Here is a 114,105-nt window from a genome sequence, read left to right on the forward strand (position 1 = left end):
CCTTTGTAACTTCAACCACTTGCGCTTCAGATCTCTCATCAGCGGGAGGCGAATTCTACAGCGTTACACGCTGCTGTCAACACCTCTTTTTCAACTCCCTTTCGGCTTCGATGAACTGAAGCGACCCACTGTCGAAAACTGCGTAACTCGTTGTTTACCAAGGAGTTTTCCGTTTCGACTGCGCCGGAAGTGGGGCGAATTATAGGCTTCTAAAATTCGCCGTCAACCACTAATTACGCCTTTTTGGCAGAAGTGACCTTTTTAGCCATTAAACGCGGGATTCGACGAGCTAACGGCGGTAGCCGCAGCACTAAAAGCAGCGCACCTATAGTTGCATAGACCGCCCACTCCTTCAGGTCGGCGCGCACAATCCATAGCATATGCAGCAATCCAAGCACGAGAATCAAATAAGCCAGGCGATGCAGATTCTTCCAGAGAGCCCCCAAACGTCGCTGACTGTATCGATTGGAAGTGCACGCCAACGCCAGCAAACACAAAAAACCCAACGTCCCGACAATGATGTACGGACGCTTGCGCAGCTCCACCCCAAGCTGCGACCAATCAAAACCAAGGATAAATGCCAGATAGGCGCTCAAGTGCAGCACTACATAAGCGAAACACCACAACCCCAGTTGCCGCCGGACCGCAATCCACCCCGCCCAACCAATGAGCTTCTGCAGTGGCGTCATGCTTAATGTAATAAGCAACAGAACAAGTGTTCCCAACCCCAATCGATCAACCAGCACCTTGCCCGGGTCCGGCCCAAGTACATCCGCCCAGGCCTGGTACAACCACAACAGCGGCCACACCATCGTTGCAACAAAAACGGCCACACGCCAAAGCGGATATCGCATCAGTAGTTCTTCCGCAGATCGAGCCCTGTATATAGAGAAGCGACTTCATCCGCGTAACCATTGAACATTTGCGTGTCACGCACATTCGGCTTGAACAGGCCGCTCGGCAAGCGCCGTTCCCGGGCCTGAGTCCAGCGCGGATGGTCTACCGTCGGATTCACATTGGCGTAGAAGCCGTACTCGTCCGAAGCAATACTCTGCCAGGTGGTTTTTGGCTGCTCACTCACCAAACTGATCCGCACGATCGACTTGATGCTTTTAAAGCCGTACTTCCAGGGCACCACCAGACGCAGTGGTGCCCCGTTCTGATTCGGTAACTCACGCCCATACATACCCACCGCAAGAATCGCCAATGGATTCATCGCTTCGTCAAGACGCAGCCCTTCTATATAAGGCCAATCGATCAAGGCGAAACCGGAGCGCTGTCCCGGCATGCTTTTGGGATCCTGCAGGGTTTCGAAGCGGATGAATCTGGCTTTCGAGGTCGGCTCGACCTCCTTGAGCAAAGCCGAGAGAGGAAAACCTATCCAGGGAATGACCATCGACCACGCCTCCACACAACGAAGTCGGTAGATGCGCTCCTCCAGCTGGTAAGGCTTCATGAAGTCTTCCAGCGCATATCGCCCTGGTTTACCCACTTCTCCGTCCACGACTACGGTCCATGGCTCGGTCTTCAGCGCACCGGCATTAGCAGCTGGATCGCCCTTGTCGGTGCCGAACTCATAGAAGTTGTTGTAGTGGGTAGCATCCTTGAACGGGGTGATCGCCTCGTCTTTGACGTTGACCGCTCCCCATCGGGTAGCCGGAAGTTTTTCACTGAACCACGAAGGCGCCTTGCCCGGTTCAACATCCGGATAACGCGCTGCATCGCCAGCGCTGGCCCATTGCGGCAGGCTGCCCAGAGCAAAGCCGGCAACCGTGGCGCCAAGCACTTTGCGTCGAGACAGATAGAGGGATTCAGGCGTGACGTCCGACTCGTGGCAGTCGGACGCTTTGGAGACTTTGATCAGCATGGTTACTCCGCAGCTTTGGAGGACAGATGCACCCATAGACTGCGGAGTATGAGGGAAATTACGCGCTCTTGTTACGGCGAAGACGTAACAGGTATTGAACCGGGCCGGAGGCCGCATAGGCGAGAAACACCAGCAGCAGGATGCGCGGAGGGTCACTGAACACCACCGCGAACACCAGTACCACAGCGAGAATCGCCACGAAAGGCACTCTCCCCTTCAGGTCCAGCTCCTTGAAGCTGTTGTATTTGATGTTGCTGACCATCAGCATGCCGGCCGCCGCAACCATCAGCGCAACCAGGAAGGACATCTTCGAGCCCTGAATGCCGTAATCGCTGAACGCCCAGACGATACCCGCAACAACACCCGCCGCCGCCGGGCTGGCCAGACCGATAAAGTAGCGCTTGTCCGCCGTTCCGACTTGCGTATTGAAACGCGCAAGACGTAACGCCGCACCCGCGACATAAATGAAGGCAACCATCCAGCCAACCTTGCCCATATCGCCCAGCGCCCAACCGAAAGCCAGCAATGCCGGCGCAACACCAAAGGCAACCATGTCCGACAGTGAGTCGTACTCAGCACCAAAGGCGCTCTGGGTATTGGTCATGCGGGCAACGCGACCATCAAGGCCATCGAGCACCATTGCGACGAAGATCGCGATGGCCGCAAACGCAAAATACTTGCTCGCATTGACTGAGTCACCTGCACTCAGGGCCGCCTGGGCGCTCATCGAGTTGATGATGGAATAGAACCCTGCGAACAAGTTCGCAGTGGTGAACAGATTCGGCAGAAGATAGATACCACGATGCCGGACTTTACGACCTTCAGCGTCATGGCCCTCCTCGACATGTTCATCGATGGGCAGCAGGCTTTCGGCGTCAGAAGCCTGGTTTGGCTCTTCGGGGCGTTCGCTCATGGAGATTACCTTGCAACGGGGTGGAAAGTTTGGACAGGTGTCTGGGACGACGGTTCGGCCACAAACGATGCAGCTTTATACCAGAACCGGCCTCCCAAACGAAAAAACGCGGCCTAAGCCGCGTTTTTCGTACAAGCGCGTGACTTAGTTTTTAGCTTTGTCGACGATCTTGTTGGCACCGATCCACGGCATCATGGAGCGCAGTTGCTCGCCGATGATTTCGATACCGTGAGCGGCGTTGTTACGACGCTTGGCGGTCATCGAAGGATAGCCGGTAGCGCCTTCGCTGATGAACATCTTGGCGTATTCGCCGTCCTGAATACGTTTCAGTGCGTTGCGCATGGCCTGACGGGATTCGGCGTTGATGACTTCAGGGCCGGTCACGTACTCGCCGTATTCGGCGTTGTTAGAGATCGAGTAGTTCATGTTGGCGATGCCGCCTTCGTACATGAGGTCAACGATCAGCTTCAGTTCGTGCAAGCACTCGAAGTAGGCCATTTCCGGCGCGTAGCCAGCTTCAACCAGGGTTTCGAAACCGGCCTTGACCAGTTCAACGGTACCGCCGCACAGAACGGCTTGCTCGCCAAACAGGTCGGTTTCGGTCTCGTCCTTGAAGGTGGTTTCGATGATGCCGGTACGACCGCCACCAACGCCAGCAGCGTAGGACAGTGCAACGTTCTTGGCGTTGCCCGAGGCGTCCTGGTAGATAGCGATCAGGTCAGGGATACCGCCGCCCTTCACGAACTCGGAACGTACGGTGTGGCCTGGAGCCTTCGGCGCGATCATGATCACGTCGAGGTCAGCGCGCGGCACAACCTGGTTGTAGTGGATCGCGAAGCCGTGGGAGAAGGCCAGGGTGGCGCCTTTCTTGATGTTCGGCTCGATTTCGTTCTTGTACAGGGAGGACTGGAACTCGTCCGGGGTCAGGATCATGACCAGGTCGGCAGCCGCGACAGCGGAAGCAACGTCGGTCACTTTCAGGCCGTGGGCTTCAGCCTTGGCAACGGTAGCCGAACCTTTACGCAGGCCAACGGTAACGTCAACGCCGGAGTCTTTCAGGTTGCACGCTTGAGCGTGACCTTGGGAACCGTAACCGATGATGGCAACTTTCTTGCCCTGGATGATCGACAGGTCGCAGTCTTTATCGTAGAAAACTTTCATGAATTTCCCCTATATCAGGCCGTTCAGGCCGTTCGCTAATTTGGTTTAGATGCTGAGTACTTTGTCGCCGCGGGCAATGCCGGTCACGCCACTACGGACGGTTTCCAGAATCGATGCGGTGCCGATGGACTGAATGAAGCTGTCGAGCTTGTCGCTGGTACCGGTCAGTTGAACGGTATACACGCTGGCGCTGACATCGACGATCTGTCCACGGTAAATATCGGTAGTGCGCTTGATCTCGGCGCGCTGGGCGCCGGTGGCCTTGACCTTGACCAGCATCAGTTCGCGCTCGATGTGAGCACTCTCCGACAGGTCGACCAGTTTTACCACTTCGATCAGCTTGTTCAGGTTCTTGGTGATCTGCTCGATGACTTCATCGTGACCAACGGTGGTCAGCGTCAGACGCGACAGGGTCGGGTCTTCGGTTGGGGCCACGGTCAGGCTTTCGATGTTGTAGTTGCGCTGCGAGAACAGGCCAACCACACGAGACAGAGCGCCGGGTTCGTTTTCCAGAAGCAAGGAAATAATGTGCCGCATGATTAGGTACGCTCCGTCTTGCTCAGCCACATATCGCGCATGGAGCCGTCTTTGATCTGCATCGGGTAGACGTGCTCGCTGGTATCGACCGAAATATCGATCACCACCAGGCGATCTTTCATGGCGAACGCTTCTTCCATCTTCGACTTCAAATCTTTCGAATCGGTGATGCGCACACCAACGTGACCATAAGCCTCCGCCAGCTTGACGAAATCAGGCAGCGATTCCATGTAGGAATGAGAGTGACGGCTGCCGTAGCTCATGTCCTGCCACTGGCGAACCATGCCCAACACACCGTTGTTCAGGATGACGATTTTTACCGGCAAACCGTATTGCAGGCAGGTCGACAGTTCCTGAATGTTCATCTGGATGCTGCCCTCGCCGGTGACACAAACGACGTCGTCATCCGGGAAGCTCAACTTGATGCCCATGGCCGCCGGGAAACCGAAGCCCATGGTGCCCAGGCCACCGGAGTTGATCCAACGGTTCGGCTTGTTGAACGTGTAGTACTGCGCCGCGAACATCTGATGCTGACCCACATCGGAAGCGACAAAGGCATCGCCCTTGGTCACTTCGCACAGGGTTTCGATCACGGCCTGCGGCTTGATAACGCTGCCGTCACCCTTGTCATAAGGGAACAGGCCGCGATCACCGCGCCACTCATCAACCTGTTTCCACCAACTGGCAACGGACTCCTTGTTCGGGGTCTCGCCGATTTCCTTGAGGATCGCGACCATTTCGGTCAGGACACTCTCGACCGGACCAACGATAGGCACGTCGGCCTTGATGGTCTTGGAGATCGAAGCCGGGTCGATGTCGATGTGAATGATCTTGGCGTTCGGGCAGAACTTCGATGCGCCGTTGATCACGCGATCGTCGAAACGCGCGCCGACAGCGAGGATCACATCGGCATGGTGCATCGCCAGGTTGGCGGTGTAGCTGCCGTGCATGCCGAGCATGCCGATGAACTGACGATCGGTGCCAGGGAAACCACCGAGGCCCATCAGGGTATTGGTCACTGGCAGGTTGAGCATCTTGGCCAGTTCGGTCAGTGGTGCGGAACCACCGCCGAGGATCACGCCGCCGCCCGAGTACAACACTGGGCGCTTGGCCGCCAGGAGCATTTCTGCCGCCTTGCGGATTTGACCGGAGTGACCGCGAACAGCCGGGCTGTAGGAACGCAGCTTGGCTTTTTTCGGGAAGACGTATTCGAACTTCTCGGCCGGGTTGGTCATGTCTTTCGGGATATCGACAACGACTGGACCAGGACGACCGGATTGCGCCAGGTAGAAGGCTTTCTTCATGACTTCCGGGATTTCCGACGCGTGCTTGATCATGAAGCTGTGTTTCACGATCGGCCGGGAGATACCGATCATGTCGGTTTCCTGGAATGCGTCGGTGCCAACCATGGTGCTTGGCACCTGGCCGGAAATGACCACCATCGGAATGGAGTCCATGTACGCCGTGGCAATACCGGTAATGGCGTTTGTCGCGCCCGGACCGGAAGTCACCAGTACCACACCGGCCTTACCGGTGGCACGGGCGTAGCCGTCAGCCATATGGGTAGCCGCTTGCTCGTGACGAACCAGGATGTGGGTCACTTCCGGTTCTTTGAACAGGGCATCGTAAACATGAAGAAGAGCACCACCCGGGTACCCGTAGATATATTTGACGCCTTCGTCGCGCAAAAAGCGGACGAGCATCTCACCGCCAGATAAAAGCTCCACGTTGCTCACCTCTAAAACGCCAGAATACCGCCCACGAAAAATGAGACGGGTCTTAATAGGTTTACTTCTCAGCAGAGCATGAGCGACGGTGGTCGCCGACTACGTCAGCACTGACTGAGCAAGTATTGGGATCGTCCCAAGTGTTGCGGGGCTTTCCCACCCAGCGCGAGGTAACGCGTTGCGGGTGTAACAGGTCGACGCGGATATGCGCCTCATGATCTGCTGAGAGGGTCTGCTTCTGGCAGTCCCTGTACAGCGGACTTTGGATTCTTCTGTTTCGCCCCTCGCAAGTCAAGTCGTCTATGAGCTTTATTCTAGTAAGCGCATGAGAACGCAAGAAAAAACCTGTAAATCAGCCGTGTGTTAGCTTCGATTGCGCAAGTTTTGGCAAAAAATTGGCACGCGCATGCGCTTACCCTGCAATGGCCGACAAAATAGAGAGAGATTGTGAACAACTGCCAGCGGACGCTGGCAGCTTCTGGCTCAGCGAGACGCTGTGATCAACTGATCAAACTGTTTGAGCAATACCTGCAACTGCCGATCCTTGCCCTGTACATTGCGTCCGGCAAAGACCATTTCAGCCATTTCCTGAATACCCGACGCATTGGGTAGCGGCAAGTTCTGCTCAAGGATCATCTTCATGCGTGGCAGGAAGATCCATTGCAGCCATTGCTCGAAATCCAGTGTATCGACAGAAAACGGCTCGACACTGGAAAGCGCTTCGGCAGATGGCGAGACATCATCCCACCATCCTTGCACCCGCAACTCGCGCTCGATTAACAGCAGTTGATCGGCGATTTTCAGAAAGCGTGCATCCATCACAGCGTTACCTTGGCCTTCTGGCGCGCCAACGACGCGCCTTGGGAGTCACCCTGTTTTTCACGCGCCTGGGCAATCAGTTCCCACAGGTTGGCCTGAAGGGCTGGCCGACCATTGGCCAAGGTCAGCCCTCGGCGAGCGAACTGCTCGGCCTGGGCGGCATCGCCTTGAGCCATCCGCACCTGCGCCAGACGGTAAAGCACCTGCGGTTCACGCGGGGCAACGCGCTGGGCGCGCTCGAGGCTGGAGGAGGCACCGTTGAGATCACCGCCCGCCTGTTGCTGTTGAGCGGTGGTCAGCAAAGCCAGTACCGGGCCATCCAATTGCTCGTCGGCAGACAATCCGCCCGAACTGGCCGACGGAATCCCGCTTGGCGACGACGGCATGCTGTAGCTGCCCTGATTGATCGGCGCCGACTGGACCGGCGACGTATCAATCGGCCCCGGTGTGATCGGACCCGGAGTAATCGGCGTGGTGCTGATCGGCGTTGAAGTCGTTGCAGCACCTGGCACCATTACCACGACGCCGCTGTCCCCTTGCGGAATCGCCTGGGTCTGCGACTGACCTTGTACAGGGCGTTTGACGGTCGTCTGGCGGAATCCGCCATTGGCCGAGATCCGCTCACTGTTGGACACGGCGGTGCCGGAATCCACGACCGGAATCGAGCCACGTTGTACGGTGGAGCAACCGCTGAGCAAAGCCACGGCGGCAACCGCTGGAATCAACCACTTGTTCACTTGAAACCCTCTTTGCTTAATTCATCCAGCCCTTGACCCAATCCATCACCGACTCAGCAGGGCTTTCACCACCGCAAGCGGCGCCGGGAGGCGGTTCGCTGCCGCGAATATACGGCATCTGCACGGCACCTGGGCAACCGGCGTCAGAACCCTGCCCGGTTCTCGAATCCACCCAGGCCTGAACGATATTATCCGGCTGCGGCATGTCCAGCGGCAACGGATCGGCCTTGCGCATGAAACTGGTCCAAACCTGCAGGGCCCCGGTGGCGCCGGTGAATGGCGTCTTGCCGTTGTCATCGCGACCCAGCCAAACCACCGCCAGCAAGTCCTGACTGAAACCGGCAAACCAACTGTCCCGCGAATCGTTACTGGTACCGGTTTTACCCGCCAGGGTCAGGGTCCTTGGCAACACGTTGTAAACCGAACTGCCGGTACCTTCGCGCATCACCCGCTGCATGGCGCTCTGGATCAGGTAAATGGAGGCTGGATCGAATCGCTGCTGAATCTGGAATGGATAACGCTTGAGCGGCTCGCCCTCGGCCGTCAGCACGCTGCGAATCCCTCGCATCGGCGTATTGAAGCCGCCGTTGGCGAGGGTCTGGTACATGGTCGCCACTTCGATGGGCGTCATGCCGCCAGCCCCGAGCAACATCGACGGGAAAGCCGGGAATTCACGAGACACACCCAGGCGCTCCACCGTCTTCAGGACGTTCGGCACACCCACTGCCAAACCGAGCCGCGCGGTCGACAGGTTGTAGGAATGCGCCAGGCCTTGATAGAGGAAGACGGTCCCGTGAGAACGACGATCATAGTTCTGCGGTTTCCAGACCTGGCCGTCGGCGCCCTTGACCGAGAAGGATTCGTCCGAAAGCCAACTGGTCAATGTGTACTGGCTTGGCTTCTCCAACGCCGTCAGATAAACCGCCGGCTTGATCAACGAACCGATCGGTCGCACAGCGTCCAGCGCCCGGTTGAACCCGGCAAAACTGGCCTGGCGACTGCCGATCATTGCCTGCACTTCGCCGGTCTCAGGATTGGTCACGACCATAGCCGCTTCGACTTCATCGGAACCCTTGCGCCCCGCCAGGCGCTTGAAGGTATCGTTGACCGAGGCTTCAGCTTTCATCTGCAGGATCGGGTCGAAGCTGGTGAAGATACGCAGACCTTCTTCGGTCAAGTCTTCGTCGCGATAGTCTTCGCGCAACTGACGCTTGACCAGATCGAGAAAGCCGGGGAACGAGCTGTCGGCCAGACTGCCGCGTTTGGTCACGCCCAGTGGCATTTTCTTCGCGGCTTCAACCTGCTCGGCAGTCGCAACGCCCTGCTCTTGCAGCACATCGAGTACCAGGTTGCGCCGCTCAAGGGCACGCTCAGGATAACGACGCGGGTTATAGGAAGAAGGTCCCTTGACCATGCCCACCAGCAGTGCGACCTGGTGCAGCTTGAGCTCGGCCAGCGGCTGACTGAAGAAGAACTGGCTGGCCAGGCCGAAACCGTGCACCGCGCGCTGACCGTCCTGCCCGATAAACACTTCGTTGAGGTATGCCTCAAGGATTTCGCGCTTGTCGTAATGCAGTTCAAGCAGCAGCGCCATCATCGCTTCGGTGAGCTTGCGGTTCAGGCTGCGCTCGTTGGTCAGGTAGAAGTTCTTGACCAACTGCTGAGTCAGGGTACTGCCGCCCTGACGCATGCGGCCGGACGAACCGTTGACCCAGATTGCACGGGCGATCGACTTCGGCGAAACACCAAAGTGATGATAAAAATCGCGGTCCTCGACAGCCACCAGCGTTTCCAGCAAGTACGGCGGCACCTGATCGATCTTGATCAGGATCCGGTCTTCGAGGTTTTTCGGGTACAGACCGCCGATCAGCAGCGGCTCCAGGCGCACCACCGACAGTTTCGAGCCTTTTGCTCCCGACAACTCGGCCACGTAATCGCCAGAGAAGCGCACCCGCACCGGTTGCGCTTGCTCCATGCCTTCATAGAACTGGAAGCCACGGGTGTTCAGATCAACGGTATTGCCGTTGACCGACGCCGCACCCGGACCATTGGCCACGCTTTCACGGCGATAGCCCAGGGCATCGAGTTCGGTCAGGAAATCGTCCCTGCTCAGCTTTTGTCCGACGAACAGTTCGAGCGGGCGCGCGTAAACCTTGGCCGGAATGGTCCAGCGCTTGCCGGAGAACTTCTCCTGGACGATCGCATCAAGGTAAACGGCGAATCCGGCCAGCACTACCAGGCCGACCAGACTGAGTTTAATGGCCCAGCCCAACCAAGGGCGCAGGCCTCTGGAGGGTGGTTTTTTTGGGGTACGGGGAGTTCGGGTACGAGTCATGGCGGCGGATTATACGCACTTTATTCATACTCAACAGGAGCGCTCCGAGGTTTGCGTCGAGCGGACTTGCGGCCATAATGACGGCCTTGAATTTCCCAGACTCTGAAGGATCGCCTGTGAGCCAGTCCCTGATCGCTGCCCTGCAAAACCCTGCCCTCTACCCGCATCCTGTAGAGGGATTCCAGGTCATCGAGACCCATATTTCCTGGGTACTGCTCACCGGCCCCTATGCCTATAAAGTGAAGAAGCCGGTCAATTTCGGTTTTCTCGACTTCACCAGCCTTGAGGCGCGCGAACACTTTTGCGCTGAAGAACTGCGCCTGAACCAGCGCCTGACCGACGACTTGTACCTCGAAGTACTGCCCGTCACCGGCAGCGCCGAGGCTCCACAACTGGGTGGCGAAGGCCCGGCCATCGAATATGTACTGAAGATGCGCCAGTTCCCGCAAACCGGTTTGCTCAGCACCCTTCAAGCCAATGGCGAACTGACCACCGCACACATCGACGAGATGGCCGAGCAAATCGCCCGCTTCCACCTCAGCGCACCGAAAGTGCTGGCCGGGCACGAAGCCGGCACACCGGACAGCGTCATGGCCCCGGTGCGGCAAAACTTCGAACAGATCCGTCCGTTCCTCAGCGACAAAGCCGACTTGCTGCAACTCGATGCCCTGCAAGCCTGGGCCGAAAGCAGCTTCGAACGCCTTAAACCACTGCTCACCCAGCGCAAGGCCGAAGGTTTCATTCGTGAATGCCACGGTGATATCCACCTGGGCAACGCAACCGTGATCGACGGCAAGGTCGTGATCTTCGACTGCATCGAATTCAACGAACCCTTTCGCTTCACCGACGTTTATGCCGATACCGGCTTCCTGGCCATGGACCTGGAAGATCGCGGCCTGAAGTGCCTGGCCCGCCGCTTCATCAGCCAGTACCTGGAGCTGACCGGTGACTATCGCGGCCTCGAACTGCTGAACTTCTATAAAGCCTACCGCGCACTGGTTCGCGCCAAGGTTGCCCTGTTCAGCATGCCGGCCGAAGCCACGGCGGTGCAGCGCGCCACAACCCTGCGCCAATACCGCAACTACGCCAACCTGGCGGAAAGCTACAGCACCATTCCTTCGCGCTTCATGGCCATTACCCATGGCGTTTCCGCCGTTGGCAAGAGCCATGTCGCCATGCGTCTGGTCGAAGCCCTGGGGGCGATTCGCCTGCGCTCCGATGTCGAGCGCAAGCGTCTGTTCGGCGAGCAAACCGTCGAAAATGACGTACAGTCCGGTATCTATAGCGCCGACGCCAGCGCGGCGACCTATACCCGCCTGCACGAAATCGCCGACGTCATTCTGCGCGCGGGCTTCCCGGTGGTGGTCGACGCCACTTACCTCAAGCATGATCAGCGTGACAGTGCCGCGAAGGTGGCCGAGGCCACGGGCGCACCCTTCCTGATCCTCGATTGCAATGCGCCACAAGCCGTCATCGAAAGCTGGCTGGCCGCGCGCCAAGCAGACAAAAAGGACCCATCCGACGCCACCCTGGCTGTTATCGCAGCCCAACAAGCCAGCCGTGAAGCGCTGACACCCGCGGAAATCCTCTGCAGCAAGCGCGTCCAGACCAATGAAAGCGGAACGCTCGATACAGTTGTGGAGCAAATTCGCCAGCGCCTGCCAGGCCTGTAAAAAACTATTTCAGTCGTGAAGCCGCGCTGGCTTCACGGCCGTTAAATAGCGGCACTATACTGGCGTCATAAAACCATCAGGTGATGCGACATGAGCCAGCCGAAACTTCTCGACACTCCGCTTTATGCCCTGCTGCACAAAGACGACATCAGAGGCTTCAACAGTGAACGCCCCAAGGATGGCCACATCGACATGGTGGGTGGAGACTTCCGGGGGCTGGACCTACGCGAACTGAATGCCGATGGTGTGGATTTCAGCGACGCCTACTTCCGTTCCGCCGACTTGCGCGGCATCGATTTTCGCAAGGCGAACCTTGAAGGCGCGAGCCTGGCCCACGCGCAAATCTCCGGCACGTACTTTCCAGTGGAACTCAGTGCCGACGAAATACTGATGTCGATGAACTTCGGCACGCGCTTGCGCTATCGCACCCGCTGATCAACAACACTGACTGACAGGTCCAGCGCCCCTTGCGCTGGACAACGGTGATGTTCACCCATAATTCCCTGCTCTCCCCCGTCTCTTCCTCCCGCGTTCGCAGACTTTTCACACGCTGCCAATACTCGTTTCTTAGAAGCATTTGCGTCGTAATCGAGCAAACAATCACGCTTTTCCTGCTGATGGCTACACTCCTCAGAAGATTGCCCACGCTCTCCATTCGGCCATCGCAAGGAGGCTTGATGAATGATGAACTGCAACACCTGAAGAATCTTGGCAAGACGTCAGCGCAATGGCTGCATGCCGTGGGCATCCATAGCGCTTCGGACTTGCGTCGCCTCGGGGCGGTGGATGCTTATCGGGCCGTGCGCACGCGCGGTTTCCGGGCGTCCAAGGTGTTGTTGTACGCAATTGAAGGCGCCCTGATGGACGTTCACTGGAATGACATTCCCGCAGAGCGCAAGGAAGCGCTGAACAAACAACTGGAAGCCATCTCTTCACGCCACAAAAACTGATCCGACAAATAACGCTGAAGCTTTTCAACCTGAAACCCAATGAATACTGGGCCCTCAGGCGAAATTTCGACAAATCGCAAAGAAACCGGAAAACAGCGGTTGACTTGGTAATGAGAATCGATATGATTATCACAACTGGTCGCGAGACTGGTCGATATTCTGAAAAGCCCTTGGTTCGGACTCTCAGATTATCTCCTCATCAGGCTAATCACGGTTATTTGACCCGGCTCTTGCCGGGTCTTTTTTTACCTGTGGAAAAGTACTGTCAGGATGCTCCATGCCGATCACGCTGACGCGGTGGCCAGGCGCATAAACAGCTTTCTTTGAAGGTTTCCCGGGCATCGAATGATCAGGCCAAGTATCCTCGACGACAGGCACTTGCCCCCGGCGGGCAAGACGGCCAATTGAAAGCATTTAACCGTGAAGCTTGGACATATCCGGTCACGAGCGACGGGACCGAGGATAGACATGAAGTTGCTTTGCGCAGGTGCCGAGTTGGTCAATGACAGCAGCCGCGGTTTCGACATCGATGGCCAAAAGCTTTTTGCGGTGCGCCGCAGCGGCCAGGTCTACGTCTACATCAATCGCTGCCCGCACCGGGGCGTCGCCCTGGAGTGGCATCCCGACCAGTTTCTCGACCCCAGCAACAGCCTGATCCAGTGCGCCACCCATGGCGCACTGTTCCTGATCGAAGACGGGGAGTGCGTCGCCGGTCCTTGCGCGGGGCAATCCTTGAGCGGCGTGACCTGTCGCGAGGATGAACAAGGGATCTGGGTCAGCCTCTAGCCAGCAGGCAACACATCCAGGCGCCGATCGACAACCATTTCTTCATGGCTCAACCGCACACCGTAAGCCAATACCTCGACCCCACAGGCGATAGCCTCACGCAAGGCCTGTGCATAAGCCGCATCGATTTCCTGCGCCGGGCGCACAGCCTCGATGTCGGCCAGGCAAACACAGTACAACTGCACCGCACGAATACCGTCCCTGGCCAAGTGGGCCAGCTCCCGCAGATGCTTGGCGCCACGCTGGGTGACCGTATCGGGAAACGCCGCCACCGCCGTACCGTCGAAGCCCAGGGTCACGCTTTTGACTTCGACGTAGGCCGGCCCATCGGGATAATCAAGGCGGAAATCGATACGACTGTTTTCCTGACCATAAGCCACTTCGCGCTTGAGTCCGGTAAAGCCGTTCAGCTCCGTGATGATGCCCGCTCGTAGCGCCTCTTCAACCAAACCATTGGCCCGGGCAGTGTTCACGCAAAACAGCCGCCCTTGCGGGGTTTCACCGATCTCCCAGGTGCCAGGCAACTTGCGTTTCGGGTCGTTGGAGCGGCTGAACCAGACCTGTCCGCCCTCGACCTGACAATTGAGCATCGAGCCGGTGTTCGGGCAGTGAATGGTCAGCAACTCGCCACCAACGGTTTCGATATCGGCGAGAAAACGCTTGTAGCGACGAATCAGGCGACCTTCTTCGAGGGGAGGATGAAATCGCATCAGCCTTGCCAGCTCCGCAACCCACGGGCAATGCGCTCGACCGCCTCCTGCAAACGCTCAAGACTTTGCGTATAAGCGAACCGCACATGATGCCCGGCCTGATAGCGCCCGAAATCCAGCCCCGGGGTGAATGCCACATGCTCGGTTTCGAGAAAATGCTTACAAAACGCGAAGGCATCGCCGCCGAACTTGCTGATATCGGCGTACAAGTAGAAAGCACCCTCCGGCTCCACGGCAATGCCGAAGCCCAATTCACGCAAGGCCGGCAGCAGGTAATCCCGACGCAGGCCGAATTCGGCGCGACGCTCCTCGAGAATGCTGATGGTTGCCGGTTCGAAACAGGCCAGCGCGGCGTACTGAGCCATGCTTGGAGCACTGATGTAGAGATTCTGGGCGAGTTTCTCCAGCTCACCGACGGCCGCGTCGGGAGCCACCAGCCAGCCGAGCCGCCACCCGGTCATCCCGAAGTACTTCGAAAAGCTGTTCAGAACGAATGCACTGTCGTCGACTTCCAGCACGCTGGCCGCATCGGTGCCGTAGGTCAGGCCGTGATAAATCTCGTCGACCACCAGATGACCATGGCGCTCCTTGATCGCGACAGACAGCTTCGCCAGCTCGTCGCGGGTCAGGATCGTGCCGGTCGGATTGGCTGGCGACGCCACCAATGCACCGACACTGTCGTGATCCCAATGACGCTCGATCAGGCCAGGCGTCAATTGATAACGCACATCCGGACCGACCGGGACCAGCTGTGCCGCGCCTTCGACGAGCCGCAAGAAGTGCCGGTTACATGGATAGCCCGGGTCCGCCAGCAGCCAGTGCTTACCGGGATCGACCAGCAAAGCGCTGGCCAGCAGCAAGGCGCCGGAGCCGCCGGGCGTGATGAGGATGCGCCGCGGGTCGATATTCAAGCCATAACGCTGCTGATAAAAGCCCGAAATAGCCTCGCGCAGTTCCGGAATGCCGCGCGCGGCGGTGTAACGGGTCCGCCCTGCCGCCAGCGCAGCCTGGCCAGCCTGGATGATCGGCTCGGCGGTGGTGAAGTCCGGCTCGCCGATTTCCAGGTGGATCACATCGTGCCCGGCGGCCTGCAATTCATTGGCCCGCGCCAACAGCGCCATGACATGGAAAGGTTCGATTGCACGACTGCGGGCACTGTAGGACTGAGCCATTGGCCTTCCTTCAACGGAAAAAGAACCGATTCTACCCAAGCGCAGGAACGAGCGAGAACCTAAAGCGGTCAGAGGCCTTATAACCCCGAACACAAACGACTCAAGCGCGTAACCGAGGTTTGACTAAAATCAATAATTGAGCAGAGTTCCAGAGCCGCCAGACAACGGTTTGTCATCATTTGCAAGGACCATGTGCCGCGAGCTCGACATCCGGGAGTAGCGCGGCCCGAGTTGATCTGGTAAGTTCGCCCGCTTGCAGCCGCGGGGCCGGCAGGTGTCGGTGATGGAGCAATCCTGCGCAGATGGATTACAAGAGTAGAGGCGGTCTATTTCATGTCCACCCAAGCAAAGCAGCAAAACCAGACGATCAGCGGCTTCGAGCCCTATGTTCAGAAAGCCGGCGAAGAGTACATGGGCGAGCCCATGCGCAAGCACTTCACCAAGGTCCTGAATCAGTGGAAAAAAGAGCTGATGGAAGGTGTCGACAAGACCGTGGACCACATGAAGGACGAAGCGGCCAACTTTCCTGATCCGGCAGACCGTGCCAGCCAGGAAGAGGAATTCGCCCTCGAACTGCGTGCCCGCGATCGTGAACGCAAGTTGATCAAGAAGATCGACAAGACACTTCAATTGATCGAAGACGAAGAGTACGGCTGGTGTGAATCCTGCGGCATCGAGATCGGCGTCAAGCGCCTCGAAGCGCGTCCTACCGCCGACCTGTGCATCGACTGCAAGACCCTGGCGGAAATCAAGGAAAAGCAAGTCGGCAAGTAATTGCGACTTGAATGAAGAACGGAGCGTGCGAACGCTCCGTTTTTGTTTCTGATATTTGCTGATGCCTGTTGCGATTAAAATCGCCATCACTGTAGGAGCGAGCTTGCTCGCGATGAACCTGAGAACGCCGCGGGGTAACAGCCTTCCAGTGTTATCGTTGACGGCAATCGCGAACAAGCTCGCTCCTACAGGAATCTGACGACAACCTGAAATAAGTAACCTTGCCCTGATGACCGCCATCACCTCCCCCACCTACATCGGGCGCTTCGCCCCCACCCCCAGCGGCCATCTGCACTTCGGCTCGCTGGTCGCCGCACTGGCTTCCTACCTTGACGCACGCTCGGTCGGCGGACGCTGGCTGATGCGCATGGAAGACCTTGATCCGCCCCGCGAGGAACCCGGCGCCCAGGCAGCCATTCTCAAGGCACTGGAAAGCTACGGCTTCGAGTGGGATGGCGACCTGGTTCGCCAAAGCGATCGGCACGGTGCTTACGCCGAGGTGCTCGATCGCCTGTTCAATCACGGCCTGGCCTACGCCTGCACCTGCTCGCGCAAACAGCTGGAGCCGTATCACGGTATTTATCCGGGACTGTGCCGCAATGCTGGCCATGGCGCTGATGATGCGGCCATCCGCCTGCGCGTTCCGGAGCTGGAGTACCACTTCATCGACCGGGTGCAAGGCGATTACCGTCAGCATCTGGGCCGGGAAGTCGGCGATTTTGTGATCCGCCGCCGCGACGGCCTCTATGCCTATCAATTGGCTGTGGTTCTGGACGATGCCTGGCAAGGCGTCACCGATATCGTTCGGGGAGCCGACCTGCTGGACTCCACACCCCGCCAGCTCTACCTGCAAGAACTGCTCGGCCTGCCGCAGCCGCGTTATCTGCATATCCCGCTGATTACTCAGCCAGATGGCAATAAACTCGGTAAATCCTACCGTTCGCCGCCATTGACCGAAGATCAGGCAACGCCACTGCTGCTGCGGGCGCTACGGGCGCTGGGACAGAATCCGGGAACCGAACTGACGTACGCCACGCCACAGGAAGTACTGAATTGGGGCATTACCCACTGGGATGCCTCGCTGATCCCGCGCACACTGAGCCTGCCTGAGGCACAGCTATGGTGATGGCACTTGCAGTGGCGCGCCCATCCGTTACCATCGCCGCACGTTTTCGGGCACGCGCATAAAAAAGAGAGGCCGGGATGTACATCTATCGCTTGGTCCTGCTTTTGGTAGTGGGGATTTACCTGTTTTCCCCTGCCATCATGGATTGGTGGATCGACGCCACTGGCGCCTGGTATCGCCCTTATCTGCTCTGGCTGATTCTGATCGTCGTGACCTTCATCCTGCAGAGCCAAAAAGATGCCGATGAGCTTTAGCCTGACCCAGATGATCCTGATCAGCGCCGCGTACCTGGCGGTGCTGTTCGGTGTGGCCTGGATCAGTGAACGGGGCATGATTCCCCGCGCGATCATTCGCCACCCGCTCACCTACACCCTATCGCTGGGCGTGTACGCCAGTGCCTGGGCGTTTTACGGCACAGTGGGCCTGGCCTATCAGTACGGCTACGGCTTTCTGTCCAGCTACCTGGGCGTCTCCGGGGCATTTTTGCTGGCGCCGGTGTTGCTCTACCCGATCCTGAAGATCACCCGCACTTATCAACTGTCGTCGCTGGCGGACCTGTTTGCCTTCCGCTTCCGCAGCACCTGGGCCGGTGCGCTGACCACGATTTTCATGCTGATCGGTGTGTTGCCGCTTCTCGCGCTGCAGATTCAGGCGGTGGCCGACTCCATCGGCATCCTCACCCGCGAACCGGTGCAGCACCGCGTGGCCCTGAGCTTCTGCGCATTGATCACGCTGTTCACGATTTTCTTCGGCTCCCGCCACATCGCCACCCGCGAGAAGCATGAAGGCCTGGTGTTCGCGATTGCGTTCGAATCGGTAATCAAGTTGATCGCCCTCGGCGGTGTCGGGCTGTATGCGCTGTACGGCGTGTTCGACGGCCCGCAACAGCTTGAGCTATGGCTGCTGCAAAACCAGACCGCCCTCGCGGCCCTGCATACGCCTTTGCAGGAAGGCCCGTGGCGTACGCTGTTGTTGGTGTTCTTCGCCTCAGCGATCGTGATGCCGCACATGTATCACATGACCTTTACCGAGAACCTCAACCCGCGCTCGCTGGTCAGTGCGAGTTGGGGCTTGCCGCTGTTCCTGCTGCTGATGAGCCTGGCGGTACCGCTGATTCTCTGGGCCGGCCTGAAATTGGGCGCCACCACCAATCCGGAATACTTCACCCTGGGCATCGGCATCGCCGCCAACAGCAAGGCTTTGGCGTTGCTGGCCTATGTCGGCGGGCTGTCCGCCGCCAGCGGCCTGATTATCGTCACCACGCTGGCGCTGTCCGGGATGGCCTTGAACCACCTGGTACTGCCGCTTTATCAGCCACCGGCAGAAGGCAACATCTACCGCTGGCTGAAGTGGACCCGTCGGGCGCTGATTGTCGCGATCATCATGGCCGGCTACGGCTTCTACCTGATGCTCGGTGCCGAGCAGGACCTGGCCAACCTCGGCATTGTCGCGTTCGTCGCCACGTTGCAGTTCCTGCCGGGCGTGCTCTCTGTCCTGTATTGGCCGACCGCCAACCGTCGCGGCTTCATCGCCGGCTTGCTGGCAGGGATTCTGGTGTGGCTGGTGACCATGCTGCTGCCGCTGGTTGGCAACCTTCAAGGCTTCTACATTCCGCTGCTGAACATGATCTACGTACTGGACGATACCAGTTGGCACATGGCGGCGATTGCCTCGCTGGCGGCCAACGTATTGATGTTCACCCTGATCTCGCTGTTCACCAATGCCAGCACCGAAGAAGCCAGCGCCGCCGAAGCCTGTGCCGTGGATAACGTGCGCCGCCCGCAGCGTCGGGAACTGCACGCCGCTTCGCCCCAGGAGTTCGCCACACAGCTGGCAAAACCCTTGGGCGCCAAGGCTGCGCAGAAAGAAGTCGAGCAAGCGCTGCGCGATCTCTACCTGCCTTTCGATGAACGCCGGCCATACGCCCTGCGCCGCCTGCGTGACCGCATCGAGGCCAACCTCTCCGGCCTGATGGGGCCGAGCGTGGCCCAGGACATGGTCGAGACCTTCCTGCCGTACAAGGCTGGCGGCGAAAACTACGTCACTGAAGACATCCACTTCATCGAAAGCCGTCTAGAGGATTACCACTCGCGCCTGACCGGCCTGGCCGCCGAACTCGACGCCCTGCGCCGCTATCACCGCCAGACCTTGCAGGAATTGCCGATGGGTGTGTGCTCACTGGCCAAGGATCAGGAAATCCTCATGTGGAACAAGGCCATGGAGGAGTTGACCGGCATCGCTGCGCAGCGCGTGGTCGGCTCGCGCCTGAGCACCATTGCCGATCCATGGAAAGAACTGCTGCAAGGCTTCATCAACCTGCCGGACGAGCATCTGCACAAACAGCACCTGGCTCTCGACGGCCAGACCCGCTGGCTGAACCTGCACAAAGCGGCCATCGACGAACCCCTCGCCCCAGGCAACAGCGGCCTGGTTCTGCTGGTGGAGGACTTGACCGAAACCCAGATGCTCGAAGACAAACTGGTGCACTCCGAGCGCCTGGCCAGCATCGGTCGCCTGGCGGCCGGCGTGGCCCATGAAATTGGCAACCCGATCACCGGCATCGCGTGTCTGGCGCAGAACTTGCGCGAAGAACGCGAAGAAGACGGCGAACTGAAGGAAATCAGCGGCCAGATCCTCGAGCAGACCAAACGCGTGTCACGCATCGTCCAGTCGCTGATGAGCTTTGCCCATGCCGGCAGCCACCAGCACAGCGACGAGCCCGTCTGTCTGGCTGAAGTGGCTCAGGATGCCATCGGCCTGCTGGCCCTGAACCGACGCAATTTCGAAGTGCAGTTCTACAACCTGTGCGACCCCGAACACTGGGTCGAAGGCGACCCGCAACGGCTGGCCCAGGTATTGATCAACCTGCTTTCAAACGCCCGTGACGCCTCGCCTCCCGGCAGTGCGGTACGGGTCAAGAGCGAAGCCGGCGAACACACGGTCGATCTGATCGTGGAGGACGAAGGCAGCGGTATTCCGTCGAGCATCATGGACCGATTGTTCGAACCTTTCTTCACCACCAAGGATCCTGGCGAAGGCACCGGTCTGGGCCTTGCACTGGTCTATTCCATCGTTGAAGAGCATTATGGACAAATCACCATCGACAGCCCGGCTGATGTTCAAAGCCAACGCGGCACCCGAATCAGGGTTACCTTGCCGCGTCATGTCGAAGCGACGTCCGCTGTGAACTGAGACCGTCGAGAGTATCGAATCAATGCCGCACATTTTGATCGTCGAAGACGAAACCATTATCCGCTCCGCCTTGCGCCGCCTGCTGGAACGTAACCAGTACCAGGTCAGCGAAGCCGGTTCAGTGCAGGAAGCACAAGAACGCTTCACCATTCCCTCGTTCGACCTGATCGTCAGTGACCTGCGTCTGCCGGGCGCGCCTGGCACTGAGCTGATCAAGCTCGCCCAGGGCACGCCGGTGCTGATCATGACCAGCTACGCCAGCCTGCGCTCGGCGGTCGACTCGATGAAAATGGGCGCGGTTGATTACATTGCCAAGCCTTTCGACCACGACGAAATGCTGCAAGCCGCCGCGCGAATCCTGCGTGACCGGCAAACGGCACAAGCCGGCGGTGAACCGGTAGCCGGCAAAGCCACCAACGGTGCGGCGAAACCCGGTGTCGACAACAGCAACGGTGAAATCGGCATTATCGGTTCGTGCCCGCCAATGCAGGACCTGTACGGCAAGATCCGCAAAGTCGCGCCGACCGACTCCAACGTTCTGATCCAGGGCGAATCGGGTACCGGTAAAGAACTGGTGGCGCGCGCCCTGCACAACCTGTCCAGACGTGCCAAGGCACCAATGATTTCGGTGAACTGCGCGGCCATCCCGGAAAGCCTGATCGAGTCCGAACTGTTCGGCCACGAAAAAGGCGCATTCACCGGCGCCAGCGCCGGGCGCGCCGGCTTGGTGGAAGCGGCGGACGGCGGCACCTTGTTCCTCGACGAAATCGGCGAACTGCCACTGGAAGCCCAGGCTCGTCTGCTGCGCGTATTGCAGGAAGGCGAAATTCGTCGTGTGGGCTCGGTACAGTCGCAAAAAGTCGATGTGCGTCTGATCGCCGCGACTCACCGCGACCTCAAGAGCCTGGCGAAGATCGGTCAGTTCCGCGAAGACTTGTATTACCGTCTCCACGTTATCGCGCTGAAGCTGCCAGCCCTGCGCGAACGCGGTGCGGACGTCAACGAAATCGCCAATGCGTTCCTGGCGCGGCAAAGTGCGCGAATCAACCGAACCGACCTGAAGTTCGCTGCGGATGCCGAGCAAGCCATTCGTCACTATTCCTGGCCGGGCAACGTTCGTGAACTGGAAAACGCTGTCGAGCGCGCCGTTATCCTGTGCGAAAGCCCGGAAATTTCCGCCGAGCTGCTGGGCATCGACATCGAACTGGGCGACTTGGAAGACGACGAGTTCATTGGCCTGCCCCCACAACAGGGCAACGGCAACACCAGTAACAACAATCACGAGCCGACCGAAGACCTCTCCCTGGAAGACTACTTCCAGCATTTCGTCCTCGAGCATCAGGACCACATGACCGAAACCGAGCTGGCCCGCAAACTCGGGGTCAGCCGCAAATGCCTGTGGGAGCGCCGTCAGCGCCTGGGCATCCCGCGGCGCAAGACCGGGGTGGCCAGCGAAAGCTGAACCACACCTGTCTCATGTGCGGGTAACACGTGACTTTGTGAAAAAACTGTTACCTCAGTTTTTTCACGTAACAGAAGCCGGGGCTTACGGTAACGAAGCCCCGGTTTTTTTGGCCTTCGAAATGCCTGACACTCGGCCTAACCCCTTGTTTTATTGGGTTTCGCAAAAGTTGGCACGCACCCTGCTATATGTTTGGTACAAGAACAATAACAAGCAATGCACAAGACAATAAAAATAAGACGAATCGACTCACGCACAATAAAAACAAGACGGCGAGAGGCGCAGCTAACTGATTCTTTTGGAGAGGCGTTGTATTTGGGGCTAGCCCCACGACCAGGCCGAGAACAACAAAAACTGTCCTAAGACAGAGCCTGTACTGGTTGGATCGCAAGATCACTGCAACACAGCGACCAAAGCAATCCGTTTGCTCTTGGCTCCCGATTGGGAGGGTCATGAAGGTAGCTTCATGGCGAGGGCACTTAACAAAAACAAAAAGCCCGAAACCAAAAATAAAAATAGAGCATGCAACTACTTCTTGGGGAGCTTCGGCTCCCCTTGTAGTTTCCAGGATTCAGAAAACCCCACGTATCACTGTAGGAGCGAGCCTGCTCGCGAAAATCCCACAGGAACATCGGGGCATCTGGTTTTACGCGTAATCGTTCACGTCCATCGCGAGCAAGCTCGCTCCTACAGCTCATATCTGCTGTCTCCTACACCATCCCCCGACTAAATGCTAGAATCCCCGCCCATCATGCGGTCATTCTTCTGTTATGGCCGAATATTCCTTCAAACAGTGCATCCCATGCTGAAGAAGCTGTTCCAGTCATTCCGTTCTCCCAAGCGTCCTACGCAACACATTCGCAGCACGCCTGAAGTGCTCAACAGCGGCCAACATTCGCTGCAAAAGGCGCAATTCAGCCGTTACGCGGTGAATATCGTTGAACGCCTGCAGAGCGCCGGTTATCAGGCTTACCTGGTTGGCGGTTGCGTGCGCGACATGATGCTGGGCATCACACCGAAAGATTTCGACGTTGCCACCAGCGCCACACCCGAGCAGGTGCGGGCCGAATTCCGTAACGCGCGGATCATCGGGCGTCGATTCAAACTGGTGCATATCCACTTCGGCCGCGAAATCATCGAAGTGGCGACTTTCCGCGCCAACCACCCGCAAAACGAAGACGAGGAAGACAGCAACCAGTCTTCGCGCAACGAAAGCGGGCGCATCCTGCGCGATAACGTCTATGGCACCCTGGAAGAAGACGCGCAACGTCGCGACTTCACCATCAATGCCTTGTATTACGATCCGGTCAGCGAACGCGTCCTCGACTACGCCAACGGCGTACACGACATTCGCAATCACCTGATCCGCCTGATCGGCGATCCGAAGCAACGCTACCAAGAAGATCCGGTACGCATGCTGCGGGCCGTGCGTTTCGCCGCCAAGCTGAACTTCGGCATCGAAAAACACAGCGCCCTGCCGATCCGTGACCTGGCGCCGATGCTGCGCGAAATTCCGTCGGCCCGCCTGTTCGAAGAGGTGCTCAAGCTGTTCCTCTCCGGCCACGCCGCCGATACGTTTGAAATGCTGGTCGACCTGCAGTTGTTCGATCCACTATTCCCGGCCAGCGCCGAAGCACTGGAATACAACCCGACGTACACCCACACCCTGATCAGCGAAGCCCTGATCAACACCGATCTGCGAATCAAGCAGAACAAACCGGTCACCCCGGCGTTCCTGTTTGCGGCTCTGCTCTGGCCTGCCCTGCCGGCCCGCGTCCTGCGCCTGCAGGAACGTGGCATGCCGCCGATTCCGGCGATGCAGGAAGCGGCGCACGAACTGATTGCCGAACAGTGTCAGCGCATCGCGATTCCGAAACGCTTCACCATGCCGATCCGCGAGATCTGGGATATGCAGGAACGCCTGCCGCGCCGCAGCGGCAAGCGGGCCGATCTGTTGCTGGACAATCCGCGTTTCCGCGCCGGTTACGACTTCCTGCTGCTGCGAGAAAGCGCCGGTGAGCAAACCGACGGCCTGGGTGAATGGTGGACCGATTATCAGGACGCCAACGAAAGCGAGCGCCGCGACATGATCCGCGACCTCAGCGGCAAGGAAGAAGGCACCGGTGCCCCGCGCAAGCGTCGCCGCAGCGGTGGTTCCAAGCGCAAACGCGCCGCCGGCGCTTCGAGCAGCACGGGCGAGTAATCCATGGAACGCATCTACATCGGCATGGGCAGCAATCTGGCTGACCCCGCCGAACAATTGCGCAGCGCCGTCGAGGCGCTGGCGCAGTTGCCGCAAACGGCGCTGGTCGGGGTTTCTGCGTTTTATCAAAGCGACTCGCTACTACCCGGACAACCGCGTTACACCAATGCGGTGGCCGCTCTCGCCAGCGCGCTGGCGCCGCTGGACCTTCTGGATGCCTTGCAAGCCATCGAAAACGGCCAGGGTCGCGAGCGTCTTGAGCGCTGGGGACCGCGCACGCTGGACCTCGACATCTTGCTATTCGGTGACCGCCTGATCGACGAACCGCGCCTCAAGGTTCCCCACTACCACATGCAGGAACGGGCCTTCGTGCTGTATCCGCTGGCGGAACTGGCAACTGCGGACCTGCGCCTGGCCGATGGCCGGACCTTGGCCGACCTGCTCAAGGCATGCCCGTTCGTCGGCCTGGAACGCCTGCCCTAAAATTGCCCCCCCTGTGGGAGCGAGCTTGCTCGCTCCCACATTGGTTTTGTGTCGCGCACAAGATCTGCTGCTGAATCGCATCAGTTACCCCGGTAACACCCCACCCGTAACAATGCGGTAACACACGCAATTGACTTCCCTCGTTCTCCTCACGACTATAGGCGTCCCGCTGCCGCCAACACGGCGTTAAAGGGCGCAATCCAGGCCTTAAAAGCACGACAAAAGAGCGTGCGCCTGTATTTAACGAAGAATCACGCGCGTTACTCGCAGTAGTTTCCACAGCGCCTGAATGAGGAACTTTTCATGCCAGCCATCACCCTGACCACCCTGCAAGGTCTGAAGCAAAAAGGTGAAAAGATCACCATGCTGACCTGCTACGACGCAACCTTCGCCCACGCCTGCAATCAGGCCGGCGTCGAAGTGCTGCTGGTGGGCGACTCCCTCGGCATGGTTTTGCAGGGCCACGACAGCACGTTGCCTGTCACCACCGCCGAAATGGCTTACCACGTGGCCTCCGTCAAACGCGGTAACAGCGATGCCTTCATCCTCGCCGACCTGCCTTTCATGGCCTATGCCACCACCGAGCAAGCCATGACCAACAGCGCCCTGTTGATGCAGGCTGGCGCGCACATGGTCAAGGTTGAAGGGGCGTTGTGGCTGGCCGATTCGATTCGCCTGCTGGCCGAGCGCGGCATCCCTGTTTGCGCGCACATGGGCCTGACACCGCAATCGGTGAACATCCTTGGTGGCTACAAGGTCCAGGGTCGCAATGAAAACCAGGCGCGGCAGATGCGTGCCGACGCGATTTCCCTGGAACAGGCTGGCGCGGCAATGCTGCTGCTCGAGTGCGTCCCGAGCGAACTGGCAGAAGAAATCACCCAGGCGGTGAAAATTCCAGTGATCGGTATTGGCGCCGGCAATCGCACCGACGGTCAGGTGCTGGTCCTGCACGACATGCTGGGACTGTCCATTACCGGCCGCGTGCCAAAATTCGTGAAAAACTTCATGACTGGCCAGACCAGTATTGAAGCTGCACTGAGTGCCTACGTGACTGAAGTCAAAGCGGCGACCTTCCCTGGGATCGAACACGGATTCTCTGCATGAACACCGTAAAAACCGTACGCGAACTGCGGGCCGCCGTGGCCCGTGCCCGTAGCGAAGGCAAGCGCATCGCCTTTGTGCCAACCATGGGCAACCTGCACAGCGGCCACGTTGCGCTGGTGACCAAAGCCTCCCAGCGGGCGGACTTCGTGGTCGCGAGCGTTTTCGTCAACCCACTGCAATTCGGTGCTGGCGAAGACCTCGACAAGTACCCGCGCACTCTCGCCGCCGACCAGGAAAAACTGCTCCAGGCCGGTTGCCATTTGCTGTTTGCACCCACGGTTGAAGAGATGTACCCCGACGGCATGACCGGCCAGACCCGCGTCAGCGTCCCGCAATTGTCCGAAGGCCTGTGCGGCGCGAGCCGTCCGGGGCATTTTGAAGGCGTGGCAACGGTGGTCAGCAAGCTGTTCAACATGGTCCAGCCGGATCTGGCGATTTTCGGCGAGAAAGACTTCCAGCAACTGGCGGTGATTCGCGCGCTGGTACACGACCTGAACATGCCGATCCAAATCATCGGTGAGCCGACCGTTCGAGCGGCCGATGGCCTGGCGCTGTCGTCGCGCAACGGCTTCCTCAATGAAGAGCAGCGGGCCCTGGCGCCGCTGGTGTATCGCACGTTGAGCGAGATCGCCGAGTCGATCAAACAAGGTGAGCGCGACTTCCCGGCGTTGATCCGCATGAAGCTGCACCAACTCGAAGCTGCCGGCCTGCGCCCGGATTACCTGGAAATCCGCCACGCCCTGACCTTGCGCCCGGCAACGGCGCAGGATCGTGACCTGGTGATTCTGGTGGCGGCGTTCCTCGGGACTACGCGGTTGATCGACAACCTGCACCTGAACCTCGACGCGCCAAACTAAACACCGAGATTCCCCTGTCTCGCGATGAACTCCGACGCGCCGCGTACATTCAGAAAATACGCGTAATCGTTAACGTCCATCGCGAGCAAGCGCGCTCCTACAGGGGCATCTGTGCCCAAACAGACTGTATTGCCGCCCACAACCCCATCGGGCAAACTGCCCGCCGTTCGATTCCGACCTGGGAAATACTCATGCACGCCATCATGCTCAAAGCCAAGCTGCATCGCGCCGAAGTCACCCACGCTGTACTCGATTACGAAGGTTCCTGCGCCATCGACGGCGAATGGCTGGACCTGTCCGGTATCCGTGAGTACGAACAGATCCAGATCTACAACGTCGACAACGGCGAGCGCTTCACCACCTACGCCATCCGTGGCGAAGAAGGTTCGCGCATGATCTCGGTCAACGGCGCCGCTGCGCACAAAGCCAAGGTTGGCGATCGCGTCATCATCTGCGCTTACGCTCACTACAGCGAAGCCGAACTGCTCAACTTCAAGCCGCGCATGCTCTACATGGCACCGGGCAATGAATTGAGCCACACCAGCAACGCCATTCCGGTCCAGGTCGCCTGATCCGAGTCCTGTCTCTTCCGTTTGTCGGACTATTCCTGACTTCGTATAAAAAAGTACCGGAAACAGGTCAGACAAAGCCAAGACAGATCATTGCGCGGGGTTTACTGTATTCGCCCTGCGCCATGAAATCGTGTCGACGCAGTTGACCGGAACGCCCACCCATAGCGCTCCGGGATTTTTAGTGTTCAAAAGGCCGTTCAAGTAAAAAGGAAACCCGCAGCGATGGCGTATTACCGCACTCCTCACGATGTGACCGCTCTGCCCGCCTGGCAAGCGTTGAATGACCACCGCCAAGCCATGCAGGATTTCAGCATGCGCGAAGCCTTCAATGCCGATCCGCAGCGTTTTACTCAATTCACCCTCAGCAGCTGCGGCCTGTTTCTCGACTACTCGAAGAACCTGATCAACGCCGAGACCCGCAATCTGCTGGTGGGCCTGGCCAACGAAGTCGACCTCAAGGGCGCGATCAAATCGCTGTTCGACGGCGAAATCGTCAACGCTTCCGAAGGCCGTCCGGCCCTGCACACCGCCCTGCGCCGCCCGGTTGGCGACAAGCTGTCGGTCAACGGCGTCAACGTCATGCCCGAAGTGCACAAGGTGCTGAACCAGATCACCGATCTCGTGGGCCGTATCCACGATGGTCTGTGGCGCGGTTACACCGAGAAGCCGATCACCGACGTGGTCAACATTGGCATCGGCGGCTCCTTCCTCGGCCCTGAGCTGGTGTCCGAAGCCTTGCTGTCCTACGCCCAGAAAGGCGTTCGTTGCCATTACCTGGCAAATATCGACGGCAGCGAGTTCCACGAACTGACCATGAAGCTGCGCGCCGAGACCACTCTGTTCATCGTCTCGTCGAAATCCTTCAACACCCTCGAAACCCTGAAAAACGCCCAGGCTGCCCGTGCCTGGTATCTGGCCCAGGGGGGTTCGGAAGCCGAACTGTACCGCCACTTCATCGCGGTATCGAGCAATAACGCCGCCGCGGTGGCGTTCGGCATCCGCGAAGAAAACATCTTCCCGATGTGGGACTGGGTCGGCGGCCGCTACTCGCTGTGGTCGGCCATCGGTCTGCCGATCGCCCTGGCCATCGGCATGTCCAACTTCAAGGAATTGCTGTCCGGTGCCTACACCATGGACCAGCACTTCCTGACCGCGCCGTTCGAACAGAACATGCCGGTGCTGCTGGCCTTGCTCGGCGTGTGGTACGGCAACTTCTGGGGCGCGCAAAGCCACGCGATCCTGCCGTACGATCACTACCTGCGTAACATCACCAAGCACCTGCAACAGCTGGACATGGAATCCAACGGCAAGAGCGTGCGCCAGGACGGCAAGCCGGTTTCCACCGACACCGGGCCGGTGATCTGGGGGGGCGTCGGCTGCAACGGTCAACACGCCTACCACCAGTTGCTGCACCAGGGCACCCAGTTGATCCCGGCCGACTTCATCGTGCCGATCGTCAGCTTCAACCCGGTGTCCGACCACCACCAGTGGCTGTACGCCAACTGCCTGTCGCAGAGCCAGGCGCTGATGCTCGGCAAGACCCTCGCCGAAGCCGAAACCGAGCTGCGCGACAAAGGCATGAGCGAAGCCGAGGTGCACAAACTCGCGCCGCACAAGGTGATCCCGGGCAACCGCCCGAGCAACACCCTGGTGGTCGAACGCATCAGCCCGCGCCGCCTCGGCGCGCTGGTGGCGATGTACGAACACAAAGTCTTCGTGCAGAGCGTGATCTGGGGCATCAATGCCTTCGACCAGTGGGGTGTGGAGCTGGGCAAAGAGCTGGGCAAAGGCGTCTACAACCGTCTGGTCGGCAGCGAAGAAACCACGGCCGAGGACGCCTCGACCCAAGGGCTGATCAACTACTTCCGTGGTCGTCACCGCGGGTGATTTGATGGCCCCCTGTAGGAGCTGGCTTGCCAGCGATGACGGTGTGTCAGTCCAATAAATTTTGACTGATCCACCGCTTTCGCTGGCAAGCCAGCTCCTACGAGGGTCGCACCGCTCCCCTCTTGAACCCATTGACCTCTCGGCGCATCTTTATCTTTGTCGCAAAACAAGAATAAGGAACCGTCATGTTCGATATCAGCACGTTCCCCAAAGCCGATGCCGTCCGCCGGGCTGCACAATTGAGTCAAGACGACTATCAGCGCCTGTACCGCGAATCCATTGAACACCCCAGTACGTTTTGGGCCGAACAGGCCACCCGCTTCCTCGACTGGAGCGCGCCTTGGGACACTGTCCAGCGCTACAACCTGAAAACCGGTGAAGCCAGCTGGTTTGCCGGCGGGAAACTGAATGTCAGCTACAACTGCATCGACCGGCACCTGGAGAAGCGCGGCGATCAGGTCGCTATCATCTGGGAAGGCGACGACCCTGCCGACTCGACATCGATCACCTACAAACAACTGCATGAAAACGTCTGCCGCCTGGCCAACGTGCTGAAAAGCCGTGGCGTGAAAAAAGGCGATCGCGTGTGCATCTACATGCCGATGATTCCCGAAGCGGCCTACGCCATGCTTGCCTGTACCCGTATCGGTGCGGTGCACTCCGTCGTATTTGGCGGCTTCTCCCCGGACTCCGTACGCGACCGGATTCTCGACGCCGACTGCCAAACCGTGATCACTGCCGACGCAGGAGTACGCGGCGGCAAGGCCGTACCGCTCAAGGAAAAGATCGACAAGGCCCTGCAAAGTTGTCCGAATGTCAGCACCGTCATCGTGGTCGAACACCCCAAGAGTGAGGTGGACTGGGTCGAAGGCCGGGACATCCATTACCAAGAGGCCCTGCGCGACGCCAGCGCCGATTGCCCACCCGAGCCGATGGACGCCGAAGACCCGTTGTTCATCCTCTACACCTCCGGCAGCACCGGCAAACCCAAAGGCGTGCTGCACACCACCGGCGGTTACCTGCTGCAAGCCGCGATGACCTTCAAGTACGTGCTGGACTACCGCGACGGCGAAGTCTTCTGGTGCACTGCCGATGTCGGCTGGGTCACAGGCCACAGCTATATTGTCTACGGCCCACTGGCCAACGGCGCGACCACGCTGATCTTCGAAGGCGTGCCAAGCTACCCGACTAGCTCGCGCTTCTGGCAGGTGATCGACAAGCACAAGGTGAACATTTTCTACACCGCCCCGACAGCCCTGCGCTCGCTGATGCGCGAAGGCCCCGGACCGTTGAAGCAAACATCTCGCGCCAGCATCAGGCTACTCGGTACGGTCGGCGAGCCGATCAATCCGGAAGCGTGGGAGTGGTACTTCCATGAGGTCGGCGAAGAGCGCTGCCCGATCGTCGATACCTGGTGGCAGACCGAAACCGGCGGCATCATGCTCAGCCCTTTGGTCAGTGCACAGCGGATCAAGCCTGGTTGTGCGACAAAACCGATGTTCGGCGTGCAACCTGTGTTGCTCGACGAACTGGGCAAGGAAATCAAAGGCGCCGGCAGCGGCGTGCTGGCCATAAAGTCCAGCTGGCCGGCACAGATCCGCAGCGTATACCGCGATCCGCAGCGCATGGTCGACACCTACTTCAAGCCCTACCCCGGCTACTACTTCACCGGCGATGGCGCACGGCGCGATGAGGATGGTGATTACTGGATCACCGGGCGCATCGACGATGTGATCAACGTGTCCGGCCACCGCATCGGCACCGCCGAAGTGGAAAGCGCCCTGGTGCTGCACGAGAGTATCGCCGAGGCCGCTGCGGTTGGTTATCCCCACGACATCAAGGGCCTGGGCATCTATGTCTTTGTCACGCCCATGAACGGCGTCGAAACCAACGATGAACTGAAGAAAGAATTGCTGGCCCTCGTCAGTCAGGAAATCGGCAGTTTCGCCAAGCCGGACTTGATCCAGTGGGCGCCGGCCTTGCCGAAAACCCGCTCAGGCAAGATCATGCGGCGCATTCTGCGCAAGATCGCCTGCAATGAACTCGACAGCCTGGGTGATACTTCGACTCTGGCTGACCCGAGCGTGGTGCAGGGCCTGATCGACAAACGCCTGAACCAATAACGGACTGCGCCCTGTAGGAGCTCGCTCGCGATGAACTCCGACGCGCCGCGTACATTCAGGAAACACGCGTAATCGTTAACGTCCATCGCGAGCAAAGCTCGCTCCTACAGGTTCTCCATGGAATTCATCCGCACCCGCATCGAAACCCAGATCATGAGCCTGACCGGTTTATCACTGGGCAAGCTCGACCTGGAAAACCCCAAGGGCGATCCCGGCCTGTTCGGGCCGGACTCGGTGAGTTGGCAAGTCCATGGCGATTTCAGCAGCATGCTGATCGGTGGCATCAGCGCCCTGATGCTACAAGCCCTACACCCGCTGGCACTGGCCGGGGTCTGGGATCATTCGAACTTTCGTGAAGACATGCTCGGTCGCTTGCGCCGCACTGGGCAATTCATCTCCGGCACCACCTTCGGTTCTCGAAAGGATGCCGACTGGCTGATCGAAAAAGTCCGCACCATTCATTTGCAGATTACCGGCACGGCGCCGGATGGACGCCCCTACGCCGCCAGCGATCCCCAATTGCTGACGTGGGTGCATGTGGCGGAAGTCAGCAACTTCCTCGCCGCACATTTGCGCTATCGCAATCCGCACCTGTCCCTGGCCGACCAGGATCGCTACTACGCTGAAATTGCCCTGGTCGCCGAGCGCCTCGGCGCCCGGGATGTGCCCCGTTCGCGACAGGAAATTGCCGACTACCTTGAGCGCATGCGTCCACAGTTGCTATGCGACGAACGCAGTCGGGAAGTCCTGCGCCTGCTACTGAACGCTCCCTCCCCCAGCCGTTTGGCCAAGCCATTTGGCGGGTTGATGATGCAGGCCGGGATCGACCTGCTGCCGGACTGGGCCAGTGACATGCTCGGCGTCAGCCAGTACCCGTTGCAACGTAAGCTGATTCGCGCCAGCGTCAATCGCAGCGCGCCTATGCTGCGCTGGGCGGTGCGTAATGGATCGGTGCAGCGGGCCAAGCGACGGATGGGTTTACTGACCTGAACACAACTTCTTGAATGTGATCACTCTGTGGCGAGGGAGCTTGCTCCCGCTCGAGTGCGTAGCGCTCGCAAAAAAACCGAAATCTACCGGGATTTTTGGGCCGCTTCGCAGCCCAGCGGGAGCAAGCTCCCTCGCCACAGGCAGGCCCCTCATCTCAGCTCCAAACTGTTAAACTCCCGCGCCCAATTCCCTCCTGCAAGGCGCCCAGCATGTCTTCCTTGAATCAGGCGCTGCGCGCCGCCCTCGATCAACGCCAGGACCTGCTCGCCGAACTGCACCAGCAAGGCACCGATTGCTATCGCCTGTTCCACGGCAGCCAGGAAGGTGCCGGAGGCCTGACCATCGACCGTTACGGCCCGCAGTTGCTGGTGCAGAGTTTCCACCAGCCACTGGAACGCGAGACGCTGCTGCAACTGCACGAAGCGATCAATCAACACCTGGGTTTTGCCACCCTGCTGGTCTACAACGACCGGTCCCGAGGCAACTCGCGCATCGATCGCGAAGACATCGTCTACCGTGCCGACGACGCCGCCCTGCAAGACCTGGTTGGCCACGAATGGGGCCTGAACTATCGGGTCCGTGGCCGCCATGCCGGACAAGACCCGCTGCTGTTCCTCGACCTGCGTAACACCCGCGGCTGGGTCAAGGATCACAGCAAGAACAAAAGCGTGTTGAACCTGTTCGCCTACACCTGTGGTGTCGGCCTCAGTGCTGCCGCCGGTGGTGCGAGTGAGGTGTGCAACCTGGACTTCGCCGAAGGCAACCTGGCGGTCGGCCGGGAGAACGGCCAACTCAACCCGCAGTTGCCGACCATGGAATTTATCCAGTCCGACTACTTCCCGGCCATTCGCCAACTGGCTGGCCTGCCGATCAGCCAGCGCCGCGGGCAAAAACTGCCGAGCTATCAGCGCCTGGAACAGCGCCAGTACGATCTGGTGCTGCTGGACCCTCCGGCCTGGGCCAAGAGTGCGTTCGGCACCGTCGACCTGCTGCGCGACTACCAGAGCCTGCTCAAACCGGCCCTGCTGACAACCGCCGACAACGGCGTGCTGATCTGCTGCAACAACCTGGCGAAAGTCAGCATGGACGACTGGCGCGAGCAGGTGTTGCGTTGTGCGGAGAAAGCCGGGCGACCAGTGCGTGAGTGGACCGTGATGAAGCCGGGCGGAGATTTTCCGTCGATGGATCAACAACCACCGCTGAAAACCCTGATCCTGCAACTCTGACCGTTGTCGGAGAAATCTAAAAATTCCTGAACAGGCCGATCACTTCGGAACCGGAAACGCGTGCCATACTCCAAGGCACTCCGATTCAGACAGATGAAGCCACACATGTACAAAGGATTGATACGCGCCATCGGCGCCTTGTTGACTGCTCTGGCCCTCTACAGCTTGCTGGGCTTTCTGATTTTACCGGGGGTCGCGTTGCGCGTTGCCAACCAGCAACTGGCCAACTACGCCACCACCCCCGCCACCATCCAGCGGATCGAATTCAATCCGTTCAGCCTCGAACTGACCCTCTGGGGCTTGAACATCGGCGAGCCCGGCAAAGAGCAGGTCGGCTTCGAACGCCTGTACGCCAATCTGCAACTCGACAGCCTGTGGACCAAGGCGGTGCACCTGTCCGATATCGAACTGGACAAGCCCAAGACCGAGATCCTGTTCAGCAAGGACGGCAAACTCAATCTGCTTGGGCTGTTCAAACTGCCAGCGAGCGAACCCACACCCACCGACCCGGATGCCAAGCCGTTTCCGCTGCGCATCGAACGGATCAAACTGGCCGGCGGCGCCGTGCACTTTGAAGACGCCCGGCCCAGCGAACCCATCGAGTTTCTCTACGACAAGCTCGATTTCGAGCTGAAAAACCTCAGCACCCTGCCTGAGGACAGCGCCGACATGACCCTGGTGGCCATCGGTCCCTACGGCGGACAGATCGACTGGACCGGCAATTTCAGCCTGATCCCAATCGCTTCCGAAGGTAAGCTGAAAATCACTGATGGCAAGATGAAAGCCTTTTGGCCCTATGTGCGCGATGCCGTACCACTGGACCTCGAAAGCGGCGTGATGAGCATCAGTACCGACTACAAACTCAACCTGTCCAAGGAAACCGAGCTGCTGCTGAGCAATGTAGCGGTCAACATCGCCCCCTTCGCGATCAAGGCCCCGGATGGGCGACCACTGGTGAAGCTTGAGCGCCTGGACATCAGCGAAACCACGGTGGACCTGGCCAAACAGCAAGTGGTGGTCGGCAAGATCCGCAGCAACAAACTGGAGACTTGGGCCGCATTGGAGTCGGACGGCCAGCTCGACTGGCAGAAACTGTTCGCCAGCCAGCCATCAAAACCCACAGCCAAGGCCAAGGCGGACGCCGAACCGACCAGTGCTCCGGCGGCCGCAGACTCACCGAAACCTGAACCGACCACACCGGGCAAACCCTGGCAGGTGCTGCTCAAGGATGTGCAGTTGCGCAACTACCAGGTGCATCTGGCTGACCGCAAGGCACAACCCGCCGTCGCTCTGGATCTGAGCCCTCTGAACCTCGACCTGCAAAACTTCGACAGCCTCAACGGCTCGCCCTTTACCCTCAAGCTCGATACCGGCGTGGGCAAGCAAGGCAAGATCATGGCCGATGGCGAGGTAAACCTGGCCCCGGTCAGCGCCAGGCTGAAGGTACAGACCAAGGACATCGACCTGCGGGTTGCCCAGTCCTACATCACGCCATTCATTCGCCTGGAACTGCGCAGCGGCATGCTCGGCAGCGATCTGGCGGTCGACCTGAAAAGCACCGAGCCCCTGGCGTTCAACGTCACCGGCCGCGCCCAGGTCGATCAGTTGCATACCCTGGACACCCTTAAAACCCGCGACTTCCTCAAGTGGCAACAGGTCGTGGTCGAAGGCCTGAACTATCAGCATGGGGACAGCCTGTCGATCGACAAAATCAACCTGTTACAGCCCTACGCGCGTTTCATGATCAATGATGATCGAACCACCAACATCGATGACCTACTGATTCCGCAGCCGGCGGACTCGGGAACAAAAACCGCTGCGAGCAAACCGGCCAGCAAGGAAAAGCCGTTGGGCATCCACATCGGTGGCATTTTCATCAATGACGGTTCGGCCAACTTCGCCGACTTCAGCCTGACGCCGAACTTCGCCACTGCCATCCAGCAACTCAACGGGCAGATTGGCACCATCGACAGCCGCCAGCCGAAACCGGCCGGTGTCGACGTCAAGGGCAAGGTCGATCGCTACGCGCCGGTGACCATCAAGGGCGCCGTCAATCCGTTCGACCCGATGGCCAGCCTCGACATCGCCACCAGCTTCAAACGCGTGGAACTGACCACGCTGACGCCCTACTCCGGCAAGTTCGCCGGCTATCGAATCCGCAAAGGCCGGCTGAATCTCGACCTGCACTACCAGATCACCAAGGGCCAGCTCAAAGCTGAAAACAAAGTGGTGGTTGAACAGCTGCAACTCGGTGAAAAAGTCGACAGCCCGGATGCCGTGAGCCTGCCGCTGAAACTGGCTATTGCCTTGCTCAAGGACGTCGACGGCAAGATTTCCATCGAACTGCCGGTCACCGGCGACCTGAACAATCCGCAATTCAGCATCATGCCGATTGTCTGGCAGACCCTGCGTAACCTGATCGTCAAAGCCGCGGCAGCGCCGTTCAAGCTCATTGGTGGGCTGGTCAACGGTGGTGGCGCGGAAGATCTGGGCAGTGTGTCGTTCGCTGCCGGTTCCAGCGACCTGAGCAAGGACGCCGAAGGCGCTCTGGACAAACTCTCCAAGGCACTCAAGGAACGCCCCGCCCTGCGCCTGGAAATCGAAGGCACCGCCGCCCAGAGCAGCGATGGCCCGCTGATCGCCGAACAACGCCTGGAACGTGAATACCAGTACAACTACTACAAAATGCTCCAGCGCCGCGGTGACAAGGTCCCGGCCCAGGCATCGTTGCTGGAAGTGCCGGACGGGGAAAAAGGCCCGCTGCTCGAGGGTATCTACCGCACCCGCCTGAAAACCCAGCCCCCTGCGGAATGGAAGGATCTGGGCAAGGAAGAGCGCACCGCGAAAATGCGTGCCGAGGTCATCAAATTCTGGAGCTCAAGTGACGTGCTGTTGCGTCAACTGGGTCAGGAACGCGCCAGCAGCATCAAGGACTACCTGGTCGACAAGGCCCAGCTGGAAGACGACCGGGTGTACTTCATTGATGCCAATCTCGGCGAAGCAGAAAGTGACGGCCGCGTGATAACTCCGATGCATCTGGATGCCGAATGATGATCCGGCGGTTGCTGACAGGCCTGGTTCTGGCGCTATCAGCCAGTCAGGCCTGGGCGACCGATACCCTGCGCTGTGGCAGCCAATTGATCAACGTCGGCGACCGTTCGAGTGAGGTCCTCCAGAAATGCGGCGAGCCGGTCAGTCGCGACCTGCTGGGCTACAAGCGCAGCGCAGATCGGCGCGAGGAGTTTCAGGTCGAGGAATGGACCTACGGACCGAAGGGTGGCATGTATCAATACTTGCGATTCGAAGGCAACCGGCTGAAACAGATCACCAGCAAACGCGGCAATTGATTTTGGGGCTTTCACTGGTTTGGAGGCCCCCTCATTGTCGACTCGGACGCGGTCCCTTGTAGGAGCTGGCTTGCCAGCGATGGCCGTTAACGATAACGCGCGTGAACTAGATAGACGCGGCACACTTGAGTCCATCGCCGGCAAGCCGGCTCCTACAGTTTCCCCGGAATGCGTGAGGAACCATTAATTAGCACTATCCAATGTGGGAGCAAGCCCGCTCCCACATTGGGTTTTCAGCGCTACACATAGAACAGGCCCCGGCAAAAATGCCCGGGGCCTGTGGTGGCCAAACTCCTTTTGGCCCTTCGCATGAACACTCAGGTTGCAACAGACGTATGACTCGGCCCGTCTGTCGCACCTTCTCCCGGTCCAGGCGAGAAGCCTTGCCTTACTCGGCTTTCAGGCCGTCAGCGGAAACCGCTTTGACGCCTTTGATTTTCTTGGTGATGGCCACGGCGGTGGTTTTCTGCGCGTCGGTGACCGCCACGGTGGACGACAGCGATACGACGCCTTTGTTGGTTTCGACTTTGATATCGGTGCCTGGAATGCCTTTTTCGGTCATCAGGTCACTTTTGACTTTGGTGGTGATCCAGGTGTCGGAAGTAGCTTCTTTCGCTTCGGTCATTTCACCGGCAGCCAGCACCATTGGCGACTGGGTTGCCTGAGTGGTTTGAGCGAACGCGGCGTTGGCCAGGGTCAGGGTCAGGGTCAGCGCGGTAGCAGCAGCGGCAGTGATAGCGAACTTCTTCATACGAGTAACTCCTGTTTTTCGGAAAAGTCTGCCGGGTGTCATGTCGGCAGGGTTACCAGGGATATTGCGAACGCTGTGCCAACTTTGAAACAAGAATTAAACCTTTATAAATCAACAATTTATGCAATTAGGTCATTTTCGAAATCATGCAAAATGCACGAGAAGCCGAAACACTGCATGCAAGTTGCGGGTTTATGGAAAGTTCCTAAGATGCTGAAATTTCTGAGCTTTATCTGCGGTATTTGACGACGGGTCGACTAACAGGAAAACCCCGCAAAAGCGGGGACTTGGTTCAGCAATTCATGCCGCAGAACCGGAACACCCTTTAGGCAAGTAATCCTGGGAAACGCTGCTCTTACATGACCAGCCTTTGGCTTCCTCCCGTGTCAGAGTGACGGTTTTGCCCTGGACCACCCCCGGGGCATTGTGCAACGTACAAACGATTGATCCCCCTCCCGCCGGCGTTGTAGCCGTCACAGACAGGGCGCAGTGGGTGGTCGAGGTCTCACCGGCAGGCGCCACGTTGGCAATAGTCGGCGTGCCCCCCTGATTGATTACATCCTCGAACGGCACCTTCATTGCAGTCAGCTCGGCCAGGGCCGCCGTGACCTTGGCCCGAGCCTGGTATTTGGAATACATCGGCAAACCCAGTGTGGCCAGGATCCCGATGATCGCCACCACGACGAGCAGCTCGATCAGGGTAAAACCTTTTTGATTGTTCATGTACAAGCTCCATGCATGAGTCGAAGGCTCATGACCTGCCCCTTGGCAGCACAGCCTGTGCCAAGGCCAGAAGCCCCTGTTGGCAGAGGGCGTGGCCGCCGTGAAGGCCTTTCCTTCTGCCAGGATCAGCACTATCTGACGTTTTTTGTCACCTCACCCTTGCCGGTTTGGCTCCATCGTTTGACTAGGCTATAAGACCCACTCAAGCGGATTACCCAGGACTGAACATGGCGGTCAAGGCAGCGAAAATCAGCGTGTATGCATGGGAGGGCATTGACCGCAAAGGCACACAGGTAACCGGTGAGCTCAGCGGTCAGAACCCGGCGCTGATCAGGGCGAAACTGCGCAAGCAAGGCATCAATCCCGGCAAGGTTCGTAAAAAAACCCAGTCGGTTTTCAACATGGGCAAGCGCATCAAGGCCCGGGACATTGCCCTGTTCACCCGGCAAATGGCGACGATGATGAAGGCCGGCGTGCCGTTGCTGCAGTCGTTCGACATCATCGGCGAAGGCTTGGACAATCCGGCCATGCGCACGCTGGTGGACGAACTGAAACAGGAAGTCGCGGCAGGCAACAGCTTCGCCGCCGCCCTGCGCAAGAACCCCCGGTATTTCGATGAACTGTATTGCAACCTGGTGGATGCCGGCGAGCAGGCCGGTGCCCTCGACACCCTTTTGGAGCGGGTCGCGACCTACAAGGAAAAAAGCGAAAGCCTCAAGGCCAAGGTCAGGAAAGCCATGACCTACCCGTTGGTGGTGGTGTTCGTCGCGGCGGTTGTCACCGGGATTCTGCTGATCAATGTCGTGCCGCAGTTCGAATCAGTGTTCAAAGGCTTTGGCGCCGAACTGCCGGCCTTCACCGTGATGGTCATTGGCCTGTCGCAATTCATGCAGGCCTGGTGGTGGACGGTCCTTGGCGCACTGATCGCAATGACCTTTGGTGTGCGCCATGCCCTCAATACATCCCCGGCCTTTCGTGACCGGATGGACACCTGGCTGCTGAAACTGCCGCTGGTGGGCACGTTGATGTACAAGTCCGCGGTTGCCCGGTTCGCCCGTACGCTGTCGACCACTTTCGCTGCCGGCGTGCCATTGGTGGAGGCCTTGGAATCAGTGGCCGGCGCGACCGGCAATATCGTGTTCAAGCGTGCGGTACTACGCATCCGGCAGGACGTTTCGACCGGCATGCAATTGAACTTCGCCATGCGTACCTCCGGCGTCTTTCCGAACATGGCGATACAAATGACTGCCATCGGCGAAGAGTCCGGTGCTCTGGACAATATGCTCGACAAAGTCGCGGGGTTCTACGAAGACGATGTCGATAACATGGTCGATAACCTCACCAGCCTGATGGAACCGTTCATCATGGTGGTGCTGGGTGCTATCGTCGGTGGACTGGTAGTTGCCATGTACCTGCCCATCTTCCAACTCGGCTCAGCGATCTGACATGCCCTTGAATGAAATTCTGACTCACTATCCGCTGGCCTTTGTCCTTCTCGCAGGCATCACCGGCCTGTTGGTCGGCAGCTTCCTCAATGTGCTGATCTGGCGCCTGCCGAAAATGCTCGAACGCGAGTGGCGTGTGCAGGCCCATGACATTCTCGGGTTGCCTGGCGAAACGCCGGTACCGACCTTTAACCTGCTGCTGCCCCATTCCCAGTGCCCGCACTGCGGTCACCGAATCCGCGCCTGGGAAAACATTCCACTGCTCAGTTATGTGTTTTTGCGCGGCCGCTGTTCAGCCTGCGCGACGGCAATCAGCCCGCGCTACCCGTTGACCGAACTGGCCTGTGGCGCGCTGTCGGCGTTTGTCGCCTGGCACTTCGGCTTCGGTTGGCCGGCCGGCCTGGTGCTGGTCCTGAGCTGGGGTTTGCTGGCGATGAGCCTGATCGACGCAGAACATCAGATATTGCCGGACGTACTGGTGCTGCCGTTGATGTGGCTGGGGTTGATCGTCAACAGTTTTGGCCTGTTCGTGTCGTTGCACGAGGCGCTTTGGGGTGCGATAGCCGGCTACAGCGTGCTGTGGTCGGTGTTCTGGCTGTTCAAGCTGATCACGGGCAAAGACGGCATGGGCTACGGTGATTTCAAGCTGCTGGCGATGCTGGGCGCCTGGGGTGGCTGGCAGATTTTGCCACTGACCATCCTTTTGTCCTCGCTGGTGGGTGCCATTATCGGCTTGATGATGCTGCGCTGGCGCAGTGCAAAAACGTCGACTCCGATCCCTTTCGGTCCCTATCTGGCCATTGCCGGCTGGATTGCCTTGCTCTGGGGTGGTCAAATAACCGACCTCTATTGGCAGTTTGTCGGTTTGAAATGAATACCCCTGTGGAAAAACCCTGGATTCTCGGCCTGACCGGTGGCATAGGCAGCGGCAAGAGTGCCGCGGCCCAACACTTCATCGACCTGGGCGTGCATGTGGTCGACGCCGACCATGCCGCTCGCTGGGTAGTCGAACCTGGCCGCCCGGCACTGGCACAGATTGCCGAGCACTTCGGCCCCGCTGTGTTGCAGGCCGACGGGCAACTGGACCGCGCTGCGCTACGCAAATTGATCTTCGAAGTGCCTGAAGAGCGCCGCTGGCTGGAGGCCCTCCTGCATCCACTGATCGGGGAGGAAATCGCACACCACCTGGCGCTGGCAAAATCGCCTTATGCGATTCTGGTTTCGCCACTGCTGATCGAGTCCGGTCAATACGCCATGACCCAACGGGTTCTAGTGATTGATGCCCCGGAACAATTGCAGATTGAACGCACTCTGCAACGAGACCAAACCAGCGAACAGCAAGTCCAGGCGATTCTCAAGGCCCAGTCCAGCCGCCAGAATCGCGTGAGCCATGCCGACGACGTCGTGGTCAATGACCGCGACCTTGCCTGGTTGCACAGCGAGGTCGAACGCCTGCATCACTTTTATCTTACTTTGCGTGGAGGCCAGTCATGAGCCAACCAACAACCGTCGAATGCCCAACCTGTGGCGCCCCCGTGGAATGGACCGCCGAGAGCAAATTCCGGCCCTTCTGCTCCGACCGCTGCAAACTGATCGACCTTGGCGCCTGGGCGTCCGAAGAACACAAGATCCCAGTGGCTCCCGATGCCGAGGACGAGATGTTCAGTGGTGACTTCGACCCCCGTCACTGATCCTGATCGTGACGATTTCAGGATTTGATGCGAATCAGGACTTGGGATCGTCATCCTTCCAGGGGGCCGAGAGGTAGCGCGTGCGGTTGAACGTCTCCAGCCATTCCGGGCAGAACACCACCAACGCACTGACCACCATGCCGTTGATAAACGCCTCGGGAAAAATGATCAGCCACAGGTAACCGACAAAATCCTCAAGCCAGTACGGCATCTCGAAACGCTCATCGAACCACAGCAACCACAGCGCCAGCAGCAGGCACAGCAACGCGGACAGTGCGGCGGCAAAGAATCCGGAAACGAAGATATACACGAAGGGATTTCGCGGTTGCGCCCGCTCCACCAGAATGGCGCAGCACTCGGTGACCAGTACTGGCAGCGCAATCAACAGCGCGCCATTGACCCCTACCGCCAGCAGGTCCTGACGCCCGAGCAGCACCAGTCCCATTTGCGCCACCAACCCGCCGACCAGCGCCATAGGCCAGTCCAGCAGTAGCGTCACCGCTGTCATGCCGATGAAGTGGTAAGACACGCCGGTATCAAAGTCGCGTCGCACCAGCCACAACAGAAACAGCGCAAACACCGTTCCAAACAGCAGATGCTGACGACGGCTGTCGGTGAACAGTTCAACCCACGGCGCGCGACAGATCGCCCAAATCAACACCGGCACATAGATCAGCCAGCCGACCGCAAGGGTTTGCGATGACAGCAACTCTGCACCGATCATGGCTACGCGCGCCTCCCAGGTGAAAAACAACAGACACTCAGTCTACACCGCCGCTCGCCTGCCCTTCGACTTCAAGCCCAATGCCGCGGATCGCTCATCACCGCGTCATGTTCAGCGAACAGCTTAGGTAGCTCTGACTTGAGAAAGTCCACCCAAGTGCGGACCTTGGCATCGAGAAAGCGTCGCGAAGGATACAGCGCATACACGTTGCGTTCGCGCAGGCGCCATGCAGGTAACACGCGCAGCAACGTGCCGTCGCTCAAGGGCCGCGTCGCGGTGTAGAACGGCAGCAGGCTGATGCCCATGCCCGCCTCCGACGCCTTGACCATCGACTCGGCAACATTGCACTGAAAGGTCTTGGCCGGACTGACGGCATGCTCGCCGTGCTCGTCCTGAAACAGCCATTGATCGCTGTACAGCGGGTCGAGCATGCGCAGGCATTGATGATCGTTCAGCGCCAGCGGCTGCTGCGGCACACCCCGGCGTTGCAAGTAAGTCGGGGCGGCACAGGGCACGCTGTAGATTTGCCCGATGGCTTGCGCAACCATTTGCGAGTCGGCCAGTTCGGGAGCAATCGAAATCACCACATCGTGACCTTCCACCAGTGGATCGGGATTGCACTGCGACAAGGTCAGTTCGAACACCACATCGGGATAAAGCTCGCTGTAGCGGGCGATCAACGGTGTGAGCAGCACACCCAGGCCGTTCATGCTGTGCACCCGCAGGCGTCCAGCCGGATTGATATGAGCGCCGCGGGCCTCGGCCGTCGCCTCATCCATGGCTTCGACGATTTGCCGGCTGCGCAGCAGGAAACGTTCGCCGGCATCGGTCAGGCTCAAGCGCCGCGTGGTGCGTTGCAGCAGACGCGCCTGAACATGCCCCTCCAGATCCGCGACCAATCGGGATACCTGCGCGGTCGACAGATCCAGTGCATCGGCAGCCCCGGTGAAACTGGCGCAGTCCACCACCCGGATGAACACGCGCAAGTTGTTAAGCACATCCATAAGCCCCCCCTCGGGCGATCACTGTTACGTTTTATGTAAGGCTGCATCCGCCGTTCGCCCCTTTATCCGTCGGTGGCAAAGACTAAAATTCAGACATCAGAACCGACCCGGAGCACGCCAAGATGAAAACGTTGATCAGCCTGTTGCTGACCGTAGTCGCCACCTCGGCCATGGCCGCCGACAACGAGCCCCTCGCAGTCCTGTACAACCCGGCGCAGCCACTGGACATCGCCAAGGTGGTTTCTGTGTCGGACACCGCGACCGCGTGCGGGGTCGTACCGGCGACCATGGTGTATGTCGATCATCAGGGCCAGACCCGCCGCGTGACCTACAACGTCATCGGTGATTGCACCAGCAACCTGTGATCAATGGCTCACAGCAAGGTCCACGTGTAGCTGAGGATCAAACGGTTCTCGTCAATATCACTGCGGTAGTTTGAACGCGCCATCGCGTTGCGCACACGGATGCCAAGACCTTTGAGGCTGCCGCTCTGCAGCACATAGCCGATGTCCAGGTCACGCTCGCGATCCTTGCCTTCATAGCCCTTGCCGGTATCGACGTTATTGCCACTGATGTAGCGCACGGTGCTGGTCAGCCCCGGTACACCGAGCGCCGCGAAGTCGTAGTCATAGCGCGCCTGCCAGGAACGTTCATCGGTGAAGGCGAACTCGTAGGTCGGCACTTCGTTGCCCAGTGGCGAGATGTTGGCAAACACCCGTGGGAATGCACTGTCACCGAACATGCCCTGATAGCCGACGTAAAACGTATGGCCGCCACGCTTGGCCGACAGCAACGAGAAGAACGCCTGGTTGACGATGTTGCCCAGCAGTTTTTTGCCGTCCTCGCGCGAATCGTAGTAACCGAGGTTGGCGCCGAGGATCCAGTCGCCCACCGGCTCACTGTGCTTTAAACCCAGAAAACGCTGGTTGTAGATATCTTCCAGTTGCCCGTACCAGGCGCTGACCGAGCTGCGCTTGTCGTTGAAGGCATAATCAGCGCCGGCAAAATTGAAACCGTCACTGCTGACCTGACGCTGCGGAACATGACCCAGCATCGCTTGCATCTTTTCGTCGCCTGCCTCGTTGCGCAGGCTGGTTGAACTCAAGTGACCACCCTGCAACGTCAGGCCATTGATCTCGTTGGAGGTGATGCTTGCGCCCTGATAGCTCGGTGGCAGCAGGCGAATATCGCTGAATGCCAACACTGGCAGATTGGGTTGCAGCTCACCGACTTTCAGCTCTGTCTTGGAGTAGCGCATCTTCAACGCACCTTCCAGACGGCTGTAGTTGTCAGCCGCGCGGCCGTCGTCCTGCACCGGCAGCAAACCGGTATTGGTCCGGTCCGGGGCGCTGTCGAGCTTGAGACCGAGCAAGCCGATGACATCCACCCCAAACCCGACGGTCCCCTGGGTGTATCCGGACTTCACATTGAGAATGAAGCCCTGCGCCCACTCTTCGGCCTTCGATTGCTGGTTGGCGCCGACGATGTCGGAATAGTCGCGGCTGAAGTAGTAATTGCGCGCCTGCAACGTCGCGGTGGTGTCTTCGATAAAGCCTTTTTCAGCGGCCATCGTGCCCGTGGAAAAACTCGAGACGACAGCCAGGGACAACGCCGAACCGGTTGTTGGGAGAATCTGTTTCATCGTTTTTCTCTTATTGTTATTGATCGACTGGTTGAAGGACTTCAGTTGCAGTGGATTTGCGAAGGGGAAAGGGACGACGGGCGCTCAACAGCACATGGGTGACCATGCCGAAAATCAGCCCCCAGAACGCCGCGGACAAACCGAACAACGACATGCCCGAAGCCGTGACCAGAAAGGTCACCAGCGCGGCTTCACGATCGCTCGGCACCGCCATCGCGCCCATCAACGCACCCGCAATGGCGGCGAACAGGGCCAGTCCGGCCAGCGCCGCGATCAACTCTTTGGGGAACGCAGAAAACAGCGAGACCAGCGTGGCGCCGAAGATCCCCAGCAGCAGGTAGCACAGGCCGCCAACGACCCCGGCCACGTAGCGTTTGCGAGGATCTTCGTGGGATTCGTGACCGGTGCAGATCGCTGCGGTGATCGCCGCCAGATTCAGTCCATGGCAACCAAACGGCGCCAGCAATGCCGTGCCCAGCGCGCTACTGGCGATGATCGGGCTTGCCGGCGTTGGATATCCACTCGCGCGCAGCACCGCCATGCCGGGCACGAACTGACCGGTCAGCGCCACCATCACCAGCGGCAAGGCGATGTTCAGGATCGCGCCCAAGCTGAACTCGGGCGTGATCCACACCGGCGTGGCCAGGCCGATCACCAGCGCTTCACGATGCAAATCACCGGTGAACGCGGCAATCGAACACCCCACCAACAACACCATCATCACCGCATAACGCGGCATCACCCGCTTGCAGATCAGGTACGTGGCAAACATCGCCAGCACCAACAACGGCTTGCGTTGCATCGACACGAACAACCCGGTACCGAAACTGAACAGGATCCCCGCCAGCATCGCCGCCGCAATGGCTGCCGGCAGTTTGCTGATGATCCGGTCGAAAGCCCCCGAGATCCCGACCACGAAAATGATCAGGCTGCTGAGCAAATAAGCCCCCACCGCCTCTGCCATGGAGATGTCCGGCAACAGCGTCACCAGCAACGCCGAGCCCGGCGCCGACCAGGCGATGATCACCGGAACGCGGTAGCGCAGGCTCAAACCGATACCGAGCACAGCGCTGCCAATGGAGATCGCCCAAATCCAGGACGACAACACTTCCCGCGAAAGATGTGCCGCTTCTGCCGCCTGAAAGATGATCACCAACGGGCCGGCGTAGGAAATCACCGTCGCAATGAATCCAGCCACGGCGGCTGACAACGAGAAGTCCTGGAAAAACACTTTCATGATTCAGGCACCGGTCGCTGACAACGCTGAGTTGACGCCAGCAACGCTGCGTCGGCTGCTGACGGCGAACACGGTCATGGCCAGGGCCGCCACCGCACCGGGCAAGGCAAACGCCATGAAGTTCAGTTGCAGTGGCAGGCTGATCCCGAGCAAGGCGCCACCCAGCAGCGGACCGACGATGGCCCCGTTACGCCCAATACCCGACGCCCAGCCCAGCCCGGTAGAACGAATCGTCATGGAGTAAAACTGCGCGGCGCAGGCGTACAAGAGAATCTGTGAACCAATGGTGGTGGCACCCGCAATGGCGATCAGCAGGTACAACACTGGCATCGGGCTGTTGAAGCCCAACAGCGTGATCGACACCGCCGCCATGGCGAAAAACACCGCCAGCACCCGCGGCAGATTGAGTTTGTCGCCCAGCACCCCGCCGCCGACTGCGCCGAAGATCGCCCCGAAGTTCAACACCAGCAGGAACGACAGGCTCGAACCCAGGCTGTAACCGGCGTTGGCCATCAGTTTCGGCAGCCAGGAACTCAGCGCGTACACCATCAACAGGCAGCAGAAAAATGCCAGCCACAACATTAGCGTGCGCAGCGCACGGCCTTCACGGAACAACTGCAACACCGGGGTGCCCGTGCCTTTCACTTCGGCCATGTGCAATTGGTCAGACGGTTGCGCGACGTAGACCGGATCGATGCGCTGAAGAATGTTGCGCGCCTCTTCATTACGCCCCTGACGCAACATGAAGCCCACCGATTCGGGCAGGAAATACATGATCAACGGCAACAACAGCAGCGGCAAGACCGCCACGTAAAACACCGACTGCCAGCCGAAACTCGGGATCAGCACAATGCCCAGTCCGGCGGACAGCATGCCACCCACCGAGTAACCGCTGAACATGATCGCGACCAGCGTGCTGCGGATTTTTTTCGGCGCGTACTCGTTCATCAGTGCCACGACGTTAGGCATCACGCCGCCAATGCCGAGCCCGGCAATGAAGCGACAGAGGCCGAATTCAGTGGGATTTCGGGCGAAACCATTGAGTACGGTGAAGCCACTGAAGAGCATTACGCAGATCGTGATGGCCTTCTTGCGGCCGATCTTGTCCGACAGCGGACCGAAGAACAGCGCGCCAAACATCATGCCGAACAGTGCATAGCTGCCCAGTGCACCGGCTTGCAGGGGGCTGAGCCCCCACTCTTTCATCAGCATCGGCAAAACCACGCCGTAGATCACCAGATCGTAACCGTCGAAGATGATGATCAGGGCACACCAGAACAGCACCATCCAGTGAAAGCGGTTGAAACGAGCGTTGTCGATAACCTCATGTACGTCGATCTTGCGCATGGCGTATATCTCTTGTTGTTGTTTTTTTAGAGCGTCGGTAACACGGCTTACGTCCGTACAGCCGAGGGTAGAGTCGCCCGAGACGAGGCAATAGCCAGTGCGCGCAGATCACTATCCATTTTGTGCAGGGCCCTGAAACGGGCATGGGAACGGAAGGCTATGAGCCTCTCCGACAAATTGTCTTCTTTGCGATCACATTTGAACGCTAAGCTTGGGCCTATGGATGACTCAGATTACTTACGCCTGCTGACCATCGCGGCCGAGCAGGCCAACGCCTTCCTGTCCAATGCCCGCAAATGGGAGCGCGAGCGTTGGGTCTGCCAGCGCCTGCTGCAAGGCTTGAACATTCCCTATCGTGCCGATGAGTTCGCCCCCGCCGGGGAACCGCCGGATGTGTTGTTTCGCGATGCCAGTTTCGAAGTGTTCTTCGTCCTCGACGAGGGCCGACGCCTCAACGATGAATGGCGCGACGAACTGCAACGCCGCCGCAGCGCGTTTTCCCTCAGCCAACTGGTGCGCCGCGAGGCCAAGCCACGACGCATCCCCGCCAACGAGTTCTTGCTGCGATTGGCGCCGACCTTGCGCAAAAAAGCGCACAACTACAAAGAACGCGGCATGGATCTGGGTGAATTGGACATCATTGCCTTTGCCAGCCTCAAACGCGAAGTGCTAGACCTCAACAGCCATTTCCCCCCGCCGACCGAATACCTGCGTCAGGGCTGGCGTTCGCTGTCATTGGTTGGGCCGACCTTCGCCCGCGTGCTGTTCGCTCACCCGGATGCGCCGGACTTCTTGCGCAGCAACCTGGGGCGCAGCATTGTTTTTGACGTCGGGATCAGCCTGTGAGCCCGCTGCAGGAGCTGATCGCCGAGGTGCCGCAACAAGGTCGTGTACGCTGGATCGGCGTGCGTGCGCAATCACGTTCGCAGATGCTTGAACTCGATGCCGTGGAAGCGCGCCTGGAGGCCGGCCTGACCGGCGACCACGCCCGCCCCGGCGTGCGCAATGCGCGGCAGGTGACGCTGATTCAATGGGAGCACCTGGCCGTGATCAGCGCATTGATGGGGCGAGCGCAGGATCATCCGGTCCGGCCTGAAGATCTGCGGCGCAATCTCGTTATCAGCGGCATCAACCTGTTCAGCCTCAAAGGCCGCCGCTTCCGGATTGGCCAGGCAACGTTCGAAACCACCGGCTGGTGCCAGCCCTGTGCGCGTCTTGAAAGCAACCTGGGCATCGGCACCTTTCAGGCCGTGCGCGGACATGGCGGAATCACCGCCCGGGTGTTACAAAGTGGAATCATTCGCCTGGACGATATTGTGATCGTCGAACCCGTTCCGGACAGCGGCTATGCTGCGTTCAACCCCGGGTAAAAAACACTGTAGCTTCTACACATTCAGCAACGTCTACCCCTGACGAGGCCCGATATGACCAGCCGCCTGAACCCCGACGACCAGAAGCATGTCGAAGAGTACCTGCAGTTGTCCCAGCACCAAGTCGAGCGCCGGCCTTTCCGGCCGTGGATGCTCCTTGTACTGGTATTGGCAGTGACCATTGGTCTGGGCCTGTTGAGCCGACTTATCAGTTACCTGACGCTATGAGCTGCCTTGCGCTCGCTTGGGTAATGAAGACAAAGATTTCCTTTAGCCTTGCGAGATATCCCCATGACTCATCGTATTGTCATCGTTGGCGGCGGCGCCGGCGGTCTGGAGTTGGCTACCCGTCTGGGTAAGACTCTGGGCAAGCGCGGCACGGCCAGTGTGATGCTGGTCGACTCGAACCTGACCCACATCTGGAAACCGTTGTTGCACGAAGTGGCGGCCGGTTCCCTGAACTCCTCAGAAGATGAACTCAACTATGTTGCCCAGGCCAAATGGAACCACTTCGAGTTTCAGCTGGGGCGCATGAGCGGGCTCGATCGCGCGAAGAAAAAAATCCAACTGGCCGCCACCTATGACGAAGCCGGTCTGGAGCTGGTGCCGGCCCGCGAAGTGCCTTACGACTCGTTGGTGATCTCCGTCGGCAGCACCACCAACGATTTCGGCACCCAGGGCGCGGCGCAGCACTGCCTGTTCCTCGACACCCGTAAACAGGCCGAGCGTTTCCACCAGCAACTGCTCAATCACTATTTGCGCGCTCACGCCGGTCAGACCGACACAGTCGAACAAATCAGCGTGGCCATCGTCGGCGCCGGTGCCACCGGGGTCGAACTGGCCGCCGAGCTGCACAACGCCGCCCATGAATTGGCAGCCTATGGGCTGGACCGGATCAAACCGGAAAACATGCACATCACTCTGATCGAAGCCGGGCCACGAGTCCTGCCAGCGCTGCCGGAGCGGATTGGCGGGCCTGTGCATAAAACCCTGGAGAAACTCGGGGTCAACGTCATGACCAATGCAGCGGTCAGCGAAGTGACGGCTGACGCCTTGATTACCGCCGACGGTAAAGTGATCAACGCTAGCCTGAAGGTCTGGGCCGCCGGGATTCGCGCACCGGGTTTCCTCAAGGACATCGATGGCCTGGAAACCAACCGCATCAATCAACTGCAAGTGCTGCCGACCCTGCAAACCACCCGTGACGAAAACATCTTTGCGTTCGGTGACTGCGCCGCCTGCCCGCAACCGGGCAGCGACCGCAATGTGCCGCCACGCGCCCAGGCTGCTCACCAACAGGCTTCGTTGCTGGCTAAATCGCTGAAACTGCGCATCGAAGGCAAGGCACTGCCGGAGTACAAATACACCGACTACGGTTCGCTGATCTCGCTGTCGCGTTTTTCGGCTGTGGGTAACTTGATGGGCAACCTCACCGGCAGCGTGATGCTCGAAGGCTGGCTGGCGCGGATGTTCTACGTGTCGCTATATCGCATGCACCAAATGGCGTTGTACGGGCCGTTCCGCACGGCGATGCTGATGCTGGGCAGCAAGATCGGACGCGGCACCGAGCCTCGACTCAAGCTGCACTGATGTAAACCTGTGGGAGCGAGCTCGCTCCCACAGGGTTTGCGGCACGCCCAGTATTTTTGAAAGCAAAAAAAATCCCCGTATCTTTCGATACGAGGATTTTTAATATGGTCGGGGTAAGGGGATTCGAACTCCTGACATCCTGCTCCCAAAGCAGGCGCGCTACCGGACTGCGCTATACCCCGGTAAAAAAAAGGCACCCTTGAAGGCGCCTTCTTCGATCAGCGCTTTTGGCCTCTGATCTTAAGATTCGATTCCAGCGCTAACTGGTTTCAAAAATGGTGGGTCGTGTGGGATTCGAACCTACGACCAATTGGTTAAAAGCCAACTGCTCTACCAACTGAGCTAACGACCCAAAAATGGTCGGGGTAAGGGGATTCGAACTCCTGACATCCTGCTCCCAAAGCAGGCGCGCTACCGGACTGCGCTATACCCCGGTTTGAAATTGGCTCCGTGACCAGGACTCGAACCTGGGACCCAATGATTAACAGTCATTTGCTCTACCGACTGAGCTATCACGGAACTACACATTTCAATTTACAACTTTGAAGCTTTACTGCGTTCTCTTCGACCCGTTCGCATCGCTGCGTTCGTGTGTCTGAGGCGCGCTATTCTACAATCTTCAGCACCTCTGTCAACCCCCTAAATTGCTTTCAAGTTAATGATTTGCAACTTATTTTGGATTCCTGCTTGGGGAGCGGAAACCCTGGCGGGTGACTGACTGCGGGGCGCACTTTACAAGCCTTTTCCTTTGAGTTCAACAGCCTAACGAAAAAAAGGCCTCGTTATGCGAGGCCTTTTCGATTTTGCCGCCGTAATGGATCAGACGAAGACGATTTCGTCGTTTTCCACCACACCGTGAGCGGTATCGCCCGGCATGAATCGACCGGACAGGATCAACTGCGCCAGCGGGTTTTCGATCCAGCGCTGGATCGCTCGCTTGAGCGGCCGTGCGCCGTACACCGGGTCGTAACCGACCGCGATCAGCTTGTCCATGGCCTCAGGGCTGAGATCAAGCTTCAGCTCGCGCTCGGTCAGGCGGCTGCGTAGACGACCCAACTGGATCTCGGTAATGCCGGCGATCTGGTCTCGCGCCAGTGGCTCGAAGATCACCACTTCGTCGACCCGGTTAATGAACTCTGGCCGGAAGTGCGTGGAGATCGCATCCATCACCGCTGCACGCTGCGCCTCACGGTCACCGACCAGCTCCTGGATCTGCACTGACCCCAGGTTGGAAGTCATGACAATCACGGTATTCTTGAAATCCACCGTGCGGCCATGGCTGTCGGTAAGACGACCATCCTCAAGCACTTGCAGCAAGATGTTGAACACATCCGGGTGCGCCTTCTCGACTTCGTCCATGAGGATCACCGAATACGGCTTGCGACGTACGGCTTCGGTCAGGTAACCGCCCTCTTCATACCCCACGTAGCCTGGTGGCGCACCGATCAAGCGAGCCACGGAGTGTTTCTCCATGAACTCGGACATGTCGATCCGCACCATCGCCTCTTCAGTATCAAAGAGGAATTCGGCCAAAGCCTTGCATAGCTCGGTTTTACCGACACCGGTAGGGCCGAGGAACATGAACGAGCCGCTCGGCCGGTTCGGGTCGGACAACCCGGCGCGGGAACGCCGCACCGCGTTGGAAACCGCCACGACAGCTTCATCCTGGCCAATCACACGCTGGTGCAACAGGCTTTCCATCTTCATTAGCTTGTCGCGCTCGCCTTCGAGCATTTTCGACACCGGAATACCGGTCCACTTCGACACGACTTCGGCGATCTCTTCTTCAGTCACCTTGCTACGCAGCAACTGGTTTTCGGCTTTGCCATGCTGGTCGACCATTTGCAGGCTGCGCTCCAGGTCCGGGATCACCCCGTACTGCAACTCGGCCATGCGGTTCAGGTCGCCTTTGCGGCGGGCCGCTTCCAGTTCCTGACGAGACTGCTCGATTTTCTGCTGGATCTGCGCCGAACCCTGGACTTCGGCTTTTTCCGAGTTCCAGATTTCTTCGAGATCCGAGTACTCACGCTCTAGACGTGCGATTTCTTCCTGCAATTTTTCCAGACGCTTCTTCGCCGCGTCGTCGCTTTCTTTCTTCAGCGCCTGGGATTCCACCTTCAGCTGAATCAGGCGACGCTCCAGACGGTCCAGCACTTCCGGCTTGGAGTCGATCTCCATGCGGATGCGGCTGGCGGCCTCGTCGATCAGGTCGATGGCCTTGTCGGGCAACTGCCGGTCAGTGATGTAACGATGACTGAGCTTGGCCGCGGCAATGATCGCGCCGTCGGTGATCGCCACCTTGTGGTGAACCTCATAGCGCTCTTTGAGGCCACGCAGGATGGCGATGGTGTCCTCTTCGCTCGGCTCGTCCACCAGCACTTTCTGGAAACGTCGCTCGAGGGCGGCATCCTTCTCTATATATTGGCGGTACTCGTTGAGCGTAGTCGCACCGACACAATGCAGCTCACCGCGAGCCAGGGCCGGCTTGAGCATGTTACCCGCATCCATCGAACCTTCGCCCTTACCGGCGCCGACCATGGTGTGCAGTTCGTCGATGAACAGGATGATCTGCCCTTCCTGCTTCGACAGTTCATTGAGCAGGGATTTCAGGCGCTCTTCGAACTCACCGCGATACTTGGCACCGGCAATCAGCGCCCCCATGTCCAGGGACAGCAGGCGTTTACCCTTGAGGCCATCCGGCACTTCACCGTTGATGATGCGCTGGGCCAGGCCTTCGGCGATGGCGGTTTTACCCACACCAGGCTCACCGATCAATACCGGGTTGTTCTTGGTTCGGCGTTGCAGCACCTGGATTGTGCGGCGAATTTCGTCGTCACGACCGATCACCGGATCAAGCTTGCCCTCCTCGGCGCGCTTGGTCAGGTCGACGGTGTACTTATCCAGCGCCTGGCGCGCTTCTTCGTGGTTAGGGTCATTGACGGCCTCACCACCACGCAGGTTGTTGATCGCATTTTCCAGGGCTTTCTTGCTCACGCCCTGGCCGAGCAACAGTTTGCCGAGCTTGCTGTTCTCGTCCATGGCGGCGAGCAGCACCAGTTCACTGGAGATGAACTGGTCGCCCTTTTGCTGGGCCAGTCGGTCGGCCTGATTGAGCAGGCGCGCCAGATCCTGCGACATGTTCACGTCGCCGGTCGGGTTCTGGATTTTCGGTAGCTGGTCGAGCTCTTTGGTCAGCTCTTTACGCAGGCTGTTGACGTCGAAGCCCACCTGCATCAGCAGGGGTTTGATCGAGCCGCCCTGCTGTTCGAGCAAGGCTTGCATCAAGTGCGCCGGTTCAATGGCCGGATGATCGTGGCCGACAGCCAGGGATTGGGCATCGGACAACGCTAACTGCAATTTGCTGGTTAAACGGTCTATACGCATGGGTCACCTTCCTTTTGAGCAGGCCGGACCTATAAAACATCCTGAATGAAGAAACCTGCCAGATACCACAATAGATGTGGTCGATTCTGGGAGTTTCAAGCGTCGTGACGTTGATGCAGATCAGGGAAGCTTAGCGGGAGAGCCAGATCAGGGAGGCGAATCGACCGGTGCGAGAGGCACGGCGATAAGAAAAGAAGCGTGGGTCGGTCACGGTGCAGAAACCGCCCCCATAAACAGCCGTTACTCCGCGAGCCGCCAGACGCAAGCGGGCCAACATATAGATGTCGGCCATGAACTTCCCGGCGTTTTGACTCGGTACAAAGGCTTCAGCCGCTTGCGGCAACTGTTGCACGAAGGTTTCGCGCACTTCCGGGCCGACTTCAAAGGCTTGTGGGCCAATGGCCGGACCGAGCCACACCAATACCTCGGCAGGCGGTACCGCCAGACTGTCGAGCGTAGCTTCCAGCACACCCGCCGCCAACCCGCGCCAACCGGCATGAGCTGCCGCAACACGAGTGCCGGCACGGTCGCAAAACAGCGCTGGCAGGCAATCGGCCGTCATCGCCGCGCAAGCAATGCCGGGTGTCGAAGTCCAACTGGCATCGGCAGTGTCCACCCGGCTCGGATCGGCATGAGCCACGACAATGCCGTGGACCTGCTGCAACCAGGCCGGTTGAATCGAGAAATGTTCGGTAAGGCGACGGCGATTCTCGGCAACAGCTTCAGGGCTGTCGTCGACGTGATCGCCGAGGTTGAGGCTGTCGAACGGCGCCATACTGACGCCGCCCGCACGGGTGGTTACACAGGCTTTGACCCCGGCCGGCGCGGGCCAGTCAGGAATCAGCCAGTCACTCATCCGATGAACGCCTCGCGGTCTTGCTTGAGCAGGGTCAGCAACCAGACGAAATCTTCCGGCAAAGGCGATTCCCAGCTCATGCGCTTACCAGTGGTCGGATGATCCAGTTCCAGGAAACGCGCATGCAGCGCCTGACGCGGGAAGCTTTTCAACGACTCGACCATGGTCGGGTTGGCTGCCGGCGGGATACGGAAACGACCGCCGTAGGCAGGGTCTCCGACCAACGGGTAGTTGATGTGCGCCATGTGCACGCGAATCTGGTGCGTACGACCCGTTTCCAGCTTCACCCGCACGTGAGTGTGGGAGCGGAAGCGCTCAAGCACGCGGTAATGGCTAACGGCTTGCTTGCCACCTTCCATCACGGCCATGCGCTGGCGCTGCTGGCCGTGACGACCGATCGGCGCATTGATCTTGCCACCGGCTGTCACCACACCGATCACGATGCACTCGTAGATCCGGCTGACGCTGCGGCTCTGCAACTGTGTAACCAGCTGCGTCTGCGCTTGAATGGTCTTGGCCACCACCATCAGACCGGTGGTGTCCTTGTCCAGGCGATGCACGATACCGGCGCGGGGCACATTGATAATGTCCGGCACGTGGTGCAGCAAGGCGTTGAGCAAGGTGCCATCGGCATGACCGGCAGCCGGGTGCACCACCAGGCCCGCAGGCTTGTTGATCACCAGGATGTCGTCGTCTTCGTAGACGATGTCCAGGGCAATGTCTTGAGCGACCCATTCACCCTGAGCTTCCTGCTCGGCAGTCAACTCAAGGATGGCGCCGCCATGGACGATGTCTCGCGGGCGGATAACCGCCCCATCCACAGTCAGGCGGCCGTCTTTGATCCAGGCGGAAAGGCGCGAGCGCGAGTGCTCAGCGAATAATTGTGCGGCGACTTGATCGAGGCGTTGGCCGCCCAATTCGGACGGCACCTCTGCGCGAAGTTCAATTTTATCGGACATGCTCAGACTAGGCGTCGGCACAGCCTTTGGTTTCGGCTGCGCGCTTGTGGTTAAATACGGCGTCTTTTGCCCCGAGGCTATTCAACGGGGCGCTCATCATAACAGGACGGCCACGCCCAAGACAGCGGCCGTCATAGGGACGCAAGCCGCCATGCAAGTGAAACACCTGCTGCTGATCGCCATCCTCGCATTGACCGCTGCTTGCTCATCGAAGGAAGTCGTAGACGAAAACCTCAGTGAAGTCGAGCTGTACCAACAGGCTCAAAATGACCTGGACAACAGTAGCTACACCAGCGCCATTGCCAAGCTGAAGGCTCTGGAATCGCGTTATCCGTTCGGTCGTTATGCCGATCAGGCACAACTCGAGCTCATCTACGCCAACTACAAGAACACCGAGCCAGAAGCGGCCAAGTCCGCTGCTGAGCGCTTCATTCGCCTGCACCCACAGCATCCGAACGTCGATTACGCCTACTACCTCAAGGGCCTGACTTCTTTCGACCAGGACGTCGGCCTGCTGGCGCGATTCCTGCCGCTGGACATGACCAAGCGCGACCCGGGCGCCGCCCGCGACTCCTATAACGAGTTCGCCCAACTGACCAGCCGCTTCCCGAACAGCCGCTACGCGCCAGACGCCAAGCAGCGCATGATTTACCTGCGCAACCTGCTGGCGGCCTACGAAATTCACGTGGCCGACTACTACCTGACCCGTCAGGCCTATGTCGCCGCCGCGAACCGTGGTCGTTACGTGGTGGAAAACTTCCAGGAAACCCCTTCGGTCGGCGACGGCCTGGCGGTGATGACCGAGGCCTACCAGCGCCTGCACCTGGATGAACTGGCAGCCACCAGCCTGGAAACCCTGAAGCTCAACTACCCGAACCACCCGACGCTGGTGGACGGTCAGTTCGTACCGACCGTGGCCGAAGCCGACAACCGTTCGTGGCTGAGCAAGGCGACCCTGGGCCTGATCGAGTCCCGTCCGCCACTGCCACCGGGCGAAACCCGCGCCAACCAGGACGTACAGAAGCAGTTCCAGGATGCCAAGGACGCAATCCCGGCCGAGCTCAAGCCTAAAGACGGCAATGGCGACGTGATCGAAGAAGAAAATCACGAAGCGGAAGGCAACAACAGCGACCGCTCGTGGTTCAGCTATATGACCTTCGGCGTGTTCGACTGACAGCTGCGGTTGTGCAAAAAGGGAGACTTGTAGGAGCGAGCTTGCTCGCGATGGACGTCAACGTTAACGCGCTTTGTCTGAATAAACGCGTCGTCCTTGAGACCATCGCGAGCAAGCTCGCTCCTACATAAGCTATTAGGCTGTGCGCTGGCCATGTCCTTGGCTAAACTGCCGCTTCATCAATCAAAAAGCAGCTCACCATGCTTCGTTTATTGTTCTGGATTGCCCTGATTGCCGCTGCCGTATGGTTCTGGCGCAAGTTCAAGGGTCAGGCTTCCACCCCCAGATCCCCTTCCGAGCGGGAAGCGGCGCCCATGGTCCGTTGCGCCCATTGCGGTGTTCACCTGCCCCGTGACCGCGCGTTGAGCCTCGACCAACGCTGGTATTGCAGCCAGGCTCATCTTGAGCAAGACAAGGGCTCCAGCGGCCGCTGACACTTCAGCCGAAATGACAGCTGATTGAGGTTTATCGCGAATACCCAAGGAACTGAAAGGCGTCGATCGACGTCTGACGCAGATTATTCAAGACCAAACTCTGCGAATGAACCGGGTAATCGAAAACGTCCTGCACCTGCAACGTCGCGAGCAAATGTCGCTACGGCTCGACCTGAAATCACTGGAAATATTCGATAGTGAAGCCCCCGCCCCCTATATCAGGGGCTGGGGACTTTATCGGTCCGGCCAGCCGGGCGAAAGCACTCTGTCCCGCCTAGACTTCAAGGCACGCCAGGAAAGCGGCTGCTTTTGCATGACCTTTGCTCACGGACGGAACCTACGTTGAACACGAGACCCCGACAAAAAGTCTTGATCGTCGATGACGAACCGGACATTCGCGAACTCCTGGAAATCACCCTGGGAAGGATGAAGCTGGAGACGTTCAACGCCCGCAACGTCGGCGAAGCGCAATCCCTGCTAAAACGCGAAACCTTCGATTTATGCCTGACCGACATGCAGTTGCCGGATGGAACCGGCCTGGAGTTGGTGCAGCACATCCAGCAACGCCACCCCCAGGTCCAGGTGGCGATGATCACCGCCTACGCCAGTCTCGAAACCGCAATCAACGTGCTCAAGGCCGGGGCGTTCGACTTCCTGACCAAACCGGTGGACCTTACGCGCCTGCGTGAACTGGTCACCAGCGCCCTGGTGCTTCCGGTCCGTGGGGCCGGCATCGATCGTCGCTTGCTGGGCGACTCATTGCCCATGCGCGACCTGCGCAAACACATCACCAAACTGGCCAGCAGCCATGCAACGGTATACATCAGTGGAGAGTCCGGTAGTGGCAAGGAGTTGGTCGCGCGCCTGATTCATGATCAAAGCCCTCGCGCCAATCAGCCGTTCATACCGATCAACTGCGCGGCGATCCCTTCGGAACTGTTGGAGAGCGAGTTTTTCGGCCATCGCAAAGGCAGTTTCAGCGGCGCCATCGAAGACACACCTGGCCTGTTCCAGACCGCTCACGGCGGCACCCTGCTCCTCGACGAAGTGGCTGACCTGCCGCTGACCATGCAAGTCAAACTGCTGCGTGCGATTCAGGAGAAAGCCGTACGCAGTGTCGGCGGACAGCAGGAAGTACCAGTGGATGTGCGCATTCTCTGCGCCACCCACAAGGACCTTGGCGCCGAAGTCGCCGCCGGCCGATTTCGCCATGATCTCTACTACCGCTTGAACGTAATCGAACTCCGGGTGCCGCCCTTGCGCGAGCGTCGTGATGACATCGAAATGCTAGCCAGCCACATACTCAAGCGCCTGGCCGCCGAAAACGGTCAACCAGCGGCGAGACTCGACCCCCAAGCTCTCGATGCGCTGAAAAGCTATCGCTTCCCGGGCAATGTGCGGGAACTGGAAAACATGCTCGAACGAGCGCACACCCTGTGTGAGAACAATCAGATCGAAGCCGGCGACCTGCGCCTGGCTGAAGGCAACTGCGGGGCTGAAAGCGGCCTGCCGGACCTGACCCGGATCGACAACCTGGAAACCTACCTGGAGAACGTCGAACGCCAACTACTGCTCCATGCCCTGGAGGAAACCCGCTGGAACCGCACGGCGGCGGCTCAGCGGTTGAATCTGTCATTCAGGTCGATGCGTTACCGGCTCAAGAAGTTGGGACTGGATTGACCCCCTGTGGGAGCGGGCTTGCATCGCGAAGAGGCCCTGACAGACGCCCCTGAAGTCAGAGCCTCCCGACAGGCGCATAAGGCGCTGGATCGATAATGGGCGCCCGGCCCAGCATCACATCGGCAAACAACTGACATGACGCCGGCGCCAACACCAGCCCGTTACGGTAATGCCCGCAGTTGAGCCAAAGCCCGTCAAACCCCGGCACCGGGCCGATAAATGGAATGCCCTCGGGTGATCCCGGGCGCAAGCCAGCCCAATGCCCGACCACTTCGGCATTGGCCAGCGCCGGGATCAACTCCACCGCGGACGCCTTCAGACTTTCCAGCGCGGCCCCGGTCGGCGTCTTGTCAAAGCCTTCATGCTCCAGCGTACTGCCGATCAGTATGTGCCCGTCGCGCCGGGGGATCGCATAACGGCCCTTGGCCAGAATCATGCTCGGCAGAAAGTCCGCCGCACACTTGTAGAGAATCATCTGCCCTTTCACCGGCTCGACCGGCAACCTCAGATCAAGACACTTGAGCAAATCGCCGCTCCAGGCCCCGGCCGTCAGGACGACTTGATCGCCGAGAACAGCACCAGTGGCCGCCTGCACGCCGACCACTTTATTGCCGTCACGAACAAACCCGCTGACTTCGCACTGCTCATGGATCGTCACATTCGGCAGTGCCAGCAACGCTGCCTTGAGTGACTTCACCAGACGCGGATTGCGCACGTTGGCGACATCGGCCATGTAGATCGCCCGGGAAAAACCGCTGCCCAGTACCGGCACGGCGTCGTGTGCTGCCGAGATATCCACCGCACTCAACGGACGGTTTTCCCGGACAGCCCATGCCAACGCTTCAGCCTCGTCATCCAGATCCAGCCAGTACAGACCGGTGGTGTGCACTTCAGGATCAACGCCGGTGGCGGCAAACAAGCGCTCACCCAGTTGTGGATAAAAGTCCTGGGACCAGTGAGCCAACGCTGTGACCGCCGGGCTGTAGCGCCACGGGTAAAGCGGCGAAACGATACCGCCGCCGGCCCAGGACGACTCCTGGCCGACATTGGAGCGATCCAGCAGCACAACACTTTGCACTTCGGAGGCGAGATTGAAGGCCGTCAGCAAGCCAATCACCCCACCGCCGACAATCACCACTTGCTGTTGCCTGGTCATGTTCTGATCCAATCGTTAAATAGACAGAGGGTGCAAAAGGCACCCGAAAAAGAATCTCAGCGCCCCCAGCAGTCTTTGCTGGTCAGGCCGGATTTTGCGTTGACCATGCCCAGGACACCCGTGTTGGTGATGGTCAGATCACCACACTTGTCAGTGGCCATGCTTGAATCAGCCTTGCGTACCGCCGTCAGCAGAAAGGTCTGGTCGGTCAGGGTCGGTGTGATGTTGTAGTAATCATTACCGGCACTGAGGCCCGTCGCATCGGTGTAGACATTTTTCTGCGAGTAGAAACGCTCCAGGAGTTGCGCCTGCTCCGAGAGCAGACCGGTCACTTCTGCGCGACGGCCCTTGTTCAGGTACTCGGTGAAACTCGGGGCGGCAATGGTCATGACAATCCCGATGATCGCAATCACGATCATGATTTCGATCAGGGTAAAACCGCGGTTGGAACTACGCATGCATCAACTCTCACTCACTGTATTTGTCGCCACATGATGCGACGGTTGCCGCCGGATTTTTCCACCCCCGGAGTACCGTCGCCAGTGGAATCGTTCACGGCCCCGCCATAGTCGCTGGCGTCCTGGGTCGAATGTTCTCCGATAAAGATCACGCCATCGGAGAGCGTGTCGCTGTTGTCGACCACACCATCGGCGTTGCTGTCGAGCATCTTAACGCTGATCGCCTCGGGCAGCTTCAGGCAGACGGCTTGCAAGCCCTGATTGCCATGATAGAAACCGTACCAGTTACCATTCGACAGACAGGTTGGCCGGTTCAGCGCTGGCGAATCCGCTGGCGCGGCTGCATGCGCCGACATCGACAGGTCAAGCGCGACAACGACGCCGAGCAGGTGTGACCATAACCTGACTGGTCGCTCAGTACTTCGCATAGATACTCTCCACCACACTGCGCGAATGCCCCGCGATGCCGACTGCCGTTACCCGATACAAGGTCGCCTGGGTATTGATTGGCACATTCACCGCCTTCTTGCTGACACCGATGTTTTGCACGCCATAAAAACCCTTGCCCGATGCAATCCAGGTCACTCCGGAAGTGGCGTTGAAACCGGCTGCGGTAATGGTCGAGGACTCGGACGGTGGTGCACATTGAACGATGCCGCTGCAAACAGGTAGCGCATAACTGTCCAGTTGCACTCCACTCTCACCCACCCGCAATGCTGCCTCGGCGCTCTGGAACGACTGGTTGTGCAAGGCGACGCTACCGGCCATTTTTTCCTGCAGGGTCGCACTCTGCATCGAGGAGAGACCAATCAGCGTCAGCAAGAGCAAGAACACCAGACTGACCAGCAGCGCCATGCCGCACTGGGTGTGATACGTCATGGGAGAACGATTCAATGGTATTCCCTCATGGCAAGCGGTTGCGCAGAGCGGCAACCACGTTGAAGGTTTGATCACTCACTCGGTGGCGCGGATCGGTGAGGGTCAGCCTCAGGCGAACGCTACGAATCAGCGCGGGGTCCGGCGGGTTGCTGCTGTAGCGGGATGCAGCCAGATCAGTCGCCGTGCTGGCCAAGCCGAAGCTCACGTCGAAAGCGCCGACGTTATCCACCAATACCTGGGATGCTGCGGCCCCGCCCTTCATGAGCAACTGGTTGTTGCTGAAGCTGTAAGTCAGACGCCGGATTGGAAATGCCTGCTGCCCTGCCGCTGGCGTCCGGCCTTCGCTGTAGGCCGTCGAATTGTCTCGACAATCGGAAAGCACGGTCCAGTCCGGTTTGTCGCCATTGGCGCCGACATCCGCCATCACCAGCGTCAAACTGCGACTGCCATTGTCCCAACGGATCGGCGTTGTACGACTGGCATGGAAATCACCTTTCTGACTTGAATCAGTGATCGTTTCCAGACAACCGAACATCCCGACCATGCGGATTTCCTTAATCATTTTGCTCAACACGAAACGTGCATCCTCCTGCATGTTCGCGGCCGCATTCTGGCTGAGATAGGTGTTCTTGGCCGCGATGAAAACCTGCACTACGCCGAGCACCACGATCAGGCTCAATGCCAGGGCAATCAGCAACTCGACCAGGCTAAAGCCTCTGCTACGCCGACTCATGGGATCACCACCGGATCAATGGCCGTCCGGCTGCTCAGGACAAAGCTGCGCCGCGAGTCGGCAGCATTGGCAGCCCGTGAGTCGTCCCAGGTAATCGTGATGGTGTACACCTGCTGATTGACAGTGACACTGCCGGTCGCGGATGCACCGAGCGAGCTGACAATGTTGGCATTGAAGTCAAAGAGGTCCTGATCCCGGGCAGCGTCTGGATTGCCCGAAGCCGGAGGCGCAATGGTGTAGTCCGCAGCTGCGTTGGCGCGAATACGGTCCAGCATGTCGTAGGCGATAAAACTGGCCTGACTGGTCATGCGTGCGCTGTCCGTGTACTTCAGCGCATTGAGCTGAAACGCCGCTGCGCCCAGCAACGCCACTCCCAGAATGACTAACGCCACCAGGACTTCGACCAGCGTCATGCCCTCCTGCGAGCCTTGCATCCCTGCCCTCATCCGCAACGTCCTCCCAATAGAATTCGTCCGTTCAAACACACTGTCAGCGTCCTGCTTTGTACCCCCCGCCCATAGCTGATCACCACCTCCGAGGACGGCGATGACAATCCGCCCAGACTGTTGAAATCGATGGCCGCGACGCCTGAGGTTAGCGCCAGGGTTGCGCCGTTGCTCATCGCCGGAACAACCCGCAATACATTGGCCAAAGCGCCAGTACCGTCGTAAATCGCCAGCTCCCCACTCCAGACATCCCCGCCGGCTGTCGGCCGCACCCGTGTGGTACTGCCCCGATCGATGGCTTCGAGCCGGGCAACATTCAACGCTCGTTTCAGGTCCGCGATTTCGGTATCAGCCCTGGTTGTCTGCGTCGAGCGGGTAAACGCCGGGACGGCCATAGTCAGCAGGATCAGAAGAATCGCGAGCGCGACCAGCAACTCGATCAGCGTGAAACCTTTTGTACGATGCTCCATCGGGCCCTTCTGTTTCCTTCGGCTATACCTGCTGTTGCGCAGCACAACGTTCGAACGATGCTGTGCGTTGCCATTTCTCGCGCACGGATTGCGCGAGCCACAGCACGCCACGGAGGGAAATATCATGCGACAACACGGCTTGAGCCTGATCGAACTGCTAATGGGACTGGCAATTACAGGAATTGTTCTGCTTCTGGTCACTCCGGCGTTCGCAACGCTGATCGAGTCGAACCAAAGACAGCAAGCGGCGCAGGCTCTTTTCAGTGGTATTCGCACCGCCCGGAGCGAAGCCATCGTCCGCAACCAGGCCGTGGTGATTCACGGCATCAATGGCGACTGGAGCCAAGGCTGGCGGATGATCCTGGATATCAGCGGCAAAGGGGAGATGGACAGCGACAATCCACTGCTGGCCGAACGCCAGAGCGGCGCACGCATATCGATTGCGGGGAACGGTCAGGTCGAAAGCTCAATACGATTCAAAGGTCAGGGCGAAGCACTGTTTGGAGGGACGTTACACATTTGCGCCGTTCGCGAACCGGTAAGCCAACATCAAGTGGTGTTGGCACGGACCGGTCGCGTTAGCCTGCGCAGCGACAAGGCTGAGCAGGCATTATGCGAAGAAAGGAAAAAGCTCAGAGCAACGAGCGAACGCGCAGTTCTTTAGGCATCGAGAACGTGATGTTCTCCTCGCGGCCGGCCAGTTCATCGGCACCGGTAGCCCCCCAGGCCTGCAACTGCTGGATCACACCGCGCACCAGGACTTCCGGGGCGGATGCACCCGCGGTGATGCCGATACGCTCGACGCCGTCGAACCAGCTCTTTTGCAGGTCTTCGGCACCGTCGATCAGGTAAGCCGGAGTGGACATGCGCTCTGCCAATTCGCGCAAGCGATTGGAGTTGGAGCTGTTCGGGCTGCCGACCACCAGCACCACGTCGCATTCGTCGGCCAGTTGCTTGACCGCATCCTGACGGTTTTGCGTGGCGTAGCAAATGTCGTCCTTGCGCGGACCACCGATGGCAGGGAAGCGCAAACGCAGCGCGTCGATAACACGACTGGTATCGTCCATCGACAAGGTGGTCTGGGTCACGAAGGCGAGCTTTTCAGGGTTGTTCACCTGCAATGCCGCGACATCTTTCTCATCTTCGACCAGGTAAATCGCCCCGCCATTGCTGGCATCGTACTGGCCCATGGTGCCTTCGACTTCCGGGTGACCGGCGTGGCCGATGAGAATGCATTCACGGCCGTCGCGGCTGTAGCGCGCCACTTCGATGTGGACTTTGGTCACCAGCGGGCACGTGGCGTCGAACACTTTGAGCCCACGACCAGCCGCTTCGCTGCGCACGGCCTGGGAAACGCCGTGTGCACTGAAGATCACAATGACGTCGTCCGGCACCTGATCCAGCTCTTCGACGAAGATCGCACCCCGGGAGCGTAGGTCCTCGACCACGAACTTGTTGTGAACCACTTCGTGGCGCACGTAGATCGGCGGCCCGAAGACTTCCAGGGCGCGGTTGACGATTTCGATCGCCCGGTCCACACCGGCGCAGAAGCCACGGGGATTGGCGAGTTTGATTTGCATGCTGTGCCTCGTGTCTTGCCCTGTAGGAGCGAGCTTGCTCGCGAAAAACTAAAGGACACCGCGTTAATCCAAAAGAAACGCGTATTCGTTGACGATCATCGCGAGCAAGCTCGCTCCTACAAAAAAGCAGTTAAAGCGCTTTGACGGAGATGATTTCCACATCAAAGGTCAGCGTTTTGCCTGCCAGCGGATGGTTAAAATCGATGGTCACTTGCGCGTCATCGAACTCTTTCACCACGCCCGGCAATTCAGTATTGGCCGCATCGTTGAAGATCACCAGCAAACCTGGCGACAGCTCCATGTCCTGGAACTGCGAGCGCGGGATAACCTGCACGTTTTGCGGGTTTGGCTGGCCGAAAGCGTTTTCCGGCTCGATGCTCAGCGTACGCTTGTCACCGGCCTTGAAACCGAACAGCGCGGCCTCGAAACCTGGAAGCAGGTTGCCATCACCGACCTTGAAGGTCGCCGGGGCTTTGTCGAAGGTGCTATCCACCGTGTCGCCGTTCTCCAGGCGCAATGCGAAATGCAAGGTGACTTCCGTGTTCTGGCCGATGCGTTGCTCAGCCAATACCTGTTCAGTCATGAACGGTTTCTCCGGTCTTTTTACTTTTGAACATATCCAGTGCAAGCATGACCGCGCCGACAGTGATTGCACTGTCGGCAAAGTTGAACGCCGGGAAGTACCAGCGGTTCTGCCAGTGCACCAGGATGAAATCGATCACATGGCCCAGGGCAATGCGGTCATACAGATTGCCCAGCGCGCCACCGAGCACCAAGGCCAGCGCAACTGCCAGCCAGGTCTCGTTGCGCCCCAGACGCTTGAGCCATACCACCAGCACCGCACTGACCACGACTGCGATCAACGCGAACAGCCAGCGCTGCCAGCCAGAGCTGTCAGCTAGGAAGCTGAACGCCGCGCCAGTGTTATAGGCCAGGGTCCAGCTGAAGTAATCGGGGATGATCACGATCTGCTGGTACATCTGGAGCTTGCCTTCGAAGTAGAACTTGCTGGCCTGGTCGATGACCAGGACCAGCAAACTCAACCAGAGCCAGCTCAGCCGTCCGGAACGGCCAACGGCATTAGGCATAGTGACGGACCTCGCCAGCGCCGCTGATGTTGTCGACGCAACGGCCGCAGATTTCCGGATGCTCCGGGTTCACACCGACGTCTTCACGGCAGTGCCAGCAGCGAGCGCACTTGGCGTGGGCCGACTTGACGATCTTCAGCTTCAGGCCGCTGACTTCGGTGACTACGGCATCGGCCGGTGCCTGCACCAATGGCGCAACACTGGCGGTCGACGTGATGAGTACGAAGCGCAGTTCGTTGCTCAGCTTGGCCAGGTCGGCGGTCAACGCGTCTTCGGCGAACAGCGTCACTTCGGCTTGCAGGTTGCCACCGACAGCCTTGGCTGCACGCTGGATTTCCATCTCTTTGTTGACCGCAACCTTCACTTCCATGATGCGGTCCCAGTAGGCACGACCCAGCTCGAAGCCTTCCGGCAACTCGCTCAGGCCTTCGTACCAGGTGTTGAGCATCACGGATTCGTTACGCTCGCCCGGCAGGTACTGCCACAGTTCGTCGGCGGTGAACGCCAGGATCGGCGCGATCCAGCGCACCAGCGCTTCGGAGATATGGAACAGCGCAGTCTGGCACGAACGGCGGGCCTTGCTGTCGGCGCCAGTGGTGTACTGGCGATCCTTGATGATGTCGAGATAGAAGCCGCCCAGTTCCTGCACGCAGAAGTTGTGGATCTTCGAGTACACGTTCCAGAAGCGGTATTCGCCGTAGTGCTCTTGCAGCTCGCGTTGCAGCAGGAGGGTACGGTCCACGGCCCAACGGTCCAGTGCCAGCATTTCTTCGGCCGGCAGCAGATCGGTGGCCGGGTTGAAGCCGGTCAGGTTCGAAAGCAGGAAGCGCGCGGTGTTACGGATACGCCGGTAAGCGTCCGCACTGCGTTGCAGGATCTGCTCGGAAACCGCCATTTCACCCGAGTAATCAGTAGAGGCAACCCACAGACGCATGATGTCGGCGCCCAGGGTGTCGTTGACTTTCTGTGGCGCAATCACGTTGCCCAAAGACTTGGACATCTTGCGGCCGGACTCGTCGACCGTGAAGCCGTGAGTCAGCAGTTCGCGATACGGTGCGTGGTTGTCGATGGCGCAACCGGTCAGCAGCGACGAGTGGAACCAGCCACGGTGTTGGTCCGAGCCTTCCAGATACAGGTCGGCGCGTGGACCGGTTTCGTGGCCCATCGGGTGCGAACCACGCAGGACGTGCCAGTGTGTGGTGCCGGAGTCGAACCAGACGTCCAGGGTGTCGCTGATCTTGTCGTACTGCGGCGCTTCATCGCCCAGCAGCTCGGCGGCGTCGAGCTTGAACCAGGCCTCGATGCCTTCGACTTCGACGCGTTTGGCAACTTCTTCCATCAGCTCGACGGTACGTGGGTGCAGCTCACCGCTTTCCTTGTTCAGGAAGAACGGGATCGGCACGCCCCAGTTGCGCTGACGGGAAATGCACCAGTCCGGACGGTTGGCGATCATCGAGTGCAGGCGCGCCTGACCCCAGGCCGGTACGAACTGGGTCTCCTCGATGGCTTTGAGCGAGCGCACACGCAGGGTGTCGCCGGTGGTCGGCTGCTTGTCCATGCCGATAAACCACTGCGCGGTGGCGCGATAGATCAGCGGGGTCTTGTGGCGCCAGCAGTGCATGTAACTGTGTTCGATGACGGTGGTGTGCAGCAGCGCACCGACTTCGGTCAGTTTGTCGACGATGGCCGGGTTGGCCTTCCAGATGAACTGGCCGCCGAAAAACTCCAGCGACGGCACGTAAACGCCGTTGCTTTGTACCGGATTGAGGATGTCATCGTTGACCATGCCGTACTTCTTGCAGGTCACGAAGTCGTCCACGCCGTAGGCCGGAGCGGAGTGAACCACACCGGTGCCGGCCCCAAGCTCAACATAGTCGGCCAGGTAAACCGGCGACAGACGGTCGTAGAACGGGTGACGGAAGTTGATCAGTTCCAGCGCCGAACCGGTAGCGGTAGCGATTACCGAACCTTCCTGCGAGTAGCGCGCCAGGCACGACTCGACCAGCTCTTCAGCCAGCACCAGCAGTTTGTCGCCGACGTCGACCAGGGCGTAGTTGAATTCCGGGTGGACGTTCAGCGCCTGGTTGGCCGGGATGGTCCACGGGGTGGTGGTCCAGATCACGATCGAAGCCGGTTTGCCCAGGGTTGGCAGACCGAAGGCGGCAGCCAGCTTGGCTTCGTCGGCAATCGGGAACGCCACGTCGATGGTCGAGGACTTCTTGTTCTCGTACTCGACTTCTGCTTCGGCCAGGGCCGAACCGCAGTCGAAGCACCAGTTCACAGGCTTGAGCCCCTTGAACACGAAGCCGCCCTTGACGATTTCGGCGAGCGCGCGGATTTCACCGGCCTCGTTCTTGAAATCCATGGTCTTGTACGGGTTGGCAAAGTCGCCCAGCACACCCAGACGGATGAACTCGGACTTCTGCCCTTCGATCTGCTCTGTGGCATAAGCCCGACACAGTTCGCGGGTCTTGTCCGCGCCCAGGTTCTTGCCGTGGGTCACTTCAACCTTGTGCTCGATCGGCAGCCCGTGGCAGTCCCAGCCCGGGACATAAGGCGCGTCGAAGCCCGACAAGGTCTTCGAGCGGATGATCATGTCCTTGAGAATCTTGTTCAGCGCATGACCGATGTGGATCGTGCCGTTGGCGTACGGAGGGCCGTCGTGCAGGACGAACTTCGGACGATCCTTGCCAATCTCGCGCAACTTTCCGTACAGGCCAATGCTGTCCCAGCGCTGCAGAATCTGCGGTTCGCGCTGAGGCAGGCCGGCCTTCATTGGGAAGGCGGTGTCCGGAAGGTTTAGCGTGGCTTTATAGTCGGTCATTTAAGGCTCTTCATTAGCGATGGGCGCTAGGTGCGGCTAGTGCACGGGCGGCGGCGACATCCGCGTTGATCGCCGTTTTCAACGCCTCCAGAGAGGCGAAGCGCTGCTCTTCTCGCAGCTTGTGGTGGAAAACCACCGTTAAACGCCGGTCATACAGATCGCCGGCAAAATCTAAAAGATGCACTTCCAGGTGGGCTTTGCCATCACCTTGAACCGTGGGCCGCACGCCGATGTTGGCGACGCCGGGCCAGGTCTTGCCGTCGATCTCTACATCCACCAGGTAAACCCCGGTGAACGGCACGCGACGACGCTTGAGTTGTATGTTGGCGGTGGGCGTACCCAACTGCCGAGCGAGCTTCTGGCCATGCAATACACGACCGGCGATCCGGTACGGCCGCCCGAGCAGGCGTTCGGCCAGGGCGAAATCAGCGGCGGCCAGGGCATTACGGACCTGCGTGCTGCTGACCCGGATGCCATCGAGCTCGACGGTTTGCGCCGCTTCGACGGTAAACCCTTGAAGGATGCCGGCCTGTTGCAGGAAATCGAAATCTCCCGCGCGGTCGCAGCCGAAACGAAAGTCATCCCCGACCTCCAGATGCTGGACGCCAAGGCCATCCACCAGAATGGTATCGACGAATTCACTGGCGCTGAGCTTGCTCAAGCGCTGGTTGAAAGCCAGGCACAAAACACGGTCGACGCCTTCTGCCGCCAGAAGCTGGAGCTTGTCCCGCAAACGCGCCAGACGGGCCGGCGCGGTCTCCGGAGCGAAGAACTCGCGTGGTTGCGGCTCGAAAATCACCACGCAGCTGGGCACGCCCAACTCGAGCGCACGCTCACGCAAACGCGCCAGGATTGCCTGGTGGCCACGGTGTACACCGTCAAAGTTGCCAATAGTGGCGACACAGCCCCGATGCTGGGGGCGCAGATTGTGGAGGCCTCGAACCAGCTGCATAACGCGCTTCTTGCTCATAAAGTGGTCGATTATAACCACACCCGGCGGCCGACGACAGGCAACACCGTAACCCAAAGTGATCGAACCGACAAAACCGCCGGCTCGCCCGTGTTTATCGAGGCCAGAACCTCTATCCCAGCGCCTTGCGATTGAAGTCGCGCAAACGGAAGCCCATCAACACTAACATGCCGAAATAAGCCACCACACCGGCAACGACCAAGGCACCCAGACGCAGGAAACGCTCAAGCATCTGCCCCTCGCCCCAGGCCGGCATGAAATGCATCCCTGCCAGCAACACGCCAGACATCACCCCGACCGCAACCACCAGCTTGAAGCCGAACTTTGCCCAGCCCGGTTGCGGTTGGTACATCTGCTGTTTACGCAGCTGATAGTAGAGCAACCCTGCATTGAGACAGGCGCCGGCACTGATAGCCAGCGCCAGACCCGCGTGAGCCAACGGGCCGATCAGTAACAGGTTGAATAACTGAGTGACGACCAGCGTGAAAATTGCGATTTTTACCGGCGTGCGGATGTTTTGTTGCGCATAAAAGCCCGGCGCCAGCACTTTGATCACGATAATCCCAAGCAAACCGACGGAATAGGCGATCAACGCGCGCTGAGTCATGGCCGCATCATGGGCACCGAACTGGCCGTACTGGAACAGCGAAACCGTCAACGGCTCCGCCAGAATCCCCAGTGCCAGCGAGCAAGGCAACACCAATACGAAGCACAGGCGCAGGCCCCAGTCGAGGATGCGCGAGTATTCATGACGATCCTTACTGGCGTAAGTCTTGGCCAGGGTCGGCAGCAGAATCGTCCCCAGCGCCACGCCAAGCACGCCGGATGGCAACTCCATCAAACGGTCGGCGTAGTACATCCAGGACACGGAACCGGCGACCAGGAACGAAGCGAAGATGGTGTTGATGATCAACGAAATCTGGCTCACCGAGACGCCGAGGATCGCTGGCAACATCTGCTTCATGACGCGCCAGACACCGGTATCGCGCAGATTCAGGCGCGGCAGCACCAGCATGCCGATCTTTTTCAAGTGCGGCAGTTGATAGAGCAACTGCGCCAGGCCGCCGACCAGTACCGCCCAGCCGAGCGCCATCACCGGCGGATCGAAGTACGGCGTCAAAAACACCGAAAAAATGATCATGCTGACGTTCAGCAGGGTTGGCACGAAGGCTGGCACCGAAAAGCGGTTCCAGGTGTTGAGGATCGCGCCGGCCAGCGAAGACAGGGAAATCAGCAGAATGTAAGGAAAGGTCACCCGCAGCAGGCTGGACGTCAGCTCGAATTTTTCCGGAGTATCAGTGAAACCCGGCGCCGTCACCCAGATGACCCAAGGCGCGGCGATCATGCCCAACGCCGTGACCAACGCCAGCACCAGCGTCAGTAGGCCCGAGACATAGGCAATGAAGGTGCGAGTCGCCTCCTCGCCCTTCTGGCTTTTGTATTCGGCAAGAATCGGCACGAATGCCTGGGAAAACGCCCCCTCGGCGAAAATCCGGCGCAGCAGGTTTGGCAGTTTGAAGGCGATAAAGAAGGCATCGGTCGCCATTCCCGCGCCAAATGTCCGCGCAATGAGGGTGTCACGAACAAACCCAAGAACCCGGGAAAGCATTGTGATAGAGCTGACGGCGGCCAACGATTTGAGCAGATTCATTGAAAGAGTTTGTGCCTGTCGATAAACAGCAGGCGAATAAAGCGCCCGCTTATGCGATACTCCGCGCCGCAACAGCACAGAGCCAAAGCTCGCGAGTTTACAGGTCACACGCCGGAAAGAAATATCCCGTCGCACCACGCCTACCACTTAGCGGAACGTTTCAAGCGCCCTTGACAAGACTTCAACTCATCGGCATGATTCGCAGCCTATTTTGTTTGCTATTTCCTAAAAAGTCTTTCGAGGAGCTCGACGGTGGCCAACTCACCTTCCGCCAAAAAACGTGCAAAACAGGCTGAGAAGCGTCGCAGCCACAACGCCAGCCTGCGTTCCATGGTTCGTACCTACATCAAGAATGTAGTTAAGGCCATCGACGCAAAAGACGCTGCCAAAGCTCAAGCCGCTTACGTTCTGGCCGTGCCAGTTATCGACCGCATGGCCGATAAAGGCATCATCCACAAGAACAAGGCAGCTCGTCATAAGAGCCGCCTGAATGGCCACGTAAAGGCCCTGAACGTTGCCGCTGCTGCCTAAGCGACTCGTTCATTAAAAAACCGACCTCAGGGTCGGTTTTTTATTGCCTGCGATTTGATGATTTCGACACAAAAAAATGTGGGAGCGAGCCTGCTCGCGAAGAGGCCATGCCAGTCAACATTGACGCTGAATGGCATACCGCTTTCGCGAGCAGGCTCGCTCCCACAGTTCGATTTACATCAGATTATTGGGCGTGCGCCCACGGCAAAATCGGAATCGCCGTCACCGCATTCTGCGGGCTGCCCTCGATCAAGCGATCGCTATACACCAGGTACACCAGCGTATTGCGCTTCTTGTCGAGAAAGCGCACCACCTGCATAGTCTTGAACACCAGGGACGTACGCTCCTTGAACACCTCGTCGCCATCCTTGAGCTCCCCTTTGAAGCTGATAGGCCCGACCTGGCGGCAAGCGATGGACGCCTCGGCACGATCCTCAGCCAACCCCAGACCACCCTTCACACCACCCGTCTTGGCGCGCGACAGATAGCAGGTCACGCCATCGACCTTGGGATCATCGAAGGCCTCAACCACGATCCGGTCATTTGGCCCGACAAACTTGAACACCGTCGACACCTGACCGATTTCCTCGGCCGAGGCCAGCAGCGGCATCGCCAACAGCAATCCCAACAATCCTTTTGCCACGCGCATTCAGGTATTCCTTCAGACCAGGATCAAGTTATCGCGATGAACCAGTTCCGGTTCCGCCATGTAACCCAACAGACCGACAATCGCCTCGGACGACTGACCGATGATTTTTTGCGCTTCCAGCGCGCTGTAGTTGGCCAGGCCACGGGCAATCTCACGACCGTCCGGCGCCACACAGACCACCATCTCACCACGACGGAAACCGCCCTGCACCAACTTGACCCCAACCGGCAGCAAGCTCTTGTTGCCTTGGGACAAGGCTGTCACCGCCCCCGCATCCAGCACCAGGGTGCCACGGGTTTGCAGATGACCGGCCAGCCACTGCTTGCGCGCCGCCAGCATGCCGCGCTCCGGCGACAGCAACGTACCAATACGCTCACCCGCCTTGAGGCGATCTAGCACACGCTCAAGCCGCCCACCAACGATGATGGTGTGAGCTCCGGAACGGGCTGCCAGACGTGCAGCACGCAGCTTGGTCTGCATGCCACCACGACCCAACGCACCACCCGTACCGCCCGCCACCGCATCGAGCGCAGGATCATCGGCACGCGCCTCGTAGATCAACTGGGCATCCGGATTGTTGCGCGGATCGGCGTCAAACATGCCATCCCGATCCGTCAGGATCACCAGCAGGTCAGCCTCGACCAGGTTGGCCACCAGCGCCGCAAGGGTGTCGTTGTCGCCGAAACGGATTTCGTCGGTGACCACCGTGTCGTTCTCGTTGATCACCGGAATGACCTTCAGCTCGACCAGCGCACGCAAGGTGCTGCGGGCGTTCAGGTAACGCTTGCGGTCGGACAGGTCGTCGTGAGTCAGGAGAATCTGCGCAGTATGCCGGCCATGCTCGGCAAAGCTCGACTCCCAGGCCTGCACCAACCCCATCTGGCCGATTGCAGCGGCAGCCTGAAGTTCGTGCATCGCACTGGGTCGCGAGGTCCAGCCCAGACGGCTCATACCAGCCGCCACCGCCCCGGAGGACACCAGCACCAGCTCGACACCCGCCTCATGCAAGGCCACCATCTGTTCAACCCAGACACCCATTGCTGCGCGATCCAGGCCCTTGCCGTCCGCCGTCAGCAAAGCGCTGCCGATCTTCACGACCCAACGCTGCGCACCTGTCACCTTGCTCCGCATCATCTTCAACCTTAGCTTGAGGGCAGCGCGACCTGGCACTGCCCGTGACGTTATTCGTGGTTATTCGTGACCAACAATCGATTTCCAGATACTAAAACGCCGCTCGATTGAGCGGCGCTTAAGTTTATCGCAACGAATCAGTCACGCACGTAAATGATTTCCGGACCGTCTTCGTCATCCACATCTTCTTCATCCCAATCATCGTCTCCGATGTCGTGGACCGACTTCACACCGCTGCGACGCAGGGCACGCTTGTCATCCAGCGCCTGCAGTTGCGCGCGAGCTTCGTCTTCGATGCGCTGATCGAGATCAGCCAGCTCTTCCTTGTAAGCCGGGTCATTGGCCAGACGATCGGCACGATCTTCCATGTAACGCATGATGTCGTGGCACAGACGCTCGGTACCGAGCTTGGAGATGGCCGAAATCACGTAGACCGGACCCGTCCATTCCAGGCGATCAACGATTTCCTTGACGCGAGCATCGTGCTCTTCATCAAGGATCTGATCGCACTTGTTCAGGACCAGCCAGCGATCACGCTCAGCCAGGGACGGGCTGAACTTGATCAGCTCGTTGACGATCACTTCAGCGGCATCCGGTGCACTAGCGTCATCCAGCGGCGCCATATCCACGAGGTGCAGCAGCAGACGCGTACGCGCCAAGTGCTTGAGGAAGCGAATGCCCAGACCAGCGCCTTCGGAAGCACCCTCGATCAAACCCGGAATATCGGCAATGACGAAGCTCTTCCAGCGATCGACACTGACCACACCCAGGTTCGGCACCAGCGTGGTAAACGGGTAGTCGGCAACTTTCGGCTTGGCAGCCGAAACCGAACGGATAAAGGTACTTTTACCGGCGTTCGGCAAGCCCAGCAGGCCGACGTCAGCCAGTACTTTCATTTCCAGTTTCAGGTCGCGCTGCTCACCCGGCTTGCCCGGAGTGGTCTGGCGCGGCGCACGGTTGGTACTGGATTTGAAACGGGTGTTGCCCAGACCGTGCCAGCCGCCTTGCACCACCATCAATTTCTGACCGGCCTTGGTCAGGTCGCCGATGACTTCCTGAGTGGCAGAGTCGATCACCGTGGTACCGACCGGCACACGCAGGATCAGGTCTTCGCCCTTCTTGCCGGTGCAGTCGGTGCTGCCGCCGTTGGAGCCACGCTCGGCATCGAAGTGTCGGGTGTAACGGTAGTCGACCAGGGTGTTGAGGTTTTCGTCGGCCATCATGTAGATGGAACCGCCGTCACCGCCATCACCGCCGTTCGGGCCACCATTCTCGATAAATTTTTCCCGACGGAAACTCATGGCGCCATTGCCACCGTCACCAGCCTTTACGCGAATCGATACTTCATCAACAAACTTCATAACAAACGCCTCTCGCCATACGGACGAGCCGAAAAACAATCAAGACATAAGACTCTTGCAAAAATGAGCGCAGCGACCCCAAACCACGACACCTACATCGTACGCCGACAGCCCATACAAACAGCTTTGCAAGAGACTCACCCCACAAACGAAAAAGCCCCGTCGCGAGACAGGGCTTTTCCAGCGATCGCGCAATTAAGCTGCGACTACGCTCACGTAACGACGACCGAAGGCGCCTTTTACTTCGAACTTGATCACGCCTTCGACTTTAGCGAAGAGGGTGTGATCTTTACCCATGCCAACGCCGTAGCCAGCGTGGAATTGGGTGCCGCGCTGACGCACGATGATGTTGCCCGCTTTGATAGCCTGGCCGCCATACATCTTCACGCCAAGGCGTTTGGCTTCTGAGTCGCGACCGTTACGGGTACTACCACCAGCTTTTTTGTGTGCCATGAGTTCAATTCTCCTAGTGAGGAATTAGGCTGAAATTAAGCCTGAATACCGGTGATTTTGATCTCGGTGTACCACTGGCGGTGGCCCATACGCTTCATGTGGTGCTTACGGCGACGGAACTTGATGATGCGGACTTTATCGTGACGACCTTGGGAGATCACTTCAGCCACAACGGTAGCGCCAGCAACAACTGGAGCGCCGATATTCACGTCGTCACCGTTGGCAACCAACAGAACGCGATCAAAGGTAACGGATTCGCCGGTAGCGACTTCCAGTTTTTCGATCTTCAGGTATTCACCTGGGGCGACTTTGTACTGCTTGCCGCCAGTAACGATTACTGCATAAGACATGGTATTTCTCCGATAATCCTGCTCACCCAGCTCTTTATAAGAAGAGGTATTGGCTGGCATGGCTGCATGGGGCTGGAGGCCCGCTTGCAATTGCGTAAGGCAGGTGCTGCCCAGGAAGTTCAGGGTGCGCGATTGTACGCAAGGCACGAGCGCCTTGCAAGAGGCCGTCCATCGCGCCTTGACACCTGCTGGCGTGGGTCCTAGCATGCCGCGCAACCCTTCTGGAGCAACTGTCGCTGATGCAACCCCAAGCTTTCTACCGCGCGGTGGCGGACGATTTTAGCGCCGTCGACGGCATCATCAAGAAGCAGCTGACTTCCCGAGTGCCATTGGTATCGAAAATCGGCGACTACATCACCTCGGCCGGCGGCAAACGCCTGCGTCCTTTATTGGTGCTGCTGTGTGGCAAGGCCCTTGGTCGTGAAGGCGACGAGCTGCGCCTGCTGGCCGCCACCATCGAGTTCCTGCACACCGCGACCCTGCTGCATGACGACGTGGTCGACATGTCCGGCATGCGCCGCGGCCGCTCGACCGCCAACGCCATGTGGGGCAACGCGCCAAGCGTGCTGGTCGGCGACTTCCTGTATTCGCGTTCCTTCGAAATGATGGTCGAACTGGGCTCCATGCCAGTGATGAAGATCCTTTCGCAAGCCACGCGCATCATCGCCGAAGGCGAAGTGTTGCAGTTGTCGAAGGTACGTGACGCCAGCACCACGGAAGAAACCTACATGGAAGTCATCCGCGGCAAGACCGCGATGCTCTTCGAAGCCTCGACCCACAGCGCCGCGGCCCTGTGCGAAGCCACGCCGGAACAGGCTGAAGCCCTGCGTACATTCGGTGATCACCTGGGCGTAGCCTTCCAACTGGTCGATGACCTGCTCGATTACAAAGGCGACGCCGAAACCTTGGGCAAGAACGTCGGTGACGATCTGGCCGAAGGCAAGCCGACCCTGCCGCTGATCTACACCATGCGCGAAGGCACGCCGGAACAGGCCGCCCTGGTGCGCAAGGCGATCCAGAAAGGCGGAATCGAAGACCTGGAAAGCATCCGCGAAGCCGTGGAAGCCTCGGGCTCGCTGGAATACACCGCGCAACTGGCCCGAGATTACGTGGCCCGCGCGATCAAGTGCCTCGACGCACTGCCTGCCAGCGAATACCGTGATGCACTGGTTGAACTGAGCGAGTTCGCGGTCGCACGTACGCACTGACCCACTTTTCGTAGGAGCCGGCTTGCTGGCGATCGCATCACCGGAGTGTTCCTGACACACCGAGGCGCATGCATCGCCAGCAAGCCGGCTCCTACAGTCCCACCTCCCTGCGATAAAACCCTATACAATGTGCGCTTTTTAGCGATCCTGAATCCAAGGAGCCTTAGTGAGCACGTTGCCACCCTGCCCAAAATGCAATTCCGAATACACCTATGAAGACGGCGCCCAGCTGATCTGCCCCGAGTGCGCCCACGAGTGGTCCGCCAGCGGTGACGCCGAAGCGGTGTCCGACGACGCGGTGAAAAAGGATTCGGTCGGCAACGTCCTGCAGGACGGCGATACCATCACCGTGATCAAGGACCTCAAGGTCAAGGGCACGTCTTTGGTGGTCAAGGTTGGCACCAAGGTCAAGAACATCCGCCTGTGCGATGGCGATCACGATATCGATTGCAAGATCGACGGCATCGGCCCGATGAAACTCAAGTCCGAGTTCGTCAGAAAAGTCTGAAGCTGCTGTTATCCATCCTGCGCCTGGCGTGGGATGGCGCCTCACCCTCCCCCGCTTGACCCGGTAAACCCTGGCAATAGCCAAACGCCAGTCGTTTTGACCTGACGCAATCTTTACCCTGGAAAAAAGCGCAAACCGCCAATAGGCCCTTGCTATTTGATGAATAAGAATTATTCTCATCAAACCTTCAATGGAGATGAGAACCATGACTTATTTGATCGATGCCTGGCTGGACCGCCCACACCCTTACCTCAGGATCCTGCATCGGGAAACCGGGGAAGTCTGTGCAGTGCTTGAAGAAGAAGCCTTGCATGAGCTGCAAGACCAAGGTGATCTGGATGTCAGCAGCCTGAATTCCAGCGAGCCTCTGGTGCTCAAGGAACTGGTGCGTAATCTGTTTCTTTTCTGCTATGCCCGGGCGTTGCGCCCGCATAGCGAACTGCACACAAAGATCGAAGTATGAAAAACGCAAGACCCTGTAGGAGCGAGCTTGCTCGCGAAGAACTCAAACACACCGCGTTCATTCAGGATGGCCGCGTTATCGTTGACGCCCATCGCGAGCAGGCTCGCGCCTACAGGTACAGGTAATCAGCGGGTCTTACAGAACGTCGAGCAGTTCGACGTCGAACACCAGTACGCTGTGCGGCGGGATGCCGCCAACGCCTTGAGCGCCGTAAGCCAGTTCGCTCGGCACGTACAGACGCCATTTGCTGCCGGCGTTCATCAGTTGCAGGGCTTCGGTCCAGCCGGCGATCACGCCGCCAACCGGGAATTCTGCAGGCTGGCCGCGCTCGTAGGAGCTGTCGAACACAGTGCCGTCGATCAGAGTGCCGTGGTAGTGAGTACGCACGGTGTCTTCGCGGGATGGCTTGGCGCCTTCGCCAGCGGTCAGCACTTCGAACTGCAGGCCGGAAGCCAGAGTGGTGATGCCTTCACGCTTGGCGTTTTCAGCCAGGAAAGCCAGGCCTTCGCCAGCGGCCGCTTCAGCCTTGGCTGCAGCTTCGGCCTGCATGATTTCGCGGATGACCTTGAAGCTGGCGGACATCTCTTCCTGACCCACACGGCTTGGCTTACCGGCGAATGCGTCGGTCAAACCGGCCAGGATCGCGTCCAGGCTTACGCCCGGTGGCGGGTTGTCGCGCAGTTGGTCGCCCAGCTGACGGCCAATACCGTAGCTGACGCGGGTTTCGTCGGTGGACAGATTTACTTCGGACATGACACTGCTCCGCTGTGCGGACGGCTCGGGAACTTGCCATGCGTGCACAGCGCGTCCCGGAGCGCCCGGAACCAAAAGGGCCAGCAGACTAGCACAGATGTCATGCCATTGATGAGAGGCGTCAGGCGATCGGCACCTTCAGGTTTTCCTCAACATCGGCAACCAGACCGCACATTTCATCATGCACGACCGTGTGCACAAGGTTGAAGTGCAACTTGGGAAAGGAGCGCAGCACATCACGGGCATGCTCCACCGAACGCAGGCTCATCATGTGCCCATGTGTATCGTTCAATGGATACGCCGCGCCATGCATCCGCGCCTCCAGCAGGTAGATGCCCCCCTCCATAGAGATCAGGTTCAGCTCATCGACCTTCCCGGCGACGGCATACGCATTCAACTCATGCAGGGTCATGAACGCACCTCACTCAGTGGCGAGCCAACATACTTACAGGGATAGGCCTCGGCGCATCAAAGCACAAGCCACTGGCCAGACCGTTTGTCTGTTAGCGCAGGAGGTTGTGGCGAGCGAGCTTGCTCGCGCTGGGCTGCGTAGCGGCCCTTAAAAAAACGGGATCGCTTCGCAATCCAGCGGGAGCACGCTCCCTCGCCACAAGGGAGCGTGTCCGGATCAGTGCTTGGTGACTTTATCCAGGTAACCCATGGCGAATGCCGAGACCACGAAGGTCATGTGGATGATCACGTACCACTGCAGATGTTCAGGGTCGACGTTCTTGGCGTCCATGAAGATGCGCAGCAGGTGAATGGACGAGATCGCCACGATCGACGCCGCCACCTTCATCTTCAGCGAAGAAGAGTCCATGGTGCCCAACCAGTTGAGCTTTTCCTTGCTGTCGTCGATGTCCAGTTGCGAGACGAAGTTCTCGTAGCCGGAAATCATCACCATCACCAGCAAACCGCCCACCAGGGCCATGTCGATCAGCGACAGCAGCACCAGGATCAAGTCCGACTCAGCCATCGAAAACACGTTCGGGATGACGTGGAAGACTTCCTGGAAGAATTTCAGTGCCAGCGCCAACAGCCCGAGGGACAGGCCGAAATAGATCGGCGCCAACAGCCAGCGCGAGGCGTACATTGCATTTTCGATAAAGCGTTCCATTGAATCTCACATGTGGGGCTGGAAATGGCGGCGAGTATACCAGCCGCTCGTCCATACCCAGAAGCGGTCAGAAACCGTCGAAAAATCCGCTACCTGCGCCTGTGTATCAACGTTTTTCTGCTAGTGTCCAAATCATTGACCGCTCAGTGATGTCGGACAGGAAGACTGGAAATGGATGCGCGATTGCCTTTGACGAGTGCCGGAATTTGCCTGGCGCTGCTACTGAGCGGCTGCTCACCCAGCGATGAAAAACGCCAGGTCAGCCTCGAAGAAAAAACCGCGCAGTTCGAAAAGTCACTGGACGCCATTCAGGATCCAAAGCTCAAGGATGCTGTGTCGGAGCTGGGCGGCTCACTGCTGCTTCTCGAGCGCGCGCAACTCAAGCTCGACAGCAAGCCGGTAGAAACCGAATACGGCGAAGACACCCTCGCCATGCTCAAGCACTACCCGACCCCGCAGGCCCTGGTCGACACCTACATCAACGGGTTATTCGTGCTGCAAAAGGATTCCAGTTCCGACTACCTGACCGATCTGCAACCGGTGTTTCCGTTCACCTTCAGCGTTCCTGCCGCGTTTTTGTTTCCCCACGGGCTGGAATGGCAGTCGGTCACCTTGAGCAATAAACGAGTGATTCCCTTCCAGCCGGAGTGGTCGGAAACCGACCCCGGCATCCAGCTGAGCCCTTCGAGCTCCAACTTGACCAACCCCGATGACCTGACCGTCGCCTACCCCTTCATCGAAGGTCTCGACATCGACAGAAAGCAGCAGCCACAGCCGGTGAGCCTGCAAGGCAAAGTCGAGGTCATCGCGCCACGCCGCCTCTATAGCTTCGACCTGACGAAAAAGGACGTAGGCCAGACCCGCACCAATGACAACCTGAGCGTCACCCTGCTCACATTGACGACCAACTACGCGGAAATCGAATACAACAACAGCGCGCCGCTGGCCCCCGAAGTCAGTGAAACACCGCTGAACCCACTGATCGTCCAGGCCAGGGACAGCACCGGGCAATTGATCTCGCGCGCCGGCTCAATCAACGAAACTGCGGTACAAATCGCCTTCTATCAGCAACAGCTGGCCAAGATGCAGCAGCAAAAGAGCTGGAGCGAGCCCCTGGAAAAACAGCTCGACGAAGAACAACGCAACTTTGAAAAACAGCAGGCTCGACATTATTCGAAGGTGTACTTCAACGGGACGATCGAAACCCTCGAAGTCAGCATCCTGGATTTTTCCGCCGCCACGGTCACCCGCAAGGACCTCGACCTGCCAATCCGGCGCTTCGATGCCGAGACCACGGACAAGTCTATCCAGCCCCTGAACCTGCACGTAGTGGTCTATGACGACCAGGCGGCGACTTGGCTAAAAGGGGCAACGCTGAGCGAGGAGCAACTGAAAAAGAACGTCAGCATCAGTCAATCGGTCGACGACCCCAGCGCTGCGCGAATCGAATTCACTCACCTGCGCAGCTTCAACGATGAACTGCTCGGCACATCGTTCAACCCCGGAGAAAGTCCGGTGAGTTTCTTCACGGAAGACACTGGCGGCAAACGCGACGAGCCGATCGAGCTGCCGCCCGAGGCCTACCAGATCGATCCCCTGCGCGGCACCATCACTTATGATCTGAACCTGTTTCCGGAAACGCCGGCCTACGCGGTGGGTTCGATGCCGTTGTTCCTGGCCACGGTCGAGCAAAAAACCATCGATACCCATCAACTGCCCAAAGGCCTCGAGCTCAAAGACAACGTGCTGGTGGTAGACCTGAAGGCGTATCCCGCCCAGGACTGGCGTTTTTTCGCCAAGGACGACACCGGCAGTTACTTGAAGGAAATTCTATCGGTCAGCCATGGCGCGAGCACACAGGGTCCGGCGCAGTTTGCCGTGCATTACTTCTACGGGCAGCCTACGCGCCTGGAAACCTATCAGCGCACTGACCTCACCACCGTGCAATATGGTTTCGAGGTCAAACTCGACAAGGCCGACATGACGCGCCTTGATCAATAGTGCGACTCAGTGCTCGGGGTGAAACTCGAAGCCGCCCATGTTTCGGCAGCGACCACCGTTGATTTCCCGCAGTTGGGCTTGCAGGTGCAGGCACCAGATTTGCGGATCGTCGGCCAACTCGTAGCCGTGCAAGGTCAGGCTTTCAACAATGGTGTCGAGGATTGATTCAGCGGCGATCGGACCGTGAAACGGGCCTTGAGCCTTGATGGCCGAAGGTTGTTCGCCGGCCATTCCGGCGGCGAAGAGCAGAGTCCACATGCCCGTATCTCCCGCCAATGGGCGGATGGCACATTCGATACGGGTCACAAGGCCCAAACATTGACGGGTGAGACAGAGGTTGCGCGACATGGCGGCGACCCTCGGTAGATCCGGTATTCAGCCCCCGCGGGAAGGCTGTTTCGATCCTGTGATTACTGTCGATATCCTTGAGCAGAGAATAGAAGAAAAGTCTGGCTTGCAGGCCGGACGAAGACCGAAAGGCGCCGAATGGTCATAGTGTGAATATTGACGTCATTTCGACGACGCTTTTCGACGCTTGCCACAAAAAACTGTGGGAGCGAGCTCGCTCCCACAAGGGATTGCACAGTTTCAGCATCAACGATGCATCAGGCCGGTTTGGTTTCCGCCAGAGCCTCTTGCGCCAACTCCTTCTCGGCTTCTTTCAGATCATCTTCACTGATCATTTCCGCGATAACCCGCAAGCGCTCCACAACCCGCGCGTTCACGCTGCCTTCAGGGAACTCGCCATTCTCGTCCGGCTCGCCCGCCGGCTCGCCAACCAGCAAACTCAAGGCTTCGTCGGCCTGACGGACCGCGTACACATGAAATTGCCCCGCACGCACAGCCGCCAGCACCTTCTCGTCGAGCATCAGCGTGGCGACGTTGGCGTGAGGAATGATCGCCCCCTGCTCGCCGGTCAACCCGCGGGCTTCGCACAGACGGAAGAAGCCCTCGATCTTCTCGTTGACTCCGCCGACCGCCTGCACTTCACCAAACTGGTTGATCGAACCGGTGATGGCAAAACACTGCTTGAGTGGGGTTTTCGACAGCGCCGAGATCAGGGTGCACGCCTCGCCCAGGGAAGCACTGTCGCCATCGACATAACCGTAGGATTGCTCCAGGGCGATGCTCGCGGAAATCGCCAGCGGGAATTCCTGGGCGTAGCGGCTGCCCAGATACCCCGTGAGGATCATCACACCTTTGGAGTGGATCGGCTGGCCGAGGTTGACCTCGCGCTCGATGTCGACGATACCGCTGCCGCCCGGGTACACCGTGGCGGAAATCCGCGCCGGCACACCGAAGGCCGAGTCGCCGACTTCCAGCACGGTCAAGCCATTGCACTTGCCGACCGCCGCGCCATCGGTGTCGATCAGGATGATCCCGGCCAGCATGTCGTCGAGAATCCGCGCCGAAACCCGTCCGGTCCGCGTTGCCTTGGCCTTGAGTGCACGCTCGATGTGCCCGGCGTCGGTCATTTCATCGCCAGCCAGGTGGCGAATGAAATCTGCCTCGCTGACCAGTTGGAACAAGTCACCGATACGCGCCGACAAGCGCCCCTGGTGTTCGGCCAGGCGTGCACTGTAGGTCGCCAGGCGCGCCACCGCATCGGCGGTCAACGGTGCCATGCCTTCTTCGGAAGTACGGGTTTTGAGCAACTGGGCGAACTGCTCCAGGCTCTCGTCGACCATCGGGATGTCTTCGTCGAAATCCACCAGGACGCGGAACATTTCCTGGAAGTCCGGATCGAGGTCTTGCAGCGTGTAATACAGCTGACGGGCACCGATGATGACGACTTTGACCTGCAACGGAATGTGTTGTGGTGTCAGGGTCACGGTGGCCAGACGGCCCAGTTCACCGAGCGGCGACTCCATTTTCAGCTTGCGCGATTGCAGGGCGCGTTTCAGCGCATCCCATACGAATGGCTCGCTGAGCATTTTGTCCGCTTCAAGGATCAGGAAACCGCCGTTGGCGCGGTGCAAGGCACCCGGTCGCAGTTGGCGGTAAGTGGTGTAAAGCGCGCCCTGATCGGTGCTGTATTCGATACGACCGAAAAGGTTTTCGTAGGTTGGGTGCGGCTCGAACACCACTGGCGCACCGCCGCTGACCGAGTGACCGACCACCAGGCTCGGCGCGTATTGTTCTTCCAGCAACTTGCGGGCGACAGCGTCGGTCTTGCTGTCGTCCACCAGTTGCTCGACCACCGTCTTGAGCAAGTACACCTGCATGGCTTGCAGATAACCGCACACCGCAGCGTTCTCGGCGTATTTCTCCGACAATGGCGACAACAATGGCTGCAAGGCCAGGGTGATGGTTTCTTCGTTCAGATGACGCAGTTGGTTGCTCGACTCACGCTTCCATTGCGGCAGGCTGGCGAGCTCTTCATTCAGGCGCTCCTCCAGTGCGGAAATATCCTCGTGAAAGCGTTCGCGCTCGGCTTCCGGCAACTGGGCGAACTCAGCTTCATCCAGCGCTTTGCCGTCGCCCATCGGGGTGAAGGCGATATTGCTGGCGTCGCGGTAGAGCGCGACGTCTTTTTCCAGCGCCAGACGCTCGATGACATCCAGGGCCTTGTCGTAGCGCTGGTTGAAGGCGCGGTCGATGCTGCTTTTCTTCTGCTGGTAGGACGGGTGCTCGAAGACTGCCGGAAACGTCGCCAGCAGGTTGTCGATCAAGCCGTTGATGTCACCGATGAAAGCACCGGCGGTGCCCGATGGCAGCTCCAGTGCACGCGGCTCGCGAGGTTCATCGAAATTGTTGACGTAGACCCAGTCCGCCGGGGTCTGCAGGCGCTTGCCTTCGGCCTTGAGGTAGCGTTTGACGAACGAGAACCGGCCAGTGCCGGGCTCGCCCATGACGAATACGTTGTAACCGGGGCGTGGCATGGCCACACCGAACTGCAAGGCTTCGACTGCACGTTCCTGGCCAAGCACACCGCGAAAGGGCTCCAGATCATTGGTGGTAGAGAAGCTGAACTGTTCAGCGGAAAACGGACGGGTCAGCGCTTCGGGCGCTAGACGCAAGCTGGCAGCAACAGGATCAGGCATCGGGCTTCCTTAACAATCGTGCGGGGCAGATGCCAGCATTCTGGCGCTGCCCATGCCCGACTGGCAAGAAGCGTCGCAGGCCCGAGCACAGTCAATCCGCCAATCCCAGGCGGGCCGGGCCTGTTTCGTCGTTTCCCCTGAATGTTTTGCAAAAAATCACGGAACCCCGTGATCGTGCCTAAACTCCAAACTGCGCGGCTGGACTAATGACCGGCCCACTGGCACCAGACGGGCCAGACCCCTTGTCTATTGGTACGCACATAAAAGAGAACAAAGCTATGAAACGGATTCTTCTTGGTACTCTCTTCACCGCTGTATCCATCAATGCCATGGCGCAAGCGCCTGGCGGTCCGGATTGCGGTTGGGGCAACATGCTGTTCGAAGGCCAGCGTGGCACCCCGGCTCACTTCCTGGCATCCACCACCAACGGTACTTCCGGCAACGCAACCTTCGGTATGACCTCCGGTACTAACGGTTGCGCAACCAATGCGGCGCTGACCTATGGCGGCAAATCCTGGATTGCCATGAATGGCATGATGAACGAGCTGTCCGAAGACATGGCCAAAGGTCAGGGCGAAGCACTGACCACCTACGCCGTGGTACTGGGCGTGGCGCCGGAAGACCGTGCGCACTTCGCCGCCGTCACCCACGAGCACTTCCAGCAGATCTTCAGCAAGGCTGACGTGACTGCCGAAGATGTGCATACCAACACCCTGGCCGTGCTCAAAGCCGACCCTCGTCTGGCCAAGTACGCAACTCAAGCTTAAGCTCGACCCGCCCCGCTTCTTTCGGGAAGCGGGTTTTGTTTTTTGGACCTGCCCCTTTTTTGGGTGATGCCTCCGTACTGTAGGAGCTGGCTTGCCAGCGATGATCGTTAACGATGACGCGTGTCTACTGGATAAACGCGGCGCCTTGGAGACCATCGCTGGCAAGCCAGCTCCTACAGGGGAAAGCATCAACCGCGCTGGGTCTTAATTTATTTCGAGTTAAGTTGCCACCTATGCTCAAACGCCTTGCCTGGCTGGCGCTGTGTGTCTGCGCCCCGCTATCCGCCGCGCCTCACATCGACCCACAACGCTTGCAGCAACTGGCCAACGACCCTTTCTGGATATCCCTGGGCCATTACGAGACCGCCAAGCTCGGCGGCTGGCGCAGCTATGTCAGCGATCCGAAATTCTTCCTCGCCGCTGACGGCAATGAACATCCGGAGCATGAACTGGCGGCGACCGTGCAAGCCTTGTACGCCCCGGCCAGTGCCGGTGAACAACACGCTCAATGCGTCTACCCGGCCCGCACCCGCTGGCTCAAAGAGCAACTCGGCCTGACCGGCCTGCCGACACCGGACTGCGCCGGGTTCAAGCAATGGTTCAAGGACGTCTCGCCCGACAGCGCGGTGATGATCTTCCCGGCGGCCTATCTGAACAGCCCGTCCTCGATGTTCGGCCACACCTTGCTGCGCATCGACCAGGCCGGTGTAAAGAGCGACAAGACCTCGTTGCTCAGCTACGCCATCAACTTCGGCGCCTATATCGAGGGCTCGGACAACAGCATTATCTATGCCTGGAAAGGCCTGATGGGCGGTTATCCCGGCCTGTTCGCGCTGGTGCCCTATCAGGAAAAACTCTCGGAATACCGCAGCCTGGAAAACCGCGACCTGTGGGAATACCGGCTGAACCTGACCCAACAGGAAACCGCGCGCATGGTCGAGCACGTCTGGGAGCTGAAGCAGATCAAGTTCGATTACTTCTTCTTCGACGAAAACTGCTCATACCGCTTGCTGGAACTGTTGCAGGTGGCCCGCCCGAGCCTGCGCCTGACCGAGCAATTCCCGATCACGGCCATTCCCACCGACACGGTCAAGGCCGTGAAAGAGGCCGGGCTGGTGGAATCGATCCAGTATCGTCCGTCCAGGGAACGCGAGTTGCTCAGCCGCGCAGAGCCGTTGAACCCTGAAGAGCAGCAATGGGTGCTGAAAATCAGTGCCGATCAGAAGCAATTGCAAGACCCGGCGTTCCAGGCACAACCCCGCGCACGTCAGGCACTGATTATCGATGCGGCCTATCGTCTGGAGCGCTACCGCGCCAACGGTCAGGAACGCGACCCGGCTCGCGCCCAACGCAGCTTCGAACTGCTGCGGGCAATCAACCAGAACCCGGCACCGGAGTTGGACATCCCGCAACCCGGCCTGCCTGAAGACGGTCACGAGTCCCGTACCTGGCAGCTCGGCCTCGGCACCCGTGGCGATAAAGCCTTTGGCGAGTACGGCTTGCGCATGGCGTATCACGACCTCAATGACAACAACGAAAGCTTTCCCCTTGGCGCGCAGATCGAAATCCTGCAATTGAAACTGCGCCAGTACGAAGGCAATGACTGGCAAGTACAGCGACTGGACCTGGCGACCATTCGCTCCCTGACCCCGCGTAACCAATTGCTGCAACCGCTGTCATGGCAAGTCACCGGTGGCCTGGAGCGGGTGCCGGGCAAGCACGATGACCAGACCCTGGTCAGCCACGTCAACGGCGGTGGCGGTGGAACCTGGCAACTGGGCGACGACACGCTCGGCTTTGCCTTGGGCACGGTGCGTATCGAACACAATAACGACTTCGCAGCATTCGTCGCGCCAGCCGCTGGCTTCAACAGTGGCGTGCTGTGGAAGAACCCGCTGGGTAACTTGAGCCTGGAAGCCAAGGGTGATTTCTTCACCAATGGCGAAGTGCGTCGTAGCCTGAGCCTGAATCAACAGTGGGAAATATCCCGCAATCTCGGCCTGCGCTTGAGCGCCCAGCGTGAGTTCAGCCATTTGGCCACGCCCGAGAACGAAGTGATGCTTGAGCTGAAGTGGTATCACTACTGACCTTGTGGGAGCGAGCAAGCCCGCTCCCACAGGGGTGTGGTGTTCGACGAAATGCCTACACACCTTTCACAACCACCCGACAAATCCACCTCTAGACTTTCTCTATGGGCAGCGTATCGGCTTGGGAGAGTGAGATGTGGCGGTATGCGGGATGGTTGGGTGTGTTGTTGCTGATCTCAGGTTGCCAGTCAACCCACGAAGACCTGCTCGCCAAAGGCTATCCACCCGCCTTCGCCGATGGCTTCGATGACGGTTGCAGCAGTGGCCGGCAAGCCGCCGGGGCGATCACTGGCGAGTTCCGCAAAAACGTCCCGCGTTACCTTAAGGACCCGGTGTACGCCGAGGGCTGGAGCGATGGTTTCCGCCAGTGCCAGGCCATGCGCGATAACCAGGACCGCGGGGATGGGCGCAACAGTCATCTGGAGGAGCGGGACAAAGCCTGGCAGCAGCAGAAAGATCAGGACGCCGCCCGGGCTTATCACTCGCCGTAAGTCGCTTTCAGACATCCGGCGAAACCAAATGCCTGCGACCATGGCCCAAACCCTATACCGGGAGAATTTCATGAGCCGTGCCTTCGTCAATGAAGATAACGCCGCTGCGCAAGCCGATCAGCCAGTCGAACGGCAGGTCAGCGCGCAGCCCAATTACGTCACGTCGCAAGGCCTGAATCTGTTGCAAGGTAAGGTCGCCGAACTGCAAACCCTGCACGCCGAACAATCGGCCAAAGGCGAACAGGCCGACAAGCAGCGCCTGGCCGATCTCGAACGTGATTTGCGTTACTTCAAACAGCGCCTGGGCAGCGCTCAGGTGGTACCCGCCGCAACTTCGACCGACAAGGTGCAGATCGGCAGCTGGGTGATATACGCCGACGAACACGCCACCGAACGCCGGGTACAGCTGGTGGGCGAGGATCAGGCCGATGCCGCTCACGGCCTGATCAATTGGGGCTCACCGCTGGGTCGGGCACTGCTCGGCGCACGACTCAACGACGAAGTGTTGTGGCAGCGCCCCGCCGGGGATCAATTGATAGAAGTGATTCGCATCGAACCGACTTAAACGACGCCCTGGGCCAGCATCGCATCGGCGACCTTCACGAAGCCGGCGATGTTCGCACCTTTAACGTAATTGACCCGGCCGTTCTCTTCGCCGTAATGCACGCAAGCATGGTGAATCGACTGCATGATCGCGTGCAGCTTGCTGTCCACTTCGCCAGCGGTCCACGCCAGGCGCATGGCGTTCTGCGACATTTCCAACCCGCTCACCGCTACGCCACCGGCATTGGATGCCTTGCCCGGCGCGAACAGAATGCCGGCCTCAATGAACAGGTCCACAGCTTCCAGCGTCGTAGGCATGTTCGCGCCTTCCGCGACACAGATGCAGCCGTTGCGCAGCAAGGTGCGGGCGGCTTCGGCATCCAGTTCGTTTTGCGTCGCGCACGGTAGTGCGATGTCGCAACTCAGGCTCCATGGCAACTGACCGGCGCGGAACTCCAGGCCAAAACGACCGGCCAGTTCACTGATGCGCCCACGCTGGACGTTTTTCAGTTCCAGCACCGCTTGCCATTGCTCTTCGGTCAAACCGCTTTCGCAGTACAGCGTACCTTCGGAATCGGACAGCGAAATCACTTTCCCGCCCAGGTCCATGACCTTGCGTGCGGCGTATTGCGCGACGTTACCCGAACCGGAAATCGCCACGCGCTTGCCCTCGACCGTCTGCTCGCGACGCTTGAGCATTTCCTCGGCGAAGTACACGCAACCGAAACCAGTGGCTTCCGGGCGAATCAGGCTGCCGCCGTAGCTTGGACCTTTGCCGGTCATCACGCTGGTGAACTGGTTGCTCAGGCGCTTGTACTGGCCGAACAGGAAACCGATTTCCCGCGCGCCGACACCGATGTCCCCGGCCGGCACGTCAACGTCTGCGCCAATGTGGCGATACAACTCGCTCATGAAGGCCTGACAGAAACGCATGACTTCGGCGTCGCTTTTGCCTTTGGGATCGAAGTCCGAACCACCCTTGCCACCGCCCATTGGCAGCGAAGTCAGGGAGTTTTTGAAGGTCTGCTCGAAGGCGAGGAACTTCAGAACGCCCATGTTCACCGAAGGATGGAAACGCAAGCCGCCCTTATACGGGCCGATGGCGCTGTTCATCTGAATGCGGAAGCCGCGATTGACCTGGACCTTGCCCTGATCGTCGACCCACGACACGCGAAACACTACCGCCCGCTCCGGCTCGCAGATGCGCTCCAGGATGCCGGAGGTCAGGTAATGCGGATTGGCTTCAAGAAACGGCCACAAGGTGCGCAGGACTTCTTCGACGGCCTGGTGGAATTCGGGTTGATCCGGGTCGCGTTTTTTCAGGCGCGCAAGGAAGGATTCGACGGATTCGATCATGGGAAAGTCTCGGCAAATTTATTGTCGTTGGGAGAGATTGGGCCGGACTGTAACAAACGATTCGCGCACAGGAACAGAGCAAAATGTCGCATTCATGAAATTAAATGGTGCACAGGATATAAATTAATCCGGTTTTCTGGCTTTTGGTGCACCTGTTTGGGGATTTCAATACTGAGTTCTGCACCAACAGTTACAGCGCCATCGCTGGCAAGCCAGCTCCTACAGGTGTGTAGCCTGTAGGAGCTGGCTTGCCAGCGATGAATTCACCCCGATACCACTGAAAAAAACACAAAAAAACGGAGCCCGAAGGCTCCGTTCTTGATGCAACCAACCCGAAATCAGGCCAGTTTCTTGTGCCGTACACGGTGCGGCTGGGCAGCCGCTTCGCCGAGACGCTTTTTACGGTCGGCTTCGTACTCGGTGTAGTTGCCTTCGAAGAACACCGCTTGCGAGTCGTCTTCGTACGCCAGGATGTGAGTCGCGACGCGGTCAAGGAACCACCGATCGTGAGAGATCACAATGGCGGCGCCCGGGAAGTCCAGCAGGGCTTCTTCCAGGGAACGCAGGGTTTCGACGTCGAGGTCGTTGGACGGTTCGTCGAGCAGCAGGACGTTGCCGCCCTCTTTCAGGGTCAGGGCCAGGTGCAAGCGACCCCGCTCACCACCGGACAGGTCCTTGACGAACTTCTGCTGATCGCCGCCCTTGAAGTTGAAGCGACCGACGTAGGTACGCGACGGGATCTCGTAGCTGCCGATGCGGATCTGGTCGGAGCCGTCGGAGATCTGCTGGAATACGGTCTTGCTGCCATCCAGGTCTTCGCGGCTCTGATCGACGCACGCCAGCTGCACGGTTTCACCGACTTCGATGCTGCCCGAATCCGGCGTTTCCTTGCCCATCAGCATGCGGAACAGGGTCGACTTACCGGCACCGTTACCGCCGATCACGCCGACGATGGCGCCTTTAGGCATGGAGAACGACAGGTTGTCGATCAGCACGCGGTCGCCATAGCCCTTGGTGACGTTCTTGAATTCGATGACCTTGTCGCCCAGGCGCGGACCGGCCGGGATGTAGATCTCGTTGGTTTCGCTGCGCTTCTGGAATTCCTGCGATTGCATTTCTTCGAAACGTTGCAGACGAGCCTTGGATTTCGACTGGCGGGCCTTGGCGCCTTTGCGCACCCACTCAAGCTCTTCCTTCATGGCCTTTTCATGGGCCGACTGCTGCTTGGATTCGGCAGCCAGACGATCGGACTTGGCTTCCAGCCAACCCGAGTAGTTGCCCTCGTAAGGAATGCCCGCGCCGCGGTCGAGTTCCAGAATCCAGCCAGCAACGTTGTCCAGGAAGTAACGGTCGTGCGTGATCGCGACCACGGTGCCCGGGAAGTCGTGCAGGAAGTGCTCGAGCCACGCAACGGAATCGGCATCCAGGTGGTTGGTCGGTTCGTCGAGCAGCAGCATGTCCGGGGCGGACAGCAGCAGGCGGCACAGGGCCACACGACGCTTCTCACCACCGGAGAGGAATTCGACCTTGGCATCCCAGGCCGGCAGACGCAGCGCATCGGCCGCGACTTCCAGTTGACGATCGAGGTTGTGACCGTCGCTGGCTTGCAGGATCGCTTCGAGCTTGGCCTGTTCGGCAGCCAGTTTGTCGAAGTCGGCGTCTTCTTCAGCGTAAGCCGCGTAGACCTCGTCCAGACGCGCCTGGGCGTTCTTGATCACGCTGACCGCTTCCTCGACCACTTCACGCACGGTCTTGGTCGGATCCAGTTGCGGTTCCTGCGGCAGGTAGCCGATGTTCAGCTCCGGCATCGGGCGGGCTTCGCCCTCGAACTCGGTGTCGACGCCAGCCATGATTTTCAACAACGTGGACTTACCCGAACCGTTGAGGCCGAGCACGCCGATCTTGGCGCCGGGGAAGAAGGACAGAGAAATGTTTTTCAGGATTTCCCGCTTCGGCGGAACAACTTTGCCCAGCCGATGCATGGTGAATACGTATTGAGCCATGGAGAACCTAGGGTCAGTGACAGATGAATGATTAGGGCACAGGCGATGCCTGGCCAGGCTGTGCGCGTCGCCCGATTGAGAGCTTTCAATATAAGCGCGCTGAAAAGCCTGATTTTAGGAGCTGGAACGCTCCCGCGTAACCGACAAAGCTACCTTAATGACAGATGGCAGTCCAGCCGACGGGCAGGGGCTGGCACTTCGCCACAACTCAAGGCATGCTAGCCGCCCTTCGGGCGTCCGGCTTATAGTGCACGTCGCGCCAGTCCAGCCAAACCGCAGGATGACAGCTTGTCCAATGTTCCTCCGCCTCTGACTTCCAGTGCGCCGGCCACAGCGCCCGGCTCACCCCTGCGCGGGACCTTGAAGGGCACATTGGCGACACTCGTGTTATTGCTGCTGGCCCTGCTGTTCTGGCAGTTGCTCGATCAGTTGCGCGAAACCCAGAAAAACCAGCGTCAGTACACCATCGACTACACCGCCGACCTGGCCGCTCAGGTCAGCCTTAACATGGCGCTCAACGCGCAGATCGCCCTCAATCTGTTGCCGATCGTCGAGCAACCGCAGGACGCCGATGAGCTACAGGCGCTGCTGCGCAAGCTGCAACAGTCGCTGCCTGATCTGCGCAGCCTGGCTTTGCTCAGCCCATCAGGAAGAGTCATCAGCGACAGCGCTGCCGACAGCGATGACAGCGACTACATGGGCGAACTGGTACGCCGCAGCCACTCCCAGGCGCATTACTTCAGCAACGCCACCGACGGATCCGTGGTGCATTTATTGTTGCATCAGGCCAGCGGCAGTTCCCGAGGCTATTGGGCCTTGCGCCTGACACCCACCTTCTTTTCGTCACTGACCAAGCAAAGCGAGGCCGGTGGCCGCCCGTTGTGGCTGGTGGAGAACCGCATCAATCATCAGATCATCAGCCGCGACGAAGCACTGCCCTCGGTCAACCCGGGAACGCTGACCCCCGACGATATCGCCAACAGCGTGCTGACGGTTCCGCTAAGCAGTAGCGATTGGCAACTGCGCGGCTTGTTCGACCGTCAGCGCGTGCTGGAAGAACTGCTGCCGGCGTTCATCGGCAAATGCCTGCTGGGCCTGGCGTTTTCCATGCTGCCGTTTCTCGCCTTGCTGAACATGCGCAGGCGTCAACGCCAGGTGAGTGAGGGGCGTCGACGTTACCAGGACATTTTCGAAGGCACCGGCGTGGCCCTGTGCGTCCTCGACATGTCTGGGCTCAAGAACGTCTTCGACAAGGCGCGATTGCAGGACAGTGGGCAACTGAAAACGTGGCTGGCGGTTGCGGGACAACGTCGGCAACTGTTGCAGGAACTACGGATCACCGAAGTCAACCAGGTTGCACTGCAACTGCTTAATGTCGATAACGCCGACAAGGCCTGGAAACTGCTGATCGACGGCAACCCGCAGGACGGCACCGCCATCGGCAATCAGGTGCTCGACGCGGTGCTCAACCAGCAGCCCCAGCTTGAACTGGAAATCAAACTGCAGGATGCCAGCGGTCGCGACCAGCACCTGTGGCTGGTGCTGCGTCTGCCGCAAACCCAGGACGACTATAAAGCGGTGATCCTGAGCATCACCGACATCACCAGCCGCAAGCTCATCGAACTGTCATTGCTGGAGCGCGAAGGGTTCTGGTCAGACGTGGTGCGCACGGTGCCGGATCATCTGTATGTGCAGGATGTGATCAGCCAGCGCATGATCTTCAGCAACCACCATCTGGGCCAGACTCTGGGCTACAACCGCACCGAGCTGCACCAGATGGGCGAGTACTTCTGGGAAATCCTCCTGCATCCCGAAGACGCCGACTATTACCATCGCTCCCGCCAGATCCAGCGCCAGGCCGGTTATCACCAGTTGATGCAGTGCCAGTTGCGCTTCCGCCATCGGGACGGCCAGTGGCGACGCTTCGAGATTCGCGAGCAGGCACTGGCGCGGGACAAGGACGACCAGGTCACGCGGATCATCGGCGTGGCCAAGGACATCACTGACCAGATCGAAGCCAGTGAATCGCTGCGTGACAGCGAGCAGCGCTACCGGATGCTCGCCGAAAGTATCAGCGACGTGATTTTCTCCACCGACAGCCGCCTCAACCTCAATTACGTCAGCCCTTCAGTGCAAGCAGTGCTGGGCTACGACGCCGAATGGATTTTCCAGAACGGCTGGCAATCGACCATCGCCAACCCGCAACAACTGACCGGCATCTATCACCTGATGGACCGGGTCAGCAAAGCGCTGGATCAACCGGATCAACTGGCACTGCTACGCAGTCAGGTGCAAACCCAGTTGTTCCTGTTCGATTGCCTGCGGGCCGACGGGCGCAAGATCCCGATCGAATTGCGGCTGGTGCTGGTCTGGGACGAACACGGCGCTTTCGAAGGCGTGCTGGGGGTCGGCCGCGATATCAGCCAGCAACGCCGGGCCGAAAAAGACTTGCGCATGGCCGCCACGGTATTCGAACACTCCACCTCGGCGATCCTGATCACCGATCCGGCCGGCTACATCGTCCAGGCCAACGAAGCCTTCAGCCGTGTCAGCGGTTATGCCGTGGAACAGGTTCTCGACCAGTTGCCAAACATGCTGACCGTCGACGACCAGCAGGAAGCCCATCTGCGTTACGTGCTCAAACAATTGGGCCAGCACAGCACCTGGGAAGGCGAAGTCTGGCTCAAGCGCCGCAATGGCGAGCATTACCCGGCCTGGGTGGGGATCACCGCTGTACTCGACGACGAAGGCGACCTGGCCAGCTACGTGTGCTTCTTCAGCGACATCAGCGAGCGCAAGGCCAGCGAGCAGCGAATTCACCGCCTCGCCTACTACGACGCCCTGACTCACCTGCCCAACCGCACGCTGTTCCAGGATCGCCTGCACACGGCACTGCAATCGGCCGAACGGCAGAAGTCGTGGGTGGTGCTGATGTTCCTCGATCTCGATCGTTTCAAACCGATCAACGACTCCCTGGGCCACGCCGCTGGCGACCGCATGCTCAAGGAAATGGCCACGCGCCTGCTCGGTTGCGTCGACGATGACGACACCGTGGCGCGCATGGGCGGCGACGAATTTACCTTGCTCCTGCAACCGCGAGCCAACCGTGAGATCGCCCTGAACCGGGCCATTAATGTGGCCGAACAGATTCTCGCCAGCCTGGTGAAACCCTTCGTGCTCGAGGGCCGCGAGTTCTTCGTCACGGCCAGTATCGGCATCGCCCTGAGCCCGCAGGACGGCAACGAACTCAGCCAGTTGATGAAGAACGCCGACACCGCGATGTACCACGCCAAGGAGCGTGGCAAGAATAACTTCCAGTTCTATCAGGCGGACATGAACGCCAGCGCCCTGGAAAGACTGGAACTGGAAAGTGACTTGCGCCACGCCCTGGAACAGAACGAATTCGTGCTTTATTACCAGCCGCAGTTCAGCGGTGACGGCAAGCGCCTGACCGGTGCCGAGGCGCTGCTGCGCTGGCGTCATCCACGCCGCGGGCTGGTGCCGCCAGGAGATTTCATTCCGGTGCTCGAGGAGCTCGGGCTGGTGGTGGATGTCGGTGACTGGGTGATCAGCGAAGCCTGCCGTCAACTCAAGGCCTGGCATCAGGCCAAGGTACGGGTGCCGAAGGTGTCGGTGAATATCTCGGCGCGGCAGTTCTCCGATGGCCAACTCGGCACACGAATCGCCACCATCCTCAAGGAAACCGGCCTGCCGCCGGCGTGCCTGGAACTGGAACTCACCGAAAGCATCCTGATGCGCGAAGTCCGCGAGGCGATGCAGATCCTCGACGGCCTGAAAAACCTCGGCCTGAGCATTGCGGTCGACGACTTCGGTACCGGTTATTCATCGCTCAACTACCTCAAGCAGTTCCCGATCGACGTACTGAAGATCGACCGCACCTTCGTCGATGGCCTGCCCAGCGGCGAGCAAGACGCACAAATTGCCCGGGCGATCATTGCCATGGCCCACAGCCTGAACCTGGCGGTGATCGCCGAAGGTGTGGAGACCCATGAACAGCTGGACTTCCTGCGCGAGCACGGTTGCGACGAGGTGCAGGGTTACCTGTTCGGGCGCCCGATGCCGGCGGGCCGGTTCGAAGGGCAGTTCAGCAATGATGCGCTGTTCATGTTCGACTGAATTGTTGCGGTGAGTCTGCCGGCGATGGGGCCAGCACGGTCACCATCCATCCCCAGATGAAGCCCACTTGTCTGCGACATGATGCCGTTTCATATGCCATCTAAAACCCGTTGGGGTAGAATGCCCCCCTTTTCCGCCCCCGATCCTTGAGGACCGCCATGTTCAGCCGTGATTTGACTATTGCCAAGTACGACGCCGATCTCTTTGCCGCCATGGAGCAAGAAGCTCAGCGCCAGGAAGAGCACATTGAGCTGATCGCTTCGGAAAACTACACCAGCCCTGCGGTGATGGAAGCTCAAGGCTCGGTACTGACCAACAAGTACGCCGAAGGCTACCCGGGCAAGCGCTACTACGGTGGTTGCGAGTACGTAGACATCGTCGAGCAGCTGGCTATCGATCGCGCCAAAGAGCTGTTCGGTGCCGACTACGCCAACGTTCAGCCGCACGCCGGTTCGCAAGCCAACAGCGCCGTTTACCTGGCCCTGCTGTCGGCTGGTGACACCATCCTGGGCATGAGCCTGGCCCACGGTGGTCACCTGACCCACGGTGCCAGCGTTTCGTCTTCGGGCAAGCTATACAACGCCATCCAGTACGGCATCGACGCCAACGGCCTGATCGACTACGACGAAGTCGAGCGCCTGGCCGTTGAGCACAAGCCAAAAATGATCGTGGCCGGTTTCTCTGCCTACTCGCAGATCCTCGACTTCCCGCGCTTCCGTGCAATCGCCGACAAGGTAGGTGCCTACCTGTTCGTCGACATGGCCCACGTAGCTGGTCTGGTTGCCGCTGGCGTCTACCCGAACCCGGTTCCATTCGCTGACGTCGTGACCACCACCACCCACAAGACCCTGCGCGGTCCACGTGGTGGCCTGATCCTGGCTCGCGCCAACGCCGACATCGAGAAGAAGCTGAACTCCGCCGTATTCCCGGGTGCCCAGGGCGGCCCGCTGGAGCACGTGATCGCCGCTAAAGCGATCTGCTTCAAGGAAGCGCTGCAGCCTGAGTTCAAGGTTTACCAGCAACAAGTGGTGAAGAATGCCCAGGCCATGGCCAGCGTGTTCATCGAGCGCGGCTTCGACGTGGTGTCGGGCGGTACTCAGAACCACCTGTTCCTGCTGTCGCTGATCAAGCAGGAAATCTCCGGTAAAGACGCCGATGCCGCTCTGGGCAAAGCGTTCATCACCGTGAACAAGAACTCCGTGCCAAACGACCCACGCTCCCCGTTCGTCACCTCCGGCCTGCGCTTCGGCACTCCGGCTGTGACCACTCGCGGCTTCAAGGAAGCAGAGTGCAAGGAACTGGCCGGCTGGATCTGCGACATCCTGGCAGATCTTTCCAACGAAGCAGTGATCGACGCTGTTCGTGAGAAGGTCAAGGCTATCTGCAAGAAGCTGCCGGTATACGGCGCTTAATCAGCCCCGCTAGACCGCTGCCATAAAAAACCGGCCAGAGATGGCCGGTTTTTTTTCGCCTGCGTTTTAAACGCCAGCATTCTGTAAGAACCGGCTTGCCGGCGAAAACCGTCTTGGATATTAGCGCCGACTTTGGGGACGCCTTCGCTGGAAAGCCAGCGCCTACAGGACCAGCTCAACTGGTAAGACCGGTCATGCCAATTTTCTAGTTTTTACTTGCGAATACACAAAAATAGCGCCTAGACTCCACCTGCACTGGACATACCGGTAAGACCACAATAATTAAGTCCTGAAGTCGATGCGCCTGGCGCACGGCAGCCAGGACACCGACCAGGATTCCTCCCATGCTCAGATGGTGCTCGCGTTCAATCTTCCTCCAAGTGGTTCTCGGACTGGTGCTCGGCATCGTCTGCGGGCTGACCCTTCCCGAATACTCCGCTCAGCTCAAACCGCTCGGTGACGGTTTTATCAAGCTGATCAAAATGCTCATTGGCCTGATTGTGTTCTGCGTGGTGGTCAGCGGTATCAGTGGTGCCGGAGACCTGAAAAAGGTCGGGCGCATCGGCCTGAAATCGGTGATCTACTTTGAAATCCTCACCACCATTGCGCTGGTGATTGGCCTGGTGTTCGCCTTCAGCACCGGTATCGGTAGTGGCGCGAACATTCATCTGGAGCAGCTTTCCGCGGCCGATATGGGCGACATCGCCCAGCGCGGCCAGCACATGCACACCACTACGCAGTTCCTCATGGACCTGATTCCGACCTCGGTGCTTGGCGCCTTTGCCGACAACAACATCCTGCAGGTCCTGCTGTTTTCGGTGCTGTTCGGCAGCGCGCTGAATCTGGTGGGTGAGGCTGCTTCGGGCATCTCCCGGCTGATCAATGAACTGAGCCACGTGATCTTCCGCATCATGGGCATGATCGTGCGCCTGGCGCCAATCGGTGTGTTCGGTGCGATCGCCTTCACCACCAGCAAATATGGCCTGGACTCACTGCAGCACCTGGGCAGCCTGGTCGGCCTGTTTTACCTGACCTGTGTAGCCTTCGTGACGCTGATTCTCGGTCTGGTGATGCGCCTCTCCGGCCTGAAAATGTGGCCGCTGCTCAAGTACCTGCGCGAAGAACTGCTGATCGTCATGGGTACCGCTTCGTCCGATGCTGTGTTGCCACAAATCATGCGCAAGCTTGAACATCTGGGCATCGGCAGTTCGACGGTCGGGTTGGTGATTCCTACCGGCTACTCGTTCAACCTCGACGGTTTTTCGATCTACCTGACCCTGGCCATCGTGTTCATTGCCAATGCCACCGGCACACCACTGGCCATGACCGACCTGCTGACGATTCTGTTGGTGTCGTTGATCACCTCCAAAGGCGCGCACGGTATTCCCGGATCGGCGCTGGTGATCCTGGCGGCAACCCTGACGGCCATTCCAGCAATTCCGGTGGTAGGTCTGGTGCTGGTGCTGGCCGTGGACTGGTTCATGGGCATTGGCCGAGCGCTGACCAACCTGATCGGCAACTGTGTGGCGACCGTGGCTATCGCCCGGTGGGAAAAGGACATCGATGTGCAACGGGCGAACAAGGTACTTTCTGGCCAGGCAGGCTATACCTTCCAGCCGCGAAAACCCGTGGCCCCGACGCATCAGCAGGAATTTTGAATAATCGCCGTGCCTGCTCCCGGGCAGGCACGGTCAATAACCGTTACAGATGCTCATGGAGCGAACAGTGATTACCACCTCGACCGTTGTGAATTCAGTCGTAGAAAAACTTCGGGCCGCGCTGGCCCGTGGTCAGTGGCGCTCGGGCGAAATGCTGCCGGGGCAACGCGAGCTGGCCGAACAACTGGGCATCAGCCGCCCGAGCCTGCGTGAAGCGGTCATCGTCCTGGAAACCCTGGGCCTGGTGCGCTCGATGCCGGGCAAAGGCGTGGTGGTGCTCGAAGCCAGTCTCGCCGACAGCCAGGCGCATGAAAGCGCTGTGGCCACGGCGAGCCTGGAAGATGTGTTGCAACTGCGTTACACCCTCGAGCCGTTCATCGTTGGCCTGGTGGCGCAATCCATCAGCAGCAAGGAAGTCGGGCAACTGCGCCTGACCCTGATGGACATGCGCGAAGCCCTGGAAGCCAATGACAGTGAAGCCGGCGTGAATGCCTACATCGCGTTCCACGAAGAACTGTTCACGCTGACATCCAACCCGATCTTCCAGAGCGTGGTCCAGCAAACCAGCAATGCCCTCAAGCAGAGCGCCGAAGTGTTGCGCAATTCCCCAGAGCACCTGGCTGAACGCCTTGAAGAAAACGAAGCCGTGGTGCGGGCGATCCGTAGCAAGAACAGCGCTCAGGCCAGCGCCGAGATGCGCCGGCACATTCTTCGGGAAGGTCAGCGGATGGGCATCGAGCTGAACATTCCGGAAGACAACTTCGGCAGTTGAAACCTCTTCGAACTGGAGATCGGCCATGAACAGCTTCGCCTCGCCACAAACGCTCGCTACCCTGCCCGTCCGCCCTACGGTGGACGATCTGTATTCGCGGGTCCTCGATGCCATTTTCGAACTGCGCATCCACTCGGCCAGTCGCTTTACCGAAGAAAGCCTGGCGCTGATGTTCGGTGCAAGGCGCAGCGACATGCGTGATGTGCTGACGCGACTGTCCCATCAACAGATCATCATCCTTCGAGTCAACCATCGTCCCCGCGTCGCCGAGCTTGATGTCGAGCAGACCCGGCAGACGCTGCATGCCCGGCGTCTGGCCGAGATCATGCTGGTGCGGCTGGCCTGTCAGCGACCCTGTGCGCAAGACTTGAAGCGCCTGCGCACACTGGTCGAAAACGAGCGCCAATGCGCCGAGCGCGGCCGGGCGATTCGTTTGTCGGGAGAGTTTCATTTGCAGTTGGCACAAATGGCGGGGAATGCACCGTTGGCGCATTTTCTCGACAGCTTGATACCGCAAACCTCATTAGCGATTGCGCAGTGTGAGGAGCAGACGCGCAGTTGTTGCGCGTGGCAGGCGCATTTGGCGATTGTTAGCGCTATTGAACATGGAAACGCTGCGACAGCGGCCATGTTGATAAACCGGCATATGGATCATCTGGAACAGACACTTCTCAATACAACCCGTGAACATTGTGCTACCGGCTAGATCGCATCGCGGGCAAGCCCGCTCCCACAGGATTCAAGTGATCCCTGTAGGAGCGGGCTTGCCCGCGATGGCGTCCTGACAAACGCCATAAAACTTCAGACCGCCGCCACCCGCGCGAACCCCTCACGGATCTTTTCCTCCGGCAAGTCATCGGCAATGAACACGATCACGCTCTCGCGCACTTCGTCTTCAGCCCACTCGGTATCCCAGTCGAAACCATAAAGTTTCAGCACCCCCTGGAACACCATACGACGCGATTCGCCGAGGATATTCAACACGCCTTTGTAGCGCAGCAACTGCTTGCCATGCTCCTCCAGCAGCTCGTTCATGAACTCGCTGAGCTTATCGATATCCAGCGGTTTTTCAGTGCGCAGCACCAGGCTGGAAATGCGGTCGATGGACGGCGCTTTGCTCACCGGGCGCAAACTCACGCCACCACCAAGATCGGCATTGAGGTTGAAACCACGCACGTCGAGCAATTCGGCCAGGTCAATCCTGCCGTGGTCAACCACGCGAATCGGGGCGCGACGGTTGATGCGGGTCAGGCGCTCGCTCAACGCGGTGAAAGTCGGCTCGTCCACCAGATCGCGCTTGCTCACCAGCAGGCGGTCGGCAAAACCGATCTGTGCCTGGGCGATGGTCTGGGTCAGATGCAGATCAGCGTGGGCGGCATCGACCAGGGTGATGATGCCGTCGAGGATATAGCGTTCACGCAGTTCTTCGTCGATAAAGAAGGTTTGCGCCACCGGTGCCGGGTCGGCCAGGCCGGTGCATTCGATCACCAGCCGGTCGAAGGCGATGTCGCCCTGGTCCAGGCGCTCCAGCAACAAATAAAGCGCCTTGGTCAGGTCCGTATGAATGGTGCAGCAAACGCAGCCGTTTGACAGCGTCATCACTTGCACCGGCTCGTCGCCCAACAACTGGGTATCGATGCCGGCATCGCTGAATTCGTTTTCGATCACGGCAACTTTCAGGCCGTGCTCGGCTTTGAGCAGATGGCGCAACAGGGTGGTTTTACCAGCGCCGAGGAAGCCGCTGAGGATCGTGACAGGTATAGGGACTGACAAAATAAGGTCTCCTGGGCGCAGAAAAAACTGTAGGAGCCGGCTTGCTGGCGATGGCGTCCCGAAGATCGCTATCGCCAGCAAGCCGGCTCCTACAGAGGTGATGCCTAAGTGGTGTATTTCAACAGCACTTCGGCCCACCCTTGCCACCGTAACGGGCTTCCTGACGTTCGCGGAAGAACATCTCGTAGCTCATCACCGGTTTGTCCGGGTGTTTGGTCTGCATGTGCTCGACGTAGTTGTCGTAGTCGGGCATGCCGACCATCAGGCGCGCAGCCTGACCGAGGTATTTACCGAGGCGACTCAGGTCATTGAACATGTGCAAATCCTCGATCACGCTTCCGGCAGCGCATGGAATGGCGCTTCTTTATCCGTACGCTCTTTGCTACCCCAAGCGGAAATACCGATCTTGAGCGCATAGAACAGGATGCTGAACACCACAAACAGGAACAGCGCGGTCAGCGTTGCGTTGGTGTAGGCGTTGAAGATCACGTGCTGCATCTGGGTGATGTCCTTGGCCGGGGCGAGGATCTGGCCATTGGCCAGCGCGTCGCTGTACTTCTTGGCCAGCGACAGGAAACCGATCGCCGGGTTGGCATCGAACAGCTTGATGAAGCCCGCCGTCGTGGTGCAGATCAGCAGCCACACGGCCGGCACCAAGGTCACCCAGATGTAGCGTTGGCGTTTCATCTTGATCAGCACCACGGTGCCGAGCATCAGCGCGATGCCCGCCAGCATCTGGTTGGAGATACCGAACAGCGGCCACAAGGTGTTGATGCCGCCCAATGGATCGATCACACCCTGGTACAGCAGATAACCCCACATGGCCACGCAACCGGCCGTGGCGATCAGGTTGGCAGTCCAGGATTCGGTGCGGCGCAGGGCCGGCACGAACGAGCCGAGCAAGTCCTGCAGCATGAAGCGACCGGCACGGGTACCGGCATCCACGGCAGTCAGGATGAACAGCGCTTCGAACAGGATCGCGAAGTGGTACCAGAACGCCATGGTGTTTTCGCCCGGCAGAACACTGTGCAGGATCTGCGCGATCCCCACCGCCAGGGTCGGAGCACCACCGGCACGAGCCAGGATGGTGGTTTCACCGATGTCATGGGCCACGGCTTGCAACGCTTCCGGGGTGATGGCAAAGCCCCAGTTGCTGACCGCCGTCGCTACCGCCACCACATCACCACCGACGACTGCCGCCGGGCTGTTCATGGCGAAGTACACGCCCGGCTCGATCACCGAGGCGGCAACCATCGCCATGATGGCCACGAAGGATTCCATCAACATGCCGCCGTAACCGATGTAGCGGGCGTTGGTTTCGTTATCCAGCAGTTTCGGCGTGGTGCCGGAAGAGATCAGCGCATGGAAACCCGAGACCGCGCCACAGGCGATGGTGATGAACAGGAACGGGAACAGCCCGCCCTTCCATACCGGGCCGGTGCCATCGATGAACTGGGTCAGGGCCGGCATTTTCAGCTCGGGCATGGTGACCAGGATGCCGATGGCCAGGGCCACGATGGTGCCGATTTTCAGGAAAGTCGACAGATAGTCACGCGGCGCCAGGATCAACCACACCGGCAACACCGCCGCGACAAAACCGTAACCGATCAGCATCCAGGTGATTTGTACGCCTGTGAAGCTGAACGCCTTGGCCCACACCGGATCCGCGGCAATCTGCCCGCCGAGCCAGATCGAACCGAGCAGCAACAGCACGCCGATGACGGAGATTTCACCGATACGACCCGGACGGATGTAGCGCATGTACACGCCCATGAACATCGCGATCGGGATGGTCGCCATCACCGTGAAAATACCCCACGGGCTTTCGGCCAGGGCTTTCACCACGATCAGCGCCAGCACCGCGAGGATGATGATCATGATCAGGAAGCAGCCGAACAGCGCGATGGTGCCGGGGATGCGGCCCATTTCCTCGCGGACCATGTCGCCCAGGGACCGGCCGTTGCGGCGGGTAGACATGAACAGGACCATGAAGTCCTGAACGGCACCGGCCAGTACGACACCGGCGATCAGCCACAGCGTGCCGGGCAAGTAACCCATTTGCGCCGCCAACACCGGACCGACCAGCGGCCCCGCCCCGGCGATGGCCGCGAAGTGGTGACCGAAGAGAATGTGTTTGTTGGTCGGCACGTAGTCCAGACCGTCATTGTTGAGCACGGCGGGAGTGGCCCGTCGCGCATCGAGCTGCATGACATTGTTAGCGATGAACAGACTGTAGTAGCGGTATGCAACCAGATAGATGGCCACGGAAGCGACCACGATCCACAAGGCGTTGACTGCCTCGCCTCGGCGCAATGCCACGACACCCAGGGCGCACGCACCTACGATTGCCAGCAGCAGCCAAGGCAAATGGCGTAGCGGGCTATTATTATTTTTCATTTTATTATTCCAGCCAGAGTGGACAAGAAAGACAGCCACCCCGAGTTTAGCGCTCCTGACGGCAAAGGCCATACCCCGACATAGGTCTAGACACCTGCCCACGCTGGCAGCCTTGAAGAATGCGGGTCTATAGTCAGCGTACATCTACGAGGATCGCGCCATGAGCGAGCACCCTGCCGAACGTCGCCGCTTCAAACGTATTGCGTTCGATGCCCGAACCGAGCTGAGTCAGGGTGAGTCCACTTGGCCAGTGAAGTTGATTGATCTGTCGCTCAAGGGGTTACTGATCGAGCGACCCGATCCGTGGCTGGGCAATGCGCAGCAGGACTTTCTGGTCGACATTCATCTGAGTGAAGAGGCCGATATCACCATGGATGTGCAACTGGCCCACGATGACCATGGCCAACTCGGTTTTGTCTGCCTGCACATCAGCCTGGAGTCTATCGAACGGCTACGGCGATTGATCGAGCTCAACCTGGCTGATCCGCAGGAGCTGGAACGAGAGTTGGGGGCGCTGATCGAGATTTGACGGTCTGCCATCAATCCAATGTGGGAGCGAGCTTGCTCGCTCCCACAGGTATTGAGTTTCGTCTGTAAGTTACTCGAACAACGCATCCAACGCCTGTTCCAGACGCGTGACGGCAATGATCTGCAACCCTGCCGGCGCCTCTTTCGGCGCATTGCCCTTGGGTACGATGGCCCGCTTGAAACCGTGCTTGGCAGCTTCTTTCAAACGCTCCTGACCGCTCGGCACCGGACGCACCTCACCGGAAAGCCCGACTTCACCGAACACCAGCAGATCGTGGGGCAACGGCCGGTTGCGCAAGCTGGACATCACCGCCGCCATCAACGCCAGATCGGACGCCGTTTCCAGCACCTTGACCCCACCAACCACGTTGAGAAACACGTCCTGATCGTGGGTCGGAATGCCACCGTGACGGTGCAGCACCGCCAGCAACATCGCCAGCCGGTTCTGATCCAGGCCCAGCGTGACCCGGCGCGGGTTGGCCAGGTGACTGTCGTCCACCAGCGCCTGTACCTCCACCAGCATCGGCCGCGTACCTTCCCATGTAGCCATCACCACACTGCCCGGGACTTCTTCCTGAGCGCGAGTCAGAAAAATCGCCGATGGATTGGAGACTTCTTTCAGGCCCTTGTCGGTCATGCCGAACACGCCCAGTTCATTGACGGCACCGAAGCGGTTCTTCACCGCCCTTAGCAGACGCAGGCGCCCGTCGGACTCACCCTCGAAATACAACACGGTGTCGACCATGTGTTCCAGCACCCGTGGGCCGGCCAGCGCGCCTTCCTTGGTGACGTGACCCACCAGGAAAATCGCCGTACCGCTCTGTTTGGCATAACGCACCAGCAACGCCGCGCTTTCACGCACCTGGGATACCCCCCCCGGTGCCGATTGCAGTTGCTCGGTAAAAATCGTCTGGATCGAGTCGATCACCATCACCCTGGGCTTTTCCTGGCGGGCCGTGGCAATGATGGTTTCGATGCAAGTTTCGGTCATGACCCGCAGTTGATCCTGAGGCAATCCCAGGCGTCGCGCACGCATGGCCACTTGCTGCTGGGATTCTTCACCGGTGACGTAGAGCGCTGGCATGCTCTTGGCAAGGTTGCACAAGGTTTGCAACAGAATGGTCGACTTGCCGATGCCGGGGTCGCCACCGATCAGCACCACCGAGCCATCCACCAGACCACCACCCAGAACCCGGTCGAGCTCGCTGGAAGCGGTGGAGAAGCGTGGAACTTCTTCGACACTGACTTCGGCCAGGGTCTTGATCTGCGCCTGCTGCCCGGCCCAGCCAGTACGACCACTGGGGGCTGCCGCCCCGCCGCTTTCCACCATGGTTTCGGTGAGCGTGTTCCAGGCCCCGCATTCACCGCACTGGCCGGCCCATTTGGGGAAGGTTGAGCCGCACTCGGTGCAGCCGTACATGCGCTTGGCCTTGGCCATCGGAACTCCCGGAAAAAACGCGATGATAGCTCAGCTGAGACGCACGAGTGCGGCCAGATATTTCGCAACCTCTTTGATGAGTTCAAATGACCCCATTAAACACAGGTATATTGAGATACACCCACCCTGCAGAACCTTGTATAAGTTTTTTACTCAACTCGGCCAACAAACTCTAGTGACATGCCATATCGCACGCTTTGAAAACCTATACAAACTTTATTCATTTACATATTTCTTGCACAACCTCCAAAACACTCACACAAAACACAGCATTGATTCAGGGAAACACGCAACTTGTCAGACACCTAAAACCAACTAAACAGTTCATATCACTGCGACGGCAATTAATTTTCAATAGAGCCTCCTGAGCACTAACTGCCCGATCACCTTTAACGCGCCGATACAGGGATGGTCTCTCACCTTGGCTCGCCCACACAAACGACGCCATTTCGCTGAAAAAAATGTCGTATGCGAACTCCGCAGAAGGCCTGGCGGCCCCTCAGATGAGATCAATCAGTGAGTTTTTCAGCACTACCAGGGTCGATGGCTGGCAAGCACAGCAGACCGTTGATTCGAGCAGGATGCGATTTGCTGATTTACACTGCGTTCATCAACCTCATCTGTAACAAGGAAATAACCTATGGGCGTGCTAAACGAGTTCAAGGCCTTCGCGGTCAAAGGCAACGTGGTCGACATGGCCGTCGGCATCATCATCGGTGCCGCCTTCGGCAAGATCGTGACGTCGTTTGTCGGTGACCTGATCATGCCCCCAATCGGGATGCTGATCGGTGGCGTGGACTTCAGTGATCTGGTCATAACGCTCAAGGCAGCGGAGGGCGCCACTCCGGCGGTGGTACTGGCCTATGGCAAATTCATCCAGACCATCCTCGACTTCGTCATCGTCGCCTTCGCGATCTTCATGGGCGTCAAGGCTATCAACCGCCTGAAGCGCGAAGAGGCCGTGGCCCCTAGCCTGCCGCCGGTTCCAACCAAAGAAGAAGAGTTGCTGGGCGAGATCCGCGACTTGCTCAGGGCCCAAAACAACCGGCCTTGACAGCATCAGCAAAAAAACGGCGCTTTTGAGGCGCCGTTTTTCTTACCAGAAGTTTTCCACCGCGACCTGGCCGGGCCGCCGGCTGAGGCTCAGGTGCATGTCCCGCTGTTTAAGCAACTTGCGCGTGTCATCGATCATCTGCGGATTGCCGCACAGCATGACCCGCGAATGCTCAGGCGTCAGCGCAACACCCGCGGCGCGCTCCAGTTCGCCGCTTTCAATCAGCGTGGTGATCCGCCCGTTCAATGCGCCAGGATGCTGTTCACGAGTGACCGTAGCGATGAATTGCAGTTTGTGTGCGTACTCCGCCAGATACTCGCGTTGCGCCAGCCCCGCGATCAGCTCCTGATAAGCCAGCTCCCGTGCTTCGCGAACACTGTAGACCAGGATGATCCGCTCGAATCTCTCCCAGACTTCGAAGTCCTGGAGTATCGACAGGAACGGTGCCACGCCCGTCCCGGTGGATAGCAGCCACAGGTCGCACCCATCGACAAAACGGTCCGGAGTCAGGTAGCCGAAGGCCTGGCGGTCGACCAGCAATGTATCGCCGACGCCCAAGCGACTGAGTTCACTGGTGAACTCACCGCCCGGTACGACAATGGAAAAGAACTCGAGGAACTCGTCATAGGGCGAGGACACCATGGAGTAGGCGCGCCAAACCGTGCTGCCGTCAGCCTTGGTGACGCCTAACCGGGCAAACTGCCCCGCCCGAAAACGAAACCCTGCATCCCGCGTGGCGCGCAGGGTAAACAGGTTCGAGGTCAACGGATGAACCTCGAGCAAGGTCTGGCGCGTAAATTTTTCTTCGCTGACGGACATGGAAGGCTCCAATCAAAAGATACCCCAGTGTCCCGCAAAGTCGGCAGCGTAAACACAGACAGTTTGTAGTGGCATTAATATGCGCTAATGACCTATTGCTAAATATTACAAACAATCATAATCATAAAACGCCACATGACACTTTATAACACCCATATACCTAAGAACCTGAAGCACACTTTTCCATCAGTCAAAAGAGCAAAATTGTTGCACCAACCCTGTAGGAGTTGCCCTACACTTCGTTTCGTGCCGGATCTCGGATCCAAAAAATGCACCAACAAGATACGCGAATGGAGAGTTCCCATGGAGATATGGAAGGAGTCACAACTTAAGCAATTGGCCCATACACAGGAGATTAATACTGCCTATCGAATCGCGCTCAACTTCGCTAGGAACCTTGGCTATAAATTCTGCGGATTTTCAATTACTTCCAGCTCAGTCGGGGTCGACGCCAACCCCGTGAGCCTGAACAATTTCCCCCCTGAGTGGACCATTCAATATGAAAAAAACAACGCCACGCAAGTAGACCCGATAGTGGCGCATTGCAATCAGTCAATGTTGCCTGTTGTCTGGACTGAAGAGCTTTTTTCCAAGACGCCATGGCTATGGCAGTTGCTGCAGCAACAAGGTTTGCAGCATGGCTGGTCACAGGCGATCCACGATGAAGAAACCGGTCTTAACAGCATCCTCAGCCTGGCCAGAAGCCACTGCCCGATTTCAGCCTACGAGCTGTACGAAAACCTTGGTTTCTCGGTGTTCATCAGTCGCCATTTGCACGCTCTGGCACTGAGGATGCAACCGAAAAAACCGGTTCGCCCTCAGACTCCCCCCTTGTCGCGGCGGGAACTCGAAGTCCTGAAACTGTCGGCCGATGGCAAGACGGCCTATGAAGTTTCCAGGATCCTCAGTTTGAGTGAACGCACGATCAACTTTCATGTGCGCAGGTCTATTGAAAAGCTAGGCGTCAACAACAAGATTGCGGCAGTCATCGCCGCGGCCCGTTCCGGGGCGATCTGAAAGCCCCCTACCGTAGGAAAACCCGCGAGTAATCCAGGCAAAAAAAACGTACCATTTGCGGTCCCTCCTGAGTGTTGGCGTGTAGACCTTCACGACGCAGTACACTCGGACGGCTCCGCCCGCACCAACGCCTTCAGGCAGCGGGACATCCGTTGATTACCCAGAGCCCCGCCCCATGCCTTTGCTCGAAACACCCTTCGCCAGCCTCGACCTGATCCGCCAGCCCGAACAGCAGAACGAACCGCTGCAAGCTTTCGATGCGGCCGATGAATACCTGCTCAATCACCTGGCCGAACAGCAGCCGGCGTCGGACACCCGGGTATTGGTGCTCAATGACAGTTTCGGCGCGCTGGCGGCCAGCCTGGCGGGCAAGATGCGGGTGGTCAGCAGCGGTGATTCGTTCCTGGCCTTTCAAGGCCTGGAAAAGAACCTGGTACGCAACGGCCTGGCGTTTGATGCGGTGCCGAGCGTCCCCGCGAGCGAGCTCCCTGCCGGGCCGTTCGACTGCGTATTGATCCGTGTGCCGAAAACCCTGGCGCTTCTGGAAGAACAATTGATCCGCCTGCAAGGCCAACTGGCACCCGGCGCCCAAGTGATTGCCGCGGCCATGATCAAGCATCTGCCGCGGGCGGCGGGCGACTTGCTGGAGCGTTACATCGGCCCCGTGCAAGCCTCGCTGGCGGTGAAGAAGGCGCGGCTATTGATTGCCACCGCTGAAGACAAAACCCCGGCGGTGTCGCCCTATCCAACGCGATACAGACTCGACGAACCGGCCATCGAACTGCTCAACCACGCCAATGTGTTTTGCCGCGAAGGCCTGGACATCGGCACACGGGCGTTTTTGCCACACCTGCCGAAAAATCTCGGCTCGGCGCGGGTCGCCGATCTCGGTTGCGGCAACGGCGTCCTGGCCATCGCCAGCGCCCTGCAAAACCCCGAGGCCCACTACACGCTGGTGGACGAGTCGTTCATGGCGGTGCAATCAGCCGCCGAAAACTGGCGCGCAGCGTTGGGCGAACGGGAAGTGATCGTGCGTGCCGGCGATGGCCTGGCCGGCCAGGAACCGCAATCGCTAGACGTCGTGCTGTGCAATCCACCGTTTCACCAGCAACAAGTGGTTGGCGACTTCCTGGCCTGGCGGATGTTCCAGCAGGCGCGCGAAGCGTTGGTCGTGGGCGGCGCGCTGTACATCGTCGGCAATCGTCACCTGGGTTACCACAGCAAGCTGGCGCGATTGTTCCGTGGCGTCGAGCAAGTGGCGGCCAATCCGAAATTCGTGATCCTCAAGGCGCGCAAGTAACAGGCAAAAAAAACCCTCCGGTCGGAGGGTTGTAAATCCGTGCCTTGAGGCTACGGGAGGGATGTCAGTGCGTGGTCAGGCCCGCCGCGTTCATGAACAGGCGCATCAGGCTGGCGACGATGAACAAGGCGCCCACGCTGCCGACCCAGATCATGACCAACCAACCAAGCCGCTGCCACAGCGGCTTTTTTTCGGCTTCTTCAATGTCGTGCAGGCTATGTTTGCCAGGCATGGCGAATTACTCCGTTTAAGGTAGATGGCGTCTGTGAGGACGCCATCGCGAGCAAGCTCGCTCCTACATAGTTTCGTGGTGTGCAGGGCTAGTGATAGCCGTCTTCATGGGTGACCTTGCCGCGGAACACGTAGTAGCTCCAGAAGGTGTAGCCCAGGATGAACGGGATGATGAACAGCGTGCCCACCAGCATGAAGCCCTGGCTTTGCGGCGGAGCGGCGGCATCCCAGATCGAGATCGACGGCGGGATGATGTTCGGCCACAGGCTGATGCCCAAGCCGCTGTAACCGAGGAAGATCAGCACCAGGGTCAGCAGGAACGGCGTGTAATGCGCATTGCGGGCCACGGCGCGGATCAGGCCATACATCGTCACCAGCACCAGGATCGGCACCGGCATGAACCAGAACAGATTCGGCATGGTGAACCAGCGTGCGGCGATATCCGTGTGGGCCAACGGGGTCCAGATGCTGACGATGCCGATCACCGCCAGCAACACGAAGGCCAATGGCCGTGCCAGGTCATGCATCTGCTCCTGCAACTTGCCTTCGGTCTTCATGATCAGCCAGGTGCAGCCGAGCAACGCGTACGCCACCACCAGTGCCGCACCACAGAACATCGTGAACGGTGTCAGCCAATCCAGTGAACCACCGGCGAACTGCCGATTGACCACCGGCAGCCCATCGATGAACGCGCCAAGCGCAACACCCTGGAAGAACGTCGCAGTGACCGAGCCACCGATGAACGCCTTGTCCCACAGGTGACGCTTGTCGTCCCTGGCCTTGAAGCGGAACTCGAAGGCCACGCCGCGGAAGATCAACCCGATCAACATCAGGATCAGCGGCAGGTACAACGCCGAGAGCACCACCGAATAAGCCAGCGGAAACGCGCCGAACAACGCCGCGCCACCCAACACCAGCCAGGTCTCGTTGCCGTCCCAGACGGGGGCGACGGTGTTCATCATCACATCGCGATCGGTCTTGCCCGGAATGAACGGGAAGAGAATGCCGATGCCCAGGTCAAAACCGTCCATGACCACATACATCATGATGCCGAAGATGATGATCACGGCCCAGATCAGCGGAAGATCAATACCCATGATTCAAATCTCCTTGGTCAGGCTGTGGCCGGCATCGGCGTGATCGTCGTCGGCGGCGGACAGCGGACGGGCCGGCGTGCGTTTCTGGCCGGGGCCACCGTCGTTGGTTTCCTTGCCTTCGTCGACCTTCGGCCCCTTGCGCACCAGGCGCATCATGTAGCCAAGACCGGCGCCAAACAGCGCGAAATAAACCACGACAAACAGGATCAGGGTGATGCTCATCTGCATGAAGCTATGGTTGGACGACGCATCTGCCGTGCGCATCAGGCCGTAGACCACCCACGGCTGACGGCCGATTTCCGTGGTGAACCAGCCGGCGAGGATCGCGATCAGGCCGGACGGCCCCATCCACAACGCCAGATACAGAAACGGCCGCGAGGTGTAGAGGGTGTCACGCTTGCGCAGCCACAGGCTCCACAATCCGGTGAAGATCATCAGCAAGCCCAGGCCCACCATGATCCGGAACGACCAGAACACAATGGTCGAATTCGGCCGGTCTTCGGGCGGGAATTCCTTGAGCGCAGGCACCTGTTTATCCAGGGAGTGCGTAAGAATCAGGCTGCCCAGGTACGGGATCTCGACGGCGAATTTGGTTTTCTCCTCCTTCATGTCCGGCCAGCCGAACAGGATCAACGGCGTCGCCTCGTTACCCTTGTTTTCCCAGTGGCCTTCGATCGCGGCGATTTTTGCCGGCTGATGCTCAAGCGTATTGAGGCCGTGGAAATCACCGATGACCGCCTGGATCGGCGCGACGATCAATGCCATCCACATGGCCATCGAGAGCATTTTGCGGATCGCCGGGTTGTCCTTGCCGCGCAGCAAATGCCAGGCCGCGGAGGAACCGACAAAGAAGGCCGTGGCAACGAACGCCGCCGTGGCCATGTGCATCAGGCGATACGGGAACGACGGGTTGAAAATGATCGCCAGCCAATCCGTTGGAATGACCTGGCCGTTGACGATTTCAAAACCCTGCGGGGTCTGCATCCAGCTGTTGGAGGCAAGAATCCAGAACGTCGAGATCAGCGTACCGATAGCGACCATCACCGTGGAAAAGAAGTGCAGGCCACGCCCGACCTTGTTCCAGCCAAACAGCATGACGCCCAGGAACCCGGCCTCGAGGAAGAACGCCGTGAGCACTTCATAGGTCAGCAACGGCCCGGTGACCGAACCGGCGAAGTCCGAAAAACGGCTCCAGTTGGTGCCGAACTGATAGGCCATTACCAGGCCGGAAACCACCCCCATGCCGAAGTTGACGGCAAAGATTTTCGACCAGAAATGGTAGAGGTCACGGTAGGTGTCGTTGTGGGTTTTGAGCCACAGCCCTTCGAGTACCGCCAGGTAACTCGCCAGGCCGATGGTGATGGCCGGAAACAGGATGTGGAACGAGATGGTGAACGCGAACTGAATTCGGGCGAGATCAAGTGCCTCTAAACCGAACATAAGTCTTCCTCTGTCAGGTAGTACGGCTGCTGGCTGGAAGCCTGCACCCACGGCCCCCACGGATATGGAGTGTGGCGAATCTCTGTTTGTTCTTTTTTTTGCACGCATCACAACGCAGGGAGTCTGGCCTTGCGGCCGCCGGATCAATTCCTTTTGTGGGTTTTGATCTGGATCAATCAACGTTGAAAGAGTAGTCCCAATTTCGGGGATGAACCGCGTGGTCTTTTGCCGCGTGACAAGTTGCCTCACGGCCTTGGTCACGACCTGAAATACATTTCCTGTGGCGAGGGAGCTTGCTCCCTCACCACAAGGTTTTCGGCGTTTGAAAAATCGATGTCTGGCTAACTAAATTTTTTGTCATGGCAACTTCCTGTTACAGGTTGGTGGTAATCTCGACGTTCCCCTTTCCCCAGATTTCCCCGCAGATGCCCAGCCAAGAGCCCTTGCTGTTACGTCACCATCGCCCTTTTCTTGCGTTCTGGCTGGCCCGGGTCTTTACCGCCAGCGGCTTCCAGATGCTCACCGTGGCCATCGGCTGGAACCTATATCAGTTGACCGGCAACGTGCTCGACCTGGGTCTGGTCGGCCTGGTCGAGTTCGCCCCGCGCGTGCTGTTCATGCTGCATACAGGGCATGTCGCCGACCGCTATGACCGGCGCAAGGTCGCGGCGATCTGCCAGTCCCTGCAGGCATTGATCGCCTTGTCGCTGGCCATCGGCAGCGCGACCGACCATGTCACCCGGGAAATGATCTTTATCCTGGCCTTCCTGCTCGGGGCCGCTCGTTCCTTTGAAATGCCGACCACCCAGGCCCTACTGCCGAGCATCGTGCCCAGCGCGCTGTTCCCACGCGCAGTGGCCGCCGCGCAATCGGCCCAGCAATCGGCCACCATCGTCGCCCCGGCCCTTGGCGGCTTGCTCTACGCCTTCGGCAGCGTCTGGGTGTATGGCCCGACGGTATTGCTGTATGTCATCGCCTGTTCGCTGATGCTCAACCTGCCAGCCCGGCAAACCCCGCTGAACAAGGGCAAGGCCACGCTGGATTCACTGCTGGCGGGCATTCGCTTTATCCGCAGTCGTCCGGACATTCTCGGGGCGATCTCCCTCGACCTGTTCGCAGTCCTATTGGGCGGTGCGACGGCGTTGCTGCCGGTGTTCGCCAAGGACATCCTGCTGACCGGCCCGTGGGGGTTGGGCCTGTTGCGTTCGGCACCGGCA

The 114,105-nt window shown here is 59.1% G+C and carries 106 protein-coding genes, 4 tRNA genes and 1 pseudogene (1 of these 111 only partly in view); 53 read left to right on the top strand and 58 right to left on the bottom strand.

The features are described 5' to 3' along the window. Positions 1-233 precede the first annotated feature (233 nt). From msrQ to mrcB, 9 genes are all read right to left on the bottom strand, one after another. Positions 234-854 carry a protein-methionine-sulfoxide reductase heme-binding subunit MsrQ gene (gene msrQ, locus B0D71_RS20665; protein ID WP_103396403.1) on the bottom strand — a complete coding sequence of 207 codons (621 nt, stop codon included), beginning with the start codon at positions 852-854 and terminating at the stop codon, positions 234-236. Then, entirely contained in the window at positions 854-1,867 is a 1,014-nt protein-coding gene (msrP, locus tag B0D71_RS20670) for a protein-methionine-sulfoxide reductase catalytic subunit MsrP (RefSeq protein WP_103396404.1), read from the bottom strand. The genes msrQ and msrP overlap by 1 nt, the downstream gene beginning before the upstream one ends. A gap of 58 nt (positions 1,868-1,925) precedes the next feature. Beyond that, positions 1,926-2,780, bottom strand: a complete 855-nt coding sequence (pssA, locus tag B0D71_RS20675; protein ID WP_103396405.1) for a CDP-diacylglycerol--serine O-phosphatidyltransferase — start codon at positions 2,778-2,780, stop codon at positions 1,926-1,928. A 144-nt stretch (positions 2,781-2,924) separates the two neighbouring features. Beyond that, a complete protein-coding gene (gene ilvC, locus B0D71_RS20680) occupies positions 2,925-3,941 on the bottom strand; it encodes a ketol-acid reductoisomerase (RefSeq protein ID WP_003228216.1) in 1,017 nt (338 codons plus the stop codon). 45 nt (positions 3,942-3,986) lie between these two features. After that, on the bottom strand, positions 3,987-4,478 hold the full coding sequence (gene ilvN / locus B0D71_RS20685) for an acetolactate synthase small subunit (protein ID WP_003176102.1): 492 nt from the start codon (positions 4,476-4,478) through the stop codon (positions 3,987-3,989). A gap of 2 nt (positions 4,479-4,480) precedes the next feature. Continuing rightward, a complete protein-coding gene (locus B0D71_RS20690; RefSeq protein WP_103396591.1) occupies positions 4,481-6,205 on the bottom strand; it encodes an acetolactate synthase 3 large subunit in 1,725 nt (574 codons plus the stop codon). A gap of 483 nt (positions 6,206-6,688) precedes the next feature. Further along, entirely contained in the window at positions 6,689-7,024 is a 336-nt protein-coding gene (locus B0D71_RS20695) for a YqcC family protein (RefSeq protein ID WP_103396406.1), read from the bottom strand. Further along, on the bottom strand, positions 7,024-7,761 hold the full coding sequence (locus tag B0D71_RS20700) for a hypothetical protein (protein ID WP_103396407.1): 738 nt from the start codon (positions 7,759-7,761) through the stop codon (positions 7,024-7,026). The genes B0D71_RS20695 and B0D71_RS20700 overlap by 1 nt, the downstream gene beginning before the upstream one ends. 16 nt (positions 7,762-7,777) lie before the next feature. Then, the gene (gene mrcB, locus B0D71_RS20705) at positions 7,778-10,096 is read right to left on the bottom strand and encodes a penicillin-binding protein 1B (protein WP_103396408.1); all 2,319 of its coding nucleotides are present in this window, start codon (positions 10,094-10,096) and stop codon (positions 7,778-7,780) included. A 116-nt stretch (positions 10,097-10,212) separates the two neighbouring features. Between mrcB and B0D71_RS20710 the strand changes: the two genes are divergently transcribed. The 4 genes from B0D71_RS20710 (at position 10,213) to B0D71_RS20725 (ending at position 13,505) form a co-directional block, all read left to right on the top strand. Continuing rightward, positions 10,213-11,769 (top strand): bifunctional aminoglycoside phosphotransferase/ATP-binding protein, encoded by a 1,557-nt coding sequence (locus B0D71_RS20710; RefSeq protein ID WP_103396409.1) that lies wholly within the window; start codon positions 10,213-10,215, stop codon positions 11,767-11,769. 90 nt (positions 11,770-11,859) lie between these two features. Further along, entirely contained in the window at positions 11,860-12,204 is a 345-nt protein-coding gene (locus tag B0D71_RS20715) for a pentapeptide repeat-containing protein (protein ID WP_103396410.1), read from the top strand. Between the two features lie 242 nt (positions 12,205-12,446). Beyond that, positions 12,447-12,719 carry a TfoX/Sxy family protein gene (locus B0D71_RS20720; protein WP_007971093.1) on the top strand — a complete coding sequence of 91 codons (273 nt, stop codon included), beginning with the start codon at positions 12,447-12,449 and terminating at the stop codon, positions 12,717-12,719. A 468-nt stretch (positions 12,720-13,187) separates the two neighbouring features. Then, positions 13,188-13,505 carry a Rieske (2Fe-2S) protein gene (locus B0D71_RS20725; protein ID WP_103396411.1) on the top strand — a complete coding sequence of 106 codons (318 nt, stop codon included), beginning with the start codon at positions 13,188-13,190 and terminating at the stop codon, positions 13,503-13,505. On the opposite strand, the gene sfsA is transcribed toward B0D71_RS20725, so the two are convergent. Further along, the gene (gene sfsA, locus B0D71_RS20730; protein WP_103396412.1) at positions 13,502-14,215 is read right to left on the bottom strand and encodes a DNA/RNA nuclease SfsA; all 714 of its coding nucleotides are present in this window, start codon (positions 14,213-14,215) and stop codon (positions 13,502-13,504) included. The two genes, B0D71_RS20725 and sfsA, sit on opposite strands and share 4 nt — an antisense overlap. Beyond that, the gene (locus B0D71_RS20735) at positions 14,215-15,387 is read right to left on the bottom strand and encodes a pyridoxal phosphate-dependent aminotransferase (protein ID WP_103396413.1); all 1,173 of its coding nucleotides are present in this window, start codon (positions 15,385-15,387) and stop codon (positions 14,215-14,217) included. Before B0D71_RS20735 ends, sfsA begins: the two co-directional genes overlap by 1 nt. A gap of 333 nt (positions 15,388-15,720) precedes the next feature. On the opposite strand from B0D71_RS20735, the gene dksA reads away from it, so the two are divergent. From dksA to B0D71_RS20820, 16 genes are all read left to right on the top strand, one after another. Further along, a complete protein-coding gene (gene dksA / locus B0D71_RS20740) occupies positions 15,721-16,161 on the top strand; it encodes an RNA polymerase-binding protein DksA (protein WP_007995322.1) in 441 nt (146 codons plus the stop codon). Between the two features lie 229 nt (positions 16,162-16,390). After that, positions 16,391-17,287: a tRNA glutamyl-Q(34) synthetase GluQRS gene (gene gluQRS, locus B0D71_RS20745; protein ID WP_103396414.1), complete on the top strand. Its 897-nt coding sequence runs from the start codon at positions 16,391-16,393 to the stop codon at positions 17,285-17,287. Between the two features lie 77 nt (positions 17,288-17,364). Beyond that, positions 17,365-17,541 (top strand): hypothetical protein, encoded by a 177-nt coding sequence (locus tag B0D71_RS20750; protein ID WP_003176118.1) that lies wholly within the window; start codon positions 17,365-17,367, stop codon positions 17,539-17,541. Further along, the gene (locus tag B0D71_RS20755) at positions 17,525-20,479 is read left to right on the top strand and encodes a sensor histidine kinase (RefSeq protein WP_165798740.1); all 2,955 of its coding nucleotides are present in this window, start codon (positions 17,525-17,527) and stop codon (positions 20,477-20,479) included. Before B0D71_RS20750 ends, B0D71_RS20755 begins: the two co-directional genes overlap by 17 nt. Before the next feature lie 22 nt (positions 20,480-20,501). After that, on the top strand, positions 20,502-21,941 hold the full coding sequence (locus B0D71_RS20760; RefSeq protein WP_103396416.1) for a sigma-54-dependent transcriptional regulator: 1,440 nt from the start codon (positions 20,502-20,504) through the stop codon (positions 21,939-21,941). Positions 21,942-22,743: 802 nt separating this feature from the next. Beyond that, the gene (locus B0D71_RS20770) at positions 22,744-24,144 is read left to right on the top strand and encodes a polynucleotide adenylyltransferase PcnB (protein ID WP_165798741.1); all 1,401 of its coding nucleotides are present in this window, start codon (positions 22,744-22,746) and stop codon (positions 24,142-24,144) included. Positions 24,145-24,147: 3 nt separating this feature from the next. Next, positions 24,148-24,627, top strand: coding sequence for a 2-amino-4-hydroxy-6-hydroxymethyldihydropteridine diphosphokinase (folK, locus tag B0D71_RS20775; protein WP_103396419.1), 480 nt, complete (start codon positions 24,148-24,150; stop codon positions 24,625-24,627). Positions 24,628-24,930: 303 nt separating this feature from the next. Beyond that, positions 24,931-25,731: a 3-methyl-2-oxobutanoate hydroxymethyltransferase gene (panB, locus tag B0D71_RS20780; protein ID WP_103396420.1), complete on the top strand. Its 801-nt coding sequence runs from the start codon at positions 24,931-24,933 to the stop codon at positions 25,729-25,731. After that, positions 25,728-26,588 carry a pantoate--beta-alanine ligase gene (panC, locus tag B0D71_RS20785; RefSeq protein ID WP_103396421.1) on the top strand — a complete coding sequence of 287 codons (861 nt, stop codon included), beginning with the start codon at positions 25,728-25,730 and terminating at the stop codon, positions 26,586-26,588. Before panB ends, panC begins: the two co-directional genes overlap by 4 nt. A gap of 191 nt (positions 26,589-26,779) precedes the next feature. Next, the gene (panD, locus tag B0D71_RS20790; protein ID WP_003228271.1) at positions 26,780-27,160 is read left to right on the top strand and encodes an aspartate 1-decarboxylase; all 381 of its coding nucleotides are present in this window, start codon (positions 26,780-26,782) and stop codon (positions 27,158-27,160) included. A gap of 222 nt (positions 27,161-27,382) precedes the next feature. After that, positions 27,383-29,047, top strand: coding sequence for a glucose-6-phosphate isomerase (gene pgi / locus B0D71_RS20795; RefSeq protein WP_103396422.1), 1,665 nt, complete (start codon positions 27,383-27,385; stop codon positions 29,045-29,047). Between the two features lie 185 nt (positions 29,048-29,232). Further along, on the top strand, positions 29,233-31,170 hold the full coding sequence (acs, locus tag B0D71_RS20800; protein WP_103396423.1) for an acetate--CoA ligase: 1,938 nt from the start codon (positions 29,233-29,235) through the stop codon (positions 31,168-31,170). A gap of 117 nt (positions 31,171-31,287) precedes the next feature. Continuing rightward, positions 31,288-32,160, top strand: coding sequence for an oxygenase MpaB family protein (locus tag B0D71_RS20805; RefSeq protein WP_103396424.1), 873 nt, complete (start codon positions 31,288-31,290; stop codon positions 32,158-32,160). Positions 32,161-32,369: 209 nt separating this feature from the next. Continuing rightward, positions 32,370-33,386, top strand: coding sequence for a class I SAM-dependent rRNA methyltransferase (locus tag B0D71_RS20810; protein ID WP_103396425.1), 1,017 nt, complete (start codon positions 32,370-32,372; stop codon positions 33,384-33,386). Positions 33,387-33,479: 93 nt separating this feature from the next. After that, on the top strand, positions 33,480-36,437 hold the full coding sequence (locus tag B0D71_RS20815; RefSeq protein WP_103396426.1) for a DUF748 domain-containing protein: 2,958 nt from the start codon (positions 33,480-33,482) through the stop codon (positions 36,435-36,437). Further along, complete coding sequence (locus B0D71_RS20820) at positions 36,437-36,733, top strand: DUF2845 domain-containing protein (protein ID WP_103396592.1); 297 nt, start codon at positions 36,437-36,439, stop codon at positions 36,731-36,733. The genes B0D71_RS20815 and B0D71_RS20820 overlap by 1 nt, the downstream gene beginning before the upstream one ends. A gap of 388 nt (positions 36,734-37,121) precedes the next feature. Here the strand turns inward: B0D71_RS20820 and B0D71_RS20825 are convergent, their stop codons facing one another. Continuing rightward, positions 37,122-37,484 (bottom strand): BON domain-containing protein, encoded by a 363-nt coding sequence (locus B0D71_RS20825; protein ID WP_103396427.1) that lies wholly within the window; start codon positions 37,482-37,484, stop codon positions 37,122-37,124. 300 nt (positions 37,485-37,784) lie between these two features. Next, positions 37,785-38,207 (bottom strand): pilin, encoded by a 423-nt coding sequence (locus B0D71_RS20830; protein WP_103396428.1) that lies wholly within the window; start codon positions 38,205-38,207, stop codon positions 37,785-37,787. Between the two features lie 227 nt (positions 38,208-38,434). On the opposite strand from B0D71_RS20830, the gene B0D71_RS20835 reads away from it, so the two are divergent. Genes B0D71_RS20835 through yacG form a run of 4 tightly spaced genes read left to right on the top strand, consistent with a single transcriptional unit; the run spans position 38,435 to position 41,343 of the window. Next, positions 38,435-39,652: a type II secretion system F family protein gene (locus B0D71_RS20835; RefSeq protein ID WP_103396429.1), complete on the top strand. Its 1,218-nt coding sequence runs from the start codon at positions 38,435-38,437 to the stop codon at positions 39,650-39,652. A gap of 1 nt (position 39,653) precedes the next feature. Continuing rightward, positions 39,654-40,526 carry a prepilin peptidase gene (locus B0D71_RS20840; RefSeq protein ID WP_103396430.1) on the top strand — a complete coding sequence of 291 codons (873 nt, stop codon included), beginning with the start codon at positions 39,654-39,656 and terminating at the stop codon, positions 40,524-40,526. Next, a complete protein-coding gene (gene coaE / locus B0D71_RS20845) occupies positions 40,523-41,146 on the top strand; it encodes a dephospho-CoA kinase (RefSeq protein WP_103396431.1) in 624 nt (207 codons plus the stop codon). Before B0D71_RS20840 ends, coaE begins: the two co-directional genes overlap by 4 nt. Further along, complete coding sequence (gene yacG / locus B0D71_RS20850; RefSeq protein ID WP_007970539.1) at positions 41,143-41,343, top strand: DNA gyrase inhibitor YacG; 201 nt, start codon at positions 41,143-41,145, stop codon at positions 41,341-41,343. The genes coaE and yacG overlap by 4 nt, the downstream gene beginning before the upstream one ends. 34 nt (positions 41,344-41,377) lie before the next feature. Here yacG and B0D71_RS20855 read toward each other — a convergent pair whose 3' ends face one another. After that, positions 41,378-42,067, bottom strand: coding sequence for an energy-coupling factor ABC transporter permease (locus B0D71_RS20855; protein ID WP_103396593.1), 690 nt, complete (start codon positions 42,065-42,067; stop codon positions 41,378-41,380). A gap of 71 nt (positions 42,068-42,138) precedes the next feature. Next, on the bottom strand, positions 42,139-43,071 hold the full coding sequence (locus B0D71_RS20860; RefSeq protein ID WP_103396432.1) for a LysR family transcriptional regulator: 933 nt from the start codon (positions 43,069-43,071) through the stop codon (positions 42,139-42,141). A 122-nt stretch (positions 43,072-43,193) separates the two neighbouring features. On the opposite strand from B0D71_RS20860, the gene B0D71_RS20865 reads away from it, so the two are divergent. Continuing rightward, positions 43,194-43,436, top strand: coding sequence for a DUF2790 domain-containing protein (locus B0D71_RS20865; protein WP_103396433.1), 243 nt, complete (start codon positions 43,194-43,196; stop codon positions 43,434-43,436). An 8-nt stretch (positions 43,437-43,444) separates the two neighbouring features. Here the strand turns inward: B0D71_RS20865 and B0D71_RS20870 are convergent, their stop codons facing one another. Genes B0D71_RS20870 through B0D71_RS20880 form a run of 3 tightly spaced genes read right to left on the bottom strand, consistent with a single transcriptional unit; the run spans position 43,445 to position 47,297 of the window. Further along, complete coding sequence (locus B0D71_RS20870; RefSeq protein ID WP_103396434.1) at positions 43,445-44,713, bottom strand: OprD family porin; 1,269 nt, start codon at positions 44,711-44,713, stop codon at positions 43,445-43,447. Between the two features lie 16 nt (positions 44,714-44,729). Next, positions 44,730-45,950: a benzoate/H(+) symporter BenE family transporter gene (locus B0D71_RS20875; RefSeq protein ID WP_103396435.1), complete on the bottom strand. Its 1,221-nt coding sequence runs from the start codon at positions 45,948-45,950 to the stop codon at positions 44,730-44,732. A 3-nt stretch (positions 45,951-45,953) separates the two neighbouring features. Beyond that, positions 45,954-47,297, bottom strand: coding sequence for an aromatic acid/H+ symport family MFS transporter (locus B0D71_RS20880; RefSeq protein WP_103396436.1), 1,344 nt, complete (start codon positions 47,295-47,297; stop codon positions 45,954-45,956). Positions 47,298-47,516: 219 nt separating this feature from the next. On the opposite strand from B0D71_RS20880, the gene B0D71_RS20885 reads away from it, so the two are divergent. From B0D71_RS20885 to B0D71_RS20900, 4 genes are all read left to right on the top strand, one after another. After that, entirely contained in the window at positions 47,517-48,143 is a 627-nt protein-coding gene (locus B0D71_RS20885; protein WP_007970534.1) for a DUF1780 domain-containing protein, read from the top strand. Further along, on the top strand, positions 48,140-48,667 hold the full coding sequence (locus B0D71_RS20890; RefSeq protein WP_103396437.1) for an MOSC domain-containing protein: 528 nt from the start codon (positions 48,140-48,142) through the stop codon (positions 48,665-48,667). The genes B0D71_RS20885 and B0D71_RS20890 overlap by 4 nt, the downstream gene beginning before the upstream one ends. Before the next feature lie 54 nt (positions 48,668-48,721). Further along, positions 48,722-48,895 (top strand): DUF3094 domain-containing protein, encoded by a 174-nt coding sequence (locus B0D71_RS20895; RefSeq protein WP_007970531.1) that lies wholly within the window; start codon positions 48,722-48,724, stop codon positions 48,893-48,895. A gap of 63 nt (positions 48,896-48,958) precedes the next feature. Continuing rightward, a complete protein-coding gene (locus tag B0D71_RS20900; protein WP_103396438.1) occupies positions 48,959-50,257 on the top strand; it encodes an NAD(P)/FAD-dependent oxidoreductase in 1,299 nt (432 codons plus the stop codon). Between the two features lie 105 nt (positions 50,258-50,362). Here B0D71_RS20900 and B0D71_RS20905 read toward each other — a convergent pair. The 7 genes from B0D71_RS20905 to rluD form a co-directional block, all read right to left on the bottom strand. Then, positions 50,363-50,439, bottom strand: a tRNA-Pro gene (locus B0D71_RS20905). Between the two features lie 94 nt (positions 50,440-50,533). Continuing rightward, positions 50,534-50,609, bottom strand: a tRNA-Lys gene (locus B0D71_RS20910). Between the two features lie 5 nt (positions 50,610-50,614). Next, positions 50,615-50,691, bottom strand: a tRNA-Pro gene (locus B0D71_RS20915). Between the two features lie 9 nt (positions 50,692-50,700). Beyond that, a tRNA-Asn gene (locus B0D71_RS20920) sits at positions 50,701-50,776 on the bottom strand. 300 nt (positions 50,777-51,076) lie between these two features. Then, positions 51,077-53,641 carry an ATP-dependent chaperone ClpB gene (gene clpB, locus B0D71_RS20925; RefSeq protein WP_103396439.1) on the bottom strand — a complete coding sequence of 855 codons (2,565 nt, stop codon included), beginning with the start codon at positions 53,639-53,641 and terminating at the stop codon, positions 51,077-51,079. 130 nt (positions 53,642-53,771) lie between these two features. Beyond that, entirely contained in the window at positions 53,772-54,497 is a 726-nt protein-coding gene (gene pgeF, locus B0D71_RS20930; RefSeq protein WP_103396440.1) for a peptidoglycan editing factor PgeF, read from the bottom strand. Further along, complete coding sequence (gene rluD / locus B0D71_RS20935; RefSeq protein ID WP_103396441.1) at positions 54,494-55,456, bottom strand: 23S rRNA pseudouridine(1911/1915/1917) synthase RluD; 963 nt, start codon at positions 55,454-55,456, stop codon at positions 54,494-54,496. The genes pgeF and rluD overlap by 4 nt, the downstream gene beginning before the upstream one ends. A gap of 151 nt (positions 55,457-55,607) precedes the next feature. Here rluD and B0D71_RS20940 point away from each other — a divergent pair, with 151 nt between their 5' ends. The 4 genes and pseudogenes from B0D71_RS20940 (at position 55,608) to B0D71_RS20955 (ending at position 58,744) form a co-directional block, all read left to right on the top strand. Next, complete coding sequence (locus B0D71_RS20940; RefSeq protein ID WP_103396442.1) at positions 55,608-56,630, top strand: outer membrane protein assembly factor BamD; 1,023 nt, start codon at positions 55,608-55,610, stop codon at positions 56,628-56,630. Between the two features lie 200 nt (positions 56,631-56,830). Further along, complete coding sequence (locus B0D71_RS20945) at positions 56,831-57,064, top strand: PP0621 family protein (protein WP_103396443.1); 234 nt, start codon at positions 56,831-56,833, stop codon at positions 57,062-57,064. A 46-nt stretch (positions 57,065-57,110) separates the two neighbouring features. Then, positions 57,111-57,410 (top strand): annotated as a pseudogene (locus B0D71_RS31905) (hypothetical protein); the annotation flags it as partial. Further along, a complete protein-coding gene (locus tag B0D71_RS20955) occupies positions 57,407-58,744 on the top strand; it encodes a sigma-54-dependent transcriptional regulator (RefSeq protein ID WP_103396445.1) in 1,338 nt (445 codons plus the stop codon). The pseudogene B0D71_RS31905 and the gene B0D71_RS20955, both read left to right, overlap by 4 nt. Positions 58,745-58,799: 55 nt before the next feature. On the opposite strand, the gene thiO is transcribed toward B0D71_RS20955, so the two are convergent. From thiO to B0D71_RS20990, 7 genes are read right to left on the bottom strand one after another with little or no spacing between them, the layout of a single operon-like run. Beyond that, on the bottom strand, positions 58,800-59,900 hold the full coding sequence (gene thiO, locus B0D71_RS20960) for a glycine oxidase ThiO (RefSeq protein WP_103396446.1): 1,101 nt from the start codon (positions 59,898-59,900) through the stop codon (positions 58,800-58,802). 56 nt (positions 59,901-59,956) lie between these two features. Next, on the bottom strand, positions 59,957-60,358 hold the full coding sequence (locus B0D71_RS20965; RefSeq protein WP_103396447.1) for a type IV pilin protein: 402 nt from the start codon (positions 60,356-60,358) through the stop codon (positions 59,957-59,959). Positions 60,359-60,372: 14 nt separating this feature from the next. Beyond that, complete coding sequence (locus B0D71_RS20970; protein WP_240635723.1) at positions 60,373-60,714, bottom strand: hypothetical protein; 342 nt, start codon at positions 60,712-60,714, stop codon at positions 60,373-60,375. Positions 60,715-60,772: 58 nt separating this feature from the next. Then, positions 60,773-61,252 carry a pilus assembly PilX family protein gene (locus tag B0D71_RS20975; RefSeq protein WP_103396449.1) on the bottom strand — a complete coding sequence of 160 codons (480 nt, stop codon included), beginning with the start codon at positions 61,250-61,252 and terminating at the stop codon, positions 60,773-60,775. Between the two features lie 10 nt (positions 61,253-61,262). Then, positions 61,263-61,970, bottom strand: a complete 708-nt coding sequence (locus tag B0D71_RS20980) for a PilW family protein (protein WP_103396450.1) — start codon at positions 61,968-61,970, stop codon at positions 61,263-61,265. Next, positions 61,967-62,416, bottom strand: a complete 450-nt coding sequence (gene pilV / locus B0D71_RS20985) for a type IV pilus modification protein PilV (RefSeq protein ID WP_103396451.1) — start codon at positions 62,414-62,416, stop codon at positions 61,967-61,969. Before pilV ends, B0D71_RS20980 begins: the two co-directional genes overlap by 4 nt. After that, positions 62,413-62,886, bottom strand: coding sequence for a GspH/FimT family pseudopilin (locus B0D71_RS20990; protein ID WP_103396452.1), 474 nt, complete (start codon positions 62,884-62,886; stop codon positions 62,413-62,415). Before B0D71_RS20990 ends, pilV begins: the two co-directional genes overlap by 4 nt. Positions 62,887-63,010: 124 nt before the next feature. Between B0D71_RS20990 and B0D71_RS20995 the strand changes: the two genes are divergently transcribed. After that, on the top strand, positions 63,011-63,550 hold the full coding sequence (locus tag B0D71_RS20995) for a GspH/FimT family pseudopilin (protein WP_103396453.1): 540 nt from the start codon (positions 63,011-63,013) through the stop codon (positions 63,548-63,550). On the opposite strand, the gene ispH is transcribed toward B0D71_RS20995, so the two are convergent. The 6 genes from ispH to murJ form a co-directional block, all read right to left on the bottom strand. Next, on the bottom strand, positions 63,519-64,466 hold the full coding sequence (gene ispH, locus B0D71_RS21000; RefSeq protein WP_103396454.1) for a 4-hydroxy-3-methylbut-2-enyl diphosphate reductase: 948 nt from the start codon (positions 64,464-64,466) through the stop codon (positions 63,519-63,521). The genes B0D71_RS20995 and ispH overlap by 32 nt on opposite strands. Before the next feature lie 130 nt (positions 64,467-64,596). Continuing rightward, positions 64,597-65,034 (bottom strand): FKBP-type peptidyl-prolyl cis-trans isomerase, encoded by a 438-nt coding sequence (gene fkpB, locus B0D71_RS21005; protein ID WP_205886019.1) that lies wholly within the window; start codon positions 65,032-65,034, stop codon positions 64,597-64,599. A 7-nt stretch (positions 65,035-65,041) separates the two neighbouring features. After that, positions 65,042-65,554: a signal peptidase II gene (gene lspA / locus B0D71_RS21010; RefSeq protein WP_103396456.1), complete on the bottom strand. Its 513-nt coding sequence runs from the start codon at positions 65,552-65,554 to the stop codon at positions 65,042-65,044. Then, positions 65,547-68,378 carry an isoleucine--tRNA ligase gene (gene ileS / locus B0D71_RS21015; protein WP_103396457.1) on the bottom strand — a complete coding sequence of 944 codons (2,832 nt, stop codon included), beginning with the start codon at positions 68,376-68,378 and terminating at the stop codon, positions 65,547-65,549. Before ileS ends, lspA begins: the two co-directional genes overlap by 8 nt. Before the next feature lie 13 nt (positions 68,379-68,391). Beyond that, positions 68,392-69,330, bottom strand: coding sequence for a bifunctional riboflavin kinase/FAD synthetase (ribF, locus tag B0D71_RS21020; RefSeq protein ID WP_103396458.1), 939 nt, complete (start codon positions 69,328-69,330; stop codon positions 68,392-68,394). Positions 69,331-69,460: 130 nt separating this feature from the next. Further along, the gene (murJ, locus tag B0D71_RS21025) at positions 69,461-70,999 is read right to left on the bottom strand and encodes a murein biosynthesis integral membrane protein MurJ (RefSeq protein ID WP_103396459.1); all 1,539 of its coding nucleotides are present in this window, start codon (positions 70,997-70,999) and stop codon (positions 69,461-69,463) included. Positions 71,000-71,251: 252 nt separating this feature from the next. On the opposite strand from murJ, the gene rpsT reads away from it, so the two are divergent. Next, positions 71,252-71,530, top strand: coding sequence for a 30S ribosomal protein S20 (rpsT, locus tag B0D71_RS21035; RefSeq protein ID WP_007970922.1), 279 nt, complete (start codon positions 71,252-71,254; stop codon positions 71,528-71,530). A 184-nt stretch (positions 71,531-71,714) separates the two neighbouring features. Here the strand turns inward: rpsT and B0D71_RS21045 are convergent, their stop codons facing one another. The 5 genes from B0D71_RS21045 to rplU all read right to left on the bottom strand — a co-directional run bounded on the left by B0D71_RS21045 (position 71,715) and on the right by rplU (position 75,474). Further along, complete coding sequence (locus B0D71_RS21045; protein WP_008022496.1) at positions 71,715-72,179, bottom strand: CreA family protein; 465 nt, start codon at positions 72,177-72,179, stop codon at positions 71,715-71,717. A gap of 12 nt (positions 72,180-72,191) precedes the next feature. After that, a complete protein-coding gene (gene proB / locus B0D71_RS21050; protein WP_103396460.1) occupies positions 72,192-73,310 on the bottom strand; it encodes a glutamate 5-kinase in 1,119 nt (372 codons plus the stop codon). Between the two features lie 137 nt (positions 73,311-73,447). After that, complete coding sequence (cgtA, locus tag B0D71_RS21055; protein ID WP_008052064.1) at positions 73,448-74,671, bottom strand: Obg family GTPase CgtA; 1,224 nt, start codon at positions 74,669-74,671, stop codon at positions 73,448-73,450. A gap of 195 nt (positions 74,672-74,866) precedes the next feature. Beyond that, positions 74,867-75,124: a 50S ribosomal protein L27 gene (gene rpmA / locus B0D71_RS21060; RefSeq protein WP_003281574.1), complete on the bottom strand. Its 258-nt coding sequence runs from the start codon at positions 75,122-75,124 to the stop codon at positions 74,867-74,869. Between the two features lie 35 nt (positions 75,125-75,159). Next, positions 75,160-75,474, bottom strand: a complete 315-nt coding sequence (rplU, locus tag B0D71_RS21065) for a 50S ribosomal protein L21 (protein WP_007950961.1) — start codon at positions 75,472-75,474, stop codon at positions 75,160-75,162. A 239-nt stretch (positions 75,475-75,713) separates the two neighbouring features. Between rplU and B0D71_RS21070 the strand changes: the two genes are divergently transcribed. The 3 genes from B0D71_RS21070 to B0D71_RS21080 all read left to right on the top strand — a co-directional run bounded on the left by B0D71_RS21070 (position 75,714) and on the right by B0D71_RS21080 (position 77,653). Further along, entirely contained in the window at positions 75,714-76,682 is a 969-nt protein-coding gene (locus B0D71_RS21070) for a polyprenyl synthetase family protein (protein ID WP_053162548.1), read from the top strand. A 166-nt stretch (positions 76,683-76,848) separates the two neighbouring features. Continuing rightward, positions 76,849-77,190: a zinc ribbon domain-containing protein YjdM gene (locus B0D71_RS21075; RefSeq protein WP_103396461.1), complete on the top strand. Its 342-nt coding sequence runs from the start codon at positions 76,849-76,851 to the stop codon at positions 77,188-77,190. Between the two features lie 205 nt (positions 77,191-77,395). Beyond that, entirely contained in the window at positions 77,396-77,653 is a 258-nt protein-coding gene (locus tag B0D71_RS21080; RefSeq protein ID WP_103396462.1) for a PA4570 family protein, read from the top strand. A 135-nt stretch (positions 77,654-77,788) separates the two neighbouring features. Here the strand turns inward: B0D71_RS21080 and B0D71_RS21090 are convergent, their stop codons facing one another. The 3 genes from B0D71_RS21090 to B0D71_RS21100 all read right to left on the bottom strand — a co-directional run bounded on the left by B0D71_RS21090 (position 77,789) and on the right by B0D71_RS21100 (position 79,523). Next, the gene (locus B0D71_RS21090; RefSeq protein ID WP_007970907.1) at positions 77,789-78,406 is read right to left on the bottom strand and encodes a BamJ family beta-barrel-assembly machinery protein; all 618 of its coding nucleotides are present in this window, start codon (positions 78,404-78,406) and stop codon (positions 77,789-77,791) included. A gap of 121 nt (positions 78,407-78,527) precedes the next feature. Continuing rightward, the gene (locus B0D71_RS21095; RefSeq protein WP_103396463.1) at positions 78,528-78,818 is read right to left on the bottom strand and encodes a DUF6482 family protein; all 291 of its coding nucleotides are present in this window, start codon (positions 78,816-78,818) and stop codon (positions 78,528-78,530) included. Between the two features lie 216 nt (positions 78,819-79,034). Next, positions 79,035-79,523, bottom strand: coding sequence for a TIGR00645 family protein (locus B0D71_RS21100; RefSeq protein WP_007970904.1), 489 nt, complete (start codon positions 79,521-79,523; stop codon positions 79,035-79,037). A 171-nt stretch (positions 79,524-79,694) separates the two neighbouring features. On the opposite strand from B0D71_RS21100, the gene B0D71_RS21105 reads away from it, so the two are divergent. After that, the gene (locus B0D71_RS21105) at positions 79,695-81,524 is read left to right on the top strand and encodes a hypothetical protein (RefSeq protein WP_103396464.1); all 1,830 of its coding nucleotides are present in this window, start codon (positions 79,695-79,697) and stop codon (positions 81,522-81,524) included. Positions 81,525-81,530: 6 nt separating this feature from the next. Here the strand turns inward: B0D71_RS21105 and B0D71_RS21110 are convergent, their stop codons facing one another. Together B0D71_RS21110 and B0D71_RS21115 are read right to left on the bottom strand one after the other, a co-directional pair. Next, entirely contained in the window at positions 81,531-81,872 is a 342-nt protein-coding gene (locus tag B0D71_RS21110) for a PA4575 family protein (protein ID WP_103396465.1), read from the bottom strand. 257 nt (positions 81,873-82,129) lie between these two features. Continuing rightward, positions 82,130-84,568 carry a Lon protease family protein gene (locus B0D71_RS21115; protein ID WP_103396466.1) on the bottom strand — a complete coding sequence of 813 codons (2,439 nt, stop codon included), beginning with the start codon at positions 84,566-84,568 and terminating at the stop codon, positions 82,130-82,132. Positions 84,569-84,846: 278 nt separating this feature from the next. On the opposite strand from B0D71_RS21115, the gene B0D71_RS21120 reads away from it, so the two are divergent. The 4 genes from B0D71_RS21120 (at position 84,847) to B0D71_RS21135 (ending at position 88,478) form a co-directional block, all read left to right on the top strand. Then, on the top strand, positions 84,847-85,335 hold the full coding sequence (locus B0D71_RS21120; protein ID WP_103396467.1) for a DUF3015 domain-containing protein: 489 nt from the start codon (positions 84,847-84,849) through the stop codon (positions 85,333-85,335). Positions 85,336-85,568: 233 nt separating this feature from the next. Then, positions 85,569-87,422, top strand: a complete 1,854-nt coding sequence (locus B0D71_RS21125) for an Lnb N-terminal periplasmic domain-containing protein (RefSeq protein ID WP_103396468.1) — start codon at positions 85,569-85,571, stop codon at positions 87,420-87,422. Between the two features lie 134 nt (positions 87,423-87,556). After that, positions 87,557-87,913, top strand: a complete 357-nt coding sequence (locus tag B0D71_RS21130; RefSeq protein WP_103396469.1) for a hypothetical protein — start codon at positions 87,557-87,559, stop codon at positions 87,911-87,913. Between the two features lie 70 nt (positions 87,914-87,983). Further along, positions 87,984-88,478, top strand: coding sequence for a GreA/GreB family elongation factor (locus B0D71_RS21135; protein WP_103396470.1), 495 nt, complete (start codon positions 87,984-87,986; stop codon positions 88,476-88,478). Here B0D71_RS21135 and gdhA read toward each other — a convergent pair. Together gdhA and ettA are read right to left on the bottom strand one after the other, a co-directional pair. Then, positions 88,475-89,812, bottom strand: coding sequence for an NADP-specific glutamate dehydrogenase (gene gdhA / locus B0D71_RS21140; RefSeq protein WP_103396471.1), 1,338 nt, complete (start codon positions 89,810-89,812; stop codon positions 88,475-88,477). The two genes, B0D71_RS21135 and gdhA, sit on opposite strands and share 4 nt — an antisense overlap. 338 nt (positions 89,813-90,150) lie before the next feature. Beyond that, positions 90,151-91,815 carry an energy-dependent translational throttle protein EttA gene (ettA, locus tag B0D71_RS21145; RefSeq protein ID WP_103396472.1) on the bottom strand — a complete coding sequence of 555 codons (1,665 nt, stop codon included), beginning with the start codon at positions 91,813-91,815 and terminating at the stop codon, positions 90,151-90,153. Between the two features lie 288 nt (positions 91,816-92,103). On the opposite strand from ettA, the gene B0D71_RS21150 reads away from it, so the two are divergent. The 5 genes from B0D71_RS21150 (at position 92,104) to B0D71_RS21170 (ending at position 100,500) form a co-directional block, all read left to right on the top strand. Then, positions 92,104-95,952 carry a sensor domain-containing protein gene (locus tag B0D71_RS21150; protein WP_103396473.1) on the top strand — a complete coding sequence of 1,283 codons (3,849 nt, stop codon included), beginning with the start codon at positions 92,104-92,106 and terminating at the stop codon, positions 95,950-95,952. 158 nt (positions 95,953-96,110) lie between these two features. Continuing rightward, on the top strand, positions 96,111-97,364 hold the full coding sequence (gene glyA, locus B0D71_RS21155; protein WP_103396474.1) for a serine hydroxymethyltransferase: 1,254 nt from the start codon (positions 96,111-96,113) through the stop codon (positions 97,362-97,364). 344 nt (positions 97,365-97,708) lie between these two features. Continuing rightward, positions 97,709-99,022 (top strand): C4-dicarboxylate transporter DctA, encoded by a 1,314-nt coding sequence (locus B0D71_RS21160; RefSeq protein ID WP_103396475.1) that lies wholly within the window; start codon positions 97,709-97,711, stop codon positions 99,020-99,022. 67 nt (positions 99,023-99,089) lie between these two features. After that, positions 99,090-99,794 carry a FadR/GntR family transcriptional regulator gene (locus tag B0D71_RS21165; RefSeq protein WP_103396476.1) on the top strand — a complete coding sequence of 235 codons (705 nt, stop codon included), beginning with the start codon at positions 99,090-99,092 and terminating at the stop codon, positions 99,792-99,794. Between the two features lie 25 nt (positions 99,795-99,819). Next, entirely contained in the window at positions 99,820-100,500 is a 681-nt protein-coding gene (locus B0D71_RS21170) for a GntR family transcriptional regulator (protein WP_103396477.1), read from the top strand. 95 nt (positions 100,501-100,595) lie between these two features. Here B0D71_RS21170 and yjiA read toward each other — a convergent pair whose 3' ends face one another. The 3 genes from yjiA to B0D71_RS21185 form a co-directional block, all read right to left on the bottom strand. Further along, complete coding sequence (gene yjiA / locus B0D71_RS21175) at positions 100,596-101,567, bottom strand: GTPase (RefSeq protein ID WP_103396478.1); 972 nt, start codon at positions 101,565-101,567, stop codon at positions 100,596-100,598. A 118-nt stretch (positions 101,568-101,685) separates the two neighbouring features. Then, positions 101,686-101,883 carry a YbdD/YjiX family protein gene (locus B0D71_RS21180; protein WP_007895266.1) on the bottom strand — a complete coding sequence of 66 codons (198 nt, stop codon included), beginning with the start codon at positions 101,881-101,883 and terminating at the stop codon, positions 101,686-101,688. 14 nt (positions 101,884-101,897) lie between these two features. Next, the gene (locus B0D71_RS21185) at positions 101,898-103,964 is read right to left on the bottom strand and encodes a carbon starvation CstA family protein (protein WP_103396479.1); all 2,067 of its coding nucleotides are present in this window, start codon (positions 103,962-103,964) and stop codon (positions 101,898-101,900) included. 160 nt (positions 103,965-104,124) lie between these two features. Here B0D71_RS21185 and B0D71_RS21190 point away from each other — a divergent pair, with 160 nt between their 5' ends. Then, positions 104,125-104,493, top strand: a complete 369-nt coding sequence (locus tag B0D71_RS21190; RefSeq protein WP_103396480.1) for a PilZ domain-containing protein — start codon at positions 104,125-104,127, stop codon at positions 104,491-104,493. Between the two features lie 69 nt (positions 104,494-104,562). Here B0D71_RS21190 and radA read toward each other — a convergent pair whose 3' ends face one another. Then, positions 104,563-105,930, bottom strand: coding sequence for a DNA repair protein RadA (gene radA, locus B0D71_RS21195; RefSeq protein WP_103396481.1), 1,368 nt, complete (start codon positions 105,928-105,930; stop codon positions 104,563-104,565). A 640-nt stretch (positions 105,931-106,570) separates the two neighbouring features. On the opposite strand from radA, the gene mscL reads away from it, so the two are divergent. Continuing rightward, entirely contained in the window at positions 106,571-106,984 is a 414-nt protein-coding gene (mscL, locus tag B0D71_RS21200) for a large-conductance mechanosensitive channel protein MscL (RefSeq protein WP_103396482.1), read from the top strand. A gap of 42 nt (positions 106,985-107,026) precedes the next feature. Here mscL and B0D71_RS21205 read toward each other — a convergent pair whose 3' ends face one another. Beyond that, the gene (locus B0D71_RS21205) at positions 107,027-107,803 is read right to left on the bottom strand and encodes a ferredoxin--NADP reductase (RefSeq protein ID WP_103396483.1); all 777 of its coding nucleotides are present in this window, start codon (positions 107,801-107,803) and stop codon (positions 107,027-107,029) included. A gap of 303 nt (positions 107,804-108,106) precedes the next feature. On the opposite strand from B0D71_RS21205, the gene B0D71_RS21210 reads away from it, so the two are divergent. Together B0D71_RS21210 and B0D71_RS21215 are read left to right on the top strand one after the other, a co-directional pair. Next, positions 108,107-108,820, top strand: a complete 714-nt coding sequence (locus tag B0D71_RS21210; RefSeq protein ID WP_103396484.1) for a helix-turn-helix transcriptional regulator — start codon at positions 108,107-108,109, stop codon at positions 108,818-108,820. A 175-nt stretch (positions 108,821-108,995) separates the two neighbouring features. Further along, entirely contained in the window at positions 108,996-110,120 is a 1,125-nt protein-coding gene (locus B0D71_RS21215) for a methyltransferase (protein ID WP_103396485.1), read from the top strand. Between the two features lie 64 nt (positions 110,121-110,184). Here B0D71_RS21215 and B0D71_RS21220 read toward each other — a convergent pair whose 3' ends face one another. The 3 genes from B0D71_RS21220 to B0D71_RS21230 form a co-directional block, all read right to left on the bottom strand. Beyond that, positions 110,185-110,352, bottom strand: coding sequence for a DUF2474 domain-containing protein (locus tag B0D71_RS21220; protein WP_103396486.1), 168 nt, complete (start codon positions 110,350-110,352; stop codon positions 110,185-110,187). Positions 110,353-110,440: 88 nt separating this feature from the next. Further along, on the bottom strand, positions 110,441-111,448 hold the full coding sequence (gene cydB, locus B0D71_RS21225) for a cytochrome d ubiquinol oxidase subunit II (RefSeq protein ID WP_056728750.1): 1,008 nt from the start codon (positions 111,446-111,448) through the stop codon (positions 110,441-110,443). Positions 111,449-111,451: 3 nt separating this feature from the next. Then, positions 111,452-112,888 (bottom strand): cytochrome ubiquinol oxidase subunit I, encoded by a 1,437-nt coding sequence (locus tag B0D71_RS21230; RefSeq protein ID WP_103396487.1) that lies wholly within the window; start codon positions 112,886-112,888, stop codon positions 111,452-111,454. A 425-nt stretch (positions 112,889-113,313) separates the two neighbouring features. Here B0D71_RS21230 and B0D71_RS21235 point away from each other — a divergent pair, with 425 nt between their 5' ends. Further along, positions 113,314-114,105 carry the 5' portion of an MFS transporter gene (locus tag B0D71_RS21235; RefSeq protein ID WP_033063569.1) on the top strand. 459 nt of this gene lie beyond the right edge of the window, so 792 of the gene's 1,251 nt are visible here — the first part of the coding sequence; it begins with the start codon at positions 113,314-113,316; its stop codon lies beyond the right edge, outside the window.

The organism is Pseudomonas laurylsulfativorans (assembly GCF_002906155.1).
Classification (GTDB): domain Bacteria; phylum Pseudomonadota; class Gammaproteobacteria; order Pseudomonadales; family Pseudomonadaceae; genus Aquipseudomonas; species Aquipseudomonas laurylsulfativorans.

What these genes read in the sequence shown, in the direction of transcription:
- B0D71_RS20980 (WP_103396450.1), bottom strand. Translation starts at nt 61,970, where the DNA reads ATGAGTCGGCGTAGCAGAGGCTTTAGCCTGGTCGAGTTGCTGATTGCC.
- B0D71_RS20725 (WP_103396411.1), top strand. Translation starts at nt 13,188, where the DNA reads ATGAAGTTGCTTTGCGCAGGTGCCGAGTTGGTCAATGACAGCAGCCGC.
- B0D71_RS20995 (WP_103396453.1), top strand. Translation starts at nt 63,011, where the DNA reads ATGCGACAACACGGCTTGAGCCTGATCGAACTGCTAATGGGACTGGCA.
- B0D71_RS20840 (WP_103396430.1), top strand. Translation starts at nt 39,654, where the DNA reads ATGCCCTTGAATGAAATTCTGACTCACTATCCGCTGGCCTTTGTCCTT.
- dksA (WP_007995322.1), top strand. Translation starts at nt 15,721, where the DNA reads ATGTCCACCCAAGCAAAGCAGCAAAACCAGACGATCAGCGGCTTCGAG.
- B0D71_RS21045 (WP_008022496.1), bottom strand. Translation starts at nt 72,179, where the DNA reads ATGCGCGTGGCAAAAGGATTGTTGGGATTGCTGTTGGCGATGCCGCTG.
- mrcB (WP_103396408.1), bottom strand. Translation starts at nt 10,096, where the DNA reads ATGACTCGTACCCGAACTCCCCGTACCCCAAAAAAACCACCCTCCAGA.
- B0D71_RS21135 (WP_103396470.1), top strand. Translation starts at nt 87,984, where the DNA reads ATGAGCCGTGCCTTCGTCAATGAAGATAACGCCGCTGCGCAAGCCGAT.
- B0D71_RS20755 (WP_165798740.1), top strand. Translation starts at nt 17,525, where the DNA reads ATGCCGATGAGCTTTAGCCTGACCCAGATGATCCTGATCAGCGCCGCG.
- B0D71_RS21230 (WP_103396487.1), bottom strand. Translation starts at nt 112,888, where the DNA reads ATGTTCGGTTTAGAGGCACTTGATCTCGCCCGAATTCAGTTCGCGTTC.
- rpmA (WP_003281574.1), bottom strand. Translation starts at nt 75,124, where the DNA reads ATGGCACACAAAAAAGCTGGTGGTAGTACCCGTAACGGTCGCGACTCA.
- proB (WP_103396460.1), bottom strand. Translation starts at nt 73,310, where the DNA reads ATGCGGAGCAAGGTGACAGGTGCGCAGCGTTGGGTCGTGAAGATCGGC.
- cgtA (WP_008052064.1), bottom strand. Translation starts at nt 74,671, where the DNA reads ATGAAGTTTGTTGATGAAGTATCGATTCGCGTAAAGGCTGGTGACGGT.
- B0D71_RS20715 (WP_103396410.1), top strand. Translation starts at nt 11,860, where the DNA reads ATGAGCCAGCCGAAACTTCTCGACACTCCGCTTTATGCCCTGCTGCAC.
- panD (WP_003228271.1), top strand. Translation starts at nt 26,780, where the DNA reads ATGCACGCCATCATGCTCAAAGCCAAGCTGCATCGCGCCGAAGTCACC.
- B0D71_RS20945 (WP_103396443.1), top strand. Translation starts at nt 56,831, where the DNA reads ATGCTTCGTTTATTGTTCTGGATTGCCCTGATTGCCGCTGCCGTATGG.
- ileS (WP_103396457.1), bottom strand. Translation starts at nt 68,378, where the DNA reads ATGACCGACTATAAAGCCACGCTAAACCTTCCGGACACCGCCTTCCCA.
- gdhA (WP_103396471.1), bottom strand. Translation starts at nt 89,812, where the DNA reads ATGATCGAATCCGTCGAATCCTTCCTTGCGCGCCTGAAAAAACGCGAC.
- B0D71_RS20900 (WP_103396438.1), top strand. Translation starts at nt 48,959, where the DNA reads ATGACTCATCGTATTGTCATCGTTGGCGGCGGCGCCGGCGGTCTGGAG.
- B0D71_RS21105 (WP_103396464.1), top strand. Translation starts at nt 79,695, where the DNA reads ATGGATGCGCGATTGCCTTTGACGAGTGCCGGAATTTGCCTGGCGCTG.
- B0D71_RS21115 (WP_103396466.1), bottom strand. Translation starts at nt 84,568, where the DNA reads ATGCCTGATCCTGTTGCTGCCAGCTTGCGTCTAGCGCCCGAAGCGCTG.
- B0D71_RS21205 (WP_103396483.1), bottom strand. Translation starts at nt 107,803, where the DNA reads ATGTCCGTCAGCGAAGAAAAATTTACGCGCCAGACCTTGCTCGAGGTT.
- B0D71_RS20820 (WP_103396592.1), top strand. Translation starts at nt 36,437, where the DNA reads ATGATCCGGCGGTTGCTGACAGGCCTGGTTCTGGCGCTATCAGCCAGT.
- thiO (WP_103396446.1), bottom strand. Translation starts at nt 59,900, where the DNA reads ATGACCAGGCAACAGCAAGTGGTGATTGTCGGCGGTGGGGTGATTGGC.
- B0D71_RS20815 (WP_103396426.1), top strand. Translation starts at nt 33,480, where the DNA reads ATGAAGCCACACATGTACAAAGGATTGATACGCGCCATCGGCGCCTTG.
- B0D71_RS20970 (WP_240635723.1), bottom strand. Translation starts at nt 60,714, where the DNA reads ATGTCGGCGCATGCAGCCGCGCCAGCGGATTCGCCAGCGCTGAACCGG.
- coaE (WP_103396431.1), top strand. Translation starts at nt 40,523, where the DNA reads ATGAATACCCCTGTGGAAAAACCCTGGATTCTCGGCCTGACCGGTGGC.
- B0D71_RS21080 (WP_103396462.1), top strand. Translation starts at nt 77,396, where the DNA reads ATGACTTATTTGATCGATGCCTGGCTGGACCGCCCACACCCTTACCTC.
- mscL (WP_103396482.1), top strand. Translation starts at nt 106,571, where the DNA reads ATGGGCGTGCTAAACGAGTTCAAGGCCTTCGCGGTCAAAGGCAACGTG.
- B0D71_RS20825 (WP_103396427.1), bottom strand. Translation starts at nt 37,484, where the DNA reads ATGAAGAAGTTCGCTATCACTGCCGCTGCTGCTACCGCGCTGACCCTG.
- cydB (WP_056728750.1), bottom strand. Translation starts at nt 111,448, where the DNA reads ATGGGTATTGATCTTCCGCTGATCTGGGCCGTGATCATCATCTTCGGC.
- B0D71_RS21130 (WP_103396469.1), top strand. Translation starts at nt 87,557, where the DNA reads ATGTGGCGGTATGCGGGATGGTTGGGTGTGTTGTTGCTGATCTCAGGT.
- B0D71_RS20760 (WP_103396416.1), top strand. Translation starts at nt 20,502, where the DNA reads ATGCCGCACATTTTGATCGTCGAAGACGAAACCATTATCCGCTCCGCC.
- panC (WP_103396421.1), top strand. Translation starts at nt 25,728, where the DNA reads ATGAACACCGTAAAAACCGTACGCGAACTGCGGGCCGCCGTGGCCCGT.
- msrQ (WP_103396403.1), bottom strand. Translation starts at nt 854, where the DNA reads ATGCGATATCCGCTTTGGCGTGTGGCCGTTTTTGTTGCAACGATGGTG.
- ilvN (WP_003176102.1), bottom strand. Translation starts at nt 4,478, where the DNA reads ATGCGGCACATTATTTCCTTGCTTCTGGAAAACGAACCCGGCGCTCTG.
- yacG (WP_007970539.1), top strand. Translation starts at nt 41,143, where the DNA reads ATGAGCCAACCAACAACCGTCGAATGCCCAACCTGTGGCGCCCCCGTG.
- B0D71_RS21110 (WP_103396465.1), bottom strand. Translation starts at nt 81,872, where the DNA reads ATGTCGCGCAACCTCTGTCTCACCCGTCAATGTTTGGGCCTTGTGACC.
- lspA (WP_103396456.1), bottom strand. Translation starts at nt 65,554, where the DNA reads ATGCCTAATGCCGTTGGCCGTTCCGGACGGCTGAGCTGGCTCTGGTTG.
- panB (WP_103396420.1), top strand. Translation starts at nt 24,931, where the DNA reads ATGCCAGCCATCACCCTGACCACCCTGCAAGGTCTGAAGCAAAAAGGT.
- B0D71_RS21215 (WP_103396485.1), top strand. Translation starts at nt 108,996, where the DNA reads ATGCCTTTGCTCGAAACACCCTTCGCCAGCCTCGACCTGATCCGCCAG.
- B0D71_RS21090 (WP_007970907.1), bottom strand. Translation starts at nt 78,406, where the DNA reads ATGTCCGAAGTAAATCTGTCCACCGACGAAACCCGCGTCAGCTACGGT.
- B0D71_RS20870 (WP_103396434.1), bottom strand. Translation starts at nt 44,713, where the DNA reads ATGAAACAGATTCTCCCAACAACCGGTTCGGCGTTGTCCCTGGCTGTC.
- clpB (WP_103396439.1), bottom strand. Translation starts at nt 53,641, where the DNA reads ATGCGTATAGACCGTTTAACCAGCAAATTGCAGTTAGCGTTGTCCGAT.
- B0D71_RS20875 (WP_103396435.1), bottom strand. Translation starts at nt 45,950, where the DNA reads ATGAAAGTGTTTTTCCAGGACTTCTCGTTGTCAGCCGCCGTGGCTGGA.
- B0D71_RS21180 (WP_007895266.1), bottom strand. Translation starts at nt 101,883, where the DNA reads ATGTTCAATGACCTGAGTCGCCTCGGTAAATACCTCGGTCAGGCTGCG.
- pssA (WP_103396405.1), bottom strand. Translation starts at nt 2,780, where the DNA reads ATGAGCGAACGCCCCGAAGAGCCAAACCAGGCTTCTGACGCCGAAAGC.
- ilvC (WP_003228216.1), bottom strand. Translation starts at nt 3,941, where the DNA reads ATGAAAGTTTTCTACGATAAAGACTGCGACCTGTCGATCATCCAGGGC.
- B0D71_RS21095 (WP_103396463.1), bottom strand. Translation starts at nt 78,818, where the DNA reads ATGACCCTGCATGAGTTGAATGCGTATGCCGTCGCCGGGAAGGTCGAT.
- B0D71_RS20750 (WP_003176118.1), top strand. Translation starts at nt 17,365, where the DNA reads ATGTACATCTATCGCTTGGTCCTGCTTTTGGTAGTGGGGATTTACCTG.
- B0D71_RS21120 (WP_103396467.1), top strand. Translation starts at nt 84,847, where the DNA reads ATGAAACGGATTCTTCTTGGTACTCTCTTCACCGCTGTATCCATCAAT.
- ribF (WP_103396458.1), bottom strand. Translation starts at nt 69,330, where the DNA reads ATGCAGCTGGTTCGAGGCCTCCACAATCTGCGCCCCCAGCATCGGGGC.
- rluD (WP_103396441.1), bottom strand. Translation starts at nt 55,456, where the DNA reads ATGTCCGATAAAATTGAACTTCGCGCAGAGGTGCCGTCCGAATTGGGC.
- B0D71_RS20805 (WP_103396424.1), top strand. Translation starts at nt 31,288, where the DNA reads ATGGAATTCATCCGCACCCGCATCGAAACCCAGATCATGAGCCTGACC.
- B0D71_RS21070 (WP_053162548.1), top strand. Translation starts at nt 75,714, where the DNA reads ATGCAACCCCAAGCTTTCTACCGCGCGGTGGCGGACGATTTTAGCGCC.
- B0D71_RS21170 (WP_103396477.1), top strand. Translation starts at nt 99,820, where the DNA reads ATGAACAGCTTCGCCTCGCCACAAACGCTCGCTACCCTGCCCGTCCGC.
- B0D71_RS21160 (WP_103396475.1), top strand. Translation starts at nt 97,709, where the DNA reads ATGCTCAGATGGTGCTCGCGTTCAATCTTCCTCCAAGTGGTTCTCGGA.
- rplU (WP_007950961.1), bottom strand. Translation starts at nt 75,474, where the DNA reads ATGTCTTATGCAGTAATCGTTACTGGCGGCAAGCAGTACAAAGTCGCC.
- B0D71_RS20860 (WP_103396432.1), bottom strand. Translation starts at nt 43,071, where the DNA reads ATGGATGTGCTTAACAACTTGCGCGTGTTCATCCGGGTGGTGGACTGC.
- B0D71_RS20855 (WP_103396593.1), bottom strand. Translation starts at nt 42,067, where the DNA reads ATGATCGGTGCAGAGTTGCTGTCATCGCAAACCCTTGCGGTCGGCTGG.
- B0D71_RS21220 (WP_103396486.1), bottom strand. Translation starts at nt 110,352, where the DNA reads ATGCCTGGCAAACATAGCCTGCACGACATTGAAGAAGCCGAAAAAAAG.
- B0D71_RS20895 (WP_007970531.1), top strand. Translation starts at nt 48,722, where the DNA reads ATGACCAGCCGCCTGAACCCCGACGACCAGAAGCATGTCGAAGAGTAC.
- glyA (WP_103396474.1), top strand. Translation starts at nt 96,111, where the DNA reads ATGTTCAGCCGTGATTTGACTATTGCCAAGTACGACGCCGATCTCTTT.
- B0D71_RS20990 (WP_103396452.1), bottom strand. Translation starts at nt 62,886, where the DNA reads ATGGAGCATCGTACAAAAGGTTTCACGCTGATCGAGTTGCTGGTCGCG.
- B0D71_RS21100 (WP_007970904.1), bottom strand. Translation starts at nt 79,523, where the DNA reads ATGGAACGCTTTATCGAAAATGCAATGTACGCCTCGCGCTGGCTGTTG.
- B0D71_RS20885 (WP_007970534.1), top strand. Translation starts at nt 47,517, where the DNA reads ATGGATGACTCAGATTACTTACGCCTGCTGACCATCGCGGCCGAGCAG.
- msrP (WP_103396404.1), bottom strand. Translation starts at nt 1,867, where the DNA reads ATGCTGATCAAAGTCTCCAAAGCGTCCGACTGCCACGAGTCGGACGTC.
- sfsA (WP_103396412.1), bottom strand. Translation starts at nt 14,215, where the DNA reads ATGCGATTTCATCCTCCCCTCGAAGAAGGTCGCCTGATTCGTCGCTAC.
- gluQRS (WP_103396414.1), top strand. Translation starts at nt 16,391, where the DNA reads ATGACCGCCATCACCTCCCCCACCTACATCGGGCGCTTCGCCCCCACC.
- B0D71_RS20810 (WP_103396425.1), top strand. Translation starts at nt 32,370, where the DNA reads ATGTCTTCCTTGAATCAGGCGCTGCGCGCCGCCCTCGATCAACGCCAG.
- B0D71_RS20770 (WP_165798741.1), top strand. Translation starts at nt 22,744, where the DNA reads ATGCTGAAGAAGCTGTTCCAGTCATTCCGTTCTCCCAAGCGTCCTACG.
- pgeF (WP_103396440.1), bottom strand. Translation starts at nt 54,497, where the DNA reads ATGAGTGACTGGCTGATTCCTGACTGGCCCGCGCCGGCCGGGGTCAAA.
- B0D71_RS20735 (WP_103396413.1), bottom strand. Translation starts at nt 15,387, where the DNA reads ATGGCTCAGTCCTACAGTGCCCGCAGTCGTGCAATCGAACCTTTCCAT.
- B0D71_RS20940 (WP_103396442.1), top strand. Translation starts at nt 55,608, where the DNA reads ATGCAAGTGAAACACCTGCTGCTGATCGCCATCCTCGCATTGACCGCT.
- B0D71_RS21210 (WP_103396484.1), top strand. Translation starts at nt 108,107, where the DNA reads ATGGAGATATGGAAGGAGTCACAACTTAAGCAATTGGCCCATACACAG.
- B0D71_RS20830 (WP_103396428.1), bottom strand. Translation starts at nt 38,207, where the DNA reads ATGAACAATCAAAAAGGTTTTACCCTGATCGAGCTGCTCGTCGTGGTG.
- B0D71_RS21125 (WP_103396468.1), top strand. Translation starts at nt 85,569, where the DNA reads ATGCTCAAACGCCTTGCCTGGCTGGCGCTGTGTGTCTGCGCCCCGCTA.
- B0D71_RS20880 (WP_103396436.1), bottom strand. Translation starts at nt 47,297, where the DNA reads ATGCGCAAGATCGACGTACATGAGGTTATCGACAACGCTCGTTTCAAC.
- B0D71_RS20965 (WP_103396447.1), bottom strand. Translation starts at nt 60,358, where the DNA reads ATGCGTAGTTCCAACCGCGGTTTTACCCTGATCGAAATCATGATCGTG.
- folK (WP_103396419.1), top strand. Translation starts at nt 24,148, where the DNA reads ATGGAACGCATCTACATCGGCATGGGCAGCAATCTGGCTGACCCCGCC.
- acs (WP_103396423.1), top strand. Translation starts at nt 29,233, where the DNA reads ATGTTCGATATCAGCACGTTCCCCAAAGCCGATGCCGTCCGCCGGGCT.
- pilV (WP_103396451.1), bottom strand. Translation starts at nt 62,416, where the DNA reads ATGAGGGCAGGGATGCAAGGCTCGCAGGAGGGCATGACGCTGGTCGAA.
- B0D71_RS20865 (WP_103396433.1), top strand. Translation starts at nt 43,194, where the DNA reads ATGAAAACGTTGATCAGCCTGTTGCTGACCGTAGTCGCCACCTCGGCC.
- B0D71_RS21185 (WP_103396479.1), bottom strand. Translation starts at nt 103,964, where the DNA reads ATGAAAAATAATAATAGCCCGCTACGCCATTTGCCTTGGCTGCTGCTG.
- B0D71_RS20720 (WP_007971093.1), top strand. Translation starts at nt 12,447, where the DNA reads ATGAATGATGAACTGCAACACCTGAAGAATCTTGGCAAGACGTCAGCG.
- murJ (WP_103396459.1), bottom strand. Translation starts at nt 70,999, where the DNA reads ATGAATCTGCTCAAATCGTTGGCCGCCGTCAGCTCTATCACAATGCTT.
- radA (WP_103396481.1), bottom strand. Translation starts at nt 105,930, where the DNA reads ATGGCCAAGGCCAAGCGCATGTACGGCTGCACCGAGTGCGGCTCAACC.
- B0D71_RS21190 (WP_103396480.1), top strand. Translation starts at nt 104,125, where the DNA reads ATGAGCGAGCACCCTGCCGAACGTCGCCGCTTCAAACGTATTGCGTTC.
- ettA (WP_103396472.1), bottom strand. Translation starts at nt 91,815, where the DNA reads ATGGCTCAATACGTATTCACCATGCATCGGCTGGGCAAAGTTGTTCCG.
- ispH (WP_103396454.1), bottom strand. Translation starts at nt 64,466, where the DNA reads ATGCAAATCAAACTCGCCAATCCCCGTGGCTTCTGCGCCGGTGTGGAC.
- B0D71_RS20695 (WP_103396406.1), bottom strand. Translation starts at nt 7,024, where the DNA reads ATGGATGCACGCTTTCTGAAAATCGCCGATCAACTGCTGTTAATCGAG.
- pgi (WP_103396422.1), top strand. Translation starts at nt 27,383, where the DNA reads ATGGCGTATTACCGCACTCCTCACGATGTGACCGCTCTGCCCGCCTGG.
- B0D71_RS20835 (WP_103396429.1), top strand. Translation starts at nt 38,435, where the DNA reads ATGGCGGTCAAGGCAGCGAAAATCAGCGTGTATGCATGGGAGGGCATT.